Origin of the sequence: Cohnella herbarum, from assembly GCF_012849095.1 — a bacterium.
Taxonomy (GTDB): domain Bacteria; phylum Bacillota; class Bacilli; order Paenibacillales; family Paenibacillaceae; genus Cohnella; species Cohnella herbarum.
The window spans coordinates 8,078,700-8,194,042 of the sequence record NZ_CP051680.1 but is presented as its reverse complement, the minus strand read 5'-3'; the positions used below and the strand labels follow the sequence as shown (position 1 = coordinate 8,194,042).

The 115,343-nt window shown below is 51.8% G+C and carries 92 protein-coding genes (2 of these 92 cut by a window edge); 16 read left to right on the top strand and 76 right to left on the bottom strand.

Translation table 11 applies throughout. From position 1 onward, the window contains the following. On the bottom strand, window positions 1-1,326 hold the 5' portion of the coding sequence (locus tag HH215_RS34395) for a response regulator (RefSeq protein ID WP_169284028.1). It extends 297 nt beyond the left edge of the window; 1,326 of the gene's 1,623 nt are visible here — the first part of the coding sequence; it begins with the start codon at window positions 1,324-1,326; the stop codon falls past the left edge of the window. A 186-nt stretch (window positions 1,327-1,512) separates the two neighbouring features. Here HH215_RS34395 and HH215_RS34390 point away from each other — a divergent pair, with 186 nt between their 5' ends. After that, a complete protein-coding gene (locus HH215_RS34390) occupies window positions 1,513-3,060 on the top strand; it encodes an HD domain-containing phosphohydrolase (protein ID WP_169284027.1) in 1,548 nt (515 codons plus the stop codon). A gap of 64 nt (window positions 3,061-3,124) precedes the next feature. Here HH215_RS34390 and HH215_RS34385 read toward each other — a convergent pair whose 3' ends face one another. The 3 genes from HH215_RS34385 to HH215_RS34375 form a co-directional block, all read right to left on the bottom strand. Continuing rightward, entirely contained in the window at window positions 3,125-6,217 is a 3,093-nt protein-coding gene (locus tag HH215_RS34385) for an AAA family ATPase (RefSeq protein ID WP_169284026.1), read from the bottom strand. Further along, complete coding sequence (locus HH215_RS34380) at window positions 6,214-7,380, bottom strand: exonuclease SbcCD subunit D (protein WP_169284025.1); 1,167 nt, start codon at window positions 7,378-7,380, stop codon at window positions 6,214-6,216. The genes HH215_RS34385 and HH215_RS34380 overlap by 4 nt, the downstream gene beginning before the upstream one ends. A 119-nt stretch (window positions 7,381-7,499) precedes the next feature. Next, window positions 7,500-7,766: a hypothetical protein gene (locus HH215_RS34375; protein WP_169284024.1), complete on the bottom strand. Its 267-nt coding sequence runs from the start codon at window positions 7,764-7,766 to the stop codon at window positions 7,500-7,502. Between the two features lie 143 nt (window positions 7,767-7,909). Between HH215_RS34375 and yhbH the strand changes: the two genes are divergently transcribed. Next, window positions 7,910-9,052: a sporulation protein YhbH gene (gene yhbH, locus HH215_RS34370; protein WP_169284023.1), complete on the top strand. Its 1,143-nt coding sequence runs from the start codon at window positions 7,910-7,912 to the stop codon at window positions 9,050-9,052. A gap of 201 nt (window positions 9,053-9,253) precedes the next feature. Here yhbH and HH215_RS34365 read toward each other — a convergent pair whose 3' ends face one another. From HH215_RS34365 to HH215_RS34350, 4 genes are all read right to left on the bottom strand, one after another. After that, entirely contained in the window at window positions 9,254-11,983 is a 2,730-nt protein-coding gene (locus tag HH215_RS34365; RefSeq protein ID WP_169284022.1) for an S-layer homology domain-containing protein, read from the bottom strand. Window positions 11,984-12,433: 450 nt separating this feature from the next. Further along, the gene (locus HH215_RS34360; protein WP_169284021.1) at window positions 12,434-13,345 is read right to left on the bottom strand and encodes an N-acetylglucosamine kinase; all 912 of its coding nucleotides are present in this window, start codon (window positions 13,343-13,345) and stop codon (window positions 12,434-12,436) included. 49 nt (window positions 13,346-13,394) lie between these two features. Next, window positions 13,395-14,540: an exo-beta-N-acetylmuramidase NamZ family protein gene (locus tag HH215_RS34355; RefSeq protein ID WP_169284020.1), complete on the bottom strand. Its 1,146-nt coding sequence runs from the start codon at window positions 14,538-14,540 to the stop codon at window positions 13,395-13,397. An 89-nt stretch (window positions 14,541-14,629) separates the two neighbouring features. Continuing rightward, window positions 14,630-15,823, bottom strand: coding sequence for an anhydro-N-acetylmuramic acid kinase (locus tag HH215_RS34350; RefSeq protein WP_169284019.1), 1,194 nt, complete (start codon window positions 15,821-15,823; stop codon window positions 14,630-14,632). 240 nt (window positions 15,824-16,063) lie between these two features. On the opposite strand from HH215_RS34350, the gene HH215_RS34345 reads away from it, so the two are divergent. The 3 genes from HH215_RS34345 to HH215_RS34335 all read left to right on the top strand — a co-directional run bounded on the left by HH215_RS34345 (window position 16,064) and on the right by HH215_RS34335 (window position 19,685). Then, window positions 16,064-17,686, top strand: coding sequence for an extracellular solute-binding protein (locus HH215_RS34345; RefSeq protein WP_169284018.1), 1,623 nt, complete (start codon window positions 16,064-16,066; stop codon window positions 17,684-17,686). Window positions 17,687-17,831: 145 nt separating this feature from the next. Next, on the top strand, window positions 17,832-18,791 hold the full coding sequence (locus HH215_RS34340) for an ABC transporter permease (RefSeq protein WP_169284017.1): 960 nt from the start codon (window positions 17,832-17,834) through the stop codon (window positions 18,789-18,791). Between the two features lie 21 nt (window positions 18,792-18,812). Further along, a complete protein-coding gene (locus HH215_RS34335) occupies window positions 18,813-19,685 on the top strand; it encodes a carbohydrate ABC transporter permease (RefSeq protein WP_169284016.1) in 873 nt (290 codons plus the stop codon). A gap of 71 nt (window positions 19,686-19,756) precedes the next feature. On the opposite strand, the gene HH215_RS34330 is transcribed toward HH215_RS34335, so the two are convergent. Then, on the bottom strand, window positions 19,757-20,626 hold the full coding sequence (locus HH215_RS34330) for a MurR/RpiR family transcriptional regulator (protein WP_169284015.1): 870 nt from the start codon (window positions 20,624-20,626) through the stop codon (window positions 19,757-19,759). A 109-nt stretch (window positions 20,627-20,735) separates the two neighbouring features. Here HH215_RS34330 and murQ point away from each other — a divergent pair, with 109 nt between their 5' ends. Genes murQ through HH215_RS34315 form a run of 3 tightly spaced genes read left to right on the top strand, consistent with a single transcriptional unit; the run spans window position 20,736 to window position 23,769 of the window. Then, window positions 20,736-21,701 (top strand): N-acetylmuramic acid 6-phosphate etherase, encoded by a 966-nt coding sequence (murQ, locus tag HH215_RS34325; RefSeq protein ID WP_169284014.1) that lies wholly within the window; start codon window positions 20,736-20,738, stop codon window positions 21,699-21,701. Beyond that, a complete protein-coding gene (gene nagZ / locus HH215_RS34320) occupies window positions 21,698-23,260 on the top strand; it encodes a beta-N-acetylhexosaminidase (RefSeq protein WP_174887655.1) in 1,563 nt (520 codons plus the stop codon). Before murQ ends, nagZ (HH215_RS34320) begins: the two co-directional genes overlap by 4 nt. 23 nt (window positions 23,261-23,283) lie before the next feature. Continuing rightward, window positions 23,284-23,769 (top strand): GNAT family N-acetyltransferase, encoded by a 486-nt coding sequence (locus HH215_RS34315; RefSeq protein WP_169284013.1) that lies wholly within the window; start codon window positions 23,284-23,286, stop codon window positions 23,767-23,769. A 448-nt stretch (window positions 23,770-24,217) separates the two neighbouring features. Here the strand turns inward: HH215_RS34315 and HH215_RS34310 are convergent, their stop codons facing one another. The 8 genes from HH215_RS34310 to HH215_RS34275 all read right to left on the bottom strand — a co-directional run bounded on the left by HH215_RS34310 (window position 24,218) and on the right by HH215_RS34275 (window position 37,054). Then, a complete protein-coding gene (locus HH215_RS34310; RefSeq protein WP_169284012.1) occupies window positions 24,218-25,198 on the bottom strand; it encodes an aldo/keto reductase in 981 nt (326 codons plus the stop codon). A gap of 202 nt (window positions 25,199-25,400) precedes the next feature. After that, a complete protein-coding gene (locus HH215_RS34305) occupies window positions 25,401-26,849 on the bottom strand; it encodes a DEAD/DEAH box helicase (RefSeq protein ID WP_169284011.1) in 1,449 nt (482 codons plus the stop codon). Window positions 26,850-26,964: 115 nt separating this feature from the next. Then, window positions 26,965-30,300: an S-layer homology domain-containing protein gene (locus HH215_RS34300; RefSeq protein WP_169284010.1), complete on the bottom strand. Its 3,336-nt coding sequence runs from the start codon at window positions 30,298-30,300 to the stop codon at window positions 26,965-26,967. 134 nt (window positions 30,301-30,434) lie between these two features. Next, window positions 30,435-32,129: an extracellular solute-binding protein gene (locus tag HH215_RS34295; RefSeq protein ID WP_169284009.1), complete on the bottom strand. Its 1,695-nt coding sequence runs from the start codon at window positions 32,127-32,129 to the stop codon at window positions 30,435-30,437. Between the two features lie 98 nt (window positions 32,130-32,227). Beyond that, window positions 32,228-33,121, bottom strand: a complete 894-nt coding sequence (locus HH215_RS34290) for a carbohydrate ABC transporter permease (protein ID WP_169284008.1) — start codon at window positions 33,119-33,121, stop codon at window positions 32,228-32,230. 21 nt (window positions 33,122-33,142) lie between these two features. Beyond that, entirely contained in the window at window positions 33,143-34,006 is an 864-nt protein-coding gene (locus HH215_RS34285; RefSeq protein ID WP_169284705.1) for an ABC transporter permease, read from the bottom strand. A 163-nt stretch (window positions 34,007-34,169) separates the two neighbouring features. Further along, a complete protein-coding gene (gene nagZ, locus HH215_RS34280) occupies window positions 34,170-35,711 on the bottom strand; it encodes a beta-N-acetylhexosaminidase (RefSeq protein WP_169284007.1) in 1,542 nt (513 codons plus the stop codon). Between the two features lie 161 nt (window positions 35,712-35,872). After that, the gene (locus HH215_RS34275; RefSeq protein ID WP_169284006.1) at window positions 35,873-37,054 is read right to left on the bottom strand and encodes an ROK family transcriptional regulator; all 1,182 of its coding nucleotides are present in this window, start codon (window positions 37,052-37,054) and stop codon (window positions 35,873-35,875) included. Between the two features lie 209 nt (window positions 37,055-37,263). On the opposite strand from HH215_RS34275, the gene HH215_RS34270 reads away from it, so the two are divergent. Both HH215_RS34270 and mgrA read left to right on the top strand, forming a co-directional pair. Then, window positions 37,264-38,769, top strand: a complete 1,506-nt coding sequence (locus HH215_RS34270; RefSeq protein WP_169284005.1) for a glycoside hydrolase family 18 protein — start codon at window positions 37,264-37,266, stop codon at window positions 38,767-38,769. Window positions 38,770-38,797: 28 nt separating this feature from the next. After that, window positions 38,798-39,784: an L-glyceraldehyde 3-phosphate reductase gene (mgrA, locus tag HH215_RS34265; RefSeq protein ID WP_169284004.1), complete on the top strand. Its 987-nt coding sequence runs from the start codon at window positions 38,798-38,800 to the stop codon at window positions 39,782-39,784. A 63-nt stretch (window positions 39,785-39,847) separates the two neighbouring features. Here mgrA and HH215_RS34260 read toward each other — a convergent pair whose 3' ends face one another. From HH215_RS34260 to HH215_RS34185, 16 genes are all read right to left on the bottom strand, one after another. Then, on the bottom strand, window positions 39,848-41,188 hold the full coding sequence (locus HH215_RS34260; RefSeq protein ID WP_169284003.1) for an FAD-dependent oxidoreductase: 1,341 nt from the start codon (window positions 41,186-41,188) through the stop codon (window positions 39,848-39,850). Window positions 41,189-41,208: 20 nt separating this feature from the next. Next, on the bottom strand, window positions 41,209-42,063 hold the full coding sequence (locus HH215_RS34255; RefSeq protein ID WP_169284002.1) for a carbohydrate ABC transporter permease: 855 nt from the start codon (window positions 42,061-42,063) through the stop codon (window positions 41,209-41,211). Next, the gene (locus HH215_RS34250) at window positions 42,047-42,880 is read right to left on the bottom strand and encodes a carbohydrate ABC transporter permease (protein WP_169284704.1); all 834 of its coding nucleotides are present in this window, start codon (window positions 42,878-42,880) and stop codon (window positions 42,047-42,049) included. The genes HH215_RS34255 and HH215_RS34250 overlap by 17 nt, the downstream gene beginning before the upstream one ends. A gap of 96 nt (window positions 42,881-42,976) precedes the next feature. Continuing rightward, window positions 42,977-43,669, bottom strand: coding sequence for a hypothetical protein (locus HH215_RS34245; RefSeq protein WP_169284001.1), 693 nt, complete (start codon window positions 43,667-43,669; stop codon window positions 42,977-42,979). Window positions 43,670-43,733: 64 nt separating this feature from the next. Further along, window positions 43,734-45,026, bottom strand: coding sequence for an ABC transporter substrate-binding protein (locus tag HH215_RS34240; protein WP_169284000.1), 1,293 nt, complete (start codon window positions 45,024-45,026; stop codon window positions 43,734-43,736). Window positions 45,027-45,129: 103 nt separating this feature from the next. Next, entirely contained in the window at window positions 45,130-45,927 is a 798-nt protein-coding gene (locus HH215_RS34235) for a response regulator transcription factor (protein WP_169283999.1), read from the bottom strand. Beyond that, window positions 45,920-47,752: a sensor histidine kinase gene (locus HH215_RS34230; RefSeq protein WP_169283998.1), complete on the bottom strand. Its 1,833-nt coding sequence runs from the start codon at window positions 47,750-47,752 to the stop codon at window positions 45,920-45,922. The genes HH215_RS34235 and HH215_RS34230 overlap by 8 nt, the downstream gene beginning before the upstream one ends. A gap of 366 nt (window positions 47,753-48,118) precedes the next feature. Beyond that, window positions 48,119-48,295 (bottom strand): SGNH/GDSL hydrolase family protein, encoded by a 177-nt coding sequence (locus HH215_RS34225; protein ID WP_169283997.1) that lies wholly within the window; start codon window positions 48,293-48,295, stop codon window positions 48,119-48,121. 1 nt (window position 48,296) lies between these two features. After that, window positions 48,297-49,289 carry a formylglycine-generating enzyme family protein gene (locus HH215_RS34220; protein WP_169283996.1) on the bottom strand — a complete coding sequence of 331 codons (993 nt, stop codon included), beginning with the start codon at window positions 49,287-49,289 and terminating at the stop codon, window positions 48,297-48,299. Window positions 49,290-49,306: 17 nt separating this feature from the next. Next, on the bottom strand, window positions 49,307-49,840 hold the full coding sequence (locus tag HH215_RS34215) for a chromate transporter (protein WP_169283995.1): 534 nt from the start codon (window positions 49,838-49,840) through the stop codon (window positions 49,307-49,309). Window positions 49,841-49,854: 14 nt separating this feature from the next. Continuing rightward, complete coding sequence (locus HH215_RS34210) at window positions 49,855-50,442, bottom strand: chromate transporter (protein ID WP_310735625.1); 588 nt, start codon at window positions 50,440-50,442, stop codon at window positions 49,855-49,857. A gap of 135 nt (window positions 50,443-50,577) precedes the next feature. Further along, complete coding sequence (locus HH215_RS34205) at window positions 50,578-52,077, bottom strand: sulfatase (RefSeq protein ID WP_169283994.1); 1,500 nt, start codon at window positions 52,075-52,077, stop codon at window positions 50,578-50,580. Between the two features lie 29 nt (window positions 52,078-52,106). Next, complete coding sequence (locus tag HH215_RS34200) at window positions 52,107-54,140, bottom strand: alpha-L-fucosidase (RefSeq protein WP_169283993.1); 2,034 nt, start codon at window positions 54,138-54,140, stop codon at window positions 52,107-52,109. Between the two features lie 118 nt (window positions 54,141-54,258). Then, window positions 54,259-55,719: an ABC transporter substrate-binding protein gene (locus HH215_RS34195; RefSeq protein ID WP_169283992.1), complete on the bottom strand. Its 1,461-nt coding sequence runs from the start codon at window positions 55,717-55,719 to the stop codon at window positions 54,259-54,261. Between the two features lie 35 nt (window positions 55,720-55,754). Then, window positions 55,755-56,573: a carbohydrate ABC transporter permease gene (locus tag HH215_RS34190; RefSeq protein WP_169283991.1), complete on the bottom strand. Its 819-nt coding sequence runs from the start codon at window positions 56,571-56,573 to the stop codon at window positions 55,755-55,757. Between the two features lie 15 nt (window positions 56,574-56,588). Continuing rightward, window positions 56,589-57,485, bottom strand: coding sequence for a carbohydrate ABC transporter permease (locus HH215_RS34185; RefSeq protein WP_169283990.1), 897 nt, complete (start codon window positions 57,483-57,485; stop codon window positions 56,589-56,591). A gap of 187 nt (window positions 57,486-57,672) precedes the next feature. Here HH215_RS34185 and HH215_RS34180 point away from each other — a divergent pair, with 187 nt between their 5' ends. Beyond that, the gene (locus HH215_RS34180; RefSeq protein ID WP_169283989.1) at window positions 57,673-59,202 is read left to right on the top strand and encodes a response regulator; all 1,530 of its coding nucleotides are present in this window, start codon (window positions 57,673-57,675) and stop codon (window positions 59,200-59,202) included. Then, window positions 59,195-60,976, top strand: a complete 1,782-nt coding sequence (locus HH215_RS34175; RefSeq protein ID WP_169283988.1) for a cache domain-containing sensor histidine kinase — start codon at window positions 59,195-59,197, stop codon at window positions 60,974-60,976. The genes HH215_RS34180 and HH215_RS34175 overlap by 8 nt, the downstream gene beginning before the upstream one ends. Window positions 60,977-61,036: 60 nt before the next feature. On the opposite strand, the gene HH215_RS34170 is transcribed toward HH215_RS34175, so the two are convergent. The 3 genes from HH215_RS34170 to HH215_RS34160 all read right to left on the bottom strand — a co-directional run bounded on the left by HH215_RS34170 (window position 61,037) and on the right by HH215_RS34160 (window position 64,450). Next, complete coding sequence (locus tag HH215_RS34170; RefSeq protein ID WP_169283987.1) at window positions 61,037-62,044, bottom strand: asparaginase; 1,008 nt, start codon at window positions 62,042-62,044, stop codon at window positions 61,037-61,039. A gap of 26 nt (window positions 62,045-62,070) precedes the next feature. Next, complete coding sequence (locus HH215_RS34165; RefSeq protein WP_169283986.1) at window positions 62,071-62,763, bottom strand: copper homeostasis protein CutC; 693 nt, start codon at window positions 62,761-62,763, stop codon at window positions 62,071-62,073. Window positions 62,764-62,923: 160 nt separating this feature from the next. Then, entirely contained in the window at window positions 62,924-64,450 is a 1,527-nt protein-coding gene (locus tag HH215_RS34160) for a prenyltransferase (RefSeq protein ID WP_169283985.1), read from the bottom strand. Between the two features lie 1,349 nt (window positions 64,451-65,799). Here HH215_RS34160 and HH215_RS34155 point away from each other — a divergent pair. Continuing rightward, entirely contained in the window at window positions 65,800-66,825 is a 1,026-nt protein-coding gene (locus tag HH215_RS34155; protein ID WP_169283984.1) for a C40 family peptidase, read from the top strand. A gap of 87 nt (window positions 66,826-66,912) precedes the next feature. Here the strand turns inward: HH215_RS34155 and HH215_RS34150 are convergent, their stop codons facing one another. Together HH215_RS34150 and HH215_RS34145 are read right to left on the bottom strand one after the other, a co-directional pair. Beyond that, complete coding sequence (locus HH215_RS34150) at window positions 66,913-67,746, bottom strand: fibronectin type III domain-containing protein (RefSeq protein WP_169283983.1); 834 nt, start codon at window positions 67,744-67,746, stop codon at window positions 66,913-66,915. A gap of 376 nt (window positions 67,747-68,122) precedes the next feature. Then, the gene (locus HH215_RS34145; RefSeq protein ID WP_169283982.1) at window positions 68,123-68,545 is read right to left on the bottom strand and encodes a tellurite resistance TerB family protein; all 423 of its coding nucleotides are present in this window, start codon (window positions 68,543-68,545) and stop codon (window positions 68,123-68,125) included. A gap of 204 nt (window positions 68,546-68,749) precedes the next feature. Between HH215_RS34145 and HH215_RS34140 the strand changes: the two genes are divergently transcribed. Continuing rightward, window positions 68,750-69,217, top strand: coding sequence for a hypothetical protein (locus tag HH215_RS34140; protein WP_169283981.1), 468 nt, complete (start codon window positions 68,750-68,752; stop codon window positions 69,215-69,217). 88 nt (window positions 69,218-69,305) lie between these two features. Here the strand turns inward: HH215_RS34140 and pflA are convergent, their stop codons facing one another. The 6 genes from pflA to ndk all read right to left on the bottom strand — a co-directional run bounded on the left by pflA (window position 69,306) and on the right by ndk (window position 77,557). Further along, complete coding sequence (pflA, locus tag HH215_RS34135) at window positions 69,306-70,070, bottom strand: pyruvate formate-lyase-activating protein (RefSeq protein ID WP_169283980.1); 765 nt, start codon at window positions 70,068-70,070, stop codon at window positions 69,306-69,308. A gap of 30 nt (window positions 70,071-70,100) precedes the next feature. Next, the gene (gene pflB / locus HH215_RS34130) at window positions 70,101-72,368 is read right to left on the bottom strand and encodes a formate C-acetyltransferase (protein ID WP_169283979.1); all 2,268 of its coding nucleotides are present in this window, start codon (window positions 72,366-72,368) and stop codon (window positions 70,101-70,103) included. A 40-nt stretch (window positions 72,369-72,408) separates the two neighbouring features. Further along, entirely contained in the window at window positions 72,409-75,024 is a 2,616-nt protein-coding gene (gene adhE, locus HH215_RS34125; RefSeq protein ID WP_169283978.1) for a bifunctional acetaldehyde-CoA/alcohol dehydrogenase, read from the bottom strand. A 49-nt stretch (window positions 75,025-75,073) separates the two neighbouring features. Further along, window positions 75,074-75,583, bottom strand: a complete 510-nt coding sequence (locus tag HH215_RS34120) for a hemerythrin domain-containing protein (protein WP_169283977.1) — start codon at window positions 75,581-75,583, stop codon at window positions 75,074-75,076. A 207-nt stretch (window positions 75,584-75,790) separates the two neighbouring features. Further along, the gene (locus tag HH215_RS34115; RefSeq protein WP_169283976.1) at window positions 75,791-77,080 is read right to left on the bottom strand and encodes a class II aldolase/adducin family protein; all 1,290 of its coding nucleotides are present in this window, start codon (window positions 77,078-77,080) and stop codon (window positions 75,791-75,793) included. A 57-nt stretch (window positions 77,081-77,137) separates the two neighbouring features. Then, window positions 77,138-77,557 carry a nucleoside-diphosphate kinase gene (ndk, locus tag HH215_RS34110; protein ID WP_169283975.1) on the bottom strand — a complete coding sequence of 140 codons (420 nt, stop codon included), beginning with the start codon at window positions 77,555-77,557 and terminating at the stop codon, window positions 77,138-77,140. 260 nt (window positions 77,558-77,817) lie between these two features. On the opposite strand from ndk, the gene yyaC reads away from it, so the two are divergent. Next, on the top strand, window positions 77,818-78,405 hold the full coding sequence (gene yyaC, locus HH215_RS34105) for a spore protease YyaC (RefSeq protein WP_169283974.1): 588 nt from the start codon (window positions 77,818-77,820) through the stop codon (window positions 78,403-78,405). 16 nt (window positions 78,406-78,421) lie between these two features. Here the strand turns inward: yyaC and HH215_RS34100 are convergent, their stop codons facing one another. The 20 genes from HH215_RS34100 to HH215_RS34005 all read right to left on the bottom strand — a co-directional run bounded on the left by HH215_RS34100 (window position 78,422) and on the right by HH215_RS34005 (window position 100,716). Beyond that, window positions 78,422-79,516 carry a threonine aldolase family protein gene (locus tag HH215_RS34100; protein WP_169283973.1) on the bottom strand — a complete coding sequence of 365 codons (1,095 nt, stop codon included), beginning with the start codon at window positions 79,514-79,516 and terminating at the stop codon, window positions 78,422-78,424. Between the two features lie 92 nt (window positions 79,517-79,608). Next, a complete protein-coding gene (locus HH215_RS34095; protein ID WP_169283972.1) occupies window positions 79,609-80,526 on the bottom strand; it encodes an aldo/keto reductase in 918 nt (305 codons plus the stop codon). Between the two features lie 221 nt (window positions 80,527-80,747). Further along, on the bottom strand, window positions 80,748-82,019 hold the full coding sequence (locus HH215_RS34090) for a Gfo/Idh/MocA family protein (RefSeq protein ID WP_169283971.1): 1,272 nt from the start codon (window positions 82,017-82,019) through the stop codon (window positions 80,748-80,750). Window positions 82,020-82,039: 20 nt separating this feature from the next. Continuing rightward, a complete protein-coding gene (locus HH215_RS34085; RefSeq protein WP_169283970.1) occupies window positions 82,040-83,200 on the bottom strand; it encodes an N-acetylglucosamine-6-phosphate deacetylase in 1,161 nt (386 codons plus the stop codon). Then, window positions 83,197-83,946, bottom strand: a complete 750-nt coding sequence (locus HH215_RS34080) for a glucosamine-6-phosphate deaminase (RefSeq protein WP_169283969.1) — start codon at window positions 83,944-83,946, stop codon at window positions 83,197-83,199. Before HH215_RS34080 ends, HH215_RS34085 begins: the two co-directional genes overlap by 4 nt. A gap of 17 nt (window positions 83,947-83,963) precedes the next feature. Further along, window positions 83,964-85,952 carry an alpha/beta hydrolase family protein gene (locus HH215_RS34075; RefSeq protein ID WP_169283968.1) on the bottom strand — a complete coding sequence of 663 codons (1,989 nt, stop codon included), beginning with the start codon at window positions 85,950-85,952 and terminating at the stop codon, window positions 83,964-83,966. 36 nt (window positions 85,953-85,988) lie between these two features. Next, window positions 85,989-87,206, bottom strand: coding sequence for a Gfo/Idh/MocA family protein (locus tag HH215_RS34070; RefSeq protein WP_169283967.1), 1,218 nt, complete (start codon window positions 87,204-87,206; stop codon window positions 85,989-85,991). A gap of 12 nt (window positions 87,207-87,218) precedes the next feature. Further along, on the bottom strand, window positions 87,219-88,049 hold the full coding sequence (locus HH215_RS34065) for a carbohydrate ABC transporter permease (RefSeq protein WP_169283966.1): 831 nt from the start codon (window positions 88,047-88,049) through the stop codon (window positions 87,219-87,221). Then, the gene (locus tag HH215_RS34060) at window positions 88,042-88,926 is read right to left on the bottom strand and encodes a carbohydrate ABC transporter permease (protein ID WP_169283965.1); all 885 of its coding nucleotides are present in this window, start codon (window positions 88,924-88,926) and stop codon (window positions 88,042-88,044) included. Before HH215_RS34060 ends, HH215_RS34065 begins: the two co-directional genes overlap by 8 nt. Before the next feature lie 85 nt (window positions 88,927-89,011). Next, window positions 89,012-90,358 (bottom strand): ABC transporter substrate-binding protein, encoded by a 1,347-nt coding sequence (locus tag HH215_RS34055; RefSeq protein ID WP_169283964.1) that lies wholly within the window; start codon window positions 90,356-90,358, stop codon window positions 89,012-89,014. A 375-nt stretch (window positions 90,359-90,733) separates the two neighbouring features. Further along, window positions 90,734-91,762 carry a LacI family DNA-binding transcriptional regulator gene (locus tag HH215_RS34050; protein WP_169283963.1) on the bottom strand — a complete coding sequence of 343 codons (1,029 nt, stop codon included), beginning with the start codon at window positions 91,760-91,762 and terminating at the stop codon, window positions 90,734-90,736. 166 nt (window positions 91,763-91,928) lie between these two features. Next, the gene (locus HH215_RS34045; protein ID WP_169283962.1) at window positions 91,929-92,855 is read right to left on the bottom strand and encodes a DMT family transporter; all 927 of its coding nucleotides are present in this window, start codon (window positions 92,853-92,855) and stop codon (window positions 91,929-91,931) included. Between the two features lie 107 nt (window positions 92,856-92,962). Beyond that, entirely contained in the window at window positions 92,963-93,652 is a 690-nt protein-coding gene (locus HH215_RS34040; RefSeq protein ID WP_169283961.1) for an SDR family NAD(P)-dependent oxidoreductase, read from the bottom strand. A gap of 38 nt (window positions 93,653-93,690) precedes the next feature. After that, a complete protein-coding gene (locus tag HH215_RS34035; RefSeq protein ID WP_169283960.1) occupies window positions 93,691-94,134 on the bottom strand; it encodes a VOC family protein in 444 nt (147 codons plus the stop codon). Between the two features lie 53 nt (window positions 94,135-94,187). Further along, window positions 94,188-95,069: a TolB family protein gene (locus HH215_RS34030; RefSeq protein WP_169283959.1), complete on the bottom strand. Its 882-nt coding sequence runs from the start codon at window positions 95,067-95,069 to the stop codon at window positions 94,188-94,190. Between the two features lie 33 nt (window positions 95,070-95,102). Next, window positions 95,103-95,885, bottom strand: coding sequence for a sugar phosphate isomerase/epimerase family protein (locus HH215_RS34025; protein WP_169283958.1), 783 nt, complete (start codon window positions 95,883-95,885; stop codon window positions 95,103-95,105). 16 nt (window positions 95,886-95,901) lie between these two features. After that, window positions 95,902-96,801, bottom strand: a complete 900-nt coding sequence (locus HH215_RS34020) for a carbohydrate ABC transporter permease (RefSeq protein WP_169283957.1) — start codon at window positions 96,799-96,801, stop codon at window positions 95,902-95,904. A gap of 13 nt (window positions 96,802-96,814) precedes the next feature. Then, window positions 96,815-97,732 carry an ABC transporter permease gene (locus tag HH215_RS34015; RefSeq protein ID WP_169283956.1) on the bottom strand — a complete coding sequence of 306 codons (918 nt, stop codon included), beginning with the start codon at window positions 97,730-97,732 and terminating at the stop codon, window positions 96,815-96,817. Window positions 97,733-97,845: 113 nt separating this feature from the next. Beyond that, window positions 97,846-99,516, bottom strand: coding sequence for an extracellular solute-binding protein (locus HH215_RS34010; RefSeq protein WP_169283955.1), 1,671 nt, complete (start codon window positions 99,514-99,516; stop codon window positions 97,846-97,848). 159 nt (window positions 99,517-99,675) lie between these two features. Continuing rightward, on the bottom strand, window positions 99,676-100,716 hold the full coding sequence (locus HH215_RS34005) for a LacI family DNA-binding transcriptional regulator (protein WP_169283954.1): 1,041 nt from the start codon (window positions 100,714-100,716) through the stop codon (window positions 99,676-99,678). Between the two features lie 207 nt (window positions 100,717-100,923). Here HH215_RS34005 and HH215_RS34000 point away from each other — a divergent pair, with 207 nt between their 5' ends. After that, entirely contained in the window at window positions 100,924-101,757 is an 834-nt protein-coding gene (locus tag HH215_RS34000) for a sugar phosphate isomerase/epimerase family protein (protein WP_169283953.1), read from the top strand. 33 nt (window positions 101,758-101,790) lie between these two features. Here the strand turns inward: HH215_RS34000 and HH215_RS33995 are convergent, their stop codons facing one another. The 12 genes from HH215_RS33995 to HH215_RS33940 form a co-directional block, all read right to left on the bottom strand. Then, a complete protein-coding gene (locus HH215_RS33995; protein WP_169283952.1) occupies window positions 101,791-103,221 on the bottom strand; it encodes an NAD-dependent malic enzyme in 1,431 nt (476 codons plus the stop codon). 24 nt (window positions 103,222-103,245) lie between these two features. Then, the gene (locus HH215_RS33990) at window positions 103,246-103,752 is read right to left on the bottom strand and encodes a DUF2179 domain-containing protein (RefSeq protein WP_254450303.1); all 507 of its coding nucleotides are present in this window, start codon (window positions 103,750-103,752) and stop codon (window positions 103,246-103,248) included. A gap of 855 nt (window positions 103,753-104,607) precedes the next feature. Next, complete coding sequence (locus tag HH215_RS33985; RefSeq protein WP_169283950.1) at window positions 104,608-105,777, bottom strand: iron-containing alcohol dehydrogenase; 1,170 nt, start codon at window positions 105,775-105,777, stop codon at window positions 104,608-104,610. A gap of 2 nt (window positions 105,778-105,779) precedes the next feature. Continuing rightward, window positions 105,780-106,898 carry a Zn-dependent alcohol dehydrogenase gene (locus HH215_RS33980; protein WP_169283949.1) on the bottom strand — a complete coding sequence of 373 codons (1,119 nt, stop codon included), beginning with the start codon at window positions 106,896-106,898 and terminating at the stop codon, window positions 105,780-105,782. A gap of 19 nt (window positions 106,899-106,917) precedes the next feature. Then, window positions 106,918-108,408: an aldehyde dehydrogenase family protein gene (locus HH215_RS33975; RefSeq protein ID WP_169283948.1), complete on the bottom strand. Its 1,491-nt coding sequence runs from the start codon at window positions 108,406-108,408 to the stop codon at window positions 106,918-106,920. Then, window positions 108,344-109,741 (bottom strand): lyase family protein, encoded by a 1,398-nt coding sequence (locus tag HH215_RS33970; RefSeq protein ID WP_169283947.1) that lies wholly within the window; start codon window positions 109,739-109,741, stop codon window positions 108,344-108,346. The genes HH215_RS33975 and HH215_RS33970 overlap by 65 nt, the downstream gene beginning before the upstream one ends. 6 nt (window positions 109,742-109,747) lie before the next feature. Beyond that, window positions 109,748-110,701 carry an ABC transporter ATP-binding protein gene (locus HH215_RS33965; RefSeq protein WP_169283946.1) on the bottom strand — a complete coding sequence of 318 codons (954 nt, stop codon included), beginning with the start codon at window positions 110,699-110,701 and terminating at the stop codon, window positions 109,748-109,750. Window positions 110,702-110,716: 15 nt separating this feature from the next. Further along, the gene (locus HH215_RS33960) at window positions 110,717-112,159 is read right to left on the bottom strand and encodes an NAD-dependent succinate-semialdehyde dehydrogenase (RefSeq protein WP_169283945.1); all 1,443 of its coding nucleotides are present in this window, start codon (window positions 112,157-112,159) and stop codon (window positions 110,717-110,719) included. Window positions 112,160-112,172: 13 nt separating this feature from the next. After that, window positions 112,173-113,093 carry an ABC transporter substrate-binding protein gene (locus HH215_RS33955; RefSeq protein WP_169283944.1) on the bottom strand — a complete coding sequence of 307 codons (921 nt, stop codon included), beginning with the start codon at window positions 113,091-113,093 and terminating at the stop codon, window positions 112,173-112,175. Between the two features lie 19 nt (window positions 113,094-113,112). Continuing rightward, a complete protein-coding gene (locus HH215_RS33950) occupies window positions 113,113-113,751 on the bottom strand; it encodes an ABC transporter permease (RefSeq protein ID WP_217362265.1) in 639 nt (212 codons plus the stop codon). A gap of 14 nt (window positions 113,752-113,765) precedes the next feature. Further along, window positions 113,766-114,386, bottom strand: a complete 621-nt coding sequence (locus HH215_RS33945; protein WP_169283943.1) for an ABC transporter permease — start codon at window positions 114,384-114,386, stop codon at window positions 113,766-113,768. Next, window positions 114,383-115,343, bottom strand: the 3' portion of a protein-coding gene (locus tag HH215_RS33940; protein WP_169283942.1) for a mandelate racemase/muconate lactonizing enzyme family protein. It continues 176 nt past the right edge of the window; only the last 961 of its 1,137 coding nucleotides appear in the window; the start codon falls outside the window, past its right edge — the gene reads right to left on this strand; it ends in the stop codon at window positions 114,383-114,385. Before HH215_RS33940 ends, HH215_RS33945 begins: the two co-directional genes overlap by 4 nt.

Sequence of the window (115,343 nt, the reverse complement as noted above, 5' to 3'; positions counted from 1 at the left end):
CGTCTCGATGTACTCGACGGCACGATGAATTTGCATGCTCGTCAAATGGCTGCGGTTGTCCGCAATAGCGGATATAACGGAACGGACCACTTCTTTTAACCACATTTCTACTTCATCCAGCGTCTTGAACTTATAGACATCCATTAATTTATGTTGCCACTCGATAGACTCTTCCACATTCTGAAACAGCTCTTGGATCGGATTCATCAAAGATAGAACAACCTTCTGCATCTGCAAAAAACAACCCTCGATTGGGGCTAAGATCATCTTAAGCTCGGCGACGCCGTTCTCGATCAATTGGAAGGCGTCTTGTACGGAACCCGTTTTTACGGCGGAAACCAGCTTACGGTCCCAATCCAGGTCCAGTTGAAGAGGACTGGATGATTTCCCTTCCATGTCTAATATGCTGAGTACCCGATTCTTGCCTAGCAAAAAACGGTAATCTAAAACGGAAAGGGCACTCTTATAAGAAAGCGGCAACTGCTCGATGTGATCGCACGATCTGCCTATCCCTATCGTTACCGTGAACTTTAGATACTTCTCGATATGATAGCGAACCTGCTCGGCTAGGGAAAATACTTTTTCATAGAGCAGACTTTCGCTCTCCTGCCCGGAAACGATCGCGACCATTCGCTCTTCGCGCGTGCGAAAGAGGAGTACGTCATCTTTCTCCAACGTCTCCTTAAAAATATCGAACGCCGCAAATCGTAAAAATTCGACGTCGTGCTCGTAGGATAGAAGCTCCCGATCTCCGAAATCGTCGATATCGGCGACCAGTACAAGATAGAGCGGAGATATCGGGGGAAGACCGAAATAAGCGAACCGTTCATTGATCTCCGCTCTCTGCAAACCCGTCGCAACGAGGCGTTCCAGGAAACGCTCCTTAAGCAAAGGAAGGCTTTGATTAAGCTGGTTATTCAGCCTGCCCAAATCTTCGCGCCGTTTCGTTTCTTCATCCATCTCCGACCGGACGCGATCGAGCAAAACGCGAATTTCTTTGGCTGTTATCGGCTTGAGGATAAAATCGGACACCTTCAATCGGATCGCTTGCTGCGCGTATTCGAACTCGTCGAATCCCGTTAATATGATCAGCTTGATATAAGGATATTGCGCCGAGATGAGACCGGCCAACTCCAAACCGTCCATGAAAGGCATGCTGATGTCCGATATGACCAATTCCGGCTTATGCTGCTCGACCGCCTCCCAAGCTTCACGACCATTGGCGTAATCCCCTATTAGTTGAAATCCGTGCTCGTTCCAATCGATCGTATTTTTCAATCCGACCCGGACGACCGCCTCGTCGTCGACGATAATGACTTTGTACATCGGATCCCCCCACCGGCACATTAAAGTATAAGCGCTATAACAATAATACAATTATGCATGATATATCCTTCGCTTTAAAGATTAATTATTCGATTACCTTGCCAAGTCCGGCGGAAGCGAATAGAGGAGTATCCTCACCCTATGTGGAATAGGGAAAAGTAGAATGACTTGAAAGAAGGATCAACTATGACTATTTATATAAAATTCATCCGACATCTCTTCTTCAACTACATTGTCGGTTCCGCCATTGCCGTGTTGGGCGTGGGAGGACTGTTTATTTTCTCATCGTTGCAAATTCCCTTAAACGAAACTTGGGGGTTGGCCGGAATTTTATTTTTCTCGTTGCTCATCATGATTAGTTGCGAATGGATCGTGCTCTCTCGGCAACTTTTGCCCATTCGAAGACTATTTAACCCAGATAATCTCACTCTCGACGAAATGAAAGCAAGTTACCTGCAAACTCATCGTTTCCCCATACTTGCCGTTCGAAGGATTTTCGGACCTCATCTGTTAGGATTGTCCGTCCCCGGTATAAGCTTGACGTATTTCTCCATCCATATGGGATGGTTAGACATTCCTTACTACTATATTGGGCTTGCTTCCGTCGGAGCACTGCTTATCGCGTCTTTGCATGCGATGATCGAGTTTTTCTTAAACGTTAACACGATTCGGCCGATGCTTATCTACATCCATCGAATCGCGAAAGAACGATATGGAGAAGATTTATCGTTGGATGGCCTTGTGCTCGTATCCATTCAAAGAAAATTCCAGCTTAGCGCATTCTTAATTGGAACATTCCCTTTGTTCTTATTCGCTCTTGCAGGCCAAATCCGACTCCATAACCTCTCGGGCGAGAATAGCCTCGAATACTGGAAATGGGCGGCCATCATACTCGTTATCGGCATTCTTTTCTCGTCGTTAGGCGCATGGCTACTCACGCGAGATATCCAATCGCCGATTCGAAACTTGTATGAATTAATGGGTGGGGTCAGAGAAGGAAACTTCGACAATCGAGCACCGGATCTTTACTCGGACGAATTCTCCAAGCTGGTAGCCGGCTTTAATCACATGCTCGATGGGCTTAAGATGAGAGAAACATTAAATGCTCAACTGCTGCAGAGCTATTTTACGACGTTGGCCGCCGCTCTTGACGCAAGGGATCCTTATACGGCCGGACATTCCGAGAGGGTCGCGAAATATTCAGTCGAGATCGGCAAGCTAGCGAGAATGGACGCCGCAAACTTGGATATTTTACGAAAGACCGCTTTATTACACGATATCGGGAAAATCGGGGTTAGGGATGCCGTTCTGCTTAAGGAAGGGAAACTAACGGACGAAGAATTCGACATCATCAAGCTTCACCCCGTCCTCGGAGAAAAAATACTGCTGCAAATCGAACCCGCTAACGCGATGTCCGATTTATTGCCGGGAGTGAGATCCCATCATGAACAGTATAACGGCAGAGGGTACCCCGATGGTCTGATCGGCGAGGATATCCCTTATATGGGCAGAGTAATCGCGATTGCCGATGCATTCGATGCGATGACGTCGGATCGCCCATACCGTAAAGGGATGACAGCCGAACGTGCGCTCGGCATATTAGAATCGGGACGAGGGGATCAGTGGGATCCCGTTCTGACGGGATTGTTCATCGATTGGGCGAGAAAAGAGTCCTCTATTAACGAAGAAAAAGGGAGTTTGCCTCTGCCGATTGCTACTGAACAAAGCAAATAGTTAGGGAAATTAATCAAAGAGCCATCATAGTCGTCCTTACGGACAATTGTGATGGCTCCTTGCGTTATTTCAACAATATCGCCGTTCGGCTATGACCTTCTTTGGTTTTACTGACTTCAAGTACGGCTGGAAAAGCTTGTTTCAGTTCCTGAACGTGGGAGATAACGCCGATCATTCGACCAGATCTCTGAAGATCGATTAACGTGGCGATCGCTTTATTCAATGAATCCTCGTCGAGCGATCCGAAGCCTTCGTCTATGAACATCATTTCGATGGAGACGCCGCCTTGGTAGGCTTGAATAACATCGGTCATCCCTAAAGCCAAACAAAGCGAAGCGTTGAATTTCTCCCCGCCGGACATCGACTTGACGTCGCGGTTCTGACCCGTGTACGCATCGTACACGTCCAGCCCCAGGCCGCTTTGCTTGCCTCTCGTCTCCAGTCGGTCGCTACGCTCCAGCTTAAACTGTCCGTTGGACAAGTCGTTTAACCTTGCGTTCGCGGCATGCAGAATTTGCTCCAGAAACTCGATCAGAATATAACGCTCGAACGAAATTTTCAGCGCGTTGTCGCCTTTTAGCATCTGATAAATATCCGACACTTGCTGCTGCCGCAGCTCCAGCTCCCGGAATTGCTCGGCGGCTTTCTCTATTGCGGTATACAGGCGTTGGGCTTCCTGCTTGTAGCTTAGGACGGTATGAAGCTCTGTTGTCAGTTGCTCCGATTGTTCCTTCAGCTTCGCGATCGTCTCTTGCAACCGATCGGGAATCGGGCGCGTCTTTCCGACCAGTTCCCGTTCAAGTTCGGCGATCTGAAGGAGCAGCGCCGAATGGGCGGATTTGAATTCCTCGACGAGTCGCTTCATATTGTTCCGATCAGCTTCGGACAGCTTCGCGGCGACATAATCTTCCGTTGACGCAAACCCGGATTTAGATAGTTCCTCGTTATATTTCCGTTGGGTATTCTCGTGGTGAGTCGTTGCCTCTTCGAGTTGCGCGATCGCCTGAACGACGTTCGTCTTCTCCTCTATTAGAAGCGCCTGAGTGTTCTGTAACCCTCGCTGCGCCTCTTGCCATGATGCATTCAGTCTATTCACGTTGTTCGTCTGCTCCCCGATGCGAACCGATAGCATCGCCGGAGATCTTAATTGTTCGGGAATCCGGTTTAACTCATTATCGAGAACGGATTGCTTGGCGCTTCTATCCATGGATAGCCTATGCTGCTCGCCAATGGACTGCTCGCGTTCGATCTGAAGTTTGTCCAGCTGAACATCAAGATTATCGCTGTTCTGTCTATATGCAAGAACGGCTTCCGTCACCTTCTTCAAGCGGTCGGTTTCCGCGCGGAGAAGTTTTCCTTCCGACTCGGCAATAGAGAGTTGCACCTCGAAAGGCTGTCCGGTTATTCCGTATTCCCCGATTAGACTCTCCCTCTCGGTTTTACCGCTGCTAGCCGCAGCCGCTTGCGCTTTCGCTTCGTTCAGTTCGTTCTCCGCTTGCCGAAGATTATCTTTGGCAGCTTGCAGCCCTTGTCTCGAAGGGACGTCGGCTACGGCAATCGCTTTATCCGGATGCTCTTCGCTGCCGCATACCGGACAAGGCTTGCCGTCGTGCAAATGCGCGGCCAAGAGTCCGGCTTGCCCTTCCAGCCACAGCGTCTCAAGCCGATCGTGCTCGTCTCTGAGCTGCCGGGCGATCCGTTCCCGCTCCGCCTCGTGCTTCGAAACCTCCGCGATCCGCTTGTCCAGATCCGCCAATTCCTTAAGCAGCTTATACTTGCTCTTCATGTGCTCGTACTGCTGCAGCTTGTCCGGAAGCAACGCCGCTTCCGTCTCCGCCGACTTCAGCTGCTCGGCCTTGCTGCGCTTCTCCTCGCGAAGGGCGCCAAGCCGCTGCTCGATCGCCTCGCGCTTGGCCGCCATCGCGCGCTCTTCCGCGGCCAGCCGCTCGACCGCGACCCTGCGCTCTTCGAGCGTCTGCACGATCGGCTTAAGCTCGGCCAGCCGAGCAAGCTCCCGATCGGCCTCTTTCCGCTCCGCGTCGCGCGCTTCCTCGCCGCGAAACCGTTGCTCCGCGACGGCATGGCCGCGCTCCGCCGCCGCCGCGTCCAGAAGCTTGCGCTCATGCAGCGCTCGCTTCTGTTCCACCACCCGAGTCGCCGCTATCGCTTGCTCCTCGTAAGGCTCGATCCTGGCGGCAAGCTCCGCCAGCCGAACAACCCGCTCGCTCTCGGCAAGCTCCGCTTTCCGAGCTTCCATCCCCTCGGCTTGCGCTCGTTTGTCCGCAAGCTGCGCGAACCGGCCCTCCAGCGCCAAAGCCTCGCGAAGCGCGGCTTCCTGCGCTTGCAGCCGTTCGTTTACCGCGGCTTTGCCATGCTCGATCTCCGCTGCCTGACCCTCGTAGTAGCCGATCTCCTGGACTAAGCCTTCCGTCACCTGCGCCATGCTGCTGTATTCTTGCCGAAGCGTCGTCGCAAGCAAACTGTCTTCCCGTTGCGGCAACGATTCTTGAGCTTGCTTCGCGTAAACGTCTTGCAGCGCTTTCGCTTGCTTCAATGAATCCTGAAGCTCCCGATGCATACTCTGGAAACGGTCCTCGAGCTTCTGATACAAGCCCGTGCGGAAAATCCGGCGCAAAATCTCCTCCTTATTTTCCGTATCGGACGTTAGCAGCTTGCGGAATTCTCCTTGCGGCAGCATAACGATCTGGCTGAATTGCTCTCGCGTCAACCCGATGACCGTCTCCATCTTCATATTGACGTCCGACACGGTAAACCGATCGATGCACGGCACTTCCGTTCCGGAGGTCGTCTCGTATAACTCGGCTTTGCCGCCCGTTTCGCTCTTGTTCCCGCCTCTGCGATGCGCCATCTGGCGGAACACCCGATAAGTCCGTTTACCTACGGAAAAACGATAGTCGACCGACGTATGTACTTCATCTTCGGCAAAATGACTTCTGAGCATCCGCGGCTCCGCTCGATCCTCTCCGCTCGCGCTCCCGTACAAAGCGAAGCAAATCGCATCGAAAATCGTCGTCTTGCCCGCCCCCGTGTTGCCGGAGATGACGAACAATCGCCGATCCTCCAACAGACCGAAATCGATCGTCTCCGTGTCGCGATAAGGACCGAATGCCGTCATGCTTAATCGAATCGGCTTCATACGGCTCCCCCCTCTTCGCGCAGCACTTCCGCGTAAATATCCGCGAACAGCTTCCGCTTGTCCTCCGCGAGCGGAATGCCTTTCACTTCCTGGTAAAACGCCGCGAACAGCGTAACCGGATCGGCTTCGCGCCTTGCCGTGCCGTTCGCCGCATCTGCCGTGTCCGCGCCCGTTCCGATCGTCGTTACTTTACGTTCCACATGGAGCGCGTTCGGATAAACGGCTCGTACTTTTTCCATCGGAAACAGCACCGGGTTATCGTTCAGCAGCGTGACGAACACGTAATCCTCGTTCACCGGATGTTGCTCGATCTCCTCGATCGGAGCAATGACCCGTCGCATGTCGCGGCGCGGCTTCAGCTCTCTTTTCTCAACGGTAACGGTTCCCGCTCCATCGATCTCGACGATCAGAAATCCTTTGTTATGCGTTTCTTCCGATATCGAGTACTTAAGCGGCGAACCGGAATACCGAATCGTCTCGTCCGATACGTAGTGAGCCTGATGCAAGTGGCCTAGCGCCGTATAATGAAAAGCTTTGAAATACTCGGAATGCACGTATTCCGCTCCGCCGATGGACAGCGGCCGCTCCGATTGGCTCGTGTTTTCTTCCGGCCGAGCGCCCGGCGTGACGAAAGCATGTCCAACGAACACATGCCTTGCCGACGGATCCATCGAAGCGCCTATCCGATCGACGATCGCTTTCATCGCGTCGTCGTGGGAACGAATGTCCTCGTCTTCGTATGTATAGCGAACTTGCGCGGGATCGGCGTACGGCACAAGGTGGAAATGGACTTCGCCGAAGGTATCTCGAAGCACGACCGGTTTAAGCGACGGCTTGAGCTGGCCCGCCAAATGCAGCCCTCTCGCTTCCATGATCGCCGTTCCGAAGTTTAGACGATCCGGACTATCATGGTTACCTGAAATCGCTAGGAGCGGAGTGTTCAACCCGATTACGATTTGCTGAAATAGCTCGTCCAACAAGTCGACGGCCTCGGTCGGAGGAATCGCTCGATCGTAGAGGTCTCCGGCAATGACGACGGCATCCGGCCGCTCCTTCTCTACCGTCTCTAAGAGTTGTTGCAGCACGTAACGTTGATCCTCCGTCATGTAGACGCCCTGAACGAGCTTGCCCAGATGCCAATCCGCAGTATGTATAAATTTCATGAGGCGATTTCCCCCTAAACCTTCAAGAAATGCAAACTACTTTTATTCTAATCTATCATCGGCACGAATGGGAGTCTCAGTTCCCTATCGGAAACGATAGATTGCTGGAAATCCTAGATTCATTCTGACGACTTTATTCCTATTGTCAGCTTTTCTTTGCTTTTTGCTAAAGCTTTCTTCGCACTCTTCTCGCGTCGCTCAGCATAAATCTCATGAAGCCACTGTTTAACAGGCGCTTTCCATAGCTGATTTTTGGCTGGTATATTTTTGATGAGACTTAGCGGGTTGAGTCCCATCTCTTTAGCCATACGAATATCCTCTTCGTTTAATCTACATTTCAACTTCGCTTCTTTCCACTGCTCAGCTTTCTTATCTTTATTAGCCATTTCGTAGATCCCCTTACACACCGTTTTATCCATTGTACCACCTGTATCACCTTGTCCGCGATATCCGTACACATCGTTTGAACGTACTTGAATATATTGAGTAATGCACATCCTTTAAAAAATAAAGCGATAGGGGGTTGCCCATGAATCATCCCTCGTTTATTTTGTCCAGAGAAGATTGGTCGCTTCACCGCAAAGGCTACCAGGACCAAGCACGCCATCAACAGAAAGTCCGAGACGCAATCAAGCAGAATTTGCCCGATCTCATTTCCGAAGAAAATATCGTTATGTCCGATGGGCGCCAGATCATCAAGATTCCGATTCGCAGTCTCGATGAATACCACTTCGTGTACAACACGAATAAGAAAAAGCATGTCGGTCAAGGCAACGGGGATAGCCAAGTCGGGGACGTTCTCGGTGTCGATCCGACACCCGCCGGGGGCAAAGGGGAAGGCGCGGGTTCCGAGCCCGGCGACGATGTCGTCGAAGCCGAAATTTCCATCGCGGAGCTAGAGACGATGCTGTTCGAAGAGCTGGAATTGCCTTATTTGAAGAAAAAAGACAAACAACAAATCGAAGTGAAAGACGTTCGGTTCACCGACGTTCGGCGTAAAGGCATCATGTCCAACATCGACAAGAAACGGACGATACTCGAAAATCTGCGCCGTAATTCAAGAGAAGGCAAATCCGAGATCGGCGGAATCAGCCCGGACGATCTCCGCTTTAAGACATGGGAGGAAATCGTGAAGCCGCAGAACAACGCGGTTATTTTGGCGATGATGGATACGTCCGGCTCGATGGGCTCCTTCGAAAAATATTGCGCGCGCTCGTTCTTCTTCTGGATGTCGCGCTTCTTGAGGCGTCAGTACGAAAAGGTCGACATCGTGTTTATCGCGCACCATACGGAAGCGAAAGAGGTCACGGAGGAAGAGTTCTTCACCCGAGGCGAGAGCGGAGGCACGATCTGCTCGTCTGCCTATGTCAAAGCGTTGGAAATTATCGACTCGCGGTATCCGCCGTCGCTGTACAATATCTATCCGTTCCATTTCTCGGACGGAGACAATTTGACGAGCGACAACGAGCGTTGCGTGCGGCTGATCAAGGAGCTGCTCGAGCGGTCGAATATTTTCGGCTACGGGGAAGTGAATCAATATAACCGAAGCAGTACACTCATGTCGGCATACAAGCATCTTGAGCATCAGCAATTCCTCTATTATGTGATTAAGGAGAAGGGCGAAATTTACAACGCGCTCAAGACGTTTTTCCGGAAACGGGACGCCGTGTAATAAATAGCAAAGACAAGACAGGAGACCTTCTCTGCGCGAAGGTCTCCTGTCTGTTCTTTCTGTGCTTGCGGGATTTAATAACCACTCATTGGTTTCTTACTCCGAACGGTACGTATACCGAAGGCGCGATTCTTGCCACACCAATGCTAGAGCGTATCTAACATTGGTGGTGCAGTACACTGAGAGCAAGGGTTAATAAATTTACTTTGCCAATGACTTGATCAGCCGCATAAGCGTCACAGCCGCCTCTCCGCGATTCGCTGTATCGTTCGGCGCGAATGCGTTGCCGCTCCGTCCGCTCACGATTCCGCTTTCCACTGCAGCCGTAACATACCCTTTGGCCCATTTCGGTATAATCCTATCGTCCACAAACGAAGTAGCTTCACCGGTTTGAAGAGGCATCCGAAGAGCCCGGACGATCATCGCCGTCATCTCTGCCCGGGTAATGCTCTCGCCCGGACGGAAGCTTCCATCCTCATAGCCGCTAATAATTCCAGCTCGAACGGCATCGGCAACCGCTTGTCGCGCCCAGCTCCCGATTTGTTCTCCGTCCGAGAAAGACAACTGCCCAGGCGCATCATTCGCTCCTCCCAGCGCCCTCATCAGCATAACGGCGAATTCCTGGCGGGTGACAGCACGATCAGGACGAAAGCTGTTGTCGGGATAACCGCTAATGATTCCATTCGCAAAAGCCTCGGAAATATGTCCTTCAGCCCAATGGCCTTGAATATCGTTGAATTTCGTACTCGGCTGTTGATCTTTCACCCCAAACAGGGCAAGCGTGCCAAAATGGTCTAGAGCCGTGGAAACAAGGCCATCCGTCACCGTGCTTTCGATTCCAACCCAACCCAATTGCTCATCAAGCCTGAACAGGGCCGCGCGGTAGCCTTCCGCTAGCTTGTCGGTGTCGAATCTTATCGACACGATCGCCGGCTTCTGCAATCGAAGATCGGGATTCAACGTTATCGTGAAAGCCGAGCTTAATGGCACAGCGCCGTCTTTGGCCGTTTGAATGGCGCTCTTCTTAATCGTCGCGCGCAGTTCTCGATCCGAAGCGTCTGCAGGAACGTTGATGCTGATCTCTTTCCCCAAAGCCACAACTCCTGAAGCTCTTGCCGGGATGACTACAGTTGTCATGTTCTCATTCGAAATGGCGGGGAGGCTGCCGCTGCCGTTGCCACTGCCGTTGCCACTGCCGTTGCCACTGCCGTTGCCACTACCGCTGCCACTAGGCGTATTCGTTATGAATGGCAATGTTGTTGCGCTTGACGACAGATTGCCCCACTGATCCTCCGCCGCGAAATACACGATATAGGCGTTGGATGCCGTCAGCCCTGTCAGACTAAATTTCTCATCCGTATTCGCTGCTATCGACCGGCTTCCAAAAAAGCCCGCAGACAGCAAATGGCCGGAAGCGTCTGTCCCTGCCTTAATCTGCGACGCTTGAGGAGCTGCAGAGTCTTTCGGCAATACTGCGTAATAAACAATGCCGGGTTCGTTCAAGCTAACGAGCACTTCAGCGGTATTGTTGCCAATCCCTCCTGTCTTCGGATAGCTTGTCGCAAACGATGGGGCGGTCAGATCTACTTCTATCTGTTTCGATTGCGACTGCTCCACATTGCCGGCAACGTCCTCGCTCCAAGCTTTTAACGTAAATATGCCATCGCTTTGAAAATCAACCGTCGTGCCGGTTTGAACCGTACCCTTATCGATCTGGTAATAGGTCATCTTCACGTCGGATAGCGTATCGACAGCGGACAAGGTTACACGCGCATGGCTGTTTGGCACGATGACAGGCGCCGAAATCGTTGTTACGGGCGCAGTGCGATCAATCTTAATCCCGTCCGCCGTCGCGGTTGCGCTGTTGCCCGCCTTGTCTTTAACCGTTGCCGTTGCGGACAGATTGTCCCCCTCTCCCGTAAGGAGTCGGCTGCCGGGAATCGTAAGCGGATCGATGCCCGAACCGCTGTCATACACACTCCAACTGACGGTCACATCGTCGTTGAACCATCCAGCCGCATTCGGCTGTGGAGTAGTTGACCATGTCATCGTCGGCGCTATCGTGTCTTTTACGACTTGGACACTATATGTTTTCGACTCCGAACAATCTCCTTTCATCACTTTAAATTCTATCGGGTTTATTCCTTCATTGACGCTAATGGTATAAGGTACTCCGCTCGCTGCTGCTTTTCCGTTTATTTCAAGATAGGAGTCCGCAGGCGTTTCCATCGTTGGGGTGAGAGTGAAGGTTGTCGCCTGTGGAAGCACGATGAGCAAGTATTTCAGATGAACAGGATCACTTTCGGTACGCAAGACATTGTCGACCTTCGTTATGCTGCTCAAGCTGGACGTTGCCCTTGCAGGGTCGCCTTTACTCATATACAGCTTTAATTTCATATTGTCATTTTCCGCTTGCGTTCTGCCATCTTTGTCTACAAAAAAGATCCCATCCTCATAAACCGGATTAGAAACTCCCAGCATGGTTACGAGACTGCTGCCGCCGGATCGATAGACTTTTACCGCATAATTCCGACCGGAGACGATCGAGACGGGAGCGGAAAATTGAATCGTCTTCCATCCGGTTCCGTTGACCAAGCTGCTTGCTTGACCTATGATCGTTCCAGCCGACGAATGTCCATCGCTAAGGGATAATAGATCGATCCCGATAATGCTGTCCGTATTATCAGCCAGAAAAATATCCAGCGCAATGATTTCTGATGAATGTTTGGCTGTAAAAGTTTGAATCAAACTATCAAAATAGGCAAGATTTAAACTGGAATAGGTAATATTCGACTGATCTCCAATGGCGATGCATGGATTCGGTTGAGCAGCGAGTGCCGTTGCCCTATGCCCCGGGATCACGGTCAATAAGACGGTCAGGATCAATACCCAAGACGTTATTGCTGCTATTTTCTTCTTAGCTAGGCTCATATTTTATCTCCTTTTACTTAATCATGAATGGGATCTCAGCGATTTCTCCTCTTAGAAGACGAATACAGCTATGTTAGCATAGAAGTTATACTAATTATGTAATCGCCGTTACAAGCTTAGAAATTAAAAATCCCCTCCGGTACCAACGTTTAAGTCCATGCGCAAATAATGACTCTTAATTTAGCTCAGGAAAATGAATAGCACGAGGTTTCATCTTCCGAGACGACCAATTTGACCGTTACACGCGATCAATTGAGCAAACTTCTCATCCAAACGGTCATTTTGACTGTCTGGACACTTGTAATTGGCATAATTGCCCCGAAATGTAAGTTGAGACGGTCAATCAATCTTTAATAAGTTTGGCGCTTCCCTCAGAGCTAACAAGATATAGTTGCCCAGAGATTTGAAAAAGAAAGAGCTATTGGAGTTCTCCAATAGCTCTTTCTAGTGTTAGCGCAATCGTTCCAACGCCATTAGAACGGCGCCCAATGCGGCGTCTCTCTTCGCCGGAAAAACGTCTAAATCCGGATAATCCCGTTTCAACAAACCGATCAACTCGGACCTCACGAACCCGTTATTGAGCAAGACGCTCCCGGCCAGCGCGAGATTGCCGCTTCTTAAACCCAGCTTTTCCGCGACGGGAAAAACCAATTCGCGCAAGGACGCAGCGCTCTTGCAAGCGATGGCGAGCGCAGCCTCGTCGCCTAGCGCGCAAGCTTCCGACAACAAAGGGGCCAAAGCGGCAATGTCCTTCTTGTTGGTCCGCTTATCGTGCACGAAGCCGATGAGTTCTCGGACCGTATTAATCCCCAACCGTTCGAACACGAGTCCGGTTATCGCGGTTGGCGGTATCCTGCCGTCGTTAGCCTTAGCGACGGCTGAGGCGAGCTCCCGGCCGATGCTGTAGCCGCTGCCCTCGTCATCGATGAGATACCCGCAGCCGCCGGCGCGATGAGTCACGCCGGATTCGTTCATCCCGTAACAGATCGATCCGGTGCCGGCGATCAGAATGATGCCGTGCGGGCTATCCAACGCGCCGCGCAGCGCCGTTTCATGATCTCCCGTAACGATGATTCCACCCTTGTAACCGCACTCTCGCGCAAGGGATGTCAGTCGGGAAACGACCGCCGGATTGCTGACGCCAGCCGCACCGATGCACAATTCCGCGCAATGGTCTAACCCGCCGCAAACCCGGTTGATCGTCTCGAACATCTCCTCGAAGCTGCGGCGGATGCTTTCTTCGTCCTGTCCGTTATAATTAATCGGCCCGGAACTAAAGGCATGTACCTCCGTACCCTGCTCGTCGGCGATAAGCACCGCAGTTTTCGTTCCGCCGCCATCCATTCCGGCTACGTATCTCATCCACTGGTCACTTCCTTATCCGAGCAATTGCTCATCCTCGACCTCTTCATTAATAAAGATGAAAGCTCATTTTAAGCTTCGCGAACGCTTCGCTTTCCGCCCGAAAATTATCCAGCATTGCCGGTACGTCTGCCGGTTCTGAGTCCCGATACAACCGATCGCCTCCCAACAAATCGATGAAAGGCCTGCTATTCTCCTTGACCGGCGGCAGGAAAGCAAACTCCTCGCAGTTCTGCTTGATCGTGTACATCAGATGAATTCCCGTCTCCAGGGCGCGAACGGCTCGCGCATCCGTAACGTGAACTTGAACGCCTCGGCATAGCTCGCCATGAAACTTGGAGAAGGTCGGCTTGAAAAAGACGGGACGAAAAATAACTCCGGGCAACTTCTTGCGGTTCATCTCGTCCGACAGCCGCTGCGCGTCGATGAAAGGCGCTCCTATCATTTCGAATGGCGAGGTCGTTCCCCTTCCTTCCGATAGATTCGTGCCTTCGAACAAGCAGGTGCCCGAATATAGCAGAGCCGATTCAAACCGCGGAAGCCCCATGGACGGCTGCACCCAAATGCGGCCGGTATCGGGGAACAGCATGTTCCTTTCCCAGCCTTCGCACCGGACGACGCTCAGTTTTCCGTTCCAGCCCATTTGATCGTTAGCCATCGTCGCCACTTCGCCTGCCGTCAGCCCATATCGTACGGTTAGCGGATAGTTGCCGACGAACGAGCGGTAGCCGGACTTAAGAATATTACCTTCGACGGTCATCCCGTCCAACGGATTGATCCGATCGAGTACGACAAAATCCTTGCCCGCGTTCGCGCAGTCTTCCAAGGCGTAGAGCATTGTGTATATAAAAGTATAATACCTGACCCCGACGTCCTGAATGTCGTATACGACCACGTCCACCGTATCCAGCATCTCCGGCGTAAGCCGCTTGGAATCTTGACGGTACAAGCTGTATACGGGTACGCCCGTGATCGGATCCAAGTAAGTGTCCACGAGCGCGCCCGCCTTCTGATCTCCGCGCACGCCGTGCTCGGGAGAGAACAAAGCGGTTAAATTGTACTTTTCTTGCAGAGTTTGAATCGTGGATACGAAGTCGGAGCTTAAGCCGGTCGGCGACGTAATGAGTCCCAGACGCTTCCCTTCGAAGAGATGGCCGTAATTGGAAATGCAGTCGATGCCGTTTCGGATCGTCATGGCGACTTGGCTCCTCTACCATTCTGTTTTAAGCATGCGCATATTTTCTTTCAATATTAGGAATAGGAATGTTTTCGCTTATGAAGTCATTAGTACGATATTTTGCCTAAAACCGTTGGCCGCCTCGCCCCCGTCACGTTCGGCAGATTGTTCGGCCGTCCGGTCAACGCGTAATCGGCAAGCAAAGCGAAGGCGATCGCCTCCTTGGCGTCGCTGTTCAGTCCGACGTCTTCCTGGGTCAGTACCTTAACGCCCATCGGTTCAAATTCCTGCACGATGTACGTCATCAGCACGGGATTATAGCTTCCTCCGCCGCCGACGATCATCGTATCCGCCGGACTGCGATCCCGAATATAGCGGCGATAACCTTCGCCGATCGACCAAGCCGTAAGCTTCGTTACCGTAGCGATAAGATCGTTAGAAGACAACCTGTGTTCTTGTCCGTAACGAAGCAACCCATCGACGTAGGAGGAGCCGAATAGCTCTCTACCTGTTGATTTCGGCAACGGTAGCTTATAATATTCTTCTTGCTGCAATCGTTCCAGCAAGCCGGAATGAACGTTTCCCTCTCGGGCGATCTCCCCGCCCGAATCCATCGTTCGTCCGGGATATAGACGCGCTACCGCTCCGTCGATCAGCATATTTCCCGGGCCGGTATCGAACGCGTATACTTCGTCAGGAGATCCGTTAGCAGGGAGCACCGTTATGTTGCCGATCCCGCCGATATTTTGCAGCAGTAAGGTACGATCCCGCTCGCGGTAAAGCAAATATTCCGTAAAAGGAACGAGCGGCGCTCCTTGCCCGCCTACGGCCATATCGGCCGGGCGAAAGTCGGAAACGCAAGGGATGCCCGTTCTTGCAGCGATAACGGATCCTTCGCCGATCTGTACCGTATAGCGCAAGTCGAGATCTTCCCAGGGATGAGCTTCCGGAGAATGATAGATCGTCTGACCGTGCGAACCGATCACCGCGATGTCTTCGGGAACAAGATCGGCTTTGGCGATCACGGATAGCGCAGCCTTCGCATACAGTTCGCCTAGCAAGACGTTCATGCGTCCTACCCGGTCTACCGTGGCCATCTTCGGATCGAATAAGGAGAAAATCTCTTCCCGTACCGCTTCCGGATAACTCTTATTCTCGAAGGCAAGCAATCTGGTTTCCGGCCGCTCTCCGGCAGCTCCATCGATGATCTCTATCGCCGCGGCGTCAATTCCGTCCACGGAAGTTCCCGACATCAAGCCCACGGCATAACGACGATTATTGATAGGCTTATTCGCGCTCATTTTTTCACCGCTCTCAACTGTATATTCTGAGGTTAATCTTATTCCGGCGACGACAAATTCGTCAACAATTTCTGAAATAAAGTTTCAAAAAACATCGTTGACCTTTGAAATAAAAGTATGTTATCATCCGATTAAGCGCTTACAGTAACATGAATTTGTACCGATTTACAAGTATTAATCCACTGGAAGCCGTCTCGTCAAACCTGCTTTTCCATTAAAATCAGGGAGGTCATCACAAGTATGTTCAAGAAAAAAAGCGCATTCCTAGCTCTCTCGTTCGTCATGTTAACGTCTTCGCTCGTCGCTTGCAGCTCCAAGAATAACAACGGCGAATCCGCTTCGCCGTCGCCAAGCGCAAGCGCGAGTTCAAGCTCGCAGGCGTCGACGACGCCGGAAAACGCGGAAAAACCGCTTAAGTTCTCCCTTTTTTACTCCGACAACGCGACGCTGCCATTCAAAGAGGATTGGCTGGTCGTCCAAGAGGTCGAGAAACGCTTCAACGTCGACATCGATTTCGAAGTCATTCCGATCGCCGATTACCAGACCAAAGTTTCTCTCGCCCTGAACACCGGCAACAACGCTCCGGACGTCATCCTTTACCAATCCACCAAGGGGGAGAACGCTTCGCTGGCTTTGAACGGCGCTATCGTTCCGATCAGCGATTACTCCGATTGGACGCCTAACTTTAACGCCAAGGTTGCGGAATTCGGCCTGGAGAAGGATCTTGCAGATCTCAATCTGAAGGATGGCAAACGTTACTACCTTCCTTCGCTTTTCGATAAGCCGTTCTACGACGGTGGCCTGATCTTGAGACAGGATTTGCTGGCCAAATACGGGCTTCAAGCACCGAAAACGTTCGACGATCTGTACAACGTGCTGAAAAAATTCAAAGCGGAAAACCCGGATTCCTACCCGCTCACGATTCTCGCCGGCCCTCGCGTACTGTACCGTATGACGATGCCTTCCTTCGGCATCAGCGTCGGCAAGAACGGCGCCGACGGCTCCCGGACGCTGAGCTGGGATTACGAGAAGCAAACTTACTTCCCGGGCGCCATCAGCGACCAGTACAAAGAATACATGAAGTTCTTCTCCAAGCTGTACGCGGAAGGCTTGCTGGATCCCGAGATGGCCGATCCGATCGATGGAGACAAGTGGTCCACGAAGCTGGCCACCGGCAAATCGTTCGCTTCCTATGCTTATTACGACCAAATCGGCGGCGTGGAAGGCGCGGCGACGGAAGCCGGATTCGACCTGCAAATGTTTCCGCCGCTTGAAGGTCCTGCCGGAGCGCACCATCAACAGAAGAGCAGAACCGGTGCCGGCGTTATGTTCCCTAAGAAAACGGCGGACCGCGCGGACTTCGAGCAATTGGTCAAGAAAATCGACGAAATCTTCTTCTCCGAAGAGGGCTCGAAAATTTGGGGTCTCGGCGCAGAAGGCGTAACCTACACGATGGATGGCGACAAAATCAAATACGCCGACGAGATTGTCAACTCCCCTAACGGCATCTACAAGACGATGCAGTTGAACTACGGAGCGGGTTCCGACGTTACCCAATTGGTATGGGTCAACGCGCGGGAAATGACGAAGTACGATGAAAATTACAGCCAGATCAACGCCACGGTCGCCGCGATGAAGGATCCGATCCAGGCGATTCCTCCGACGCCGATGTTCGACGACATGACGGCAGAAGAAGCGGCTTCCCTTCAGACGCCTCTGTACGATACGTTCGAAGTGTGGGCAGACGGCTTCTTGACCGGCAAGAAAAGCTTGGACAAAGATTGGGATAAGTACGTGAAAGAAATGCAAATGCTGCAAATCGATCGCTTCACCCAGATGTACAACGACAACTTGAAAAAATAAGCGATTCCGGAAGTTCCAATGACTTGAATAAGGACCTGCCAGGAAAAATGAAGTCACGGGTTGACCGACATTTTGACGGCAGGTCTTTGTCCTACGGAGACTCGCGCTCTCCGATCTCTCTAACAAAGCGAAGAAGGTGATGATTATGTCCGATACGACGATGGTTCCCAAGTCTCCGCGCGAAAACGTCACTCCGCGTTCTTCGTCGAGCCGCCATTTTCGCCGCTATTGGCAGCTTTACGTCATGATGCTGCTGCCCTTGTGTCATTTTTTACTATTCAAATACGCGCCGCTTATCGGCAACGTCCTGGCGTTCCGGCGGTACCGTCCCGGAATGGGAGCGTACGGTTCCGAATGGGTCGGTTGGGCTTACTTCGAACGCTTTCTGCAAGACCCGGCTTTCTGGCGCGCTTTCAACAATACGCTCATTCTCTCTTTCGGGAACATTCTGATCAATTTTCCGATTCCGATCATTTTCGCCCTGCTGCTGTTCGAAATACGCTCGAAACGGTTCCGCAAATTCGTGCAAACCATTTCCTATATGCCTCGCTTCATTTCAACGGTAGTGGTCATCGCGATTCTGGGCGAGCTTCTCTCCCCTAGTTCCGGACTGCTTAACCGCGTGCTCGGCAGCTTGTTCGGCATGGATCCGATCTATTTCGTCAACGAACCGCAGTACTTCCGTCCGATCTACATTTTTACCGAAGCGTGGCAATACACGGGTTGGACCGCCATTATTTATTTGGCCGCCATTACCGGAGTTAACCGCGAGATGTTCGAAGCGGCGGAAATCGACGGCGCCAGCCGATTCCAGAAGGTGATATACGTGACCATTCCTTCGATTATGTCCACGATCATGGTCATGCTGATTCTGAATGTCGGTTCGCTCCTGAGTCTCGGCTTCGAGAAGGTGTTGTTGCTCTATACGCCGTCTAACGCCATGGTGAGCGACATTATCGACACGCTCGTCTACCGCACCGGACTGATGAATCAGAACTACTCTTACGCGACGGCCATCGGACTATTCAGTGGCGTCATCGGCGTCATTCTCGTGTCCAGCACGAACTGGCTCAGCAAAAAAATGTCCGGAGAAAGCATTTACTAACCCGGAAAGGAGCGGCACCGAATGAATAAACAGCGAAAATATCGGCCCCTGACGATCGGCGACGTGCTTATTAACGCTTTCATGGTTCTAGTCGTCCTGATCTGCTTCGTCCCGTTTCTCTATATGCTGGCTCTGTCCTTGTCCAGTCCCGAAGCCATTATTAATAACAAAGTCTCGTTATTTCCGGTCGGACTGAATTTCGAAGCTTATCACCAGATTTTCACTTATCCGAACTTCTTCAAAGCTTACGGCAATACGATATTCTACACCGCCGGGGGGACGTTGATCTCCCTGTTCATGAGCGCCCTGTTCGCCTACGCGATGTCCAAGCGATTCCTTAAAGGACATAAGCTGGTCATGATGCTCATCGTATTCTCGATGTTTTTCTCGGGCGGGTTGATCCCGACTTACCTGCTGATCTCCGATCTTAACCTGACTGGCACGCCGTGGGCCATGTTGCTGCCTTTCGCGCTTAACCAGTTCAACTTAATCATTCTGATCAACTTCTTCCGGGCCATTCCGGCGGAAATAGAAGAAGCCGCCATAATCGACGGCTTGAATTATTTCGGTATTTTGCAGCGGGTCATTCTACCCCTGTCCACGCCGGCACTGGCCACGATCGGCTTGTATACCGCCGTCTTCTTCTGGAACGACTGGTTCAACGGCTTGATCTATCTCAATACGCAACAGTATCCGGTTATGTTGTTCTTGCGCAATATCGTAAACGGAACGGCCATGGTCGGCGACGGCGCGGGAGCGGCGGACAAGAGCACGATCGCGATGTCTATCAAATCGGCCGTTATCATTACGTCGACACTGCCGATCATCATCCTGTATCCGTTGCTTCAGCGCTTTTTCGTCGCCGGCTTGACGGTCGGCTCGGTCAAGGGCTAACCCGATCGGCGATCGGCGGCAAGGAGCCAAGAGACTCCCCACCGGAGGATCCGGTTTCGTTCCCGGCCTCGCTAGATCATCCGATGCGTTCGACAGGATTCGGAGCTGCGGATCAAGTTTTGAATGACGTTGTCGTAATCCCGGTTAGCCATGGCCGTAAACAGCACGTCTATGATAATCAATTGGGAGATTCTGCTGCTCATGGCTCCGCTGCGATGATTGATTTCCGGAGACGACGTGTAGAGCTCGTAGTCGGATTTGACCGCTAACGGATTTTTACCCAGACGGGTCAAGGAAATCATCGTCGCATTGGCGGTTTGAGAAGCGATGTCGAAAGCTTCGTTCACTTCCTTGGTCATGCCGGAATGGCTGATGAAGAAGCAAACGTCGCCTTCCCGGGTGTTGGCCGCGTAGGTCAACTGAATGTGTCCGTCATGGCTGAAGCAGACATTGCTGCCGATGCGCAGCAGCTTGTTGTAGAAATCCTCGGCAACGAGCGCGGAAGCGCCTACGCCGAACAGCTTGACGGAACGCGCCTCGATGAGCTTGGTTACGACCGCGTCTACCACATCGGCGTTAAGCAGGCTAACGGTATCTTCGATTGATTGTATGCTGCCGCTTTTGACCGCTTTGAACACATCCGGCAGTCCTGCGTAATCTTTGATATCCGTAAAAATGAAACGGCTCTTGTCTTCATCCTCCGCCGCGCTGCTGTTAAGCTCGCTGAACAGGCTTCGCTTCATGTTTTTCAGGCCGTCGAAGCCGAGGGTTTTGGCTAGTCTTACCCAGGCGACCTGGCTGACGCCTGCATTCTCCGCCAGTTGGGCGATCGGCAGATGAAACAGACTTTCGACATCGGCTAGAAAATAATCCGCCGCTTTCTTCTCGGAGTTGCTCAAGGCGTTGTAGACGTTTCGTATGCGGATTTCTATATTGGTCAAATCTATCACCCGCTTCCAATTTTTAAAGAAAAGGAAAATTATACTCATTATACGCAGAGCGTTCGACAGAATCAAACCTCTATCGCGTCCAGAAAAGGATGGATGAATCATGACTTCGTACTTCGCGCAATTGACAACGGAAATGAACAATCCCGCGACTTCGACTATCGACGAGTCCGGCACGCGGGAAATGCTGCTCTTGATGAACCAAGAAGATCAGCGCGTTCCAGTATCGGTCCGCCAAGAGATCGACGCGATCGCCGACGCGGTGGACTTATTGGTTAAATCGCTTAAAAACGGAGGGCGAATGTTCTACGTGGGAGCCGGTTCCTCGGGACGGCTTGGCGTGCTAGACGCCAGCGAATGTCCGCCTACCTACGGAACCGATCCCGCGCTGGTACAGGCTTACATCGCCGGAGGAGATACCGCCCTCAGAACCGCCGTGGAAGGCTGCGAGGATGACGCGGACAGCGGAGCCTTGTTGATCCGGGAGAAGGGCGTTGGCGCCGGGGATGTGGTCATCGGAATTACCGCTAGCGGCTCCACCCCTTACGTGCTGGGCGCCATTCGCCAAGCCCGGGAGATCGGAGCAGCGACCGTGGGCGTCGTCACCAACAAAAATTCCCTGCTGGGCGATCTGTGCGATGTCTGTATCGCTCCCGTGGTCGGTCCGGAAGTCATCTCCGGCTCCACTCGGCTGAAAAGCGGTTCCGCGCAGAAGCTGGTTCTGAACATGCTTACGACCGGCGTCATGATCAAGTTGGGCAAAGTTTACAACAATCTGATGGTCGACTTGAAAGCAAGCAACAGCAAGCTCTACGACCGCTCTATCCGCATCGTTCGCGAGGTGACCGGCGTCTCCGAGCAGCAAGCCGCCGATACGTTAAAAAAAGCCGGGCTGCACGTGAAGACCGCCATTCTGATGCTGGAGACCGGTACGGATTTCGGAGAAGCGACAACGCTGCTCGAGCTGAACGAAGGCAGACTCAAGGCAGCGATCCGCAGCCGATTAGGAACCTTGACCGCAGGAAGCGAAATCGATGGCGAGCTATCCGATGGAGAGATCAAGCAATGATTACTAACCTATCTCTTACTTGTCAGATCGGACAACGAATGATGGCGGGATTTGACGGCCCCCATCTAGATGATGCTTTTATCGACCTAGTAAAAACGCGGAAAATCGGCAACGTGATCTTGTTCGCTTGGAATATTACAAGCAAGGAGCAGTTGAGGGAGTTATGCCGGGATATTCAGCAACTGGTGCGAGAGGAGACTGGCCAGCCCGCGTTTATCGCCATCGACCAAGAAGGCGGAGCCGTCTCCCGTCTGCCCGGAGACGCAACCCGCATACCCGGAGCGATGGCCATCGCCGCGACGGGCGATCCGGATAACGCCTACGCGGCCGGACGGATGACCGCGCTGGAGCTTCGGGCGCTCGGCGTCAATTTCAACTTATCGCCCGTGCTGGACGTCAATTCCAACGACGCGAACCCGGTCATCGGCGTTCGCAGTTACGGGGAGAAGCCGGAGACGGTCATTCGCTTCGCCTTGCCCATGATGCGGGGATTGGAAGACGGCGGCGCGCTTAGCTGCGGGAAGCATTTCCCGGGACACGGGGATACGAGCGTGGATTCCCATCTGGCGCTTCCCGTCGTGGATAAAACGATGGACGAGCTTCGCAAAATCGAGCTGGCGCCTTTCCAGGCCGCTATCGATGCCGGAATTCCGGCCATCATGTCTTCCCACATCGTGTTTCCTCGGCTGGACCCGGAGCGGCCGGCGACGATGTCCCGGGAAATATTGACCGGGCTGCTGCGGGAAGAGATGGGTTTCCAGGGATTAGTCATGACGGACTGCATGGAGATGAAGGCGATTCAGCACTCCTTCGGCACCGTGAAGGGAACGGTCGAAGCCGCCAAAGCCGGGGCCGATCTGCTGCTCGTCTCCCACACCGCCTCCTTGGCCGCCGCTTCCGCGGAGGCGATCCGGGAAGCTTTGGAGACGGGAGAAATCGACCAAGCGGAGTGGGAACGGTCGCTTGAGCGCATCTCCTCTCTCAAGAAGAAATATTTGGACCGTCCGACCGCCGATCCGTCGATCGTCGGCAGCGCGGCCCACGCGGAAGCGAACCGCAAGCTGCTGGAAAGGACGTTAACGCCGATCCGCGTGCCAGACGGGCGGTTTCCTCCTCTGGGCGATAGTCCGTGTTTTCTGGGATGTGCGGTTTTCCGAGCGACGAAGGTGTCCAATCTCGCCGACGATCCGTTAACCTTCCCCGCCTATATGGCGGAGAAGCTGGGAGGTCGCGCGGAGGTCACGCCTTCGGATCCGACGGAAGACGAAATCGCGGCGATCGTCGCCCGAACGACCGGAGCCAGTTGCATCGTCGTCGGAACCTACAACGGCCATCTCTATCGGGGTCAGTTGGAACTGGTGAACCGTTTAGCCACGGGTGACGTCCCGGTTATCGCGGTCGCCTTGCGGAATCCTTACGACCTGAGACATCTGAACCCGCCGATCTGGTCGCTGGCCGCTTACGAATATACCGCCCATATTTTCGACGCCGTCACGAACGTGCTTCAGGGCAAGTCGGAAGCTGTAGGCAAACCGACCGTCACCGTATTGTCTGAATAATCCTATCGAGGAGTGAACGATACATGGCAGATATGCTCGTCAATTTATTGAAGCTTCCCCCCCAAGAGGAGCTTCTCGCTAGGCTAGAGCAAGAGGGCATCCGCATACACCGAGCGCTCGCCCCGGATAAGCTCCGCGTCATCGAGTGGGTAGCGCAGCATTCCAGCCGCAACGCCGCGGGAGAAGCCGACGTCTGCTTTTCCCGAATGCCGGTTACCTGTTACTTGGCCACCCGGGGCGCGGACATCCTCGGCTATGCCTGCTACGAAGCTACGGCGCCGAATTTCTTCGGCCCCACTCGGGTGCTGGATTCGGAACAAGGCAAGGGCATCGGCAAAGCGCTGCTGCTCAAGAGCCTCTATGGCATGAGGGAATCATCCGGCTACGTCTACGCGATCATCGGAGGCGTCGGACCTGCCGAATTTTACGAGAAAGCCGTCGGAGCGGTTCGGATTCCGGATTCCACTCCGGGGATTTACCGGGATTTTCTCGGCGCGAAAAACAGGTAAAGCCGGCAACGAGCCGAACTTTTCGACCTAAAATTAGTAGAAGCGATCGTCCCCGGCAGAAGGGGAATCGCTTCTTTTTGTCGAACAAAGTTTTGTTGCTCCGATAACATTGATTTTAATCAGGTTATCTGCATAGTAGGAAGCTGGTCACGCCCTTTCGGGCTGATCTTTCCGGTTCCGCCCTTTCGGGACCGAATAACTCTAACGGAACCCACAGCCCTTATTTTTCTAAAAAAGGGGCATTTCAAAGTGTAACGGAAATGAGCGCTCTTATTTGCCGATAATTCGTCGAAATTCAGCCGTTTGGACACAAATAGCGGCATGTAGCTCCGTAAAAACTTACACATGCTCATTTTCGTCAAAATAGCGGCATCCAGCTCCGTTAGAATTCCAAACGCTCGCTGAGACACCCACACTTTTTTCTTCTTCCATTCATCGCTATAGAAACTTACCAGGCATACGCTTTCGGAGCGTCCCCGCCAGGACCCGGGAAAATTTCGTCGATGCGGGCAAGCGTGACGACATCGAGCTTAAGTTCCAGCGCGCGCAAGCTGCGTTCGAATTGCTGGAGCGTTCGAGCGCCGATGATCGGCGCGGTTACGGCAGGTTGGTGCAGCAGCCACGCGAGCGAAATGATATCCTCGGTCTCGCCGAGCTCGGCCGCGAGTTTCGCGTACGCTTCCAACTGTGGCCGAAGCTTTTCAATGCGCGCCTTATCGGAGCCGGATCGGCGTCCGGCGTCGAGCTTCAGCGCAGTTCCGCCCAGCAAACCGCCGTCCAGCGGACTCCAAGGGATGATACCCAAGCCAAGCGCTTGAGAAGCAGGCAGCACTTCCAGCTCAGGCAAACGGCATAGCAGGTTGTATTTCGACTGTTCGGACACTAGGCCCAGATTCCCTCGGGCTTCCGCTTTCCCCTGCGCCCATGCGATATCCCAACCGGCAAAATTGCTGGATCCTACGTACCCGATCTTGCCTTGCTGCTGCGCATTTTCGAATGCGCTCCACAGTTCCTCCCATACGACGGAGCGATCGATATGGTGCATTTGATAGAGCTCGATATGATCGGTTTGCAGTCGTCTGAGCGAACCTTCTAGATGGCGGCGCATTTTGTAGGAAGAAAGTCCTTCAACCCTGTTGGGGCCGTCGAGCGGATCGTGCATGTCGTTGTAGAACTTGGTAGCCAGTACCGTTTTCTCGCGACGCCCTCCGCCTTGGGCGAACCAACGACCGATAATTTCCTCCGTTCTGCCGCAGTTCTCGCCCCAGCCGTAAATATTGGCCGTATCGAAAAATTGGATTCCGGCGTCAAGTGCCGCGTCCATAATGCGGAACGACTCTTGTTCATCCGTGTCCACGCCGAAATTCATCGTTCCCAAGCACAACCGGCTTACCCGCAAACCCGAACGTCCCAGCTTCGTGTATTCCATTTTTCGTACGCCCCTTTAATAAGAATGGTTCAACGCCTGTTAGAGCTTAAGTATACCATCCATCAAAATAAAAGCTCTTATTGATGTGTTTTCAAATAGAATTATTCCATTCGAACATCATCGATAGTGGCGTTCTGTTCCGTCTGCCGAACCAATGAGATATAGTACACAGTGCTTATTTGATTCATTACCTGATAGACAATTACTCTCTCGCTTCCTGAACCTTCAATTGCTTGCCTTTAACCGTAGTCGTCTTCATGATCTCTAGGACATGCGGACCTTTGCCGTTAAGAATTTCGATGAACGTCACGCTGTCCTGTATCGTAATGATGCCGATATCTTCCGCCGTTACGCCTTCGATTCGGGCAAGCGTACCTACGAAATCGACCGCCCTCAGCTTCTTATTCTTACCGCCGTTGAAATAGAGCTTCATGATGCTCTTATTCAGTTGTTCGTTCTTATCTTTCTTTATCGTTGGCTGAATGCTCATCTTCTTGTCGAAAGCGGCCTGTCTGAGCGATACTTCCTCCTTGGACGGCATCTTCCTTCTGCGAATTTCGAATCCTAGGTACCCTTCGATATTCGCCAGGAATTTATCTTCGCTCGGAGTAGCGAAGCTGATCGCTTTCCCCGCCTTGCCTGCGCGCCCCGTCCTACCCGAACGATGAACGTAGCCTTCGGCGTCCTGGGGTAGATCATAATGAATGACGTGCGTGACATTATCGATATCGATCCCGCGTGCCGCCACGTCCGTCGCGACCAGGTAACGGAAGGCCCCTTTCCTGAATTCGTTCATCACCCTGAACCGATCCTCTTGCTCCATGCCTCCATGAATTTTTCCGGATCTGAACCCTAGTCGGTCTAATTGCTGATAAACCCTATCCACTTGCTCCTGGGTACGTCCGAAAATGATGCAGCTGTCCGGGATCTCTACGACGAGGAGGTTTAAGAGCAACTGCGGCTTATCCCCTTCCTTCACCGCGATCACGGAATGGTCGATTAACGTATTCGTCTCTCCGGGTGCCGCAGCAATCTCGATATTCACGGGATTTCTCATGATTTTGTGACAGAGCTTCTCCACATCCTTGGGCAACGTTGCGGAAAATAACAAAGTCACTCGATCCTTAGGAAGTTTCTGCACGATCTTCTCGACTTGTTCGATAAACCCCATGCTGAGCATCTCGTCCGCTTCATCGATGACCAGATAACGGATAAGCTCCAAATCGAGCGTACCTCGCTCGATATGATCCATCACTCGGCCCGGCGTACCTACGATGACATGGGTCTTCTGCTTCAGTTGGGCGGTTTGCTTGGAGAAAGATTCTTTCCCGTACAGAGGGGTCGCTTTAATCCGCTTGAATCTGCCGATGTTCGTGATATCTTCGTTGACTTGCACGGCTAATTCGCGCGTAGGCGTTAAGATCAAAGCCTGCGGCTTATTCTCTTCCCATTCCGCCATCTCGCACACCGGTATCCCGAACGCGGCGGTTTTGCCGCTCCCCGTCCGGGATTTTACCGTTAAATCCCGCTTCTCCAGCGCGATCGGCACCACTTTATGCTGAACTTCCGTCGGCTTCTCGAAACCTAAGCCCGCCAACGCCCTAATAATCTCTTCGCTTAATTTATAATCGCTGAAAGTTTGCTCGCTCATCTTTTTCGCCTCTGCTCGTGTTTACTCTATTGCTCACGAGCTAATCTTAGACGATAGAGCGATACGAAAGCAATGCGGCACTTCAGGAGAATAACATTACTGGGCCTCTATCGTATCAATTACCGTTAATCCAATAGTCGATAAACTGCTGCTTTTCTTCCTCGTCGTCTTTCGTCTGTTCCCACCACCATACGCCAGAACCGCCGACCACTGCGCCTTCGGCAATCGCTTCGTTTACCGCTATCGAATGGTTCCGGGCGTTCTCGTAATCGCGGTGATAGTCGTTCAATCCGTATCTGCCGGGACCTAACGGAATGAATACGCAATCCGTTCCGCTTAATGCTTCACTGATACGTATCGTGTTATCTTTAATGGCCGACAAGAACGATGCTTCATCGACCGTATACGGATTTGCCGGCCACGGTGCGGTTAAATCGTCCGATGGGTCCGCGCCCGTATCGTAGTCCATCATAATAATCATATCCAACACTTCTCCATATCGGGTTAATTCTTCGTCCGGCATATACTTCGGAAACGGATTTCCGCATATCGAGAGATGTTTGTCGGGCCCGATCGCCGCTCTCACCTTCTTGATCAACGCTAAATAATCGTTCGCCGATGCTCCGGATCTGAGCGGTTCAAAATCGATATTGATTCCGTCAAGCTCGAAGGTTTCCACCAAATATTTCGCTTTCGCCGCGATTCTATCATGCATGGTCGCCTTATCGATGGTAGGCGTATGGACGATTCCCTTGCGATCGGTATACGGCAAATTCTGAACGTGCATAAAGCTGTTGCCGCTTATCGCGCCGATTAGATTGATATACGGATTCGTTGCCCTTGATACGGTGATCCAGTGTCGTAATTCTTTGTACGCATTGGGATCAAGCGTGCCGTCGATTGCGCCGCCTTCAATCGTATCTTCGAAAGTCGCCGTATTCGCGACCCGATCGAAAAATCCGACGTCGATCATTTGGTGTTTGATCTGGAAAGAAGTCATTTTATTGACCGTATTCTGTATGAATCTATCCGTCTGCGGGTAGACAACCCAGTCGGGATTCAAGAAGGTGACGTTATTCGTCCGATAAGCCGGCGTTTCCGCGAAAACCTGTACTTCTACGTAATGATTATACGGAGTTACGGCTCCGTTCGTCTTCGTGCTTCCATTAGAATACATTCGGATATACCTCGCGTTAATTGCGTTAAATTTGATTTCCTTGCCTGCGCTTGACTCCGCGTACTCGGCATCCGAGCCTACCCCTAGCGCTGCCGATCCATCGGAATCGTTATTGAATACGGTAGTCGTTTCAATCGCGGCAAAATTCGGATCGTTGGATAGCTGGACGATGACGTCCTGATAGGTGCGCGCGTCGCCATAGTAATGCCAGAGATTAACCGCGTTGATATCGTAGCTTCTACCGAAATCGATTTGGATGTAATTCAAGCCCGCTCCGACATCCGCTAACAGATCGGTGTCATTGCTCGTTCCATCCGTCGCGTAAACCGCGTCCGTCACGCTAATGTTAGAGGAGATGCTCTTCCCCGCAGCGACGTTGTTCGGAACGATAGGCGAAGGAATCGGCGCCGGCGGAGACGTCGGTCTAGCAGCCGTCGTCCAAGCTTCTACTTCTACGTAATGATTATAGGGGCTGTCGGCTCCGTTTCGTTTCGTGCTTCCGTTAGAATAAATTCTCATGTACTTTGCTTTTACCGCGGATACGGCAATCGCCTTTCCTTCGTCCGACTCGGCGTATTCTTCATCCGTCCCCGCGCCTAAACCGGCGGTATTGTCCGAATCGTTATTAAACACCGTCGTGTATTCGGCGAAGTTCTGATCGTTGGATAGCTGGACGATGACATCATGATAAGTTCTTCCATCGCCGAAGTAATGCCACAAATAGACCGATTTGATCGTATGGCTGCCTCCAAAATCGATCTGGATGTACTTTAAGCCGGATTCGGCTTCCGTTAATAGATCGGTATTATCGATTTTCCCATCCGTGGCAAACGCCTCGTCCATTAACGTGGCATTGGACGTTAGCGCTTTGCCAAATGCCACGTTAACAGGCACTTCCGGCTTCACCGGAGGCGTCGTTGGCGGTGTTACCGATGGCGACGTCGATCCAGATGAAGCCGAAGACGGAGTTTTGATCGATTTCGGCGGTGTCTCGAAGGTCGTACCTTTCGCTTCATTGTTAACTTCGGCGCTAACGATCGTTCCAAGTCCGATAACTTTCACGACTGCGTCTAACACGAGCCTGGCGATTTCGGTATTCTGGGCCAAGTTAAACGTAATGTCCCCGCTATCCTTATGCACGTTGAGCTGATCGATTAGACCCTTCAACAAATCAACCTCGATCGACTTCGCATACACCTCGACGCTTGCGAAATGCCCGATCAGCGTCACTTTCGATTTCGCTTGGAGCTCCTTAGTCATTTCAACATTCAAGATCCCGCCATCCGTCGCCGCGGTTTGGTCCAACGTAACCGACGTATAGACGATCACTTTCGTCACCGTCGTAGAACCTTCTACCACGATCCGTACTTTACCGTCCTTTTTATCTACGACGATCGTTAGCAATACCGAATCCTTGAAATGAATCGAATTCTCGCCTCCGCCTTTAACGGTAGTCGTGCCTTGAACCGTGACGCCGTCAAGCGTCGCTTCCCCGTCTCCGATTCCTTCCGCGAAAATCAGGTTCCCGGTAATCGTCGTGTTGCGTAAGATTACGCCCGAAGTAACGATGACAACGTCGCCGTTAATCGTCGAATTTCCTTTGTCAGGGCCGTATATTCCCGCTTTGTCATACACGGACGTCGTATTGGAAGTGCCATGGACGCTAAGCGCACGGTTCAACAGCACGACTGCCTCTGCTCGGGTGATATTGCCTTCAGGGCGAAAAGTACCGTCGACGAATCCTTTCATTAAGCCTTTGGCCACAACGGCCGCTACGGCCGCTTTGCTAGTCGATGCGATCGACTTCTTGTCTTTGAAATCGTCGAGTTTGCTTAAAGAAACCGTTGACGTATCCAACTTCAATAAACTGCTTATTGCCTTTGCCGCTTCTTGGCGGTTTAGTTTGTTATGCGGGCGGAATGAATTGTCCGAATAGCCGCCGATATAACCTGCTTTGACCGCTTTACCGATTTCGGCGGATAACCAGCCGAAGCTTGTCACATCCTTGTACGTAAGCGGCGTCGCTTCCGTTAACCCGAACGATCTGTTAACGAGCGTAACGAATTCCGCCCTCGTCACCTCCTCGTTCGGCTTCATGGTCCCATCCGGATATCCCTTCAAATAACCTTTGGCCTTCCATTCCGATAATTGCCGTTCCGCCCAATGGCCCCCGATGTCCGAGGAAGCAGCTCCGAACGCAGTCGCGGATGATAAGACGATCGTGATGATCAGTAGCAAGCTTAACGACAGCGTCGCAGATCTCTTTAATAGCATGATTAATCCCTCCGCTTCAATAATATATGTTAGCGCTTTCATTTTATCGTCGTTCGATTCCGTATTTGTATCTTGGGGAGTAAAGGCCGCCCGCCCGTCTATTAAGACTTGCCGGCAGCCTTTAAGCCAAACCTTTAGTTATTGTTCATTTTACTCACGTTTTCTTGCCATTTCACGGTGAAGTATTCCAGCAGCTTATTTAAGCCTAACGATTGAGCATCCTTCTCTGCTTTATCCAAGATCGCCAGTACATCCTCGTCGCTCTTCGCCATGATCGCTTTCGCGCGAACTTGCTTGAACAAATCGTCGATTTGCTTAGCGATGATGCCTTCCTCGGATTCGGGCATCGGATCGATATTAATGAACTGCGTTGCGTCCGATTGAGTTTTCCATGTAATGTTCGTCTGTTGCTCCGTTGACCAACTGCGCTGGTTTTCAGGCAATGTCATCTCGAATTTCGCTTTCGAAGTATCTATGAATACCGTATCGGCCGCCCATTGGAAATCGGTAATCGACGACATCAGCTTGTCGCGTCCTTCGATGTCGGTCGCGTACTTGTCCGTGAACTTCGTCGTTCCGTCTTCGTTGAAGCCATCCCAATACAATCCCGGAGGCCCCCACATGCTTACGCTTTGTCCTTCCGGTCCGGTATACCAATCCAGGAACGCGAAGATCGCTTCTGGGTTTTTCGCCGCCTTCGTAATGACGCTTACGTTCCATCCCAATTGGTTATAGGTTCCCGGCCAAATCTTGTTTTTGTCCAACCCGGCTTTATGAATCGGCCACACCATGAAATAGCCTGCTTCCGGATCTTGTTTCTTCAGGTTCGCATTACCCGGGTCGCTATATTTCGTTGCACTGATCGATGCGAACACCGCAACTCGTCCGTTCAACACTTTCTCTTTCACTTGATCTGCCGTCTGCGTCATCGCATCCTGAGTCATGAGTTTCTCGCGGAATAACTTGCTTGAGTATTGCAGCGACTCGCGGAAAGCCGGATCCTTGAAAATCGACGACAGCTTGTTATCCTTCGGAACTCCGCGGAGGCCAAGATACCTGACCTGGTAGTCCTCGCCGAAAGCAGAGAATAAAACCTCTAATCCGTCGCCTTGAGAGCCCAATCCGATTTCGAGAGGAATTACCTTCGGAAACTTCTCTTTAACCAGCTTTAGATAGTTATATAGATCGTCCGTCGTATCCAATGCCGGGGAACCGAGCTCTTGATAAATCTTCTTGTTGATTACATAACCCGCGTTACCGTTCGGCTTGCTCGTGTACCAGTTAGGGAACTGATAGAGCTTGCCGTCGGAGGAGCGCAACATGTTGATTCCGGCTTCGCCCAACGATTTTTTCAAATTCGGATATTTATCCAAGTATTCGTCGAATGCGACGAGCATTCCGGCTTCGCGCAGCTTCTCGACGTCGGGTCCTCTTTCCGTCCATATGACGTCGGGCAGTTCGTTGGACGCAATCATCATATTGTACTTCGTGGCCGCGTCGCCGCCGGATTGAACCGCCGTGACGTTTACTTTCTTAGTCTCTTGTATCCATTTCGTCGAGGGATCTCCTCCCCATGGCGGGGTCGTATACCAGTCGTAATTGCCGTAGAAGGAAAATTCCAACGGCTCCGAGCCTAATACGAATGCATTGCCGCCTACAGTTGCGGACTCGCTTGGAGATGCGGGCCCGCTTGCTTGTTCGCTCGGCTCGCTGCCAGTCGAACTCGCCGGTTGCGAGCCGTTCGTCGTCTCTTTGTTCGAGGAACAACCCGTGAGCGCGGCAGTGGTCATCAGCATTGCAACGACCGAAGTCAATACCCATTTCTTCATTCTCTGTAATCCCCTCTCGAATATATAAATACATCCATATATGTTTATAAGCCGAGCGGCTTCAAACATCGTACGTTACCGTTGGTCGAACCAAGCGGTCATTCTTTCATCGAACCGATCAATACGCCTTTAACGAAGTATTTCTGTACGAACGGATAGACGCAGACGATCGGCAGCGTCGCCACCATCATCGTCGCCATCGACAATGATTTCGTCGTAACGTTCTTCATCTGATCCATGGCGTTCTGCGCGGCGGAGTCGAGTTGAGCCATCTGCTCGGTCATGATATTCGCGTTTAAGATTTGCTTAAGCATCGTTTGAATCGGCAGCCATTTCTCGCTCGTAATGTAGATACTTGGCGTAAACCAATCGTTCCAGTGATAAATAGCCGTGAATAGAGACAGCGTCGCGATGACCGGACCGGACAACGGAAGCACGATCCGGAATAGCGTTCCCCAATCCCCGCAGCCGTCGATCTTCGCCGATTCTTCCAACCCAACGGGTAAGCCTTGGAAGAAGGTTCGGAATATGATCATGTTCCAGACGCTGATGATGCCCGGGATGACCATAACCCAGAACGAATTGGTTAACCCGATCTCTCTGATGAGCATATAGGAAGGAATGAGCCCGCCCGAGAAATACAGCGTGACGAGTCCAATAATCATATACACCTTGCGGCCGTACAGCTCTCGCTTGGTCATCCCGTAGGCGAACACCGCCGTAAATACGATCGATAGAAACGTGCCGACAACCGTCCTCAGTATCGAGACGAAGAACGCGTTCGTGATCCGGCTGTCTTGGAACACGATATCGTAATTCTCAAGCGTAAAAGCCCGAGGCCAGAACGTGACGCCTCCGAGGGAGGTATCGAACCCGCTGTTAAACGATATGACCAGCGCATTCCAGAACGGATAAAAAGTAACGAAAGCAAGCAAAGCCAATAACGCATGAATCGTCACCGACATGACGCGATCACCTAAACTGTATTTCATCGACAACCCTCGCTTTTTGTTCTACCATAAGCTGTTTCCGGTTCTACGGGCGATGAGATTGGCAGCCGTTAGCAATCCGATGCTAATGATCGCTTTGTACAAGCCTACCGCGGTTGCGTACGAAAATCTCGAGCTCTTGATTCCGACCCGATACACGTAAGTGTCCAGCACGTCCGAGACTTCTCTGAGAGCCGGATTCGTCGCCAGCAACAAAATATCCTCGAAGCCCGCCGAAAGCAGGTTGCCGATGGCCAGGATCAAGAAAATGATAACGACCGGCATGATGGCGGGAATCGTAATCAGGTACATCTGCTTCAGCTTGCCGGCGCCGTCAATCGATGCGGCTTCGTACATGTCCGGATTTACGCCGGAGATCGCCGCCAAGTAAATAATCGATGCGAAGCCGATTTCCTTCCATACGTTCGCGCTGATCAGGATTCCCCAGAAATACTCCGTCGTCGATAACCAGTTAACCGGCTCGTCGATCAAATTTACTTTCTGGAGAAGGATGTTAATGCTTCCGTTGTCGGTGGATAACATCGACATCGTGAATCCGGCAACGATAACCCAAGACATAAAATGCGGCAAGTAACTGATCGTCTGCACGATTCTCTTGAATGCCATCTTTCGGACTTCGTTCAGCATAAGCGCTAACAATATCGGCGCGGGAAATCCGATGAGGAGCTTCAGCAAGCTGATCACGACGGTATTTCGCATGACCAGCCAGAAGTCCGGCGAATGAAAGAACATTTCAAAGTGTTTAAAGCCGACCCAGGGACTCTCCCAGAACCCTTTGAAAATGTTGTAATCTTGAAAGGCCATTAATGTGCCATACATCGGAATATAGCTAAAGATTAAGATAAACAGGATTGCCGGAACGACCATCAATTGAATGTCTATTTGCCTGCGTAACCGTTTGTTCAAATGGGCTCCCCCTCCAGTTACACCTAATTGTAACCGTTTTCGGTTCGTATCTCATCGATGAATTTTCTACCTCATTTTAACAGCTAACTTTTTATTTGTACAGTGTCCTTATTATTAAAAATTCCTATTTAATGTTAACATGCGCGCCCGAAAATCTCTTCGCAAAAGCCTTCATGCTTCCGTCTCCGGAGGAGCAGATCAACACGACGGAACTGGCTTCGGGTAAGCTGTCGGCATCGTACGGATTTCTGAGCACGAGGCAAATATGCGGCTTCCGGTTAGCGCAAATATTCGCTAAATCCAGTTGGTTCGTGAAAATATGGGCGTTGCGCGTAATCTGGATAACCGCGTCCGCCTGTTCGATTCTGCTCTCGACTACGCGCTGTTCCAGCTCTGTCGGATTCATCGAAATCCGAATCGTCTCGACTCCTATTCCCTGATCGCCCAAGTAGTTTTCTAGCATGAACTTCTTATCGAACGTAGTATCGGCTTGCGTAAGCCTCTCCATCGTCGGAATAACCATAACGTACTTCCGGCCGTCAAGAGGCAACAGTCCTGCCGGATCGCGGTGCACGACGATAGAGGCTTCCGCGATCTCAGCCGCGTGGGCTTCCCATAAGTTCGAAGGAATCGGATTCGCATTGTCCCGGTAGTGCTCCATCGCTTCCTGCATCTTGCGTATCCGTTCAACGGATCGGTCGATTCGCTCTTCGGAAATGGCGCCCGATCTAACCGCTTCGATAATACCCGCGCGCACTTTCTCTTGGAAGTCCCGCGTATGACACATAATAATCTGGTCATTCCCGGCGAGAACGGCTAACACTCCGATTTGCTCCGGCTCGTAATTGTTTTTAATCGCCTGCATCTCGATGTCGTCCGTGCAAATTACGCCTTCGAAGCCCAATTCGTCCCTCAACAGATGTTCGATGAAAAACGGAGACAGGGAAGCCGGCAGCGATCCGGATTGCGGGATGTTCGGAAATAAGATATGGGCCGTCATTATCGCATCGACTCCCGCTTCGATAGCGGCAATGAAAGGCGGCAGCGCTTGCTCGTACAATTGTTCCAACGTTAAGTCGCAAGAAGGCATCTCGACGTGCGAGTCGGCCGCGACATCCCCGTGTCCGGGAAAATGCTTGGCGGTACAAGCGACTCCGGATCGTCGCATCCCTTTAATGAATGCGGCTCCGTATATCGCGACCTGATTCGGGTCCTCTCCGAAGGAGCGTATTCCGATAACGGGATTAAGCGGATTGGAGTTAACGTCCAGAACAGGAGCCCAGTCCAACATAAAACCTAGATGATTAAGCTGACTACCGATGAGTCGGCCGCTTTCATAGGCAAGCCGGGGATTCTTAGCAAGACCAAGAGCCCGATTGCCGGGTACGTCCGCGTAAAATTCCGTGAAGTTCGCCAGCGAACCGCCTTCTTCATCGATACCGATCATGAAAGGCTTAAGTCCCCGAGGATTCGATTCGGACCACTCGTTAAGATCCGCGATAATTTTCTTGAGCTGGCTTTCGTTATCGAAATTATGCGGGAATAACCCCAAGCCCCCATAGCGTAGCTTTGACAAGGTCGATCTCACTTCATCCGTTACCACTTTGGAGGGCATCCCCACCACGCACATTAACCCTACTTTTTGCTCCAGCGATAACGCTTTCATTTTCGTTCCCCTTCCGAATGCACAAAGGATGTTTTGCTTCGCTTAATTAATTCGTACTCTTTACTAATTAATTATAAAATCAATTTACATCCTCTTCGCGGTATTGTCAACATAAAAAAAGCGCCTTTTTCGCCACTGGCGAAAAAGGCACCTGATCCTTATTAAAAGTAATCCTCGAACACTTTATGCAGCATGAGCGTCGATGCGCCGATAATAAAGTTTTTGTCGCCGAACGTTGCGGTAACGACTCTATTCTCGTCAAAAGGCAACGGGAACGGAAACTCCGCGAGCCCCTTTTTTAATTGGCCGACGAATTTATCGGAATCCCGGATCCAGCCGTGCAGCACGACAAGCTCGGGGCTAATAAAGTTAATAAATACGGAAAGCGCATGGACAAGAAGATAGTTGACTCTGGATATCGTCTCTTCTGCCAATGCCTCCCCTTCCTCGTACCTCTCTAACAACTCGTCGAACGTAAGCGGAATCCGTTCCAACTTACGCTGCTTCGCCAATAGTTGGGCATGTTCCAGAATGGCGGGCTCCGTCAGAACCATCGCAATGCATCCGATCTGTCCGCAATCCTCGCATCTTTGACCGTAAGGATCAATCAACATGTGCCCGATCTCGCCGGCCAGTCCTCCATATCCCGAATGGACCTTCCCGTCGATGACAAGCGCCATGCCGATCCCTGTATCCATAGATAGAAAAAAGAGGCTTTCCGATCGCACGTTCCCGACGAAATATTCTGCGTAGGCGGCTGCTTTCGTATCGTTCACGACAATAACCGGATAGTCGAACTCTCTTCGGAGCAGTCTCTTGATTTCCAGATTATCGATCCGAAGCAGCGTAGATTTGAAGATAATCTCGCCGGTATCGTTAATGACGCCTGGCGTGGAAATCGCGATTCCTTTGATTTGCAGCGGATCTTTAACGATCTCCGATTCCAAGAGCCGGTTAATCGTCTCCACCATGAACTTCAAAACGGCCTCTTTTCCTCTAACGACCTCCGACTTAAATTCATAGACGATTTCGTTTCGAAAGTTTAATAAGGCGCTATGAAATTCATTATTCCCAAGCGAAATGCCGATGATATACCCTTTATCGCGGCTGATTTCCAATGCGATCGCTTTACGTCCCGCTCCGGGAGAGGACTTCTCGCCGACTTCGTCAATGAGATTTTGCTGGATTAATTCGTCCACCAAAGTAGATACCGTCGTTGCGCTAAGCTTGGATCTTTGGGCGATTTCGGCCCGGGATAGGCTTCCGTTCCGAAGCAGCATATGCAGAATAAGAGAACAATTGATTTTTTTCATTAACTGAAGATTGCCTTTTTGTGCTTTCATAGCTATTTTTCCTTTCAGTGTTGCATCGCTAGTCTAGTTAACCGTTTCTAAATCCTATAGACGCCAAACAATTAATCAGGACTCTTTAATAATATCCATTATCTCTCAAAGTTTCAACCTCGCGTGATTATTCCGCATTGACAATTGAAATCATAATCGTTTAGTTTATTAATTAGTACAGTGTTCAAATAAATTAAGGAGAGGATTTTATGAGTAAATTATCTTTTAAGCCGCTTCTAATTGCAGCAATGGCATTGATGCTAGTTTCAACGAGTTTGATTGGAATTCGGCCGGCTCAAGCGGCGACTCAGAACGTTGCCGCAGGCAAAACTCCCAGCTCTAACGCAACGTTGACGAACGCCTTGCGCTCAACGGACGGATTAAGCAACGACAGCAATTTGTTCACCGAGGCTGGCAGCGGTAAGAAATACATACAGATCGATTTCGGTGCGAGTTATTATTTAAACAAAATTGCAATCTGGCATTACTTTGCGGATAGCAGAACTTACAAGGACGTCATCGTAAAATTATCCGATAGCTCCGCATTCTCGAGCTCCGTGACCATATTTAACAATGATGCGGATAACAGCTCCGGTCAAGGCGCGGGCACGGATGCCGAATATGCCGAATCCGCGGCGGGAAAAAAAATCTCCTTTAATCCGGTCAAAGCAAGATACCTCCGAATCTACTCCAACGGCAGCAGTGTCAATGCATACAATCATTATGTCGAAGTTGAAGCTTGGACCGTTGACAATGCCAATCGCTCGAACAACGTCACCTTCACGAATCCGGAATGGGTGATGGCGCCCCAGACCGATGCCTTTATCCAAAACGTAATCGGCAAGATGAACGCATATAAAATCAAATACCAAATGATAGACGTCGGTTTCTTCGACAAGGATGCCGCCACAGGACAATTCGAGGACACTCTCGGCCAGCAGATCGACGGAACGATGAGTTGGTACGCCTACGACGAGTTGCAGAACTGGGTCGACAAATCCCGGCAATACGCCCCCGGAATGAAATTGATCGGTGTCGTTAACGGCAACAAGTGGCTGCATGTTCAAGCTTTGCCATTTACGGACCGCAACAATGTCTTGCATACGCCTTCGGTTTCGAAATCGGATATGCATGATGCGATAGCCGCCCATTGCGCTTTCCTCGTCAATTATTACGGACTCGACGGAATCAATCTCGACTTTGAACCGGTTACGGCAGGCACGCCAAGCTCCGATTATCGGGAATTGATTCAGAAAGTAAGAACCGCTATCGGTCCGAACAAGAATCTGTCGATTGACGGTAACCCTTTCGCCGCTTACATGCCGGATAACGAAATCGCGCAGTTCGGAGCCCTGCTGGATATGATCGTCATGATGGATTACGATACGGCTGACTTGGCCTCCGCTCCTTATCCGTCCAACCCCTCTACGACGAACGAGACGAATTATAAGCTCGCGATCAAAGAGAACATTAAGCGAATAAGCAGCGCATTGCCGGCTTCTTGCTCCCTTATCCCCTTGGGTCCCGGAAAATACAGTCTTTCCGACTCCCATCAAGCATACGAGAACGCGCAAAGCCATTCGATTGCCATTAACGACGCGATCATGGAAGGCGCGCGCGTTGCCGGTTCCGGAGTTTGGTGGTTCGACGGCTCTATGAACGATGCAACCGAAACGCAACGGTTCGCGGATTATTGGATTAACGGAACCCCTTGACAAATCGATCACCTTGGAGGAATACGAAATGAATTATCAACCTAACGCGCACAGATACGAAGGAATGAAATATAACCGTTGCGGTAAGAGCGGCCTCAAGCTTCCTGCGATTTCCCTAGGTCTATGGCACAATTTCGGAGACGGCTTCGTGTTTAACAATTGCCGCGAAATGGTTCAACGAGCGTTCGATTTAGGGATCACCCACTTCGACGTCGCCAATAACTACGGTTGGCCCGGCGGTTCCTCGGAAGAAACGTTGGGCAAAATCCTTAAGCTGGACTTCTCTTCCCATCGGGACGAAGTGATCGTCTCGACGAAAGCTGGATGGGATATGTGGCCGGGGCCTTACGGAGACGAAGGGTCCAAAAAATATTTGGTGGCAAGCTTGGACCAGAGCTTAAAGCGCCTCGGGCTAGATTACGTCGATATCTATTATCATCATAGACCGGATCCCAACACCCCGATCGAGGAAACGATGGGAGCTCTTGATTTACTCGTACGACAGGGCAAAGCGTTGTATGTCGGCATTTCCTCTTACGATGAAGCCGAGTCCAAAGCGGCGATCGACGTTTTGCGTAAGCTTGGGACGCCTTGCTTAATCCATCAGCCATCCTACTCCATGTTAGATCGCACCGTAGAAGCTGGACTGTTGGACCTTCTAGCGGAAGAGGGCATCGGAAGCATCGCGTTCTTCCCGCTGGCTCAAGGCCTTCTGACGAATAAGTACCTATCCGGCATACCGAGCGACTCGAGAGCGGGGAGCGGCATTCGTTTCCTGAAACCGGAGCATATTACCGACGACGTATTGTCGAAAACCCGTCGGCTCAACGACATTGCTGCGGCTAGGGGTCAGACGTTGGCGCAGATGGCTATCGCGTGGGTGCTGCGCGGCAACCGCGTGACTTCGGCCCTTGTCGGAGCCAGCAGAGTAAGCCAGATCGAGGAAAACGTTGCCGCGCTTAACAATTTGAACTTCACTGCCGAAGAACTAGCTGCGATTGACGCCATTTTATAACCCGATGAAGACAACAATCCCGCGAGCGCGCAGAAATGCGCGCTTCGCGGGATTTACACTTCCTTATAAACAAGCCTTCTCTTTCTTCAAAGCATCCTGCAGTTGCCGAATATCCACGTCGATAGGAGCTACGTTCGCAAGAACCGATAACGCGGCGGCCGTACCGGCAGCCTGGCCCGTTGCCATGCAGCTTGGCGTCAGCCTCGTTGTCGCCAACGCTTCGTGCGTCGTGGAAATGCATCTTCCCGCCGCCAACAGATTGCGCGTCTTGTTCGGCACCAAGCAGCGATACGGAATATCGTATGTTCCGTCGCCAGCGATCCAAGATGCGGTTACGCCTTTCCCGGACGGATCGTGGATGTCGATCGGATATCCGCTTCTGGCGATCGTATCTTCGAACTTCCGTCCCGCGACCACGTCTTCCTTGGTCAATGCGTAATGGCCAACGATCCGTCTCGTTTCGCGAATGCCGATCTGCGTCCCGACGGCCGATATGGAAGCCTTCTCGAAGCCCGGCACGTCTCTCTTCAGAAACTCCGACATCATCAGTACCTGCTTCCGGCCTTCTTCTTCCGCCTGCGTCAGATCCTCGACGTTCGTGCCGTCCAGCCCTTGCACCCTCGTGCAGTTGATCAGAACTTCATCATCCGCAGGACCGGTGAAGAACAGCACTTGATCGCGATTGATCGGAACTTCGGCCGCCTTCCACTGCGAGTAGAAGCCGCACACGCCCGTTAACGGAAGCTCGGGAAGTTCCTTCACCGGCGTCTTCTTATAGAAATCTTCCGGATGGTCGATCATGTATTGTTTGACTTTGGCCAGATCGACGCCGCGCATTCTGAATTTCATCGTCATCGGCTGCGACTGAAGATCTCCGTCCCGTCCTTGAAGGGTTTCCGTTCCCGACAAATAAGCAACGTCCGCATCCCCGCTCGTGTCGACGAATACTTTGCCCTTCAATTCCATCTTGCCGGACTTGGTCGTTATCCGAACCGATTGAATCGTTCCGTCCGAAGTTTCCACCTCGTCTACGAAGCTATGCAGCAGCAGCTTGACTCCGGCTTCCCGTAACATATCCATCGCGACCACTTGATAGATTTCAGGATGATATGGCGTCACCGTATGCACGAAACCGACCGTGTCCCTGAGATGACCGGGAGAACCGCCGCGCTCTTGCAGGCGATCGACGATTTCTTGCGCGATGCCTTTAATGACCTGCTCGCCGCTATCGGCATGGAACGTCATCCAAGGATACACCATCGCCGCCGTAGACATTCCGCCGACGAAACCGTACCGTTCCACCAGAATCGTCTTCACGCCTTGCCGTCCCGCTGCTATCGCCGCGGTAATTCCCGCAGGACCTCCCCCGACGACGATAACGTCCGCTTCCAATATTTTCGCCATTGTATAACCACTCCCTATGTCTATTCTTTTAACCCCGTCATCGCAACGCCTTCGATAAACTGGCGCTGCGCCAAGAAAAAGATGATCAATAGCGGCACGGTCGCCATGACCGTCGCGCTCATTAAGTGGTGCCACGCCGTACCTACTTCATCCGTAAACAAGGACAAACCCAGAGGCAACGTCATCAAATTACGGGTATTAATGAAGATGAGCGGATCGAAAAATTCGTTCCAATTCGTCACGAAAGTAAAGATCGTTAAGGTAGCCAGACCGGGCTTAGCGATCGGAATCATAATCTGTCCGTAAATGCGGAACCGGTTGCAGCCGTCGATCATCGCGGCTTCTTCCAATTCCTTCGGAATCGTGATGAAAAACTGCCGCATCACGAAGATGCCGAATACGCCGCCCGCTCCGAATATCGGAAGGAGGATCAGCGGCAAATGCGTATCGATCCAGCCCAGCTCGCGCATGAACAGGAACATCGGAATCGCCGTTACTTCATGCGGGATCATCATCGCGCTCAGCAAGATCAAGAACACGAAATTTCTGCCCGCGAACGGGATTCTGGCGAACGCATAACCGGCAAGCGAAGCGAAGAATACCGTCCCCCCCACGACCAAGAAGGCGATATAGACGCTGTTAAAGTAAAACCACTCGAACGGAATGAGCTTGAATACGTCGGCATAGTTCTCGAATCTGAACGTCGTCGGAATCAATTGCGGCGGATACGTGAAAATCTTCTGCGGTTCCTTAAAGGAAGTCGAGATCATCCACAGAAACGGAATAATCATGATTAACGATATGACGCTCAGAGTCGCATAGGTGCCGACGGTGCCTAACGATCTACGAATAGAACCATTATGCGTCGCTTTCATTGAACACCCACCTTTTTCTAAGCTGCCACTGCACCAACGTCAATACGAGCACGACGAAGAACAACACGAACGCGAGAGACGAGGCGTAGCCGAGCTGGAACAGTTTGAACGCTTTCTCCCAAATGTAGTACACCAGCACTTTCGTGCTATTGCTTGGTCCCCCTTGCGTCATGACGAAGATTTGGCCGAATACTTTCAACGATCCAATGACGGTCATGACGACGGTCAGGAATACCGTTGGCGTGATCATCGGCAACGTTACGTTGAAGAAGGACTTCGTTTTGCCCGCGCCGTCCAGCGTCGCAGCTTCGTATAACGATCTTGGAACCTGTTGAAGCGCGGCGATGAACAGTACCATGTTCAGGCCGACGTTCTTCAGCACGCTCGTCACGATAACGGCGGGCATCGCCAAATCCGTATCGTATAACCATGCCGGCCCCTTAATGTTGAACACCATGAGAAGCTGATTGATCAAACCCGAATCGGTCGCGAACATGTATTTCCACACGATGGACCAGACGATCAAAGAGGTCATGACCGGCACGAAAATCGCGGTGCGGAACAGGCCGATTCCCCGTAGGTTTTTGGATAAGAGGAGCGCCAGCAGCAGAGCTAGAATAATATTCAACGGTACGAGTCCTACCGTAAAGTAGACGGTGTTGGTAAGCACTTTCCAGAACAAGGAATCCGATAGAATGTGCTGATAGTTGTCTAGTCCTATGAATTTATGGTCTCCCAATAACGGCCAATCCGTAAAACTCATATATAATGCCAATCCCATTGGAAACAGTAACAGCAACGTAAAACCTAACACCATCGGAGAGATAAAGAGCCATCCCGTAATTTGCGCTTCCCGGGTCAGCGGTCCTTTTCTTCGTTGTTTGCTTTTGTCTTTCAACCGGTTCACCGCCTTCTAGGTCAATCTATCGATCGCATCGCGAATGTCGGCCACCGCTTTGCGTAAAGTATCCTCCGTCTTGCCTACGACGATCGCTCCCAACATTACCGCTTTGATACCTGCGTCGCTTAACGCGCGGATATCGTCCGGAACGAGCTTGCGTTGCGACGGAACGAGTACGGGCATCCGCGCGCGTTCGACGAGATAACGATACTTCAGAACGTCTGCGAAGCTTAACGGCGTTCCGTATTCGGATCCGGGAATAACCGAAGCTTCAAGCGCCGTAAAACCGAAATGACTCGCCGAAGGCAGCAAAGCAAGATCGGACGATTCGTTGATCGCGAACGTTCTCTCCAAGCCGAGGTCTTGCAGCATGAAGGAAGGAAGATGGTGACCGTAGATGGAATAGAAGTCGAAACCCATAGGGGCGAGCCGTTCGATATCCTCGCGTTTAGCGCCTTCGATGCTCCCTGACGGAACGACTCCGAACGGACCGTCGAACTGGCCGCGGATGTTACGAAAAACCGCTTCGTATTCGTCCAGTTGGCCGAAATGGTTTCCGCTTGCTCTATGGCCGACGTTATAGTGAACTTTAAGGCCATCGGCTCCTTCTTTCAGCGCAGCTCCGGCTAAAACCGCGTCGTTGGCCGGGAGACTTACGATCAGCGTAAGATTCCGCTTGTTCAAACTTTCTTGTAAGCTAGCCATGTTTAAGCCTCCTGTAACAAGGAAACGGCTCGAACCCGAACCGTTGTCCTTGTCCAATATGGAATTACTTCATAAGCGCGTTGACTTCGTCGGAGATCGTTTTCAAATTTTGATCCGCCGGAACGACTTTGCCGAACAATCTATCGAACCCTTGCAGGATCGCGTTGTCGATATTTTGCCAACGTACATGCCCCGGAAGAATGCGAGCTTTAGGCATTTCGTCGATAACGGTCTGAATGATATGTTCTTTGCTCGGATTGTTAGGCTGATTGATGAATTCGTCCGAGTTCAACACCGTCGTACGCGGAGGCACGAAGAAAGTCGAAGTCGCTTGAATGCCTTCTTGGCTAGCGAAATATTTCAGAAGCTTCTTCGCTTCTTCCGGATGTTTGCTGTCTTTGAACAAGGTGTATCCCGCTTGGCCCAACATCGGTACGCTGCCTTGCGAACCGGATGGCGTAGGAGCGATGCTCCATTCGAAATCCTTGATTTCCCTAGCTTTGGATACGTAGCTGTAAACATCGAAGAACATACCTACGTTGCCTGCGTCGAAGCTGACTTGTTCTCCGGCTTTCGGATGCGATTCATCCGTGAACATCATGCGTTCCAGCATTTCGAACGTTTCCACGCCGTATTGGTCGTTCCATGTAAATTCCGTGATATCCTTATTGAAAGGCCCGCTTCCGTTCGACCAAGAATAGGAGGACAATGCCACCCACGTCTTCCAATCGCGGAAGAAGTTAACGCCGTACACGCGATTTTGCGCGTCTTTGTTCGTAATCGCTTTCGCGGACTTCTCGAATTCCGCCCAAGTCCATTTGCCTTCCTTAGCCAAAGTATTCGGATCCGTCAAATTCGCTTTATCGAACAACGTTTTGTTATAGAACATAACCATCGGCGGAGTAGAGAAAGGCAAACCTAGCAACTTATCGCCGTCACGGAACAGGTCGAGCGTGCTCGGAATGTAGTCGTCGAGCTTGAATTCCGCATCGTCCTTGAATTCGGATACGTCGCCCAAAATTCCGTTTTCTTTGAATTGCGGAACCATCCGTTCGGACACCCATGCGATATCCGGCAACGATTTACCGGCGGCCAGAACGGAAATCTTCTGCTGATAGTCCGCGAACGGCACCGATTCCATCGTCACTTGGATGCCCGGGTTTTCTTTCTTGAAGCCGTCGATCAATTTGGTGTAAACGTCCATATGGGCTTGGTTGCCCCACATCATGAACTTCAGTTCGACGTCCCCCGATTTTTCCGGACTGCTCGTCGAGCCGCTCTCCGATCCCGAATTGCTGCAACCGAATGTAAACGCAACCATCATTGTCAATAAGAGCAATAACCCTGTCTTTTTCACGTGAATCCCCCTTAGTAGGTAGCATTATGTTGGTGCCTCTTGAGTATAGCGGGGGTGCGATGCTTGCTTAAATCACGCCAACTTAAGAAATAGTACGTTTTCTTTATACATCGTCCTTGACCCGATCTTCCGAGCCAGCTTGACCGTATTGATCCCTGTAATCCCCTGCCGTCAGTCCGACCTGTTGTTTAAAAACGAGCATGAAATGCTTCGGGCTTTGGTGCCCGGACAGACGGGCGACGTCGTAGATTTTCAGCCGGGTATTGGCGAGCAACCACTTGGCCCGCTCCATCCGGGTGTAGGATACGTATTCCGAATAGTTCATTCCCGTCTCCGCCTTGAATAGTTGACTTAAATAAGTCGCGTTCAAGTGAACCCTGGCCGCCACGGTCTGAAGACGCAAATCGCTATCGGTATGGAGCTTGACGAACTCCTTCACGTCGCGAATAAGCTTCCTCGTATCTCCGCCTGCGTTCGATTCGTTGAGCATCGCGCTCTGCGACGGGGACGGCGATATCCCGTGACGATGATCCAGCGCCAGCTTGATTTTATCCAAGGTCGTAACCAGCTCGAGCCGTTCGATCGGCTTCAACAAATATTTGTAAACTCCGAACTCGATCGCTTTGCGCGCGTAATCGAATTCCCCGTAGCCGCTAATGATAACGACGGGCAAATCCGGGTACATTTCTTTTACTTTCGATACTAGCGTCAATCCGTCCATCTCTCTCATGCGGATGTCGGTGAACATAAGATCGGGGATATCGCATTTCAAATACTCCAATGCTTCCATTCCGTTGGCCGCTTCGCCGGTCACCTCGAATTGGCTGGACGATTGGCCGATCAATTCCCGCAGCCCATGGCGGATGACGGTTTCGTCTTCCACGAGTAACACCTTATACATGTTCGCCACCGCCTGTCTCTTGGATTCGTATCGTGATCGTAACGGCGAGTCCTTGCCCAAGACTGCCGTCTATCGTCAAGTCCCCGCGTTCGCCGTAAATAAACATGATCCTCTGCGCGATATTCGGAATGCCGAGCCCGCTCTGACCCTCTCTCCGCCAACTCTGATAGGAGGGCTGCGTTCGGATTTTCAAATTCAACTGTTCGATCTCCGTCTCCGTCAGTCCCTTTCCGTCGTCTCTAACCGTAATAAGCAGCTCGTTCTCGAAACGCAAGGCGGATATCCAGATCGTCCCTCCGTTTTCCTCGGCCTCGATCCCATGATACAAAGCGTTTTCCACTAGCGGCTGCAGAATCAGCTTCGGAATCGGAATGTCGACGATATCTTCGTCGATCTCGTATTCCACCCGCAGCCTTTCCCCATAACGCATCTGCTGGATCTGAACATAAGATTGTACGAACCGAATTTCTTCCTTTAACGGAACTTGCCTGTCGACTTTATCGATCGTATATCTTAATAGCTTGCCTAAAGCGGAAACCATATCCGAGACTTCGGCGTTATTCTTTCGAATCGCCATCATGCTGATAGATTCTAAAGTGTTATAAATAAAATGCGGATTGATCTGGCTTTGCAACGCGGAAAGCTCCGCTTCCTTCTCCCGGATTCCGAGGACGAAAACCTCGTTGAAAAGTCGGTTGATCTCCTCCATCATCTTGTTGAATCCGCGCCCCAGTTGACCGAATTCGTCATGGCCGAACGTCGAAACCCGCTTGTTGAAATCCCCTTGCTCGACGCCGACCATCTTCTTCTTCAATTCGATGAGCGGGCGGGTGATCCGATAAGAAATCCCCACGGCCAATATCGTAACGATCGCCAAACATAAGACGGCAAACCACAACGTGTACGTCCATAGTTCCCGCGATTCCTTCTGAATGACTTTAATCGGCGTCAAACTAATAACGGATAAACCCGAATAATTGGAATGATGCTGAACGTACAAATAATGCTGACCGCCCAGCTCGATTTTCTGGTTGCCGCCGTTTTTCCGAAGCTGATCATGCTGCAGCAAATCGTCGTAAGCGGAAATCTCGGTTCCCGATTTTCGTTCGAAGAGCAATCTTTTCTGGCTATCCATAATAATCAGATTCGCGTCTTGTTCGAAATTCAAATTGGACAAAATGTTTCGGAAAGCGTCCAGCTTAATATCGATAAGAATATAACCAAGACGCTTGAGCGTATTAGGTTCGCGTATCATTCTCGCTACCGTGATGTAAGGTTCGGTCGATGTCCCGCTATAATAGGAAGGCATATGGGGAGGAATCAACATCCACGCTCCATCCGATCGATTCACCTCGGCGAACCACTCGTCCTGTCTGCTGTCCCACACCGAATCGACCGCCATAGAGTCTACGTTCGAGAACAGAATGCCGCTGTTGCTCACGAAATGGATTCCGCGAATTTCCGCTCTATCGTAGGCATGGGCGGAAGTGTACAGCTTCATTTTCATATAATCGTCCGAAGACGCCCAAGACGCCGAGCCCATCTCCCCATCGTATTTGCTTAATATTTTCAGAACCATCTCGTCATATAGAGGCATCAACGAAAGTCTCTCGTAATCTTTCAGGAGCCGATCCATATTCGCGTTAATCTGCCGCACGATATCGATGGTGAATTGCTCGGTCTTCCGATCTACGGTATCCGAAAAATGCCGATAAGTTACGATTCCTTGCAGGCTTAACGGAAACAAAATCAGGAAGACGAAGAGGAGCAACAATTTCGTCCGCAGGTTCAATTCCCTCGGAAACCTCTTTTTCCATTGCATCATTCGAAGACCCCTTTTTGATGACTGACTCGTTTGTGTTTGTGTTTGTGTTTGTGTTTGTGTTTGTCTCATTTTTTTGTATGCGCTTTCACAAAATAACGTCTGGAGTATTCTATTATAACGATGAGACGAAGAAAAGATATCCCTTGACGATTGGAAATGGTACGGAATATTGGGATTCGTCTCGCCCGGCATTGAACAAATCGCTAGAGAAAACCATTTTTGCGGCCTTTATCGCTTCCATATCGTTATCGAAAACGCTTAACGTTACGCCATCACCTTATTTCTTGTTGAACACCCTATTCGCGCATTTCACGAAAAAAACCCACGGTTCCTGGGGAACCGCGGGCGGGTGGTTCGGCGTCAGCTTCACTCCTCAGTCCCTCCCGTTAGGGCTTCGACAAGCCGTTTCGCGATCGCGATCTGTCCCTCAGCTGAAGGATGGATTCCATCCGCCTCCAGCCATTCGGACGGAGACGACTTTCCGGCAACGGATAACGTATCGATAACTCGGTCCGGTTTCGTTTTCATCAATTTCCCGATCACTTCAAACGCCCGCCACGCAGCGAAAGCCGGTATTACCTGAGGAGCTGTCTGGCGTATTCTTATTTCTAGCGGCGACCCTGTAACGGTTGCAGTAGGATTTGTGGCACAAATAGGAGCCGCCGCGCATCGATCTCATATCGCTGACTTGTCGTCCCCGGGGATTGTCCGCGTCTCCGACCGAATGGTAATCGCGGTCAAACCAGTCCGCGCACCATTCCCATACGTTACCGGCCATATTGTACAAGCCGTAGCCGTTAGGCAAATAAGCTCTTACCGGCGCCGTCCCTTCGTAACCGTCGCTGGCATGGTTCACTTCGGGAAACTTTCCTTGCCAGATGTTGCAAAGGTGTTCGCCGCCCGGCTTGAGCTCGTCTCCCCAAGGATATCTCTTCTGAACGAGCCCGCCCCGCGCGGCGAATTCCCATTCGGCTTCCGTCGGCAGACGTTTGCCCGCCCAGCGGCAATAAGCCGCGGCATCGTTCCACGTCACGTGAACGACCGGATGGTCTCCCCGGTTCCCCACATTCGAACCGACTCCCTCGGGATGCGACCAATCGGCGCCATCCACGGCCAGCCACCAAGGCGTATACGGAACGGCACGAGAGCCTTGTTCCCTGGATCGAGTCGTGACGAACGAATGAAACACGTAAGACCATCCGAACACCTCCGCCTCCGTCCGATATCCCGTAGCCGAGACGAACTTCGCGAATTGATCGTTCGTTACCGCGGTTACATCTATATAGAAGGAATCGACGGCGACTTGCCTTACCGGACCTTCCCCGTCCTCGGGAAACCCTTCCCGATCGGAGGTACCCATTAGGAACGTTCCCCCCGGAATCAATACCATTCCTACTCGGCTATCCCAGGATGATGCGATATTTTCCGACTCCCTATCGGTCAGGTCCGCTTCGAATCGGGAATGCCGAATGCTCTCCGAATCGACGGTATCCCTTCTCGCCGAGCAACAGGAAGGAACATCGATTTTCTTCCGCATGTCGCGCCACCTCCCGCCTAGAATAAGATAATGCCGGCAAAGCCGGATGCTACGATGACGACGATCGGATGAAGTTTATATTTAAGAATGGCATATAGGCAGCCAATACTAATTAGCAATGTCATAAGCGTAGGCCAAGTGAATATCGTTTCGGTATGGGACAGAAAACCGAAATGCAGAGCCGCATAGATGATCAATCCGGTAACGACCGGTCTAAGACCGTAGAAGGAAGCTTTTACCCGTTTATTGCTTTGATACCGCATGCAGAAGGCGACTATAAGAATGACGATGAGCAGGGAAGGCATTACCATGCCAATCGTCGCTACGATCGCGCCGGGAAAACCCGCCAAATCGAATCCGATCAATGTCGCGCTGTTGGTGGCGATAGGTCCTGGCGACATGCCCGCCAACGAGACGATCTGTTGAAACTCATTGGCGTCGACCCAACCGCGATGGTTCATTTCGCGTTCGATCATCGGAATGACGGCATAACCCCCTCCGAACGAAATGAATCCGATTTTCAAAAATACGAAAAACAACTTGCCCAGCATATCTATCCCCCGACCTAGATATAATATTCCGGAAACAACAGCTGCTGATCGGAAGCGGGAGTCGTCTCTTTTTCCGTCCGAACCTTCATTCCCGTCCGTTCCTTAGCTCCGACGATAAGGATGCCGGCTAAGACCCCGCCAGCAATGACGTAGATCGGATGGATCGAAGTGAAGAGCAGCACTCCGAGGGCCGCGATTTCGATGACCGTCGTCGCCTTGTCGAAGATCGATGTTTTGACCATTTTGAACGCCGCTAATAAAATCAAAGCGATGATCGCTCCGTGAATGCCTTTCAGCGCCGCAGCTATCTTCGGATTGTTCTCGAAATGCAGGTAGAACACGCTTAGCAGAAAAACGATCGCGAACGTCGGCAGCGTAATGCCGAGCACCGCCATGCAAGCGCCGGTTACGCCGGATTTGCGATATCCGATGAACACCGCCGAATTGACGCCGACTCCTCCGGGTGCGCTTCCCGCCACGGACACCAGATCGGCGATATCCTCTTGCCTTAACCATCCCCGCTTCTGAACGACTTCCCTTTCGATGACGGGAATCATCGCATAACCTCCACCGAAGCTCGACGGTCCGATTTTGAAAAACACCCAAAAGATTTGCCCGAGTATGGATAATCTTGCTCTAAGTTGCGAAATCACTCGATGATCACCTTCCTCTTGCTGACGCGAAGCACGACGAAGCAACCGCTGGCGCGGTCGCTCGTCATGTTCGTCTATAACCTTCTAATCCCGAAGACCCAGTCTTGCGAATTGCTCGGTCGGCGCCTTAAGCGTAATTAACGTTTCCTTCAACGCTTGCCGCAGCCTCGCCGCCTGCTCCGGCTCCCGATCGACCAAGTTATTATGCTCGCTAGGATCGAGTTTCTTATCGCTCAACCAAGTCGGAGTCGGCCAGGAGGCGCAATCCGTAACGGCTCTTACGCCGTCCCGGTAAGGACCCAGATCGTACGGAATGAATTTAGCCAGACAAGTTCCGTGCCAATAGAGCGGCTGGTTGTCCGCGTTCGGCGATTGATGCAATACCCAGCGGCCGTCGGTGACGGTGACGCTCTTCCCGAACATGCCGCTGATCGCGTAGTCCCGCAGATGCGCCGCTTCGTCTTCGAACACGGGCGTCAAATCCAATCCGTGCCGATCCGGGGGGCATGCCTTGCCCGTCGCCCGCAACACGGTCGGATAAATATCGACGAGTTGGGCCAATTGATTCCTTCTCGTCCCTTGCCCCCCATGAGGATAAGCCACGATGAAGGGAATATGGGAAACGGCATCGTATTGATGCGTCTGCAGCTTGCCCGTACGGCCAAGATCTCCGTTATACGTGCCGTGGTCGGTCGTGAAAACGAGCATCGTGTTGCTCCACAGATCGAGCTCGTCCATCTTGTCGAGCAGCTTGCCGAGCCATTTATCTACAAGAACGACGTTAGCCGCGTAGCAAGCTTGCACGTGCTTCAATTGATCTTCGTTCATATGATTGCGCCATTCGTCGTAAGGCGCTTGCGGGATAAACCGGTCGACGTCGTACCCTCTCGGATCGAACATCTTGACGTATTCCTCGGGCGGATCCCACGGCTCGTGCGGGTCGAAGCAATCCAAATGAAGGTAGAAGTCCTTATGCGTATAATTCGCTTCCAACCATTCAGAGGCTTTGGAGAACATCTGGGCGCAGAAATAATCCTCCTCGGATTTGCGGGTAAGATGAACGTTGCGGAAATGCCTTTCCAGCTTCGTGACCCGCTCCGAATCGGGACATGGGAACTCGACGGGATCCGTTCTCCAAGCGTCCGCTTCGTGTCCGCGAATAAACTCGAATCCGGTATACCCCATATGATAATTGCCGGCTCCCTGTTCCCACATATGAAAGTGATCCGTGATGAAGTAACTGACGGGATTCCCGTTCTTCAACTGTTCGGACATGGATTGGTTGGGCGGTCCCGAAATCTGCCTTGGCAGATCCAGATCGTCCTCCTCGAGCGGTCCCCATCCGCGTTCCAGAAATTCGTAACGCCCCGTGTAAATATCCCTTCTGGCCGGCATGCAAGGCGTCGATCCGCAATACGCGTTGTCGAAAACGATACCCTTCTCCGCCAAACGGTCCATGTTCGGCGTAGGAATGACCCAATCTTGCTGCTCCGCGCTCGTCACTTGATTCAGCGGACGCCCCAGATGATAGGGACCGCAGTGATCCCTCCTTAACGTGTCGCAGACGATAACGATACTGTTCATGAACAATCACCTCTGTCTTCTAATCTGGATTAATCCGCGCTTAATTCGATCATCGCGTGGATATGGACTTTAGGAACCGTAAACCGAATTCCTTTCTCCGTTTCTTCCGTAACCAATCGCTCGTTGCCCGGGCGAACCGTTGCCGATCGAATCTTTTTATCGTTAATTCGCACTTCGATGTCATGAACCGGCGTAATGTTCTCGATCGGATCGTAGAACGAGCTGCTCTTCTCGCCCGCATGGATGTTCTGGAAGTTGATCAGATGAAGAATCTTCTTGCCGTCCTTCTCCATTAAGTTCGTCTCGACGTGCACGGGAGCGTTCGTTTCGAAATATTTGCCGGTATCGTACCGATCGAGCAGATTCGTAATGATCCGCCTCACCCAGAAATGATTGCTGTTCCAATAAGTGCGGAATACGGGGGCCGCCACGTAAAGAGCGGTTCCTTCCCCATAACGGTTGACGCTGATGCCGGGAAAATCGCTGATCGTTCCCGCCGGAGGCATCGGATGACGGAAGGCGCGATTAACAGCAGGTACGGTAAGCGGCCATTGGATCAAGCTTAACGTCTCGGCCGTCGTAGGAACCGTCTTAATGAACTCCCCTTCGACTAGCTGCGGTATCTTGGCGACTCCGTTCCACAACCGTTCGTTCTCCGTGAAATAGGCGAACGGATACGGAGTCCGCTCCAAGTAATGCAAGCCCAGTACGTCTGCAAGCCCGAAATCCTTCGTTTCCTTGGAATAGGTCGCGGCGCCTTCGGCCAGCAGCAAACCTCCCTCTCGTACGAAAGCTTCCAGCCTTTCGATCGATGCCTTCGATAATTTGACGTTCTCCGGAAGGACAACCGCCCGATAACCCGCCAAATCCGGAAACTCGTCGTTATAATAGATATCGAATTGACGATGCCCTTCGATCAGCATTTTCGCTGATCCGAACGTCGCCGAATCGTCCTTGTCATGGTACCAATTGCTCGTGTTGTCTGCGATGACCGCGATACCGCGGACGCTCTTCGCGCCGATGCAATATGCTTCCCGCTCTTCCACGAAGGAGAACGCCTCGCCGATAATATCGTAAACGCCGCCCTGCAACGAACCGTCCGGCATCACTTGGTCGCCGATATTGATAATGCCTCCGTTCGCCATGATGCAAGCGAATTCGAACTTCAATTGCTCGGCCGTCTTGCAGGACATGAGTCCCCAGCCCTCAGTGAAGCGTACCGTCATAATTTGAACGGGAACGTCCAACGTGCGAATGTGGCGAGCGCGAATGGAATGTCCCAAGAACGAACCGGTTGCGGACGGCTGAGATTCCCATAACCCGTAATCGCTCGTCGCGTTTACCGATGCCGGTTCGCCCATGCGCCAAGCTCCGTTGCAATTGACAAGCACTTCCGGACGGATTTTCTTGATGACGTCGTGGATTTCTTTCATGCAGCGCGCGGCGGAATCGATTCCGAAGCCGATGACAAGCTCGCGGTTCGTCTTCAGCAGCTCCGGCGTTAGCTCTTGGCCGTATTCCTCGACAAATTTCTTTTTGCAATAGTCGCAGAAGCAATAGTGATTATGAATGTAAGGAATATCGAACAGATATCCGTCCATCTCGTATTTCTCGGTAATTTCCTTTACCTGAGGGATCACCAATTCTTCGCGATATGGACTGTTAATGCAAGGCAGCTCCCATACGGTCCCTTCACTCCCACGGACTTTGCCGAACTCGTCGACTTGATACCAATCCGGGTTATTCAGCACCGCATGGGCGTCCGTTCCGAGCGAGTAGTACGCGATTACCTTGATGTCGTTTTTCCTCGCTTCAGCTAACACTTCCCCGAAGAAATCCTCCTTTAATCCGCTGTGCTTATGTCCGACCGTATTGTCGTAAAACGCGTTTCCGAAGTGGCATTTGGTAAATACGCCGATCACATTCGCTTTCGCTCTTACGAAATGGGAGACGAACTCTTGGGCGTTAAAATTGTTGATTGCGTCGCGCGGAAACTCCGGCATATGAAAATCTATATGAACCTGTCTGATGTTCTCCCGAAACCAGTTGCTATTCGTAGTCATGGTCTATCTCCTTCTCGTCAGGTCGGATATAAGGAAGGAGGAACAGTCCTGCCGGACGCTCCTCCCGCCTATGATCTTCTCGTTGTCGGTCAATCCGCTATATCGCGATTATTAACAATTATTGCTTCGTACCGTAGAGGTTTTCCTTGTTCCAGTTATTCGTTTTCAGTACGGTCGTCATATCCGCTTTAAGCGTCTTTTGCAATTCGGCTTTGTATTTCTCCTCCGTAATCGTGCCTTCCAGGTACAACTGACCGATTTTCACCAGGTCCTCGTTCAGCTTCTTGTCGATATGCGCCGCATAGAAGTTAACCAGAATGCGGTCGCCCACGAATTGGAAGCCGCTCAAGTTAGCCGGCAACTCGACGTTGGCAAGCGTCGTCGCGACGTACATTTTGTTGCCCATGATCGTTGCCACTTCAGGCGAGGATAAATACATGAAGAAATCCACTGCCGCCGCGTATTTGTCGCCCGTTACTTTTTTCGGAATCGCGAACACGAGATCCGGATATCCGCCCAGCTCGTAGTTTTTCTCGGCCGCGTTCGGGTTTTGATCCTTGGTCAAGTAAGGCAAAGCGAACGTGCCGTATTCGAAGTTGCGAGCTTTGGAGTCTTGGATGGTCTTCAATTCGAAGTTGCCTGCCATTACCATCGCCGCATCGCCGCGCAAGAACATTTCTTTCGCCGCGTCGCCGTTCATCGCGTTGTATCCCTTCGCCCAATACTGCGACCAGTCTTTCATGATCGGCATATAGCCCGTCCAGTCCGCGGACTCCAGGTTTACCGCGCCTTCGTCGACGGATGCCGCGATTTCGTTCAATTCGAGCTGTCTATTGTTGTTGAAGTCGTAGCTTCTTACTTTCTCCGCCGCGATTTGATTCGTCATCATGTTAACGGCCCACAGATAGTGGTTATCGCCCGGTTTCGAGTTCGCGAACGCGAACGGCGTTACGCCGGCCGCTTTCAACTTCGATTGAACGTCCAGGAATTCGGTCCAAGTCTTCGGAATAGCCAGATTGTTCTTCGCGAACAAATCTTGATTGTAGAATACGCGGATGGATAACGTTTGCAACGTAATCCCCGCAATACTGCCCGAAGTCGGGTTTTTCATTTCGTTCAGGATCGACGGGGTGAAAGTGTCTTTCCACACCTTGTTGCCCGCGTACGGATTAGGTTTGTCGTATTCGGAAGAGAGATCGACGATCAAATCTTTATTTAGATCCTCATGAGTCCATGTATAACGGCTTGGAATAATATCGGGAGACGTTCCGCCGATCAAACCCGTCGTGAGCCAAGTTCTGAATGAATCCCCGTCGTTCGGAGCGTAGTCCAGCTTGATTTTGACATTGTCGTGCTTGCTCGTATAACCGTCGATAATTTCCTGCCACACTTGTTTCGTTTCTTCGTCCTTCGGCGTTTCGACCGCGAACGTCAGATTCACGGACTTGGCCGCGGCTCCGGCCGACGAACTCGATTCCGGACTAGAATCGGAATTTCCCGAAGCGCACCCGCTTAACAACGCAACTCCCATACTCAAGACGAGCGACGTCGATAACAAAGCGTTTTTCTTCTTAAACATGCAAACCCACCCCTTATTCATGATGTTTTTCTATCCTAACCCTTTACTGCCCCGGAAGTAACCCCGGAGATGAAAGGTTTGGTAGCGACGACAAAAAGCAGTAGCAGCGGGATCGAAGAAATAATATACCCCGCGAGTTTAACCCCGACGCCTTGGTCCATGTTCCCCGTTATCGTGCTGAGCGCGAGGATGACCGGTTTAACGGCATCGCCGTTCGTTGCGACAAGCGGCCAAATATAGTTGTTCCAGCCGGCCAAGAAATTGATGATAGCGACGGTCGCGATTATCGGCAGAGAGAGCGGAATGATTATTTTGAGAAAAATTTGCCGCTCGCCCGCGCCTTCCATGTCCGCCGCTTCGATCAAGCTTTTCGGAATCCCTTCGAAGAAGGTTTTCATCAGGAAGGTCGCCATCGCGGCTCCGAAAGCCATCGGGGGAAAAATCTGACCTTGATACGTATTCAACATGTCCAGCTTCTGAACGAGCAAAAACTGGGGAATGAGGATCAAGTAACCGGGAATCATCATGAGCGAAAGAATAAGAACGAAGAACAATTGCTTACCCGGATAGTTAAACCTGACGAACGAATAGGCGGCTAACGAAGAGATCAGCACGACTCCGACGACGATCGCGGAAGAAATCAACACCGTATTGCCGATGAAAGGTGCGATTTGTTTGAAGGCCGCCGAGTAGTTATCGAAATGAATGGGGAACGAGATGCCCCAGAAATTATGAATCGCTTGCTCCGTGTATTTAACCGAGCTGACGATGAGCATATAAAACGGGAAAAGCGTCAACGCTAGCAAGAGAGCTAGAGAACCGTAATGGGGCAATGCCAATAGCTTCCTGTTCATATCATTTTCACCTTCTTAGTCGATTTTATCTGTGTTTTTCACGAACTTATTGTTAATCAAAGTCAGCAACAGCAAAATAATGAACAGCACGAGCCCAATCGCGGACGCATATCCCATCTCGCTGTAAGAAAATCCTTTGGTGTACAGATACAATGCAGGAGATATCGTCGTATCCCCCGGTCCGCCGTTCGTTAACACGAGAATGTTCTCGAAGCTTTGAATTTGCTGGATGATCGTGAGCACCATGACGAGTTTAACCTGGCTGCGCACGAGAGGAAGCTCCAAGCGAATAAATCGCTGCCACGCGTTCATTCCGTCCAGCTTTGCAACCTCGAACAGTTCGCTAGAAATCGACATCAGACCCGCCAAGTACAGTAGGAACGTAATTCCCCCGATCCAAGGAAAGTTAACGAAGATGATGGACCAGATCGCCGTTTTGCTTTCTCCGAGCCACGCATGAGTCCAAGAATCGAGCCCGATCGCTTCGAGAAATTGATTAAGCACGCCGTATTCCCCCGCGAAGATCCACTGCCAAGTCAGGTAAATGACGATGCTCGGAATGACCAAAGGGATAACGAACCATACCTTGAGCATGTTCTGCAGCTTCATGTTCTTCACATGGAAGACGAGAACCGCGGCAATGAGCGGCACCGTCAGCTGAATGAGTATCCCGCTCACCGTGAATATCCCGATATTTTTCAAAGACGTATAGAACGTGTCGTCTTGGAACAAGCGAATGAAATTGTCAAATCCGATGAAATCCTTGACGTTCGCGCCGTTCCAGTCGTAGAACGACATCTTCACCGCGTTGAAGAACGGAATGTATTTGAAGGTCCCGAGAACGAGGAATATGGGAATGAGGAAAGCGTATCCTTTCCAGTGCTTGCGGAAAAATCCTGCCGTGTTTGTCATGTCGTGCCCTCCAATCGATACTCTAAACTTTAAGTGAAACCGTTTTAGGAGTATAGGACGCGATCTTTTTTCATGAGGGGGTACATTTTTTTGCGGAGCGGGCAACTCGTTCTTTCATGAAAAGTTGTGATATACTAGTCCGTAATTTTAAGAGGCAGGATGCAACCGAGACAAAGGATGAGGACAGATGAAAGTACTTGTGGTGGACGATCAAAGGTTATCGCGTGCTGGGATCATCAAGATGATCGAATGGGATCGTCTTGGTTTGCGGCTCGCGGGAGAGTGCGCGAACGGGCATGAAGCGCTGGAAGCGATGAGCGAGCTGGAGGTCGACGTCGTCATTACGGACGTGAGAATGCCGGTGTTGGACGGGCTTCAGCTCATCGAGAAAGCGAAGGAATTATATCCCCACGTCGCTTTCCTCGTCATTAGCGGGTTCGACGACTTTGCTTACGTGCGTAAGTCCATCCAGCTTTCGGTGGCGGATTATTTGCTGAAGCCGGTGGATAAGCTTGAACTCAACGCGCTGATGAAGGATTTGATCGAGAAAACCCAAGGCGCCAGAAACAAAGCCGCGGACCATCTTTACAACACCCGCGAACAATTTTTCCGTCTCTTGCTTGAAGGCGCTTACGACGAGGAAGAAAGCATGCTTGAGGATTGGTCCGACATACGTCTTCCAGAAGGGGAAGATCATTTCGTCGCTTCGATGTTCGAATGCGAGATGGATAGAAGGAAGCTGTTCGGAGAATTTCAATTTCTGGCTAACCGATGCGAAATCTTCCTGCTGCGGACAAGAGATCATACCTACACGCTTATCGCGGTCGGTTCGACGGAAGACATGGGCGAACTCCTCTCCATTCTTCGTACGATGCTTTCCGATCGGAGCGTCTATCGGCTGGCGGGTATCGGAACCGTCGTCAAAGGGATCGACCGGTTGAGAGAATCCGTTGCCAAAGCTTACGAGGCCTATACGCTTCAAGCCAGTTTACCCGAAGGATCGGCGCCTTCGTCTTTGGGTAACGACGATTCGGAAATATCGGAATCCGTTGAAATCCCTTTGAACGCGGCATGGGAGCGGGAATGGTTCATCTTGATGAAGCAAGGGAATCGTACGGCGATCTTGGACAAGCTTAACGATCTTAGTCATTATCCTACCTCTTCGACGATGAGCCAGGACTGGATCGACAGCATCTTCCCCTATGTCCTGCTTAGGGGAGCCAAAGAGATGTTCGAAGCCGGTTTGACGAACGAACGAGATTACCTGGAAGCGTTCCGAATCGCTAAGAACCTCCCTCACGTAGCCGGAATGCTGTCCAAGCGGGACATCGTAGCCGATTATTTCAATCGTTGCCTAGATGCCGAGCCCCAAGCGCAAGCCGAGAAAATCAAGGATGCGCTGGAGAAAGCCAAAGCGTTCGTCGACGCTAATTTCGAACAACCGATCAATCTAACCGACCTCGCGCTTACCTCTTACATGAGCCCGGGTTATTTCAGCACTTTATTCCGGCAGCATACCGGCCGAAACTTCCTGGAATATTTGACTCAACTGAGAATGGAGCACGCGAAACGGCTGATCGAAGGCAATCCGAACGGTAAAATCGGGGATATCGCGATTCAATGCGGGTATCAGGATCTCAAGCATTTCCGCAAGCTGTTCAAACGATATACGGGCGTTACCCCTCTCCAGTATAAGGAGGATGCCGCCGTTGATTAAGAGCAAGCTGACTAGCTGGAATAGCAGCTTGCAGAACAAGCTGTTGTTTTCCTATTCTTTGGTCATCCTCATTCCTTTGTTAATCCTTGGCAGTATTCTATACATGACGACCATAAGCGTCACGCAAACGCAGACGCAAGAAAACCGGCTACTGGAGATGAAGCTGCTTTCGCAGAACCTCCAAGAATATTTCAACTCCCTCGAGCTGTACAGCCGGGTCATCTATACGGGAGAAATTCAGCAATTGCTGAATAAAGGCCTGCCTACCGATATCATCGAACAGACGCGCTGGAAGTCCAGCTTATTCCAACAATTTGCCGAATGGTACGGCTATATGGGGATCAAGAGCGAAATCCACAACGTCACGATCGTCACGAAGGACGGGACGATGATTCAGAGAGACCCTCTCTACATCGGAGAGACTTTCGCCGATCAACCTTGGTATACGCAAGCGTTAGCCCTGCAAGGGGAAGTGCAGGTCGCCGGCCCCTTCAAGCGTTCGTACTTCATTCCTTCGTCATCCGCTTCGCCTTATACGTTTTCTCTGGTCAGGAAAATCAACAATACGACAGGTAACGCCAATCTTGGCGGAATCGTCATCGATATTAGCGTTATGGACATCTATCGGCTGCTAAGCGGCTTGAAATTGACCAACGTCATTATTCTGAACGGTGACAACGAAATCGTCTACAGCAGCGCTATTGAACGAATCGGGCTAAAATGGGCCGAAGGCGGCGGCATACACGGAAATTCGTCGGGATGGATGGATATCGAGGGTCGGCGCATGTTCGTCAGCTCTACCTATTCGGACGTCACGGGTTGGCGCTTCGTTACTCTCGATCCGCTAAGCAGCATTCAAAGCAATTCCAACAAATACCGGGATATCACGATCGGCATCGGGTTCTTCGCCCTGATCATCGCCCTTGTCATCTCGAATTATGTATCCAGGCGGATTACGCAACCGATCAGGACTCTCCAAGAGAAAATGAAAAAGGTGCAAGCCGGCGATTTCAACATTCAATTGGACGTTCAAAGCACCGACGAAGTCGGACAATTAACCCGAAGCTTCAACCGGATGACCGAAGAAATCCATACGCTCGTTCACCATGTATACAAATCGGAGATTACCCGAAAGGAAGCCCAGCTTAAGGCGCTTCATTCGCAGATCAACCCGCATTTCTTGTACAACACGCTCGATTCCATGAATGCGATCGCCGTCATCGAAGAGGTTCCGTTGCTTTCCCGGATGGCCAAGATGTTATCCGAAATGTTTCGTTACAGCATCTCGTCAGGCGAGCAAGTGGTACCCTTGCGAGAGGAATTGAAGCAGGTCGTTCGATATGTGGAAATCCAACAAATCCGCTACGACGATAAGTTCAGCTTGATCGTCTCCATCCCAGAGCATCTACTCGCATACCGGATCCCGAAGCTGACGTTGCAGCCTATCGTCGAGAACGCGATATACCACGGACTAGAAATGATTCCCGGCGAAGGACGCATCGAGATTTCCGGCTACGAGACGGACGATTATACGGTGATCGAAGTGTCCGACAACGGTCAGGGCATTACGCCTGACGAACTTGCGGACATTCAACGACACTTGCGGCACCGCGAAACCAAGTCCGTCTCGGAACATATCGGACTGGCCAACGTGCAGGAAAGAATCGAGCTTCATTACGGCCCGGATTGCGGAATTTCACTGAAAAGCGAACATGGCAAAGGAACTACGGTCACTTACAAGCTTCCGAAAATCGAAAAAGACGCAACCTCGTGAGAGCAGCTCTTGCTGCTTTCCGGGTTGCGTCTTTTTCGATCGTCCATCGTATAAGGGCGCTTAACCGATTTTCTCCAACTTGAATACGGCCGTGTTCGCGCCAACGATCGTTCCATTACCGTTCGTGAATTGTCTAGGACAAAGTTCGTACATGCTGTCTATCGTCTCTTGGCGATCGTAACCGATTTGTTCGAGGATAGAAGCCACGATAATCGGCCACTTGTCTTCAGAGCCATCCATCACTTTAAGGGCGAAAGCCATCTTCTCTTTTCGAAGACCGAAACAATAAACGCCCTTGGCTCCGCCTTTAGCCACGATATTGGAATCCTTGAGCAACGTCGAGCAAATAAGCCCCGTCCCGGACACCATCTCGAAATTGTCGTTCATCAGCTTTCCGATCTGCTCGACGGCAGAACGCGTCGCGAGATCCTCGATCAGTTCCGGACAAGCGAACTTCAGATAGGCTTTGGCCATATTGTGAAGCGGCAGTCCGAACACCGGGAAACCGCAACCGTCGATCGCGACTACGATCCGTTCCGCCGGGTATTCGGCAAGCAAGGATAGCGTTGCCAAAATTTCTTGCTGCGCGGGATGATTCGGATCCGCGTAATTCTCCGTGCTGTAGCCCTTGCTCTTGCAATATGCCAAGATGCCCAGGTGTTTGCCCGAGCAGTTATGGTAAAGGTGACGTTCGGGCTTGCCTTGCGCGACAAGTTCGTGCCTAGCGTCCGCATTCAGCGGATAAGTCGAATGGCACACCAGTTCGTTCTCGTCGATTCCGATCTTGCCGAGCATAGACTCCAGCGCTTGAACTTGATACGGCTCGGCGCGATGGGATGCGGTCATGATCGTAAGCTCTTTGTCGCTAAACGGATAACGCTCGTCGATCCGATGACGGAAAGAAGGGATCGCTTGGATCGGCTTGGCTGCCGATCGCATATGAGTTACGTGCTCGGGATTCCCGAACCGGTACAGAACGTCTCCCGAGTAGGAAATTCCGCAAATATGTCCTTCGTATTCGCACTCGACCAGTTCTCCTCTTGACTCTTGCACCAACAATTTATTCATCCGAATACCCTCCATCTATGTTGAATCTAGTTGTAACGACTAGTGATCGCGGCGGCCGCTTGCAGTTTATTCGGATCGATCGGTTCAAGCGCTCGGCCGTTCACTCTCACTCCCGTGCCCATATGAACTTCCGCGACTTTCGTCTGCTTAATGAATTCATCCAACGATTCCACGTTAAGTCCGCTGCCGGCCAAGATCTCGATAGATTGTCCTTCGCATAACTTTACCAACTCCGCGATCTCAGGTTTCGCGTCCAGAACGCTGGGTTTGCCGCCCGAGGTCAGAACTCTACGGATCGTCGGATACCGGCTCAACAGTTGCAGCGCCGCGTGCCGATCTTCGAGCTCATCGAACGCGCGATGGAACGTAACGGGCAAAGTCCCCGTTTCGCTAAGCAGCATCTCCAATGCCCTCTCGTCAATCCGGTTGTCCAGCGTCAGCATCCCCATCACGAAACCCGCGGCTCCGCACGCCTGAATGGCCCGAACATCGCGTCTCATGACCGCTAAGTCGTCCGCGTCGTAGACGAAGCTGTTCGCATGAGGACGCAGCATCACGTTAACGGGAATGTCGACCGCCTTCACGACCTCTTTAACCAACCCGTAACTAGGCGTTACTCCGCCTTCGACGATGCCGGAGATGAGCTCTATTCGGTTAGCTCCATTTTCCTGAGCCAATCTGGCATCCCTTACGCTTGTTGCAATTACTTCTAGGATCATTTCGGAAGCCTCCCCATTAATAAAAGCACGGAATTTAAGATAACAGAAATCGAATGCTTCGTCCAATAGAGATAGCGTATTTGCCTTATGCCTATCGAGCATTCGTAATAGACCAAGAACCCCGTCAGTCGCATGAACGGGGTTTGATTTGAGAGTTCGATTATTTTCGGAAAGCGACTTTAAAGTCGTTCATTACTTTTCTCTGCCGCTCGATATAATTCCACACCCAGAACACTAGCGCAAAGGATGCCAATAAATATAACACGGGCACGACAAGGTTTACCGCTCCCAACAGAAAAGCGAATACGAGAAGCAAACCGTTGAACAAATGGTTGATGGCCGTATGCGCGTTGCTGGGGATGAGATCCGTAGCGTTCTTGTCGTAATACCGATGCGCGTATCGGATTGCCTGAATCGCGAAAGGAACGGATAGAAAAGCAAAGTAAAGCGTTAACGGTCCGTAGCCGAGCAGCGGCAAAATACCGATGATCGCGTAGCCGGCTATGAATCCGGCGATCAATACGTTTTTAGCTTGTTTTTTGCCGAGACGCACGACCAGCGTTTTCTTATCCGACTTCGCGTCGGATTCCGCGTCCGGGAACTGGTTGATTAACAGGACGTTGCTTATGAATAGCGCGACGGGAAGCGAGATCAGCAACGCCTGCATCGAGTAGTGGCCCGTTTGCACGTAGAACGCTCCCATGGTCATGAATACGCCGTAAGTCGTTGCGATAAGGAACTCGGCGATACCCGGAGCCATATTGATGAACGAGAATTTCCCCTTGTTGTTCGTATAGAATAAACCGGCAATGATTCCGTATAAGATAAGCGGGATCAATCCCCAACCGCTAACGGCGACTAAATAAATCCCGATCAAAGCGGCGCCGATCGATAATGCCAACCCGAAGAAACACATGTCCGCCCGCGAGATCAATCCGAGCTGGATCATCCTGGAACCGCCCGTGAACGGCCGGATTCCGGTTCGATTTTCGCCGTCCCGTTCCGCGTCTTTCCAATCGTTGATCATATTCGTACCTGCCTGAATCATGATTGCCCCGAATAAGGTCAAAATAAAGTGAAGCACGTTAAACTCCGCCGATCCTGACAAAGCCAACGCCCCGCCTAATAAAATCGGCACTAACGCCGCGGTCAGCGACAACGGGCGAACGGCCTCTTTCCAAGCCCGCGCCTTCGCTCTCACGTCGTCCCACACGCTCACCTTTTCCCGGTTTTCTTCGAAATCGAACACCGTCGGGGGTTCGCCCTGCAGAATTTCCGGCACATAGCGATATTTGACCGTAAACGGCTTCACCCGAATAAATTCCAACCGATCGAGGGCTCCGATTTGATGAAATTGCCCAACGATCGGAGAACGGTTGACGAGCAGTTCGATCGCTTTGTTCCGATCCTTCTCTTCCTTCAACACTTCCGCCCGGCCGATGATTTCGCACTCCTCCATCTCCATGAAGGTGGCCCCTTGGTGGATGAGCATCGCGGTTTCCGGGATATTAATCCATTGAATGACCTTCGGATCGCCCTTCGTGCTCGTTAAGTAAAACTGGAACTCCTCGTCCGCGGCGAAATGCATCATCCTCTGGCGAGGCGATCCCATATTGGAAGTACCGACCGCGGCTACCTCCGCCCGGCTCAGATACTCGAGCACTTCCTGCCTGCTTCGTTGCGCCATTTATTCATATCCTCCTATCCCGTTCTTAGCTCAAAACTTCTTCTTTCTATTTTCCCGCGCGTGTACGCTATGCTTTCTCATTATACCACTCGAGCTTAAAACAGTAAGCTGGGGCTCGGCGGCGCTGCTTCATGCGATATAGTACCGTGTCGCGGTACTATTGGGCTCGGCGGCGCTGCTTCAAGAGAGATAGTACCGCGTCGCGGTACTATTGGGCTCAGCGGCGCTGCTTCTTGGGAAATATTACCGTATCGCGGTACTATTGGGCTCGGCGGCGCTGCTTCATGCGATATAGTACCGTGTCGCGGTACTATTGGGCTCGGCGGCGCTGCTTCAAGAGAGATAGTACCGCGTCGCGGTACTATTGGGCTCAGCGGCGCTGCTTCTTGGGAAATATTACCGTATCGCGGTACTATTGGGCTCGGCAGCGCAGCTTCTTGGGAAATAGTACCGCATCGCGGTTACTATTGGGCTCGGCGGCGCTGCTTCAAGAGAGATAGTACATCGTCGCGGTACTATTGGGCTCGGCGGCGCAGCTTCATGGGAATAGTACCGCATCGCGGTACTATTGGGCTCGGCGGCGCAGCTTCAAGATCTATATAATCCGTCAACTTCTAAAGCAAATCTTGCTCAATATCGAAGTCAACGCTTGTCCATCATTGTTAAGTATCTTATCTTCATCAGATGGTGGGTATAGGAGAGTTGGTGCACAGGATAGAGCTGAACGGTCAAATTGGTAGGATAGCGAGGGAAAGTGATGTAAGTCGCAGACATTCAGGCACAATCGCCCCATCTTCTTGCTCTGAGTCGGTGCTATAGCGTTACTTTTTGGTACTATTACCCTATCTTGCTCTGAGTCGGTGCTATAGCGTTACTTTTTGGCACTATTACCCCATCCATGCCCGAAGTCGGCTCTGTAGTGTTACTTTTTGGCACTATTACCCCATCCGTGCTCGTAGTTGGCTCTGTAGCGTTACTTTTTGGCACTATTGCACCAAAGGCTTCATTATTGCCGTCTATATCGTACCGCATCGCTGTGCTATTGGGCTCGGCGGCGCAGAATCAAGAAATATAATACCGCATTATTCGCTCTCGCAATAAAATGCAGAAAAATCACGGTTTGAACGGCTTGCGGCAATCATCCTCCAACCGGAATCCCCTCTTTCGTGCTGTTCTATAAGTATTACCCGGCGACTCCCGGGAAAGTTTGCTGCGGAATAAAAGAATTCAATAAACCAGCTTCCAAAAGCTCTAAGCAGGTACCCTCCCACCATTTTCCACACAACAAACCGCCTCGTTCTTTCGTAATAAGGTGTACGGCACCGAAACGAAAGGATGATGGCTCCAGCATGCTTAAAAAATTCGGTTCGATCGCGTTAACGGGATTGCTGCTCGCGCAGGCGGCTCCAATCCACGCGGCAGAGAAGAACGATCCGTCGGACGTCTATATGGACGGTAAGAAACTAGCGCTAACTACCGATCCCGTTATCGTGAACGGCAGCACTCTCGTTCCTATGCGCTCCTTATTCGAGGCGCACGGAATCGCAATCGATTGGGATAACGGAACTCAGACCGTGAATGCGACGAAACCCGGGATGAACTTTACATATCGTATCGGAGAAACGTCAGCGTACTTAAATAAAGATCGAATCCCGGTTTCCCAACCCGGGAGGATCCTTAACGGCTTTACTATGGTTCCTCTGAGGTTCATTAGCGAGACGCTCGGCGATCTCGTCCAATGGCACGCGTACTCCGGCGACATTACGATCTCGTCCTCGCGGGAGTATAAGAATACGGTCATTTACGGTGTGAATTTGAGAGTTTCACCCGATACCGCGTCGGATGCGCCCGTGACCCGGATGCTTGCCAAAGGAGAGAAGATTCAAGTTCTTCGAGCGATCGACGCGAATTGGTTGGAAGTGCGCACGCAGGACGATAAAATCGGTTTCGTCTCGGCCAAGCCCCAATACACCGATTACTCGAATGCTGAGTTGACCGAGCTTCGAGGGGATGAGCTGATCGCTTTCGGTGAGCGGTATTTGGGCGTTCCATACGAGTTCGGGGCGGATCCCGACCAAACGTTAACGTTCGATTGTTCCTCGTTCGTCCATCATGTGTTCAACGAAGTATTGTCCATCGACCTGCCGCGCGTTTCCTATAATCAAGCCAAGGAAGGAAAAGAAGTCGGATTGGACGAGCTCCGCAAAGGAGATTTGCTGTTTTTCGGCGCCCGGGGGCTTGAAATCGGACATGTCGGCATTTACGCGGGAGACAACCGGATTCTCCATACGTTCTCCAAGGATAAGGGCGTGCATGTCGCCGATTTCGACGAGAAGTGGAAAAAACGGTTCGTTACGGCTCGGCGGCTTTTTTAACGAGATGCTCGCTAAATAAGAAAAGAGCAGCAAGGTTCGCTGAAGCGAGCCCGTCTGCTCTTTTCTTCCTTATCGTCATTTCAGTTCTTAGAAATTCCCCAATGAAACTCCGGACGTCGTGGCATAAGCGGAATGGAGCGTGATTTTGTACGTTCCCGCCGGCTGGCCGTAGGCCAGATTGTACCAGCCTCCCGTCGATTGCGAAGGGTTAAGATATACGCTTGTGCTTGCTACGAATACGTCTCCCGAAGCCGTTACGCGATACAGATCCATATACATGGTCGTGGAAGTCGTATAGCTTTGGTTGGCTATTGCCGTACCTACTCTGATGTTTCCTGCGTTTAATGTTGCCGTCCATGAATTGGAGAATCCGGGAGACGTGACGTAAATCGTTGAAGAAGCCGACTGTCCCGTATTATTTTTGGCGACGATTTTAATCGCATGGGTCGTGCTCATCGAGCCCGAAATCGTGTAGGACGTGTTTGTCGTGTTGGCCACGAACGCGTTATCCTTGTAAATGTCGTAGTTGGTCGCGTTCGTCGAAGTCCATGAAAGATTGATATTGTAAAAAGGGCCGGTCGTATACGTAATTACCGGAGCGGTTGGAGTCGGATCGCAGCCCAATGTCGTTGCGATTGTCGAAGTGCTGGTATACCCGCTCTGGCCGCTGACAACATTGAAATTATACGTCGTGCAAGGGCTGAGCCCCGTAACGTTGATGCCATTCCCCGCCATTGTGGAATACAAGGACCCGTCCTTATAAACATAAACATAATTTTCCCCGGGCTGAAGCGTCCACGACAAGGTCAATGAATTGGATGTGACGTTCGTTACGTAAGCTCCTGTCGCAGCATTAGCCGACATCGCCGGAATCAGCAGCATAAGGGCAATAAAAGCGACTAGCCATTTCTTCGATTTCATGATCCGCACTTCCTTCTCAATTAGAGTTTTCGAGCCGTCATCGCACTGCCCGTTCGATCCGGTTAATTTGTGTCATCTTCCTCCTTTATAGATCATTTTTTCTTACAAGATAAGGTTATCACTCCATTTTATAGACAACAATCCCCCTTATTAATCTCGGTAAAAAAACACATTATCATCTTAGAAATACTCTCTGAAAAACGTTTTTCCTAATCATGGAGGAATCGAAAGAGTAACCCCCACCCTGTCGGGATGGAGGTCTTATCGTTATCCGACTCTTTAAGCTACTCCCGTTCGCTTGTTATTTCGATCGCAAACGAAAAGAACCCCGATCACGACAAGCGTGAGCGAGGTTCCCCTATATCTTAGATAAGGTTCAGAAAGTCGGGTCCAATATCAGCTTCATTCCCTCGATCTTCACTTGATCTTGGCGAATGACCCAATCCTTGAACTTCTCGTAGATTTCTTCCGAATAACCGAATAGCCGTTTCATCTCCAGAACGATCTCTTTCTCGTCGTCGCTATAATCGCCATCCGCGAATACGAGCAGAAGAATTTCCGCGAAGAAGACGTTCTTGATCTGCTCCTCCCGTATGCCGCCGATAATCTCGGAAAGCTCCCTCTTCGAAGGAAACGGGGTTACCTGCTTAGCGTCTTCCTCCATGCCCATCTCTATCCTGAAAGCCCGTAAATTCCGCGCTTCGTTCCCGCTTACGTAACCATCGGCTTTTGCGACGACTCGTGCCAATTCCAGAAAGGCTTCTTTATGTTCTTGCGACTGAAGAAAATGTAAAAACAATGCCGACAGCTCCTTTTGTATGAAAGTATGTTCGTAATCAATTCGACGCTTCGGGCTTTTTTCCTGTTTGGAAAACGAAATAGGGAGGATCGACAATAATAGTTAGATTTAGACCCGACATTTTAGCAAAATTCGCACATAAACTTATGTAAGATAGTTAGCGAATCAAAATTTCAAACCTCGAAGGAGATCGATATTGTCACGATGATCAGAAACCCACGCTCGGAACGCGCAACGTTAAATGTGTCTTTTTCTATACTCGTTAAGGCCAGCAGGAAAATCCATGCTTTGGAAATGGCTGATTTTCTTCTTAACAAAAGCAGTATCATCATGGATCAGGTCCGTATGGTCAACGAGGAGGGTGCAGATAAGCTCTTCTTCTTGGAAAATATCGAAAGTATCCGTTGGGATTACGCGGAAATGACGGAATACAGCAATCTATTCAAAGCGGTCGGGCATATTCGCTTGACGCTTCGTACGGATAAGATACCGGAGTCTATGGAGATCCACCTACGAGACAACGATTACAGGCTTCCCAAGTCGGCCATGAAAGATAGAACGATCTGGGTCATCCCTACAACGAATGAGCCCGCGTTCACGCAAGTATTGACTCAGTCATTAGAGTATTACGTTCACAATGCGGAATCGATCCCCTTTATTATCGCCGGTTAACCTCGCGAACCAGCAAAGCGTATAAATCCATCCTCCCTAGCCGCGTTAGAAAACGGACTAAGGAGGATGGATTTTCCGTGTTTGCCCGTTAACGGGTTATCGTTCTTCCAAGCGGCGCGCGATCTCCTCGGCGATTAGCCCTCCCTTCTTCGATAAGCCGATAGGCACGCTCGATCTCTCGTTCCGTCGGCGTCGGAACGCCTTCCAGCGGATAATCTTTGCCGAGTTGTTGCCACTTGTACACGCCCATCCGATGGTACGGAAGCAATTCCAACTTCTCTACTCCGCGCAGCCCCTCGACAAAGGAACCGAGAGCGCGCAGATCGTTGCCGTCATCCGTTATGCCGGGAATAAGCACGTGGCGGATCCACATCGGCGTGTTCCGCTCGGACAAATAAGCGGCGAACTTAAGTATCCTCTCATTGTCCCTGCTCGTTAATCTCTCATGCTTCTCGGGGTTCATTTGCTTCAGATCGAGCAGCACCAAATCCGTAACGTCGAGAAGCGCCTTCGCATGGCTAACCTCGCAAAACCCCGATGAATCAAGCGTCGTATGAAGACCCCATCTACGCTTGCACTCGGAGAAGAGCTCCGCTACGAATCCCGCTTGAAGCGTCGGCTCTCCTCCCGTTACGGTAATCCCGCCTCCGGACCGGCGATAATAAGGCAAATACGGTTCGATCTCCCTCAAGATTTCTTCCACCGTTACGGCTCTGCCGGCTCCCGTGTCCCAAGTATCCGGATTGTGGCAAAATTGGCATTGTAGCGCGCACCCTTGCATGAAAAGCACGAAGCGTATTCCCGGTCCGTCGACGGTACCGAAGGAATCAATGGAGTGGATTCTGCCTTTCATGCGTAACGACCTCCCTATAGCCGATCTCGATTACACGGCGCCATGGAATGTACGATTGATGACATCCAATTGCTGCTCGCGCGTCAGTTTGATGAAATTCACCGCATAACCCGATACCCGGATCGTAAGCTGCGGATAGTTCTCGGGATGCTCCATCGCGTCCATAAGCTGCTCTCTGTCGAACACGTTGACGTTGAGGTGATGCCCCAAGCTTTCCGCATAGCCGTCCAGCAAGGAAACCATGTTGTTGATCCGTACCGCTTGTTCCTTGCCGAGCGCTTTCGGAATAATCGAGAACGTGTTCGATATGCCGTCAAGACAGCTATCGTATGGAATCTTCGCGACGGAAGCTAACGAAGCAAGTGCCCCCATCCGATCTCGTCCGTGCATCGGGTTAGCGCCCGGAGCGAACGGTTCTCCCGCTTTTCTTCCGTCCGGAGTGCTGCCCGTCTTCTTGCCGTACACGACGTTCGAAGTAATCGTGAGCACCGACATCGTAGGTAACGCGTTCCGATAGGCATTGTGTTTGCGTAGCTTATTCATGAACGACTCGGTAATCTGTACGGCAATTCGGTCGACGCGCTCGTCATTGTTGCCGTATTGCGGATACTCGCCTTCGATCTCGAAGTCGACGGCGATCCCTTTCTCGTTGCGGATCGGCTTCACTACCGCGTACTTAATGGCGCTCAGGCTGTCCGCGACGACGGACAATCCGGCTATGCCGCACGCCATCGTCCGCAAAATCTCCCGATCGTGAAGCGCCATTTCCAACCGCTCGTAGGAGTATTTGTCATGCATGAAGTGGATCACGTTTAGCGTGTTCATGTACAGCTGCGCCAACCATTCCAGCATCGTATCGTATTTCTTCATCACTTCATCGAAAACTAACGTATCTCCTGTAATCGGCGCGTAAGCCGGACCGACCTGAAGGCCCGATTTCTCGTCCACGCCGCCATTGATCGCGTACAGCAGCGCTTTGCCGAGATTGGCCCGGGCGCCGAAGAACTGCATTTGCTTCCCGATCCGCATCGCGGATACGCAGCAAGCGATTCCGTAATCGTCGCCGAATTGGGCCCGCATAAGATCATCGTTCTCGTACTGGATGGAACTCGTCTCGATGGACACTTTCGCGCAATATTTCTTGAACGATTCCGGAAGGTTAACCGACCATAACACGGTCAAGTTCGGTTCCGGCGCCGGTCCCAGATTATATAACGTATGGAGAATACGGAACGAGCTCTTCGTCACGCGGGTTTCTCCCGTAAGCGCCATGCCGCCGATCGACTCGGTCACCCAAGTCGGATCTCCGCTGAACAGCTCGTTGTAATCCGGCGTACGGAGAAACTTCACGATCCGCAGCTTCATGACGAAGTGGTCCATGAGCTCCTGCGCTTGTTCTTCCGTCAGCGTTCCTTCCCGCATATCGCGATCGATGTACACGTCCAGGAAGCTTGTCACCCGGCCAATGCTCATCGCCGCTCCGTTCTGCTCTTTAATCGCGCCGAGATAGGCGAAGTACAGCCACTGGAAAGCTTCTTTGGCATTCGTCGCGGGACCGGACAAATCGTGGCCGTATGAGGAAGCCATTTGTTTCAATTCCTGCAGCGCCCGGATCTGTTCCGATAACTCCTCGCGCAGCCGGATTACGTCCTCCGTCATCGAGTCCACTTCAAGCTGCAGCAGATCTTCCTTCTTGCCGGAGATAAGACGGTCGATTCCGTAGAGAGCTACCCGGCGATAATCGCCGATAATCCGCCCTCGTCCGTACGCATCGGGGAGCCCCGTAATGATGCCCGCTTTGCGCGCGGCGCGCATCTCTGTCGTATAAGCATCGAAGACGCCTTGATTGTGGGTTTTGCGAACTTCGGTGAACAGCTTGACGATCTCCTGAGGTAATTGAAAACCGTAAGCTTCGCAAGCATCCACGACCATTTTGATCCCACCGAAAGGCTGAACCGACCGTTTGAGCGGAGCGTCGGTTTGCAAGCCGACGATCTGCTCCATGTCCTTATCGATGTAACCGGGAGCATGGGAAGTAATCGTGGATATCGTATCGAGATCGATATCCAATACGCCTCCGTTGTCCCTCTCCAGCTTCGTTAGCCGTTGAATTTGTTGCCAGAGCGCCGTAGTCGCCTCCGTAGGTCCCGCGAGAAACCCCTCGTCTCCCGCATAAGGGGTCAGGTTGCGATCGAGGAAATTTTTTACGTCGATCCGCTCCCGCCAAACTCCCGAAGCGAACCCTCTCCACGCGCCATCCTTGTTCGTCTGCTTTAATTCGGATTCTCTCAATGCCATGATCAAGGCACCTCCACTCTCGTTTTATCGCATGATGTCGTTAGTCGTTACGGCCGTAGAATGCCCTGCGGTAGATGTCCGCCAGCTCGGTTACGAGAGGCATGCGCGGGTTTGCGGTCGTGCATTGATCCTCGAAGGCGCGGTCCGCCAGTTCGTCCGCTCTGCTCTCGAACTTCTGAGGATCGATCCCGAGCTCTCCGAACGTAGCCGGGATATCGAGCGTTTGATTCAGCTTCCGGATCGCCTCGATTAAGCTGTTCACGCCTTCTTCCGTCGTGCGTGCCGGTAGCCCCAAGATTCTGGCGATTTCCGCATAACGCTGATCCGCCACGAAATGGTCGTATTTCGGGAATGAAGCGAACTTCGTAGGCTTCTGCGCATTATAGCGAATGACGTAAGGCATCAGGATCGCGTTCGTTCTGCCGTGCGCCGTATGAAACTCGCCGCCCCACTTATGAGCGAGGCTGTGGTTGATTCCAAGGAAAGCGTTGGCGAACGCCATCCCGGCGATCGACGATGCGTTATGCATTTTCTCGCGGGCGAGCGGATCCGCCGTCTTGTAGGATTTCTCCAGATTCTCGAAGACGAGCTGAATGGCCTTGATCGCCAAGCCGTCCGTGTAATCGTTGGCCATTACCGATACATAGGCTTCGATCGCATGCGTCAGCACGTCCATGCCGGTATCCGCTACCGCCGTCTTAGGCAGGGAGTACACGTACTCGGGATCGATGATCGACACGTCCGGCGTCAGCTCGTAATCGGCAAGCGGATATTTCGTATTTCCCGACTTTTTGTCCGTGATGACCGCGAACGACGTGACCTCCGAGCCCGTACCCGACGTAGTCGGGATCGCGACGAATTTAGCTTTGTTGCCTAGCCGAGGATACTTGTATACCCGTTTGCGGATATCCAAGAATTTCATCTTCAGCGAGTGGAAAGAAGTATCCGGGTATTCGTAGAACAGCCACATCGCTTTCGCCGCATCCATCGGCGAACCGCCTCCGAGAGCGATAATGCAGTCGGGCTTGAAGCCCGCCATAATTCTCGTGCCGCGTTCCACCGTTTCGACGGACGGATCAGGCTCAACTTCCGAGAACACTTCGATGGAGACGGGCAGCTTCCGCTTGCGCAAGTAATATTCGACCCTGTCGACATAGCCGAGCTTAACCATCATCGGGTCGGTGACGATAAGAATCCGGTTGATGTCCGGCATTTTCTCCAAATATTGCGTGGAACCTTTCTCGAAGTAGATTTTCGGCGGAACCTTGAACCACTGCATATTCACGGTCCGGTAAGCGACGCGTTTAATGTTAAGCAGATTAACCGCCGTTACGTTGGAAGTCGTCGAGTTGTGTCCGTAAGAACCGCAACCGAGCGTCAAGGAAGGCAGGTTCGTATTGTACAAGTCGCCGATCGCGCCGTGCGTAGACGGGGAATTGACGATGACGCGTCCGGTTTTTAGAGTGGCCGCGAACTCGGCGATCACGGCATCGTCTTTGGAATGAACGACCGACGAGTGTCCCATGCCTCCGAATGCCGTCACTTCCGCCGCTCTCTGAATGCCTTGCGCGGCATTCTTTACCTTATAGCACGCGAGCACCGGACTTAGCTTCTCCGCCGACAGCGGATAATCTTTACCGACTCCGTTCAGCTCGGCAACGAGAATTTTCGTATCCTCAGGTACGCTGATGTTGGCCATCTGCGCGATTTTCACGGCGGATTGGCCGACGATGACGGCATTCACCGCGCATCTGTCCTCGTTAATGACCAGCTTCGATACGGCAGCCGTCTCTTCTTTGTTCAAGAAGTAACAGCCCATCTCGCCCATTAACCGCTTCGTCTCCGCATAGATCGGCTCCTCGATAATGACCGCTTGTTCGGAGGCGCAGATCATGCCGTTGTCGAACGTCTTGGATAGGATCAGATCGGTAACGGCTTGCAGCAGATCCGCTGTTTTCTCAATGAAGCACGGCACGTTGCCGGGTCCTACGCCTAACGCCGGTTTTCCCGTGCTGTAAGCCGCCTTCACCATAGCCGATCCGCCGGTTGCCAACACGAGAGCGACATCCGGGTGATTCATTAGCAGGCTGGTTGCCTCGAGGGAAGGGTTAGCCACCCACTGGATGCAACCTTCTGGAGCTCCCGCTTGAACCGCGGCTTCCATAACCGCGCGGGCAGCGGCTTCGCTGCTCTTCTGAGCGGACGGATGAAAAGCGAATATAATCGGATTACGCGTCTTCATCGCGATGATGGCCTTGAACATCGTCGTCGAAGTCGGATTCGTAACGGGGGTAACGCCCGCGATTACGCCGACCGGCTCCGCAACCTTGCGATAGTTCTCGTAAGGATTTTCTTCGATGACGCCCACGGTTTTGTCGGACTTCACGCTATGGTAGATGTACTCCGTCGCGAAGATGTTTTTGGTGATTTTATCTTCGTATACGCCTCTCCCCGTTTCCTCGACCGCCATTTTCGCCAATACCATATGCTTATCCAACCCTGCTAACGCCATTTGCTGCGTGATCCGATCGACCTGCTCCTGGTCTAATCCCATGAACGCGTCTCTCGCTTTCAATGCAGCGGCTACCAAGCGATTCACTTCAGCCTGAGCATTGGGTAAATCTTTCACTTCTCCGACTTTTTCTTTAATGGCCATATTCTCAACCTCCAAGTAGAGTCTTATTTTATGGATTAGGGATCTCCCGCTAGTAGCCGTAACCGTTGGAACGGTCGATAAGCGTAACGATTAAATCCTCCTCCATCTGAAAATGATGGTTCAAAATTTGGATCGCCTGCGTCAAATAAGAAGCCATTTCCTTCTCCTCGTGCTGGCGAACCGGCGCGCGTTCCAGAGCGTTAACGAAAGCTTGGATGAATTGCTCCGCCAGTACGTGCTCCTGCTCCATCAACGTGAATTGTTCGGGTTCTTCGCCGTAATACCAAGTCACCATCGGAAACAGTCTTTCTTCCTCCCACTTGGCATGGGCATCGAGCTGCCTTACGAACTGATTGGCCGTCTCCCTCAGGTTGCCGAGAATGCCGTCTCGATTGATCGCCCCCGACGTCTCCCCTACCGCCTTTACCCATACGTGCAGTTCATGAAGCTCTTCCTTCAGTTCCTTGTGCTCCTCATGCAAACGTTCGACGGCTTCACTCATCTCAAGCTTCGAATAGCTCAGAGTCGTGTAAGCATTCTCGACGATTTGTTGTTTCATGGCGTATCCCCTCCGTATCCGAAGTTGAGGTAGCTCTTTCATGTCTTTAGTGTACGTCTCTTGATCTCATTTTCATGTGAAAAAAATCACAATATTATATCGATAAACCCGTATCTTCGACATTGACACAAATCATTCACCTGATCATCATAATGAAAACGGACCGCGCGAAAGGTATCCCTTCCGGCAGTCCGTCCTATTCGTTATTTAAGCTAATCCGAACGCTTCTTCGATATCGCGAATTTTCTTGTCGTCTATCGACACGATATCCCCGAGGCAACGGGAAGAGATGATCGCTTTCGCGCTGTACTCCGCAACCTCCAGCCGATCGAACGTATTCAGCAAACTTTGCCCGGTCACGATTACGCAGTTGTTTTCCACTAGCGCGATCGGCGTATCCTTCGTAAAATTCGCAGCCGCTTCGCGCGGAGCGGTATAGATCGAGCCGAATGGCAATTTAGGTACATTTCGAAGGAGCAGATAGCTCTCCGGAATCGTTCTGGAATCGAAAGCATCATCCGTTACCGCGAATGCCATAATGTTCGGCGGATGCGCGATCATAATGGAATCGATATGAGGATGAAGTTCGTAGATCGCTTCATGCAGCTTCGCGGATCGGCTTGGCTGCTTGCCTTCCTCGACTTTTCCGTCGTCCACCCTGACTAGGTGATCGACGTCCAAGTATTTGCGGTCCATGCCATGAGGGGTAAGGATGAAGCTGCCTTGTCCGAGCCGCTGAGAGAACGTCCCTTGCGTGCTCGTGAAGAGACGTTGGTCGTAGGATCGCTGAATGAACTTGATCATTTCCCGGCGAAGCTCCCTTTCCTTCGAGCTATACCCGGTCGGGAGGAAAGTAGCCGGTTGGAACTCCGCGTTGGCGGCAACCGTTTCATAATGCGCTTCGGACAGCAGAATCGGCTTTCCGATCCGTTTGGCTTTGATCTCCAGTCTGGCGCAGAAATCAAGCGTTTCGAAAATTTTGAACGCTTCGAACAGATCGGGACCGCCGATGACGATGCCGTGGTTTTCTAACATCACGGTGTCGATCCCCTTCGCGAAGACGGCGGCGATATTTTGTCCAAGCTCCTCGCTACCCGGCAGCGCATACTCCGCCATGCCGATCTCTCCGCATATTTTTCTTTCGTTCGGAAGCATCCGCGTATCGGGGATACGGCGAACGATGCTGAACGATACGAGCGCGGGAGGATGGGCGTGAACGACCGCCTTCAGATCGGGTCTCGTCCGGTACACCAATCTATGAAAAGGCAACTCGCTAGACGGTTTATGTATGCCGACGACTTGACCGTCCGCCTTTACGCAGACGATGTCATTGCGGGTGAGAGAGCCTTTGTCTATGCCGGCGGGAGTGATCCATAGATCGCCGTTGTCGTCGAGAATGGACAAATTCCCTCCCGAAGTCGTCGTCATTCCATAACTATAGATTCTTTCCATCATTAACGTGATTTGATCAGCCGGGTGCAAAAGTCCGAACTGCATAACTCTCATCTCCTAGCCTTCGAGATATTCGTCGCTTTAGCCGTTACTCCTGAAGGATTACGCTCTGGGATTGCCGCCGAAGAAGGCTTCGATTTCCCTCTCTACGCTTTCCTGCGAATCCGATCCATGGATAACGTTGAATTCGACCGACGTCCCGTAATCTCCGCGAATCGTCCCGGACGCGGCTTTCACCGGATTGGTCGCGCCGATCATGCTTCTTCCGATTTCCACCGCGTTCTCCGCTTCCCAGATCATCGCGAACACGGGGCCGGAAGTAATATAATCAACGAGTTCTTGGAAGAAAGGCTTCTCTCTGTGAGCGCCGTAATGTCTCTCCGCGTGAGCTTGATCCACGTCGACCAGCTTGGCGTCGACAAGGCGGAATCCCCTCTGTTCGAATCGTCTTACGATTTCCCCGATTAATCCTCTGCGTACTCCGTCCGGTTTGATCATAATGAACGTTTTTGTTTTCTCCATGGTTTCGTCTTCCTCCTTCGGGATCGAGCTTATTCGTTAGTATACTCAGTACCAGTCTATAGAAGTGTGACATTACTCACAAGCCTTGTTACGAATATTCGACTTTTACGACCTACTTGCGGCATGAACCGAGGAAGGAAGGTGTCGAAAAATAATTACTCTTTGCTCATCCCTCTCCGCTAAATAACGACAACACTTTCGCGATACATAATGTATCATTTAGAAAATGATATAGACCCTGTAGGTCGCGAGGTGATTCCATGACGATCTTAAACGTTCCTTCCTTGCTAATCGGTCATACCGATCCCGCGGCTTCCATGCGGATGACTAACCGCTTAGCCGGACATTTCAAACCTTTGCCGTCAAGTAAACGGATTGTCGTCGTCTGCATAGGTTCCGATCGCTGCACCGGAGATTCGTTAGGCCCCTTAACCGGTTCGCTGCTCGGCAAATACCGCTCGACCGCCTTCGACTTGTTCGGCACGCTGGAGAAACCCGTTCACGCGATGAATCTCGACGCTACGCTGGAGAAATTGAATACGACGATCGACGATCCTTTCGTCGTCGGAATCGACGCCTGTCTCGGAAACGCGTCCAGCATCGGAATGATTCAGATCGGCGACGGCCCCCTGCGACCGGGGGCGGGAGTTAACAAGACGTTACCCCCCGTCGGAGATATTCATATTTCGGCTATCGTTAACATCGGCGGCATACTCGGCTTCCAAGTTCTGCAGAACACACGTCTGCATTTGGTCATGAGCATGGCGAGCCTGATCTCCAAAAGCTTGTTCGTCGCGATTTCGGTGGCCGCTCGTGAGGATCGTATCCAGTACGGAATTCAACGATAATTGCCAATAGCCGCAACTATTCCGTACTCTGCATTTTCTCGTCCAACAAACGGAACGCGTTACTCAGCTTGTCTTTCGGAACGTTCGCGTATCGATCCCCCATGTTAACCTCGAACATGCAAGTCGTCTCGCCGGTTTCCCTCAAGAACGCGGTCAATCCGATCCCCGATTCCGCGTAAACGGAGATTAAGGCCTTTTCAAGCCTGTCTTTGGATACGTTCGCATGAACGTGAAACATGTTGCAAACCGGCGTCAACGGCTTCGTCGCTATGGCATGGCAGGCGTTAAACCGTTCGGCAAGCTCGATCGCCTCCCGATAATACCGCTCCATCTTGGGAAGGCGTTGCTCGAAATAGTAGTCCGAGCTAAGAATATAGGGATATAAGCTGATTAAATCTCCGCCATGCCTTCTTTTCCATACTTTCGACTGCGACGTGAAAGCTTCATCCCCCGCCAGTATCGCTCCGGCGATGCCACCGACCCCTTTGTAGAAGGAAACGTATACGCTGTCGAATAGAGCGCAAATATCGGAGGCGGACTTCCCGTAATAAGGTAAAATTTCAAACAGCCTCGCCCCGTCGAGATGCAGTTTGATGCCGCTTCCCCGGCAATGCGCGGAAATGGCCTCGAGAACTTCGAAAGGCGGCAATTGCCCGCCGATCTCCCGCTGCGGAAGCTCTAACAACACGCAAGCGACTTCCTCCGTCATATTGAGAACGTCTTCGAGCGAGATCATCCTTTCCTCGTTCGCCAGCAATACGGATTCAATGCGATGAAGCTCCCTTAACCCCTTCTCTTCATGGATCTCCAGGTGGCATAACGGATGGTAGGCGACTTTCTTCAGCTGCTTCTCGTCGCACCAGATTCTTAACGCGATCTGCTGAGCCATCGTACCCGATGGAAAGAATACGGCGGATTCCTTGCCCAAGTAACGAGCCATCTTCGTTTGGAAGTCTTCGATCACCTTGCCCTTGCCGTACATATCGCTGTCCGTGTTCCCGTCCGTATTTTCGATAACCTCTTTCAATACTTGTACATTTCGTTTTCCGTTTCCGCCTATCGGATAATCGGCCTTGTTATAAGCCTCTAATAGCGATACTTTATCATCCATGTCGTTCCGTTCTCCTTCAACCCGATTTTAATGAAAAGAGTACCTGATCCAAGATCAGATACTCTTACTCGCTCATGGTTAGCCCTTGATTCTTAAGGAAGCACGTTCCCTGCCGCTCGGAAAACGTCATACCACTCTTGACGAGTCAGATCGACGTCGCCGGCTTTGATGCAATCGATTAGTCGGCCTTCGTTCATCGTTCCGGTAACCGGCTGCATGCGCGCGGGATGACGCAATAGCCATGCCATGGCGATCGTCGTGTTGTTCACGTCGTATTTGGCCGCGAGCTCGTTGATCTTCGCGTTCAGTTCCGGGAACTTGTCGTTATCGAGGAACACCCCTTCGAAAAATCCGTACTGGAACGGCGACCAAGGCTGTATCGTGATGTCGTTCAACCGGCAATAATCCAGAATGCCTCCGTCGCGATTCACGGCCGACTCGTTCTCCATATTCACGTTAAATCCGCTAGAGATCATGTTGGCGTTCGTGATGCTTAATTGCAGTTGGTTCGCGACGATCGGTTGTTTGACGAACTTCTTCAGCAGCTGAATTTGCATCGGATGCTGATTGGAAACGCCGAAATGGCGGACTTTGCCCGAGCTTTCGAGAACATCGAACGCTTCCGCGACTTCTTCCGGTTCGACTAGCGTATCCGGGCGGTGCAGGAGCAGAATATCCAGATAGTCGGTATTAAGCCGTTTCAAAATGTTATCGACCGATTCCAGAATATGCTCCTTGGAGAAATCGAACATCCCTTTGCGAATGCCGCACTTGGATTGGAGAATGATTTTCTCGCGTACGTCGTCGTTCATATGTATGGCTTCGGCAAAAATCTCTTCGCAAGCGCCGCTACCGTAAATATCCGCATGATCGAAGAAATTCGCCCCTGCATCCATCGCGGTCCGAACGAAGCTTTCCGCCTGTTTTTTATCCAAAGAGTTAATTCGCATGCAGCCTACCGCCACGACCGGCACGTCTAATTCGCTCGTTCCAAGCTTGATGGTTCTCATTTCGAAGATCATCCTCCTCGTTATTGGTCATCTATGAACGGATCAAGATCGTTTAACTCTCTTATTGTCCCATAGATGGACGGTTGTTTTCAATATCGCTTGGATCCCGACAAGTAAAAACGATTAAAAAGCCATGCCCCGAACGTTCAAGGGCATGGCTAGGTTATCGATTACCCGGATCGTACAATCGGCAAGTCCGATTTGTAGAGTTCTTCGTGCGGTTACGAGGAACTGCTCTTTACCTCTTCAATGAACTCCGCTACGGAGATCGTTCGTTTCTCCATTCTGGAGCGTTCGGCGGCAAAAGCGATCATATGGCTTTGCACCGATTGCGCCGCGGAAGTGAGCATCTCGACTTTGCCTTTGCTGCGAACCTCGTCCAAGAAATCGCGCATTAATCCGAAATCTCCGCCGCCGTGACCGATGTGTCCGCCCGGGTCGTTAAACGTTAAGAGCTGCCGTTTGCCGTTTCCGAAGTAGCGGACTTCGATTTCGTTCTTATCCATCGAGCCTCTAATTTCGCCTTTCGTGCCCATCAGCTTAATCGTACGGTTGCACTCTTCCGTGAACGCGGTCATCGTAAAAACCGCCGTCACTTCGTTGGCAAATTCCATGCTCACGACTTGATGGTCCACGACGTCGTTGTCGCAATGGTAGACGCAGCGTCCGTACGGTCCCTTCAGAAGCGCTTGATATCGCGCTTCGTAGCTCAGATCGTCGCTCATAGCCCGGTCTTTCCAGCCCGGAGTATCGGTCAAATAAATTTTCGGCGCGTAATACGGACATTCTACCGCGACCGGACAACCGTCGAGACAGCGCTTGGGTGCACCCGGAGGCGCTTGGTCCGCCTTGAAATGCGAGAGCGAGCCGAACGAGGAGACGTTCAGGCAATCCGCCCCGACGAGCCAGAGCAGAATATCCAGATCGTGGCACGATTTGGCCAGAATCATCGGGCTGGATTCCTTCGAATTCCGCCAGTTACCGCGCACGTAGCTGTGCGCTTGATGCCAATAGGCTACGTTCTCATGGTGGGAGATGGACATTAACCGACCGATCGCTCCATCGTCGACCAATTCCTTCAGCGCCCTGAAGAACGTCGTGTAGCGGAGCACGTGGCATATCGTTAACGATCTGTCGTATTTTTTCGCTTGTTCCTGCATCCTTACGCATTCCTCGGCGCTGGCCGACATCGGCTTCTCCAGAAGAACGTGGTAGCCCGTCTCCAATGCTCTCATCGTCGGTTCGTAATGAAACTTGTCCTGGGTCGTCACGATGACGGCATCCGCTAATTGCGGCACGGCGAGCATCTCGTCCCAGTCCTTGTAACATTGATCGTCGCGAAGACCATGCTCGGATTTGAATACGGCCATGCGCTCCGCGTTCGGTTCCGCGACCGCGACCACCTTCATCGCGTGCGGATTCTGCAAGGCGAAGCTTGTATAGATGCTTCCGCGCAAGCCGCCGCCGATAAGCGCGACCTTTACTTGGTTCACGAGATTTCCCCCTTCAATCTTCAGACTATCGGATGGCGATATACCGTTTCGCCGGAGACGACCGTTTCCCTAATCGTAAGGGCGCGGGTCGAATCGTCCATTTCGAATATCGTAAAATTCGCCGATGCTCCTTCTTCCAATCTTCCCAACGAAGTCGCCCCCAGAACTTGCGCCGGCCGATAGGAGACCGCGTCTATCGCGTCGGACAAGTCCATGTCCGAATACAGCAACGCATTGGTTATGCCTCTATCGAGCGTATAAGCGGAACCCGCCAAAATATCGGGGTTTTCCACGGTGCACAGACGTCCGTCTTCGCGAAGTTCGACGTAAGCCCCGATCAAGCTTTCGTATCGGCCGCTTTTCATGCCTCCGAACTTGACGCAGTCGCTAACGAGAATCGCCTTATCGAGCTTGGCTCTCAGCATCGCCTTCAGAACCGGCGGGGCAAGATGGTGCCCGTCGGGTATGAACGTCGCCCACAGGCGGTCCTCCGCCAGCTGATGCCAGATATAATTCGGATGCCGCGGAAGCAGCGTCTGCGATCCGTTGCCCAGATGCGTGGACAACGTCGCTCCTGCGCGGACGGCGTCCGCGATCTGTTCTCCGCTCGCCATCGTATGTCCGATCGCTACGACTACGCCTTCCGCGACAAGTTTCTCGATGAACGGAATCGCTCCCGCTCTCTCCGGCGCCAACGTGACCATCTTGATCCTGCCTTCGGCCGCATCCTGGAATCGCAGAAACTCATTCCAGTCCGGATCACGCACTTGCTCCCTCGGATGGGCGCCCCTGCAACCGTCTTCTCCGGACAAATACGGCCCTTCCACATGAATTCCGACGATGGAATCGGCCGCGAACTTACCCGAACGGCATGCCTGCGCAATCGTCGACAGTCCCGATCTCATTCGTTCGAATTCACCGGTAATCACGGTAGGCAAATAAGCGGCGACGCCTTTCCCGTGCAACGCGCGCGTAACGCCTTCCACGTCCTCCAAAGTCGCTTGTCGGCCGTTAAAATCGTAACCGGCAATGCCGTTCACTTGAAGATCGATCCATCCCGCGGAAATCCAAGGCAAGCCGGTTGCCTCGCCTTCGATTACGCGAATATCCGATATGAGCTTACCGGTCGACGAGATTTCGACGATTTCTTTCGTGTCCGCGCGTATTCCCCGCCATTTCATTGGGCCGTCTCCGGCCAAACGTAGATTTCCTGCGAAGATTCCCGATCCAGATACAGCGTCCAACTCGCATGGGTTTTCAGAATCGTCGCCGGAACGTTCCGGTCTACGTCATTGTTGATCGCCAATCCGATCGCTTTCGCTTTCGCCTTGTGCGGAACGCAAGAGATGATATGGCGACTGCGCAAGATTTGCTTGACCGTCATCGTAATCGCCTGTTGCGGCACGTCTTCCGGCGATGCGAACCAGCCTTCCCCGACCTGCTGATTTTTGCAGGCATCGTTTAGATCCACGACGATATAAGGATCTCCCACCTCGAAATTCGCCGGAGGATCGTTAAAGGCGATATGAGCGTTCTCCCCGATACCGATCAAGGCCAGATCGATCGGCGCTTTGCCGATTTCTTCGTTTAATTGCCCGATCGTCGCTTGCACGTCGCCTTCCCCGTTGATCAACCAGTAATTTTCGACTCCGACGTGTTGAAGGAACCGTTCCTTCAAATATTTGCGGAAGCTCGCCGGGTGTTGCTCCGACAATGCGATATATTCATCCAAATGAAACATTTCGACTTTGTTCCATTCGATATCCTGTTTGATAAAATGCCGTAAAAACTCGAATTGCGACGCGCCGGTCGATAGGACGATACGAGCTCGGCCTTGCTCGCCGATAATTTTCCTTAAGAGTTCAGCGCTCTCTAGAGCCGCTTCATATCCCATGCGATCGGCGTTTTCCAGTATGTTGAGTTTCATGATGATTCTCCTTCTCTCTATCGAATAATATGTGGATGTCCGCGTAGTAATTGATTATCTCGCCATTCTCTCAGATCGGGCAGATCGAAGTGTTCCAGCATTCCCGGCAGGATGACGCCCATGACGTCGTCTTCATCGTACTCGACGGCTTTAACCCAGTTCGTCACGCTCTCGAGTCCGTTGATCGTCCGAATCTCCCGAATTCTTCCGTCCAGCGCCCCGGCTAGCTCCAAATATATTCCGTATCGCCCAGCCGCATACCCCTCAATTTGACCGTATTTCCGTACGTCCGACAGCCCGATCAGATCGAGGCAACGGATGACGTCGTAAGTTCGCAAGGCTGCCAAACTATCTCCCAACCAGAGCAGATCATCGGCCAGCTTATGCACGACGCCGAAGAAAGCCAACGACGGCTTGTCGAATATCGGATACGGAGCATGCGGCCCTACTCCCGAGACATTCAAGACGAACGCCGCTTTGCCCGACTCGCAGGTTTGCCGTATCCAATCCCAATGCTTGCCGATTCGGGTCGTGCCCCCCTCCCATACGGCAAGGGAAACAGGCCAAACGTACTCTTCCGAAGGCGCTTCGCCCCGTAAGACGAAGGCGCTGTTCATAATCCCCGATTGCGACCACCACATGACGTATTCGACATGTAATCCGTCCGTCACGCCTACCGGGACGATACGGGGATTCGGATCGTGCGGCGATCGGGGGTCTATCACTTTCGAACGCAACCAACTCAGCGCCTTATCCCGTCGATGCTCATTCGAAGCACTCGCGCGTTTGAAAGTCAGTTCGTCGGCTTTGACAATATTTTCGTCCAAAACGATTCTCGAATCGTCCAACTCTTCGCTCACGTACCCGGTTCGCGTACACCACAGTTCTTGCGGCGGCAACAGGCTAAGTCGGTTGTTGTCCGGGCTTTCCTGTTCATGTTGAAGCAAATGTTTACGGAAGAAAGCAGCGGCGGCCTCGGCGAGCCGATCCGTGTACCGATGCAACGAAGCGTCTTCGGTCAACAGAAGATTGTCGCTTTTCCCGTGCATCTCCCAGAATCTCCTGCATCGACCGACCGTGCGCCGGGTTGCTTCGATCGGGAAAAAATCGTATTGAACGGCAAGCACTTGAAGCGGCTTCGGCGCGAAACAGATCAGAATATCCTCGTGGTCGAATCCCAATCCGCTCATTCCGGGCCAAACCTGCTCCGAATCCTGCACCCCTCCGGCATGCATATACATCTGCCTGTTCATGATGAAGGTGCCCGGAGCCGCGGCGGCGATTCGTTCGTCGCATATCATGAGCAGCGATGTCTGCGTGCCGCCTCCGGAATGACCCGTCACTCCGATCCGAAGCGGATCGACTTCTTCCCGCGTGCACAAGTAATCGACGGCCCGCATCGCATCGTGAACGAAATAGCGGGCAAGACCATCGCCTAACGGCAAGCATTGGATTCCCGCGTGCTCATGCTCATGAGTCCCCCAGCCGATTGCCGGCTGCGAATCACCGGATCGAGAATAGCTCAGTCTCTCTCCTTGACCGATCGGATCGATGGCAAACACCGCTAATCCGGCTAGCGCGATCGTCTGGCAAACCCGCTGATAATACTCGCCGTGTTTGGCTTCCCGTTCATGTCCGCACAGGAACAGAACGGCAGCGCCGGGAGCGGTCGTACCTTCCGGAATATAAAGATTCGAAGTGACGTAATGACCGGGCCTCGACTCGAAAATCACTTTCTCGATCCGAAAACCCGGACGTACGACGACTCCCGTTACGCGGGAATTCAGAGGAGAATCGCTAGAAGGCAACCCTCCGAACGAAGCGATCAGCTTCTCCCGCATCTCCGCCGCGCGTTGTTCAACTTGAGCGATATCGCGTAACCGGTCGCGCGTTTCGTCTCCTCGGGCGAACGCCTCGTCCGAGCGGTCGAATATAAATCGCTTCAACTGGTCCCTCGTATCGAACAATGTACATCTGTACTTTTCCAGATCGGATATCGCTGTCATGCTTTGCCCTCCAGACGGTGAGTGCTGATGATCCCTTTAAGCGAACGCTTTGGCATCGATGTCAACCGAAGAACCCGTCTGAATCGACCGGTTCGCGGCATCCCCGATCATCAGCGACATCGCGCCCGCCAAGCTTCCCGCTTGCTGGCCCAGCGGATCCGCGACGTCGCCCTTGAACAGCATTCTTCTCAGCTTTTGGTCGCCGCCGCCATGGCCGTCCGCATGACTTGGAACTTCTACCGTAATGACCTCTCCGTCGGGCTTAACGATGCGAATGACGCTGTTCGAAGATTGACTCATATCGAAGTTGCCGTAGCGGTTCTCCAATTCCATTCTGCCGTCGCGACCGTTGATCGTCGCCTTCCAGCCCTCGTACGGACTGTAAGCCACTAGAGAATAGGTGAGCAACGCACCGCTTTCGTAACGGGCGTTCACCGACATATTGTCGTAAATATCGATTCGTCCGCCGAACACGCATTGGTCGCGATAATAGCCGTCTTCCGATTCCGCTTGCAAGTAAAAGCTGTCCATGATCGGATCCGCCGTTAAATCGTAATAAAACTCGCAAGTCGATTTATGTTCGCAAGTCAGGCAGCGTTCGCCGCGTTCCGCTCGGGTCGGTCCGTAGAAGCGGCGGGAACCGAACGCGTGCACTTCGCTCGGATGGCTGTCCATCCACCAGTTGACGATATCGAAGTGATGCGTCGACTTATGGACGAGCAACCCTCCGCTGTTCGCCAACTCCGCATGCCATCTGCGAAAATATTCCGCGCCGTGTACCCGATCCAAGTACCAATCCAACGAAATATGATCGATTTCCCCGATCGCTCCTTCCGCCAGAAGTTGCTTAACCCTAGCGAAATACGGCGCGAACCGCAGATTAAAGGTGACGGTCAACGTGCGTCCCGTTCTCTTCTCCGCCTCCAAGATCAATGCGGCCTTGTCCGCATCTATCGTCATCGGCTTCTCGGAGATCACGTCGCAGCCTGCTTCCATGGCCTCGATAATGTAATAATGATGGGTATTGTCCGTGCTGGCGACGACAACGACGTCCGGCCGGGCTTCCTTCAGCATTCGCCCGAAATGATCGAACACCGGAATCCCGCCGCAATCTTCGCTTAACAACTTGGCGCGTACCGGATTTTTGTCGTATACTCCGCAGAAAACCAGATCGTCTTTCAACTCCGTCGCCATCGGTCTGGCGAACATATGCAGAGCTCTCATCCCTGCGCCCACAAGCGCGTATCTCTTCATCCTAGTTGCCTCCTACCCTTTTAGTCCGGTGAACGCAATCCCTTGAACGAATTGCTTCTGCGCAATCAAATAGACGATTACGACAGGCGTGGTAATAATAACGGCTCCGGCCATCAGCAGGGCGGTATTGGCATCCGTATTCGATCTCAAATACAGCAGTCCGAGAGGAAGCGTATAGAGACTCTTATCCTGCAAGTAAATCAGAGGACCCAGCGTATTGTTCCAAGATCCCATGAACGTAAAGACGCTCAGCGCCGCAAGAGCCGGTTTGCACAAAGGGATATAGATTTTGATTAAGATCTGCAACGGATTGTATCCGTCGATAACGGCCGCTTCGTACAGCTCTCCCGGCAAGCTCTTCATGAACTGATGGATCAGGAAAATCCCGAACGCGCCGCCGAGGAAACTAGGCAAGATAAGCGGGTAATACGTATTCAGCGTACCGAACGTTTTCCAGATAAAATAACTCGGAATTAACGTAACTTGCGATGGCATCATCAGCGTGGCCAACATGACGATGTAGATCGGCTTGCGCAGTTTGAACCTGAACATGGCCAAACCGAACGCCACCATCGAGCAAGAAAGCAGCGTACCCGCCAAATCCAAAACGACGATGATCGTGCTATTGAGCGTATAACGACCGAAGTTGACTTTCTCCCAGACCGTCACGTAATTTTCCCATTTGAATGGATTCGGTATTAATTGCGGCGGCAATTGCGACACTCCGCCAACGGTTTTGAATGAGGTCGATAACATCCAGAAGAACGGGAACGCCATCATTACCGCCCCGAGAGTCAAGAGAACGTAGATGACCGTCTTGCTGACCGGGCTTCGATTAGTCATAATGAACCCACCTTTTCTCAAAGTATCTTTGGAAAAGCGTGAAGGCCAATATGATCACGAACAATGCCCAAGCCATTGCGGAAGCCGGACCCATCTTGGTCAACAAGAAAGCGTCGCGGTAGATCAGCAGGTTAGGAACCATGTTCCTCTCCTGAACGCTCCCCGCATCCAAGGCGCCGTACATGCCGAGGAAAGCGTCGAACGCTTGGAAAGCGGCGATCGTCGAGAGCAGCATGACGAGATAAATCATCGGAGATACGAGCGGGAACACGATTTTCGTCAATTGCTTCCATTTATTCGCGCCGTCTATTTCAGCCGACTCCAGAACTTCTTTAGGCACGTTCTGCATTCCGGCCAGCATCGCGATCATGGAATCGCCGATGCCTTTCCAGACGTTCACGATGGCGACGCTGCCGATCGTAAGCCACCAATACTTGCTGTCCAGCCATTTCACCGGATCTACGCCGAGGCTTTCCAGTAACCAGTTGATCATTCCGAACTTGTAGTTATAGAGCCATGCCCATAACAAGGCGCTCGCGATCCACGGCGTAACGACCGGCATGAAATACAACAAGCGGAACACGGTGCTGCCGCGTAGCGATTGATTCAGCATGTAAGCGACCACGAAAGCCAGAATGGTCTGCAAGGGAACGAAGATCAAGGCGAAAAATAGCACGTTGCGTAAGGAAACCCAAAATGAATCTTGTTTAAAGAGGCGAACCCAGTTGTCCAAACCGACCCATTCCGGCGGATTGAATAAGTCCCAATGGGTAAAAGAGATGTATGCCGAGAAAAAAATCGGAAAAGCGATAAACAAAATAATGTTAATGACGAATGGCGCCGTAAATAAGTAACCCCAGTATCCTTGCTTTTGCATGCGGACGCCGCCTTTCTCCGGAGACGAGTTGTTTGAGACCAGGCCGCCCGGATTCGGGCGGCCCCCTCATCGTTTTACGGCAATATTACGACTTGCCATCCAGTATCGGTTGGACTTTAGCGTCGATTTCTTTGACGCCTTCTTCCACCGTCATGTTTCCGTCGACGATTTCATTCACGACTTGCTGGACCACGATGCGCCATTCGTTCCAAGTCGCGTTCTCGTCAAGCGTGACGCCGGCTTCCGCGATGCCGTCCGTAAATGCTTTCTTGTTCAGCGGTTTGGAAGTATCGCCGTCAAGCACTTGCAGCGCCGTTTTATTGACCGGCAGCGTCGAACCGCTCTTAGCCACGATCGCTTGGGCTTCGTCGCTTAAGTAATATTTCAGGAATTCCCACGCAGCGTCTTTAGAATCCTGAGAAGCTTTGGAGGAAATCAACCATGCGTTCGTAACCGTCGGAACATAACGTTTGCCTTCCGCGCCTTTCGGTATTTTCACGACGTCCCAATTCGTATCCGGGAAGTTGCCGTTAATCGAAACTTGGTTCCCGTATTGAAGGAAATACATCGCCGCTTTGCCTTCCGCGAAGCTTTGAACGTCGCCGCCGTTAGCGGTCAAGAAATCCCCGTTCGTAAAGTAACCGTCGTTAATCCCGTTTACGAGCGATTGCAGACCCGCAACCGTTTTCGGATCGGAGAACATCGATTTCGTCTTCGTTTCGTCAAGCGCCTGGCCGCCCGCTTGCTTGATCCAAGGAAACCAGCCTTGCGTAATCGAAATGGAGCCTACGAATCCGTAAATTTGCACGTTGCCTTTATCGTCTTTCTTAGTTAGCTTCTTAGAAGTTTCGATCAGATCGTCATAAGTCCAATCGTCGGTCGGATAAGGAATGCCCGCGTCGTCGAACACTTTTTTGTTGTAAGCCAGCGCGATCGGATTCGTGCCGTGCGGCACTCCCCAGACGTTGCCTTCCGGCGTTTTCGCGGCAAACAAAGTATCTATATAATTGCCATCCTGCAGATCGCGTTGGATATAAGGAGCTAAATCTTCGGCGACTCCGCGTTTGCCGTATCCAAGAATGACCGCGTTTTCCTGCAGCCATACGTCGGGACTAGTTCCCCCGGCGATTTGCGTCGCGATCTTCGAAGTGAAATCGCCCCATGGCGCGTCCTGTAATTCGACTTTGATGTTAGGAAATTTGGCGATGAAGCCATCGATGATTTCTTTACTCGTTACATCGTAAGCGCCGGGAAGACCGATCTTTAGTTTAGCCGACTTAGCGGCGGGCGCCGATTCGGACGGAGCCGACGTGGCGCTCGCTCCCGCGCTTGGAGTGCCGCTCGGTTCCGATTTGTCGTTGGAGGAAGAACATGCCGCCAAGACAACCGTGCACAACAGTAGGACGACAATCGAGAGTGTAAGCCTTTTCATAGTTTTGATTACCCCTTTTCGCGATTTTTGAGGAAATGCAGGCCTAGCAGACTGAAGCGTTGTAAGAATGGTGCCTAACGGCATTTCGTTGAGCCGTCTTTCCCGCCTCTCCCCCTCAAGCAATCCATCTGAATCCATTACAGTAATCGATTACTTTTCATAATATAGCATATGTTTTAAAGTACGAACAGACCGTTTTATAAAAAATGTATAGAATATAAGGCTTTATTCGTATTAATTATTTCTAATTTAAGGCAATATTACTATATAACCACTTTATTGAGGATAGAATCAAATGGTTTGGCATCTCAAAAAGTAATCGATATCTGAAATCACAACAGGAAAATAACACTTCGCAACCTCATCGACCTACCGTTAACTTCTTTCCCGAACCGATTCCCTTTCAACAAGCTTCGGCTGCAACATGATATTAAGCGAATCGGAACTGTCTCCTCCCATCATTTCAAGCAGCATCGTGCAAGCCAATTTCCCCATTTCGTAATCCGGCTGCTTAATGGTAGTCAACGGGGGATGAATCATCTGGCCGAAATCGATTCCGTCGAATCCCATGACCGATATGTCGTCCGGCACTTGAATTCCCCGAAGCGTCAGTTCGTTAATGACTCCGAAAGCCATAATATCGTTGCATGCGAAAATAGCCGTCGGAGGGTTAGGATCCGAGAGCAAATTTCCCGTCAGCTTTTTGCCGCTGTCGAATTCGTAAATGCCTTTATACACTTCCTCGGACTCCGCTTCTTCGATGCGAGCTTCCAGTCCGGATTCGGACATCGCGTCGCTGTAACCTTGGAAAATGCTTCTACGGCTTGGACGGTCCAATAGCGATGTCACGTAACCTATGCGCCGATGGCCTTTGGCGATTAAATGTTTGGTAGCCAAATAACCGCCTTTGCGGTAGTCGAACTCGATCTGGCAGAGATTCTCTTCATCGATTTTTTGATCCATGGCGACTACGTTGAGTCCTGTCTTAATAAAGCTTTTCAACAACTTCTTGTCCTTGGAGATCGAAGAAATAATTAATCCCTTCACCTGCTTTTCGACGATCGTTTTCAAATACTCGTCCTCAAGCTCCGGATTTTGCAGGGAGTTGCACAGAATAACGTGAAAATTTTTCTTTCGGGCGGCTTCTTCTATCCCTAGCATCACCGAAGAATAGAATGGATTGCTAATAGAGGGAATAATAACGCCCAACGTCATGCTGGAGTTCGTCTTCAATTGTTTGCCCAACAGATTCGGAATATAATTTTCCTCTTTCGCGATGCGCTGTATCTTTTCTCTTAAAGCTTTGCTGACCGGATAATCGCTATTGCTGAGAACGCGGGAAACGGTTGCCGAAGAAACGTTGGCTATTTTGGCGATATCATGTATGGTAATTGGTTTTTTCACGAGTTACCCACCTTCAAGTAATCGATTTCTAGTATTATTTCTAGTATACAAAGCACCCCCGAATTTAGCAATGAAATGTTGTCGTCTTTTACCAACGCCAAACAGGCTGCTCCCTATGCGTAACAGCCTGTTTGGCGAAAAGCGGATAGATTAATCAAATTGAACATCAAGCTTTCTTCTTGCCTCCGTTAACGACAACGATCCCCGCGACAACCAACGCGAGCGCCGCCCAGACGATCAGGTGCAGCTCTTCATTCAGCAAAGCGGCCGACAAGAAGACGCCGAATACCGGGATGAGGAATAAGTACATCGAGATGCTTCCGACCTTGTTGTATTTCATAACCGTGTTCCACAATACGAAACCGACGGACGATAATACGGCAAGATACAACAGCATCGCCGCCGAGCTCCAAATAAACGCGAACGGCTGCAAGCCCGCTCCCGCAGCGCCGATGACCGTCAGCGCCACTCCCCCGAACAGCATCTGGTAAGAGGTCATGTACAGAATGTCCAGCCGTTCCGATTGTTTCTTCGACAATACGTTTCCGAGTCCGCCGAAGAACATCGCGAGCAGCAAACAAATTTCGGGTAAGCCGAACTGTACGGTAGACGCGCCTTTCGATAAGCCGACGAGAACGACTCCCCCGAATCCGACTAGCAAACCCATTGTTTTCCGCGTCGTAATCCGATCGGAAGCATACATGTAGTGCGCCACCAAAATTTGAAAGAAAGAAGTCGTCCCCGCGATAATGGAGCCTTGCACGCCCGTAGAACCGCTCATTCCGTAATAGAATAATAAGTATTGCAGCAACGTCTGGAACAATCCGATCTTCCCGACGCCGATCAGCGTTCCCGGTTGGTAAGCGATGCTTCTGCCCATTAATTTCATGAATAGCAAGATCAATAGCGCGGCCAATGTGAATCGATAGCCGGCGAATAAAATTTGCTCGTACAGGTGCTCCTTGCCGATGCCAAGCTCTTCATAGCTAAGCTTAATAATCGGAAACGCGCTTCCCCATAAAAAAGTAGCCCCCGCCGCGGCAGCCATTATGCCTAGCGGATGCGTGAATATTTTCTCCGTGGACGATTTCATGCGATAGTCTCCCTATGATGACGAATGAAATTCATTATAGAGCCTATCGGACGGGCTGACTACAGGAAGCTGTTATGGCAAATAAATCCAGCCTCTCGCAACGCCTGTCAAGCATCCATGGGTTCGCCTTTATAGTTGATGTACCACTCGTCGCGCGACATCGGCGTCTCCCCGGTCATCAGTCTGTAAAAGCCCTCCGCCGCTTCTTGCGGCTCTATCTGCGCGGTCGTTCTTCCCATGTCGGTATTCATCCGGCCGGGATGCACCGAATAAAAATCCACATCCTCTATTGAGCGATTGAATATGCCGGAAACTTTGGTGGCGGCCGTTTTGGATAGGGCGTAACAGGGAACCCATGTGCCGCAATTTTTTATGGCGGGACCCTCGGAAGTAACCGTAAGGAGTTTGCCGCCTTTTTTGATGACGGGATAAAAGTTTTTCGCCACGATGACGGCGCCAATGGTGTTGACTTCAAAAGTTTCGCGTAACTCGTCCACGCTGCTTTGATGAAGTAAATTCACCCGATCGCCCGGCAGCAGAACGCCGGCCGCGTTGCAAAGCGCGTCCGCTTCCTGTAAAAACCCGGCGCACCGTTCTGCCCCCTTCCGGATCTCCTCCTCATTCTTCACATCGGACGAGAACAGCATCGCCTTATCGCTGTACTGTACACTCAGTTCCTCCAAAGCATGCGACGGATGATTACGGAAGCCTGCCGCCACTGTATGTCCCTCTTCCAGAAACTTTCGCGTAAGTTCCAATCCAAGTCCACGCGAGGCACCTATAATCACGACCTTCATTCGATTAGTTCCCCCGTTTCATCAATCGTTCGTATTTCTTAATCAATATCGAGAAGTTCGAGAATGACGCCTAAATCCTCCGTACTTTCCAAATAAGCATATTTATCGCCGTTCTGAATAAGGGGAAAGCCGAACTTTTCCAACTCCGCCGCCTTTTCAAGCATTCTATTCTTCGCCTTAAACGCGATGTGATGAACCCCGGGACCTTTCGTATCGAGAAATTCCTTCCATGTCGTGGGGTCCTCGGTAGGTTCGATGAACTCTATCACCGTATTCTCCATATTAAAGAAGGACAGCTTTACCCTTCCTTTCGTAGGCTCCCCCATGTAGGTCACCGTATCGCTCCCATCTTCATTTGCTAAGATAATGGCAGGGGCAGGTACACCTAAAAGCTTGGAGAAGCGGAGAGTCGCCTTTTCTACGTCACGGACGATCATTGCAATTTGACATACGAGGTTTGTTCCGAGAATATTGTTTTCCATTTTCTCTTCTCCTTTTTTTCGAGGCTGATCTTGTTACTCATTTATCCATCTCTTTATGGCTTCAGCATGTAACTGACAAAAGCCAAACGCTTGCTGTCGGGCGACCAGGAATTGACGTTAAGAGTGCCTTGTCCTCCGAACAATTTGACCAGCGTACGGAATTCGCCGCCGGAGCTAGACATTAGGCGAATTTCTACGTTTTTGTTCGCAGGATGGTCGCCGGGTGCGACATCGCCCTTGCGATAAGCGATATAGGCCACCATTTTTCCGTCAGGGGACACATGCGGAAACCAATTATTGCTCTCATCATTTGTCATCCGGACCTGTTCGCTGCCGTCGGCATTCATTCGCCATAATTGCATAAGCCCCGTTCGGACCGAATTGAACCAAATATGACGACCATCCGGCGAGTATTCGGGTCCATCGTTTAATCCCGTCGTATCCGTTAGCTTGGTCTCTATGCCTCCGTTAACGGGAATGGTGTAGATATCGTACTCGCCGTTGCGCTCCGCGCAATAAGCGAGCGTCTTTCCGTCCGGTGACCACCCGTGCAAATAGCTGGGAGCCATGGGTGTAATCAGAACCGGCTGTCCTCCCTGCAGAGGAAAAATATAAATACGAGACTGCCCGTCCTCGTAAGTATGATGACTTACAGCGACATGCGAGTTATCCGGAGAAAGCACGTGATCGTTATTGCAATGGATCGCATAAGCGGATTCTATAGGCATACTTTCCCGCGTATCTAAGTTAAAAGTGTATAATCGGCCAATGCTGTTATACACGAGATGCTTGCCGTCGAGGGTCCAATTGGGTGCCTCGATCAGAAAATCGAATTCGGCCAGAATGCAGCGTTCGCCGCTAACTACATCGACCGTTTCTAGAATACTCATTACGTTTCTTCCTTCTGCCTTGCGGGGTCCCTTTAACGTATTCATGATGAATCTCCCTTATCTTGTTTTCTCCCGAGCCTAAGCTTGGCGAGCCGCCAACTTAACCGCTTGTCGTATGGTTTGTAAATCCCGCTCGACTTCCTGATATTCATTAATGCCGCCCCGGAATTCCATAGACCAGCATCCTCGGTACCCGGCTTGACGCAACAGTTGAATCTTTTGAATCAACTCCGGTCCCGTAAAATCCACGAATGCACGATCAAACTGGACATGGCAAGTCAAAGGAGCTGTTATCTCGTCACCGGTTTCCTTGTCCGATAGCCAACGATTGACATTGAGTATAATTCCAAACCCCGGCGCAGAAATATCGTTAGACATCCGCACCAGGTTTTTCGGGGAGCACGAAGCCGGTTGATGCGTCTGCGGGCCTACCCGAAAACCGTTATCATAGGCGACTCGCGCGTATTCCCTATATCTGTTGACGCAAAACTCGTACTGTTCATCGGTCATGTCAACCGTCGTTACCCCCATATCGATTCGCACGTTTCGAACTCCCCAACGCCGTGCAATGTCGAAGTACAGGAACGCCTTTTCACGATTTCGTTCACGAACGGCTGAATCGTCATGCCAGACGTCGGCGCCATCCACCGCGAGGTTCGCGACAGTCAATTCATCCTCAACCAACGTGTCCTTGACGCTCTGGATGTAGTCATTCTCAGTGGAGAGCATCATTCCGTTCCAAATATCAACATGATCGAGCCGATAGCGAAACTTCATGCTTTCCATATAGCCGAACAGGTTCATTTTTCCCAAACGATGCAACGAATGGAACGACCACGAACCGATTGAAAAATCCGCCATGCTTTCCCCTCTTCCTTCATTCCTTCACGCTTCCCATCACAAGCCCGGTCGTAAAATATTTTTGCAGAAAAGGATAGATGATCAGAATCGGTATGATCGCCAAGAACATTTGAGCCGCGCCTGTTGTTCGGGCGCTGACCATAGAGAGATATTTAGATAAATTGCCGCTGAGATCCGTGTTGTTGCGCATAAATTCCTCTGGATTCACGACAACGGTTTGCAGGTATGTCTGCAAAGGATAGTTTTGAATGGCGTTCATGTAAATCATGCCATCGAACCAGCTATTCCAATGATCCACGAACGAAAATAACGTTACTGTTGCTATCGTGGGAGCCGAAACCGGCAAAACGACCCGGATCAGAGTCTGCAGATGATTGGCTCCGTCGATATACGCCGCTTCCAACAATTCCTTTGGCAAGCTGCGCATATAGTTCATTACGACCAACATGCTGAAAATCGGGATCGCGCCCGGCAAAATAAGCGACCAAATGGAGTCGATCAGCCCGGTCGTCTTCACCACCATATAGGTAGGGATCAATCCTGCATTGAAAAGCAAAGTCACGACAAAGAACCAGGAGAAAATATTGCGCGCCCTAAAATCCTCTCTAGATTTAGAGAGCGGATAAGCTGTCAGAATGATGAGCAGCAGATTGATAGGCACTCCGATGGCCGTCCGCTGCAGCGAGACCAACACGGACACCAAAAATTTGGAAGTATTCGTAATGAATTGGTACGAGATGGTAGTAAAGCCTACCGGAAAAAAAGTAACCTCTCCCGCGGCGACGGCAGTCTTATCGGAAAAAGATACGGCCAGCAGGTTTATAAACGGCGCTATGCATACAAATGCAACAAGGAGAAGAAATATCGTATTGCTTACTAGGAATATTTTGCGCGAGGTCGAAGATTTGATTCTCATTGTCCGATCCTCCCTAGAAGACTCTATATCCTGTTAATTTGTCAGCTAAGTAATAAGATACCACGATAAAAATCAACGAAACGCCTGATTTAAACAGGCCGGCTGCCGTTGAAAGCGCATACTGAGCCTGTTCGATGCCCAGCCGGAACACAAAGGTATCCAATATATCACCGGTGGAATAGACGACTGGGCTGTACATATTGTAAATCTGATCGAAACCGCCGTTCAGAATATTGGCTAAACCCAATACGCTCATTAGCACGACGATTGATGAAATGCCAGGCAAGGTAATATGCCAAGTTTGCCGCCAACGGTTTGCGCCATCGATAACCGCGGCTTCATATAGCGAGGGGTCTATGCTTGTAAGCGCGGCAAGGTAAATAACCGATGCGAACCCGAAAGTTTTCCAGATATCGGTCGCCACCATCGTAGCCGGAAACACATCCGGGTCGCCAAGAAAGAAAATCGGCTCCATTCCAATTTTGGAAAGAAGAAGATTTACGATCCCCTCGCTTGGCGACAATAGGTTGATAAGGATACCCGATAAGATAACCCATGACAGGAAGTGCGGCAAATACACCATCGTCTGGAAAATGCGCTTGGTCAACAGACTCCTGACTTCGTTGAGCAGCAGCGCGAACGCGACCGGAGTGATAACGCCTGCAATCATCTTTGAAATCGCAATGATGACCGTATTTTTAACAACCGACCCTATATTAGGCATGGAAAACAATGTTTCGAAGTTTCGGAAACCTACCCATTGTTGTTGTCCAAACAGCCCTTTAGCCGGAATGAATTTTTGGAATGCGATCACAACGCCAGCCATCGAGCCATAGCTGTATATGGCCACGAGTACGACCGCAGGAAGTAACATGAAATACAACGGAAGCTCTCTCATAAGCTTATCTTTGCGCTCCAAACCTGCAAACATTAGGTTCCCACCACCCGTGAATGATTTAGCAGTTCGAATAGATAAGGAGACGAAAGCACGGAATGAACCGCGACGGGAATAAACCCGCCGCAATCCATGTACGAGATTGAGACTTACTCTTTGGGATACATTTTGTCAAGTTCGTCGAGAGTCTGCTGGCCTCCCGCCTGCAGCCATTTCTTCACGAAGCTGTCGAATTCATCTACCGGCTTTGCACCGATAATAATATTGGTAAAGGTTGTGATCGTGAGCGTATCCAACGAAGAAACGTTAGTCAGCCATGCTTCTGGTCTTTCGATGCCGAGTATGCTCTGAACGATCGCGTTATCGGGAATGTATTTGTTCAATACAATCGGCAAGGAGCCTGATTTAGACATTTGGCCCCAGGTACCGAAGGCATTGTCGTCATTTTTAAGAGAGCCATCCTCAAACCCCTTAATATAATCATAGAGCGGCTTTGCGGCTGGAGCGAGCCCGTCTGAGGAGCCTTTATCGATAGCTTTCAGCAAATCGGCAGCGTATACTTCGCCCGGTTGATCGATATAGATCGGAGAGAGTCTGTACTGCTCGTCCGCCCAGTATTTCAAATAGTCTTCTTTCGTTGAATAATTGACGGTCTGATCGTACAGATTGAGAATCTTGATGACCGCTTCGGGATGTTTATATTTCGCACTGACCATCGTCATCTGGCCTACCGCGTTGCTCTCGATACCCATTTTGTAATCGTAACCCGACTTGGTAGGGATGGCATACGGATGTACGATAACGCCATCCTTTTTGTAAACGTTATTGTAAGGGTACCATGTGCCCCAGTTGCTTCCGTAAGCCATACCAATCTTGCCGCTCGTAATGTCTTCGATCAATGCGGATTCGTTTTTGGCGGTAAATTCCTTGTTGATGAGGCCTTTCTTGTACATATCCGCCAAAAGAGCTAGCGCTTCTTTCATGTTCGGCTGAATCCAAGCAAACGTCATTTTGCCATTCTCGTCGCGGTAGAACATGCTTTCATCACGTCCGGGAACGGCAAATGCGGACACCAAACCGAGAATGCTGCCGTGGTTTTGCCTGATGAGGTCCTTATTGAGGGCAAGTCCGTAGGTGTCGCCGTTTACGCCGTTACCGTCAGGATCGCCGGTAGCGAACTTCTCTGCGAGAGCGACCATTTCCTCGATCGTTTTCGGGGGCTGAGAATTCGTGTTCTTGAGCCAATCTTCACGTATCCAGAGGAATGGCGCCTCATGGAAGTTGTCGTTCATGCGCGGGATGGCGTAAAGCTTGCCGTCTATCGTGGCACCTTTGAACGAATCCGCGAATCTTTTCTGGTATTCCTTAAGCGAGTCGGATGCGTATTTGTTAAAGGCATCCGTGAGATCCGCTAGTTGTCCGTTTTCCGCTAACTGCAAAAACACATTGGAGTCTTGGGTTTTGAATACATCCGGCAAGTCGCCTGACGCTATGATGGCGTTGAGCTTGTTTTTGTACGCGTCGGTGCTGCTATCCGCTGAGAAGGCAACCTTGAGGTCGATGTTTAATTTCTCTTTGATCAGTCGGCTCCAACGATTATTTTCCCAAGTATCCCCATCCAGAAGTTTTGACGCTGCCGCAGTTTGGACAGCCCACGACATCGAAATCGGTTCATTGGCGGAATTTCCGGGGGATGTCGTAGCTTCAACGGTTGGGTTTCCGGAATCATTGGAAGCGTTTGCACAAGCGCCAATATAAAAAACCATCAGTATAGCCGTTAGAGCGAGAAATAAACCTCTTCTGGGTTTCATCTTTCTCATGTACTTTTTCCTCCCTTATTTTTGCTACTGTTAAGCTACGGACGACAGGCGCATCCCCCCTCTCCCTAAATCACGCCCCATAAACGCGCGTTTATTTTTCGCTAGAAGGAACCTGAAACCGCCTAAGCTTAATGATTACGCGGGTTCAGGCATTAAAACTTAAATCCTTCTGCACGAGTCCCTGACAATCAAACTGCATTCAATCGTGATTTCAATAACATCCGTTGTACCCTTTTCGATCTTAACGATCACGTCAGTGGTCAGTTTCCGCAGCATCTCATTGAAATCGATACGAATTGTGGTAAGAGCCGGATGGTACTTTTCACTTAGTAAATGATCGTCGAAACCGATGATGGACATATCCTCCGGCACATTCATCCCGTGTTCCTTAATTGCGCGTATTGCACCGAAAGCTACGCTGTCGTTGGCTGCGATAATTGCTGTAGGCAGGTCGCTTGTTTTGTTCAAAAGCGTATTCATCGCAACGTAGCCGCCTCTTTCATGAAAATCGCCCGGCAACACCCAGTCCGGATTTATATCCAAATTGCACATTCTCATTGCTTTTTGGAAACCTTCGTATTTCGTTTGACCGGACAGACGTTTCATATCCCCATTGATGACACCGATCCTAGTGTGGCCTAGTCCCGTCAAATACGCCAAAGACTGTTTCATGCCCGAATCATTATTAAAATTGGCAACGATTCGGTTAGGCTGAGAATATTCCAACTGCCTTTGATCAAAAACGCCGACTATGTATCCTTCTGCCGTCAACTCGTCGATAAGCGGTTCTCTGATTGCTGCGCCAATAAAGATGCCGCCGTCAATCCTGTTTTGGATAAACATTTCTTTTACGCTTGATACGGTATCCGTATTTGTGATGTCTCGAATGATGTTGGTCAAGATGTAGTAGCCGAGTTCGGATGCATTCTCTATAACGCTTACGAGCAACATATTCGTCAGGCTATCGCTGGAAACGTTGCCGGGTTCGATGAGAAAGAGCCCGAGCGTGCGCACTGGTTTACCTGCAAGCACTTGAGCAGACACAGACGGGAAGTAATTGTAATCTCGAATCACTTTCATGACTTTGTCACGCGTTTCAGCCGGAACGTTCGAATAATTATTGATAACCCTGCTGACCGTACTTCTGGATACCCCGGCAATCCGGGCTATCTCCTCGCTTTTCATTTTTGAGTTTTTCAATGATGTTTAACCTCTTTCGTAAACGCGCGTTTATGTACTCATAATACAAAGCGATTCAAAGCGCTGTCAATCTTTTATTTCCAGTAAAAATCAAATTTTTTTTGTTCGCATCAGAAAGCCATTATATCATAAACGCGTGTTTATGATATACTTGCACAATAGGAATAATCCGTTCGCTAAAAACAATGGGCAAAGGATGAGATCAGCATGAGGCTTGGCGGTCAGGTATTTTTGGATCAAAAGAATCCGGAGAATTGGGCGGATGCGCTCAAGAGGGCAGGTTTTCGCGCAACAACCTGCCCCATAAGCGGAGATGAGGACATCGATCAACTTGACGATTATTTGAAGGCGGCGAAGCAAAACGATATCTTGATCTCCGAGGTCGGCGCATGGAGCAATCCGATAAGCAAGAATGAAGACGCAAGACGCAAAGCCATAAACTACTGTATCAACAGGCTTGAACTTGCCGAGCGGATTGGCGCTCAATGCTGCGTCAATATCGCCGGTTCGCGAGGCGAACAATGGGACGGCCCGGATCCGGACAACTTCAGTAACGAAACGTTCGAACTCATTGTCGAAACCACGCGGGAAATCATCGATGCCGTAAAACCGGAGCGCACGACATTTGCGTTGGAAATGATGCCGTGGGTGTTCCCCGATTCTTCGGACTCCTACCTTTCGTTGTTAAAGGCCATCGACAGGAAAGGGTTTGGCGTACACTTCGATCCGGTAAACATCATCTGCAGCCCTCGGCTTTATTACCGAAATAGCGACATGATTCGTGATTTTTTTCAAAAGCTTGGTCCATATATACGAAACTGCCACGCAAAGGACATTCTATTGAAGGGGCAATTAACCGTTCATCTCGATGAGGTTATACCCGGTCAAGGGAATCTGGATTATAGAACTTTCCTGACAGAATTAAACAAGCTGCACCCCGATATTGCTCTCATCATCGAACATTTGCCGACCAACGAAGATTATCGACGGGCATCCGATTACATCAGAAAAACCGCTTCGGAACTTCATATTCCATTGTGATGGACGATACGCTACGAGGCATCTGGCCTCCGGTCACCTATACTCCTTAGGAATTCTTCGCGCCACGCCGCTGTCGATCGCCGCGCGGATGACGCGATCCCGTATTCGTTCCACGACCGATTGGTCGAAGACGCTCGGAACGATGTAGTGTTTGCTTAGCTTGTCGTCGGCGATGACGGAAGCGATCGCTTCCGATGCGGCAAGCTTCATCTCTTCGTTGATCGCGGATGCCCGGCAATCGAGCGCCGCCCGGAAGATGCCGGGAAAACAGAGCACGTTATTGATCTGGTTCGGATAATCCGATCGCCCGGTGGCCGCTACCGCAACGATATCGTCGATATCGCCCGGCAATATTTCCGGATGCGGATTGGCCATCGCGAACACGATCGGCTGAGAGGCCATCTCCATGACATCCTCCCGGATTAACATCCCTCCCGCGGAAACGCCGATGAACACGTCCGCGCCCTTAATGGCATCCCTGAGGGTTCCCGTTCTGCGATTCGGGTTCGTATAACCGGCATAGCTCGTCTTGATCGGATTCGCGTAATCTTCTCCCTGCACGAGAATGCCTTCCTTGTCGACGCCGATCAATTCCATAACCCCGGCGGATAACAGAATCTTGCTGATCGCCACCCCTGCCGCTCCGATGCCGCAGACGACGACCGTTGCTTCGGAGAGCGATTTGCCCGCGACTTTCAGCGCGTTGATCAAACCCGCGTAAGTAACGACGGCCGTTCCATGCTGATCGTCATGGAAAACGGGAATATCGAGCTCCTCGCGCAGACGTTCCTCGATCTCGAAACAGCGCGGAGAAGCGATGTCCTCCAGATTAATGCCGCCGAACGCCGGAGATATGGCCTTGACGGTACGGATGATCTCCTCCGTATCGACCGTGTCCAAGCAGATCGGGAACGCATCGACGCCGGCGAACTGCTTGAACAGCATAGCCTTCCCTTCCATGACCGGCATCGCCGCCCTCGAGCCGATGTTCCCTAGCCCTAGAACGGCGGTGCCATCGGAGATCACCGCAACTGTATTTCGCTTGATCGTCAAGGAGAATGCCTTGATCGGATCCTCTTGAATAGCGGCGCACACCCGCGCAACGTCCGGCGTATATACGCGCGATAAATCGTCGCGGTTCTGAATCGTCACCTTCGGCGTCACTTCGATTTTTCCGCCCAGATGGAGCAGGAACGTTCGGTCCGACGTATTGACGACGCGAATGCCCGGGATTTTGCCAATGGCATCCGTAATCAGAATGACGGCCGTCGCGTCCGCGACGTTAACCGTCATGTCCCGTATGCTGCTGTCATTACCGATATGGATCGTATCTATCGCGATAATATCCCCGCCGAGACTGGATACGATATTAGCGACGAGCCCGAAATTCATCCGATCTCCTCGTATTTCCAGACGAATGATGACGCTGTTGCCGCCCAAGTCTTTTTGCTGCTTCTGTCCCATCTCCATCCCCCTCTTCCATGCATGTTACATACGCCTTGTCAGGAACCCTCCGTGAAACGCTTTGGGCTCGTAGCTGACGATAAAACAGCTCGGATCTACCGCCAGCACCTGCTCGTATAAATTATTTTGGTGCTTGCGGGGCAGGACGACGTTGTGTACCCATCGCGGTCCTTCTCTTCCATCTCCCGCCCAACGGGTCACCCCGTACCCTTGCTCCCTTAGCAAGGTAGCGAGCTCTCCGTATTGTTCCTTGGTCGTGATTTGCACCGTAATATACCCGATAGCCAGCCGTTCCTCGATCTTAATGCCAAGTAACACACCCGCCCCGTAGCTTAAACAATAAATAACCAAGTTCAAAGGGTTGTCCAGATTGTCCAACACAAGCTTAAAACCGATAACGTAGATGCCGATCTCGACGGCGCTCATCATCGAGGCGACGTAACGGACGCCTTTCACCATTAGGATGAAACGGATGGACAGCATGCTTACGTACGTAATCTGCAAAGCCATTATGGAAAGAATGACCGTCATTCCGCACCCCCTAGCCTCGTCTGACAAGCATAAACAGCTACCGCCATCCATAGGGATGGCGGGTGAACGCAGGGCAATCGCTTACGAAGTAATTTCATAATTCTAATGGAGCCCACGAGGCTGTCGATTTAATGTTTATAACTCATTTCGGATCAAGGATCTATCCTATATAGATGGCAAAAATGAATCCATTACATTACTCTGAGTACGCTCTCAAGCACGGATGGGGCTATAGTGCCAAAAAGTAACGATATAGCGCTGACTCCGGGCACGGATGGGGCTATAGTGCCAAAAAGTAACGATATAGCGCTGACTCCGGGCACGGATGGGGCTATAGTGCCAAAGAGTAACGCTATAGCGCTGACTCCGGACACGGATGGGGCTATAGTGCCAGGAATTCAGCGACTTACAGCTCACTCCCCCTCGGTATCCGACCAATTTGACCCCTCAGAGCACTCTATCCTGTGCACCAACTCTCCCATACCCACCATCCGATGAAGATAAGGTACTTAACAATAATGGACAAGCACTGATTTCGATTTTGAGCCTGTCTTGCTATAGAAGGTGACGGATTCTATATTGCTGTCTATTTAAAAGTGGCTGCCAGATCAATTGATAGCGATTTTCTTATTAAGAGACGGCTGACCTCAAACAAAAATCGATTTGACGCGGAGTGTGAATCAGGTTATCCCCAGTTAATAGACAGCTTCGTGGTTTCCGTTAGAGTTTCCAACCCTAAAATTGCGAGAATTGCCCCATTCTCCGGCTGCACCCATGCAGGTCTGATCTATCGCTCAAATTTCAGTTTCGCGGAAGGCGTTGACGAATGAACATCAACGCCTTCCGCGCTCGGGCTCACCCCAGCAATTGTCCCGCAAAGCGGGCTAGATCATTATCCGCGGCATAACGGCAATTGTTATTGCGCATAGGAGCGTTCTCTCCGGAAGCCATCGTTTCCGCCAGGCGCTGCGCATCCGCCGGAGATAACCCTTCCGCTGCCAAAGACAGCTGCATTCCCGATTGCTCTACCAAACCGCGATAGAAAGCCGATCCGGCTCGAGCTTGCTCTTCGATCGGAGAGGATAACCTCTCCACTGCTCCCATAGCTCTGGCGATTTCCGCATGGATCGGCTCGTTTCCTTCTATGTTCCATTCGTACGTATGGTAGAGCGCGATCGCTACCGCTCTCCCGTGATGAACGCGAGCCAAAGTGCCAAGCGCATGGCCGATGCAATGGGCGATGCCCGTGCCGCCTTGCTCGATCGCCATGCCCGCCAGCATCGAGCCGATGCTTAATTGTCCTCGCGCTTCCAGATCCGCGGGATTGCGAACCGCGCGCAGCAAGCTGCCCGAAATCATCCGGATCGCTTGCAGGCCGACGGCCTGAATCATGGCGTTGCCGCGTTTGCCGGCAACCGCCTCCAGCGCGTGAACGAGCGCATCCAATCCGGTCGCGGCGGTCAAATGGGGCGGCAAGGCGACGGTAAGCGTCGGATCGAGGATGGCGAGATCCGGCGAGAGCTCGTAATCCCAGCCCCATACTTTGCGCTTTTCCTTGTTCGAGAAGACGACCGTGCTCGTCATCTCCGCCCCGGTCCCCGATGTGGTGGGGATCATGATCGTCTTCGTCCGCTTTGGCGAGAACGGATTGGCCATAAGCGCATAATGATCCGTCGGATGCTCGGCGCCCGCCACCAGCGAAGCAAGCTTGGCGACGTCCATCGCCGAACCTCCTCCCAAACCGATGACGCAAGGTGCAGCCGACGCCCGGATAACGGCCGACGCTTCGTCGATGGACGCGCTCGTCGGATCGCTCTGCACGTCGGAGAACAGTGTCACTTCTATGCCATGGGAACGCAGCGCGGACATGATCTCGTCCGCGACGCCTACTTTGACCAACCCCGGATCCGTGATCAGAACGGCGCGATCCCCTCCGCTAACGTTACGAACATCTTCCGCGATCTGCTTGGAACGTCCGACGCCGTATACGACGCGGGTACGCGTTTGAAAATCGAATTCGCTCACTGTTAAACACCTCCGAATTCAACGACCGTCCGCCCGACGTTCACGCAGCAGGGATCATGGAAAGCATCTACCGCTTTGTTGATGTCTTGAAGCGAAATCCGATCCAACACCAACTCGTCAAGCTGGAACTTGCCGTCTAAATATAACTGGGCGATGATCGGGAAGTCGCGAAACGGGTGAACGTCACCGTAGAAGCTTCCTTTCAGGATTTTGCCGACGCGATGAAATCCCCCGGCCGGAAGCGAAAGCTCCTTCTTCGGGTTAAAGGCGCCGACGACGACCGTCGTTCCGCCTTTGCGCGTCCCTTTCCATGCCGATTGGGAAGCCATCGTATTTCCCGAGCAATCGATCGCGTAATGGACGCCGAAGCCGCCGGTCAGTTCCTTGAGCGCTTCCGCAGCGTCGACTTCGCCTACGTTGACGACGTCCGTCGCGCCGAATTTCTTGGCGATCTCGAGGTTTTGCGCCTTAAGATCGCAAGCGATAATGCGGCTAGCTCCCGCGATCCGCGCGCCTTGGATCGCGTTCACCCCGACGCCGCCGATGCCGAATACGGCTACCGTAGAACCGGGCTTCACCTGCGCGGCCCTTACGGCCGCTCCGTAGCCGGTCGCTACTCCGCAACCGATGAGAGACGCCTGAGCCATCGGCATCTCTTCCGGAATTTTGACGCAGCTCATCTCCGGCACGACCGTATATTCCGCGAACGTGCTTAACAGGGAATTGTGATAGATTCGGGCGCCGTTCAGGCTAAGTCTCGATGTCCCGTCCAGCAGCGTACCGGCGAACATCGGGCCGAAAGCGGATTCGCACAAGTTTACTTGCCCCGTCTGGCAAAATTCGCAAGTGCCGCAGAACGGAACCCAGCTCAGAGCCACTTTGTCTCCAACCTTCACCGTCCTCACGTTCGGGCCGACCTCCATGACGATTCCGGCCCCTTCGTGACCGAGAATCGTCGGGACGGGCGTCGTTTCGTCTTCCATCGCGTTAAGATCGCTATGGCATACGCCCGTCGCAAGCACCTTAACGAGCACCTCGCCGGCTTTAGGCGCGGCAAGCTCTACCGTCTCTATCGAAAGCGGTTGATCGATTCCTTTCATTACCGCCGCTAACATGTTCATTTTCCCCGTTCCCCCTGCCTCAATGGGCTATCCAGATCGCCTTCATTTTCGTGTACGATGCCAGGCTGTGAATGGCGTATTCCTTGCCCCAACCGGATTGCTTAAATCCGCCGAACGGACTGGCGAAGTCATAACAACCGTAACGGTTAACGAACACTTGGCCGGCTTCGAGCTTCTTCGCCACCCGGTGCGCGCGCGCCACGTCGTTCGTCCATAAACCCGCCGCCAATCCGTAGATCGAGTCGTTAGCGATCCGAATCGCTTCCTCTTCCGTATCGAACGGGATCACGCACAATACCGGACCGAAAATTTCCTCCTGCGCGATCGTCATGTCGTTGGACACGTCCGCGAAGATCGTCGGGCGAACGTAGAAGCCTTCCGCGTTCGTTCCTTCCGTATCGCGACTACCGCCCGCCACTATGCGAGCGCCTTGCTCCTTGCCGATCTCGATGTAACGGAGAATGCTTTCCATATGGGCTTGCGACACTTGCGGCCCTTGGTCGCTCTCCGGATCGAACGGATCTCCGCACTTGTAACCGTCGGCATATTTCGCGATCTCGTCCACGACCCGTTCGTAAACCGGACGTTGAACAATTAGGCGAGTCGGCGCGCTGCATTTTTCCCCTTTGTGGGTGAACAAGCCGTAGAAGGAGCGCTCGATGGCAGCGTCCAAATCCGGAGCGTCCGCGAAAATAATATTCGGCGATTTGCCGCCGAGCTCCAGCGTGACCGTTTTCAAATTCGAATCCGCCGAATCGTGGACGAGCTTCTTCCCGACTTGCGTGCTGCCCGTGAACGAAACCTTGTCGATATCCATATGCGTCGTAATATGGGTGCCGATGCGCCCTTCGCCCAGAATGAGATTAACGACTCCCGGCGGCAACACTCCCGATTCGTGAATGATCTCGAACAAGCGTATCGCCGATAACGACGTCACGCTAGACGGCTTGAGCAGCACCGTGTTGCCCATGGCGAGCGCGGGAGCAAGCTTCCATACGGCCATGTCGATCGGGAAATTCCACGGGACGATCTGGCCGCAGACGCCGACCGGATCACGGGTCGTCCAACTCGTGAAATTGCCTTCCACCGGGTTGACTTCCCCGTAATACTTGTCGGTCCAACCTGCGTAATATTCGAAAAGATCGGCGGATTCCTCCACGTCGTCTTTGTAGGCTTCTTTGTAAAGTTTGCCGTTGTCCAACGCCTCGAGAGTCGCAAGCTCGGCTTGATGTTCGCGAATGAGCGCCGATATCCGATGCAGCCTTTTGCCCCTTTCCTTACGGGACATCTCTCTCCACTCGCCCGCCTCGAATGCGGCTCTCGCCGCTCGAACCGCCGAGTCGATATCTTCCTTGGAAGCGCCGGTAAAGCCGCCTATCGTTTTCCCGGTCGCGGGATTGATCGTTTCTATCGTTTTGCCGGAAGTTCCGGATATCCATGATCCGTTAATATAGAGGGTTTTCGTTTCCTTCAGCCATTCGGCCGCCCATTCCAGTTGGGGAGCTTTCATTTTGCTCTACCTCTCTTTCGTATGCTGCTCGAATCTGTTCCTTCGATCTCATCTTCAGCCATTGCCCGACCTGCGAGTAACCGTATTTCTCCTTAAGCGCGACGACCGCGGGGATAAACGTTCGAGATAGCTCGCGGCATCTGTCCGCGTCCGCTTCGATGCCGCTGACGCATCTGTCCGTGAATTTCCCGATCGCCCGCTCCAACATGCTCATCATATCCAGCACGTTAAAGCCCGCGAGCCCTTCCCAGACATTCAAGTTAAGCTCCCCATGCTCGAGCGAGGCTTGAACGGATCTATCTAGCCCGATGACTTGGAAACAACACTGGATCAGCGTTTCCGGAACGACGGGGTTAATCTTGCCCGGGAAAAACGACGAACCCGCCTGCACGGCCGGCAATCTAAGCTCCCCGAAACCCGCATCCGGGCCGGACGACAGCAATCGGAAATCCTTCGCGATCTTAATTAGCAATCCCGAAAGAAGCTGAAGCTCGGACGATACCGCCGCCAGATCGTCCATGTTCTGCGCCGCGTCGTACAGATTGTCGCGATGGCGGAGCGTTAAGCCGGTCACCTCGTTTAAGGCATCCATGATGCGGGCGCGGTAACCATCGGAAGCTCCGACGCCCGACCCGATCACGGTGCCGCCCAAGTTAACCGCATGCAACGAATTCACGGCTGCGCTCAGTTGCCCCATTCTACGGCGCAATCCATGAGCGTATCCAGCGAACATCGTTCCGAGCGTATCTTGCATGCCGTCCTGCAGACAGGTTCTCGTAATGGTCGGAACCCGCATGAGCCCGGCGCTTTGAAGCTCTATCGATTCAACAAGCCGTTTCAATTCCGCGACCAGTCTCGTTCCGCTCCTGACGACGGAGATTCGTAAAGCCGTATGGCAGGCGTCCGACGTCGATTGCGAGGCGTTGACGTGATCGGCCGGATGCACCGGCTTGTAGTCGCCCGGTTGTCCGCCTAGGATCTCGTTCGCCAGATTGGCGACGACCTCGTTCATGTTCATGTTGCTGCCGATGCTTCCTCCCCCGTGATAGGGATCGACGATAAATTGATCGCGATGGCAGCCTTGCTTAATTTCCTCGCAAGCTTCTTCGATCGCTTGGGTTATCGACCGCGTCAGATGGCCCGCCCGTTCGTTCGCTCTGGCTGCCGATTGTTTGACTTCGGCTAGCGCGGCGACGTAATCCGGATAATCCGCGATAGTCCGACCGGAGAAAGATAAGTTCTCTACGCTTCGCAGCGTTTGAACTCCATATAAGGCTTCATCCGGCAGCTCGACTCTCCCGAAAGCATCCTCTTCGAACCGTGACAACATCATCTCTCCCTAGTTCGCCAATTTCGTCAGGATGGTATCCATCGTCACTGTCCCGACACGGCGATTGTTCGTATCGACGACCGGATATTCTCGAACCTGCTCTTCCACCATCCGGTTGAACACCAGCTTCAAATCGTCCGTTAACGCGACTCCGCCGCTCGAACCCGCAGCGGTCTCCCGCTCTCCCGAAGCGTATACGTCCTCGACCCGCAGAAAACCCATCTTGCGATAGACGTCCTTCTCCCCGACAAGCTGGCGGATGAAATCGTTGGCCGGATTCGTCACGATCTCGTACGGAGTGGCGAATTGAACGACTTTGCCGGCTTGCATGATGATAATTCGGTCCGCCAACCGAAGCGCTTCGTCCACGTCGTGCGTGACGAACAAAATCGTTTTCTTCAATAGCCGCTGTATCCGATGAAGCTCATCCTGCAAGCTCGTGCGCGTAATGGCGTCGATCGCGCCGAACGGTTCGTCCATGAGCAGGATTTTCGGCGCGGCCGCCATGGCGCGGGCAATGCCGACGCGTTGCTGCTGTCCGCCGGACAACTGGCTCGGACGCCTTTTACGGTAGATTTTCGGATCCAAATGCACCATCTCGAGCAGTTCGTCTATACGTTGATCGATCTTCGCTTCGTCCCATTTGAGAAGCCTTGGAACGACCGCGATATTCGATTCGATCGTCATATGCGGGAACAAACCGTTCTGCTGGATGACGTAACCGATCCCTCTGCGAAGCTGCTCCGTCTGGACTTTGCGGATATCGACACCGTCGATCTCGATCGTTCCGGACGTCGTATCGTAAAGCTTGTTCACCATCTTGAGCAACGTTGTCTTGCCGCACCCCGAAGGGCCGAGGAAGACGATGAATTCGCCTTCGCGGATGTCGAGCGAGACGTTGTCCACCGCCGGGGAAGCGGTGTTCGGATACTGCTTCACTACGTTTTTGAAAACAATGCCCATGCCGATTCCCCCTTATCAGAAATTCAAATTCAAATATTTGTACTCCAGAAAATCGTCTACGCCATGCTGCCCGCCCTCGCGGCCCATTCCGCTCTGCTTAATGCCGCCGAACGGCGCTTGCACGTAGCCGAGCGCGGACTCGTTTATGCCGACCATGCCGTATTCGAGCTTATCGGCTACCCGCATCGTCGTTGCCAAGTCTCGGGTGTAGATGTAAGAGGCGAGACCGAACGGCGTATCGTTAGCCATGCGGATCGCTTCTTCTTCCGTCCGGAAAGCAATGAACGGAGCGACAGGCCCGAAAGTTTCCTCCCGGAATACGTCCATTTCCGACGTTACGCCCGATAGCAAAGTAGGTGCATAATAGGAACCGTTATCGTATTCGCCGCCGGACAGCTTCTCGCCGCCCGCGACGATTTTTGCTCCTTTGGCTACGGCATCCTGCACATGTCCATGGACCTTGGCCAACGCCCGGTCGTGAATCAGCGGACCGACATTCACGTCTTTCATTCCGTTGCCCACCGTGATGCTCTTGAGCTTCTTCGCGAACAGCTCCGTGAATTCGGCTTCGATGGACTCGTGAACGAAAATCCGGTTCGCGCAAATGCACGTTTGCCCGTTGTTCTGGAATTTGTTGTAGAGCAATCCTTCCGCCGCCGCTTCCAGATCGGCATCCGCGAACACGATAAACGGCGCATGGCCTCCTAGCTCGAGAGACACTTTCTTGACCTGCTTCGCCGATTGCTCCAACAAATACTTGCCGACCGGCGTCGAGCCGGTGAAGCTGATCTTGCGTACCTTGTCGTTGTCGAGCAACTCCCGACCGATCTCTTGCGCGTTCCCGACGACGATATTGGCGACTCCCGCGGGCAATCCGACTTGCTCGAAAATCTCGAACAGCGCGATCGCCGACAAAGGCGTCTCCGGAGCCGGCTTGACGACGACGGTACAGCCCGCCGCGAGAGCCGGCGCGACTTTGCGCGTAATCATCGAGGAAGGGAAGTTCCACGGCGTAATCGCCGCCACGACTCCGATCGGTTGGCGCTGCACGAGAATGCGCTGGGTCGTCCGCGAGGACGGGATGATCTCCCCGTTGATCCGCTTCGCTTCTTCCGAATACCAGAGGAAGAAATCCGCGCCCCACAGCACTTCGCCCTTCGCCTCCTTCACCGGTTTGCCTTGCTCGAGCGTCATGATTTCGGCCAAGCGATCCGCGTTCGCCACGATCAAATCGTAAATCCGGCGCAAGTAGACGGAACGCTCTTCCGCTGAAGTTCGCGACCAACCGGGAAAAGCCCCGTAAGCCGCTTCGATTGCCGCCTTGGCATCTTCTGCGCCGCCGACGGGAACGGTCGTAATTTGCTCGCCCGTCGCCGGATTGAAAAGAGCGGACCGAAGGCTCGAACGAGCCTCGGTCCAATCGCCGTTAATGAACAGCTGGTTTCTGATCTCTGTCATATTAGCCTCCGGGTTACTCCGCGATGAGTTTGTTGTCGATCAGGAATTGTTTCGCCACGTCTTCGATTTCCGCTTTGTCCGGACCGTCGACTTTCCAGTTCATCGTTTGAACGGCGGCATCCGTCAATAGAGGCGCCAACGCGTTCAGCTTCTCCTTGATTTTAGGCTCGGCATCCAGCTTTTCTTTGCGAATGAGAGGCGCAACGTTGTATACCGGGAAGAAACCGACGTCGTCTTGCAGCAATTGCAGCCCCATGCCCGCGATTTGTCCATCCGTTCCAACGGATACCGTTACGTCGGATTCATTGTTCTCAAGCGGTTTATAACGAAGGCTGTAGTCGATCTGGAATTGCTTTTTGAAGGCGAAACCGCCTTGATCGGCGAATATTTTCTGCAAGCCCGGCAAGCCGTCTTCGCGAACGTCGAATTCCTGCGGATAAGAGAGAACGAGCTCTTTGCTGTTTTTCGCCAGATCGGTGTACGTCTTGATTCCGTATTTTTCAGCCGTTTCTTTTTTCATGGCGAAGCCGTAAGTGGCGTTCTCGGAAGCCGGATCGAGCCATTCCATGTTCCATTTTTTGAACCCTTCGCGCACTTTCTCGAGCGCCTTGGCCGAATCCTTCTCCGGCTCCTTCTGCTCCAGCATGACGCCAAGCCCGGTGCCCGTATATTCCGGATAAATGTCGAGATCGCCTTTCTTGAGCGCTTCGAACGTCGGAGCCGTTCCGCCAAGACTTAGTTGGCGCTTCACGTCGATCCCCATGTCTTCCAAAATAAGCGCATACATTTCTCCGATCAGGTGATTCTCGGTGTTGTCTTTCGAGCCGACCGTGATTTTCAGGTCGGACTTGCCGCCTTTGTCGTTACCGCAAGCGGCGAGCGACGTTGCAAGCGCCGTAATGACAAGCAGGGATAACCATGGACGTTTTTTCATTGATAACCTCTCCCTTTTCCTAGTGCGAATAGTTTGTTTTTCTTTGCAAGAAGCTGAATACGATCTCGCTCAGGATGGCGAGCAAGGCAACGGGCACGGCACCGATAAGCAGATAGCTTTTAGACATCATGCTAACTCCGTTGATGATATAGCTCCCGAGTCCCCCGCCTCCGATCAGGACGGCCAGCGTAGCGCTTGCGATAATCTCGACCGAAGCGGTCCGAATGCCCGCCAGCATGACCGGTAAAGCGAGCGGAAGCTCGATCTTCCAAATCGTCTGCAACGGCGTCATGCCCATGCCTCTCGCCGCTTCCTTGACCGCGGGATTAATATCCCGGAACGCGACGTACGTGTTGATGAGGATCGGCGGACCGGCCAATACGGTTAACGCTACGGCTGCCGGAGCGAACCCAACTCCGAGCAACGGCATGGCGAGCGCGAGAATGGCCAGACTTGGGATGACCCGGAAAATATTGATCGCGTTAATGATGTAATTCGCGAGCTTGAGCCTTCTCGATATCCAGATCCCGAGAGGAATGCAGATCAGCATCGCCGCGATCATCGAGAAGGAGCTTAGCCATACGTGCGTTTTCATGTTCGCGAGGAATACCGGAGTGTTCCCCTCGAAATATTCGCGGATTTGATCAATGACTTTCACGGTTCACACCTCCGTTAGTTCGTTCTCGGACTGAGGAATCTTTCAATGACCCGGAACAACAAATCGGCCCCGATCGCAAGGATCGCTATGGTGATTGTTCCGGCAATGATTTTCCCGGTGTGATCGTGATTCAAACCTTGGAAGATCAATCTGCCTAAACCGCCGGCTCCGATCCATGCCGCTACCGTTCCGATGGAAATAATGGAGACGGTAGCGACGCGGATTCCGGCGATGACGACCGGGATGGCCAGCGGAATCTCGATCTTGAGAATAATTTGCCGCTTGCTCATGCCCATCCCCTTGGCCGCTTCGATCATCATCGGGTCGATGCCTTGAAGGGCGGCGATGACGTTGCGGACGAGAATCATTTGGGCGTAAGCGACCAATCCGATCGTTGCCGTCGTAACCCCCAGCCCCGTGTATGGAATGAGCGCCGCGTAGAGCGCCATGCTCGGAATCGTGTAGATGATGCCGAGCACGCTCGTCACGGGCGCCTGCACCTTCTTGATCTTGGCGGCCAGGAAGCCTAGCGGCAACGCGATGCAGAGCGCGATCAGCAAGGAGGTGAACGTCAACGACAAATGCTCCCAGAAGAACGGCATCACCTTGTCGGGATTGTCGAACAGGTAACTCATGTCGACTCACCCACGTACACCTTGTCGTAGGCGTAGCGCTCGACGGCTTCCAAATCCAGCTCGACGCCCAGTCCGGGCGACTGAGGCAAATGCAGATATCCGTCGGAATCGATATTCAGTTTGTTTTGCTGAATGAAGTCCCTGCGCTCCGGAGTCCAAGACGGCGGATCGTACGGAAGCTCTAAATACGGACAGTGGCTGATCGCCGCGGCCAGGTGAAGATTGGCCATGACGCCGATTCCGTTCGTCCACGTATGCGGGCTGAACCATGCGCCGCTCGCCTGCACCATGTCGGCGATTTTCCTTACCTGCGTAATTCCGCCGGTCAGGGCGACGTCGGGCTGGTACACGTCGAGCGATCCGAGGAAATTCATTTCCCGGAAATCGTGCATCCTGCGGTTCATTTCCCCTCCTGCGATTCGAATGCCGCCGACCATTTCCCTTAACTTCGCCAGCCCGCGGAAATCGTGGCTTTGGAGCGGCTCTTCGAGCCAGAACACGCCTAACCGTTCCAATTCCTTCGCGACCTGGTACGCTTTTTTCAAATCCCACGTCGGTTCCGTATCCCATGGCATCTTCCAGCCTTGGTTCGCGTCAACCATGATCTCCAGCTTGTCGCCGACGGCCTTGCGGACGGCTTCGACGACCTTAATGTCGTCCCTTACGTCCTTGTGATGGAAGCGGATCTTCATCGCCTTGAAGCCTTGCTCCAGCAGCAGCTTAGCTCTATCGGCTCGAACCTCCGGAGTGACCATCTCCCCCGTGGAAGCGTATGCAAGAATCTTATCGTTGCGTGCCCCGAGCAGCTTATACGCCGGCTGTCCCGTCGCTTTGCCCATCAGGTCCCACAAGGCCAGATCAAGCGGCCAGCATCTTCCGTAATGAAAATCGATGTTGTCGATGATCTGCGAATGCCGCTCGATGTCGAACGGGTCTTGGCCGATGAACAGATGCTCG

Coding starts and splice junctions, on each gene's coding strand:
- HH215_RS34390 (WP_169284027.1), top strand. CDS start 1,513: ATGACTATTTATATAAAATTCATCCGACATCTCTTCTTCAACTACATT.
- HH215_RS34385 (WP_169284026.1), bottom strand. CDS start 6,217: ATGAAGCCGATTCGATTAAGCATGACGGCATTCGGTCCTTATCGCGAC.
- HH215_RS34380 (WP_169284025.1), bottom strand. CDS start 7,380: ATGAAATTTATACATACTGCGGATTGGCATCTGGGCAAGCTCGTTCAG.
- HH215_RS34375 (WP_169284024.1), bottom strand. CDS start 7,766: ATGGCTAATAAAGATAAGAAAGCTGAGCAGTGGAAAGAAGCGAAGTTG.
- yhbH (WP_169284023.1), top strand. CDS start 7,910: ATGAATCATCCCTCGTTTATTTTGTCCAGAGAAGATTGGTCGCTTCAC.
- HH215_RS34365 (WP_169284022.1), bottom strand. CDS start 11,983: ATGAGCCTAGCTAAGAAGAAAATAGCAGCAATAACGTCTTGGGTATTG.
- HH215_RS34360 (WP_169284021.1), bottom strand. CDS start 13,345: ATGAGATACGTAGCCGGAATGGATGGCGGCGGAACGAAAACTGCGGTG.
- HH215_RS34355 (WP_169284020.1), bottom strand. CDS start 14,540: ATGACGATCCGAAACGGCATCGACTGCATTTCCAATTACGGCCATCTC.
- HH215_RS34350 (WP_169284019.1), bottom strand. CDS start 15,823: ATGAGCGCGAATAAGCCTATCAATAATCGTCGTTATGCCGTGGGCTTG.
- HH215_RS34345 (WP_169284018.1), top strand. CDS start 16,064: ATGTTCAAGAAAAAAAGCGCATTCCTAGCTCTCTCGTTCGTCATGTTA.
- HH215_RS34340 (WP_169284017.1), top strand. CDS start 17,832: ATGTCCGATACGACGATGGTTCCCAAGTCTCCGCGCGAAAACGTCACT.
- HH215_RS34335 (WP_169284016.1), top strand. CDS start 18,813: ATGAATAAACAGCGAAAATATCGGCCCCTGACGATCGGCGACGTGCTT.
- murQ (WP_169284014.1), top strand. CDS start 20,736: ATGACTTCGTACTTCGCGCAATTGACAACGGAAATGAACAATCCCGCG.
- nagZ (WP_174887655.1), top strand. CDS start 21,698: ATGATTACTAACCTATCTCTTACTTGTCAGATCGGACAACGAATGATG.
- HH215_RS34315 (WP_169284013.1), top strand. CDS start 23,284: ATGGCAGATATGCTCGTCAATTTATTGAAGCTTCCCCCCCAAGAGGAG.
- HH215_RS34310 (WP_169284012.1), bottom strand. CDS start 25,198: ATGGAATACACGAAGCTGGGACGTTCGGGTTTGCGGGTAAGCCGGTTG.
- HH215_RS34305 (WP_169284011.1), bottom strand. CDS start 26,849: ATGAGCGAGCAAACTTTCAGCGATTATAAATTAAGCGAAGAGATTATT.
- HH215_RS34300 (WP_169284010.1), bottom strand. CDS start 30,300: ATGCTATTAAAGAGATCTGCGACGCTGTCGTTAAGCTTGCTACTGATC.
- HH215_RS34295 (WP_169284009.1), bottom strand. CDS start 32,129: ATGAAGAAATGGGTATTGACTTCGGTCGTTGCAATGCTGATGACCACT.
- HH215_RS34290 (WP_169284008.1), bottom strand. CDS start 33,121: ATGAAATACAGTTTAGGTGATCGCGTCATGTCGGTGACGATTCATGCG.
- HH215_RS34285 (WP_169284705.1), bottom strand. CDS start 34,006: ATGGTCGTTCCGGCAATCCTGTTTATCTTAATCTTTAGCTATATTCCG.
- nagZ (WP_169284007.1), bottom strand. CDS start 35,711: ATGAAAGCGTTATCGCTGGAGCAAAAAGTAGGGTTAATGTGCGTGGTG.
- HH215_RS34275 (WP_169284006.1), bottom strand. CDS start 37,054: ATGAAAGCACAAAAAGGCAATCTTCAGTTAATGAAAAAAATCAATTGT.
- HH215_RS34270 (WP_169284005.1), top strand. CDS start 37,264: ATGAGTAAATTATCTTTTAAGCCGCTTCTAATTGCAGCAATGGCATTG.
- mgrA (WP_169284004.1), top strand. CDS start 38,798: ATGAATTATCAACCTAACGCGCACAGATACGAAGGAATGAAATATAAC.
- HH215_RS34260 (WP_169284003.1), bottom strand. CDS start 41,188: ATGGCGAAAATATTGGAAGCGGACGTTATCGTCGTCGGGGGAGGTCCT.
- HH215_RS34255 (WP_169284002.1), bottom strand. CDS start 42,063: ATGAAAGCGACGCATAATGGTTCTATTCGTAGATCGTTAGGCACCGTC.
- HH215_RS34250 (WP_169284704.1), bottom strand. CDS start 42,880: ATGGTGTTAGGTTTTACGTTGCTGTTACTGTTTCCAATGGGATTGGCA.
- HH215_RS34245 (WP_169284001.1), bottom strand. CDS start 43,669: ATGGCTAGCTTACAAGAAAGTTTGAACAAGCGGAATCTTACGCTGATC.
- HH215_RS34235 (WP_169283999.1), bottom strand. CDS start 45,927: ATGTATAAGGTGTTACTCGTGGAAGACGAAACCGTCATCCGCCATGGG.
- HH215_RS34230 (WP_169283998.1), bottom strand. CDS start 47,752: ATGATGCAATGGAAAAAGAGGTTTCCGAGGGAATTGAACCTGCGGACG.
- HH215_RS34220 (WP_169283996.1), bottom strand. CDS start 49,289: ATGCGGAAGAAAATCGATGTTCCTTCCTGTTGCTCGGCGAGAAGGGAT.
- HH215_RS34215 (WP_169283995.1), bottom strand. CDS start 49,840: ATGCTGGGCAAGTTGTTTTTCGTATTTTTGAAAATCGGATTCATTTCG.
- HH215_RS34205 (WP_169283994.1), bottom strand. CDS start 52,077: ATGAACAGTATCGTTATCGTCTGCGACACGTTAAGGAGGGATCACTGC.
- HH215_RS34200 (WP_169283993.1), bottom strand. CDS start 54,140: ATGACTACGAATAGCAACTGGTTTCGGGAGAACATCAGACAGGTTCAT.
- HH215_RS34195 (WP_169283992.1), bottom strand. CDS start 55,719: ATGTTTAAGAAGAAAAACGCTTTGTTATCGACGTCGCTCGTCTTGAGT.
- HH215_RS34190 (WP_169283991.1), bottom strand. CDS start 56,573: ATGAACAGGAAGCTATTGGCATTGCCCCATTACGGTTCTCTAGCTCTC.
- HH215_RS34185 (WP_169283990.1), bottom strand. CDS start 57,485: ATGACAAACACGGCAGGATTTTTCCGCAAGCACTGGAAAGGATACGCT.
- HH215_RS34180 (WP_169283989.1), top strand. CDS start 57,673: ATGAAAGTACTTGTGGTGGACGATCAAAGGTTATCGCGTGCTGGGATC.
- HH215_RS34170 (WP_169283987.1), bottom strand. CDS start 62,044: ATGAATAAATTGTTGGTGCAAGAGTCAAGAGGAGAACTGGTCGAGTGC.
- HH215_RS34165 (WP_169283986.1), bottom strand. CDS start 62,763: ATGATCCTAGAAGTAATTGCAACAAGCGTAAGGGATGCCAGATTGGCT.
- HH215_RS34160 (WP_169283985.1), bottom strand. CDS start 64,450: ATGGCGCAACGAAGCAGGCAGGAAGTGCTCGAGTATCTGAGCCGGGCG.
- HH215_RS34155 (WP_169283984.1), top strand. CDS start 65,800: ATGCTTAAAAAATTCGGTTCGATCGCGTTAACGGGATTGCTGCTCGCG.
- HH215_RS34150 (WP_169283983.1), bottom strand. CDS start 67,746: ATGAAATCGAAGAAATGGCTAGTCGCTTTTATTGCCCTTATGCTGCTG.
- HH215_RS34140 (WP_169283981.1), top strand. CDS start 68,750: ATGATCAGAAACCCACGCTCGGAACGCGCAACGTTAAATGTGTCTTTT.
- pflA (WP_169283980.1), bottom strand. CDS start 70,070: ATGAAAGGCAGAATCCACTCCATTGATTCCTTCGGTACCGTCGACGGA.
- pflB (WP_169283979.1), bottom strand. CDS start 72,368: ATGGCATTGAGAGAATCCGAATTAAAGCAGACGAACAAGGATGGCGCG.
- adhE (WP_169283978.1), bottom strand. CDS start 75,024: ATGGCCATTAAAGAAAAAGTCGGAGAAGTGAAAGATTTACCCAATGCT.
- HH215_RS34120 (WP_169283977.1), bottom strand. CDS start 75,583: ATGAAACAACAAATCGTCGAGAATGCTTACACGACTCTGAGCTATTCG.
- HH215_RS34115 (WP_169283976.1), bottom strand. CDS start 77,080: ATGCAGTTCGGACTTTTGCACCCGGCTGATCAAATCACGTTAATGATG.
- ndk (WP_169283975.1), bottom strand. CDS start 77,557: ATGGAGAAAACAAAAACGTTCATTATGATCAAACCGGACGGAGTACGC.
- yyaC (WP_169283974.1), top strand. CDS start 77,818: ATGACGATCTTAAACGTTCCTTCCTTGCTAATCGGTCATACCGATCCC.
- HH215_RS34100 (WP_169283973.1), bottom strand. CDS start 79,516: ATGGATGATAAAGTATCGCTATTAGAGGCTTATAACAAGGCCGATTAT.
- HH215_RS34095 (WP_169283972.1), bottom strand. CDS start 80,526: ATGAGAACCATCAAGCTTGGAACGAGCGAATTAGACGTGCCGGTCGTG.
- HH215_RS34085 (WP_169283970.1), bottom strand. CDS start 83,200: ATGAAATGGCGGGGAATACGCGCGGACACGAAAGAAATCGTCGAAATC.
- HH215_RS34080 (WP_169283969.1), bottom strand. CDS start 83,946: ATGAAACTCAACATACTGGAAAACGCCGATCGCATGGGATATGAAGCG.
- HH215_RS34075 (WP_169283968.1), bottom strand. CDS start 85,952: ATGACAGCGATATCCGATCTGGAAAAGTACAGATGTACATTGTTCGAT.
- HH215_RS34070 (WP_169283967.1), bottom strand. CDS start 87,206: ATGAAGAGATACGCGCTTGTGGGCGCAGGGATGAGAGCTCTGCATATG.
- HH215_RS34065 (WP_169283966.1), bottom strand. CDS start 88,049: ATGACTAATCGAAGCCCGGTCAGCAAGACGGTCATCTACGTTCTCTTG.
- HH215_RS34060 (WP_169283965.1), bottom strand. CDS start 88,926: ATGCAAAAGCAAGGATACTGGGGTTACTTATTTACGGCGCCATTCGTC.
- HH215_RS34055 (WP_169283964.1), bottom strand. CDS start 90,358: ATGAAAAGGCTTACACTCTCGATTGTCGTCCTACTGTTGTGCACGGTT.
- HH215_RS34045 (WP_169283962.1), bottom strand. CDS start 92,855: ATGAAATCGTCCACGGAGAAAATATTCACGCATCCGCTAGGCATAATG.
- HH215_RS34040 (WP_169283961.1), bottom strand. CDS start 93,652: ATGAAGGTCGTGATTATAGGTGCCTCGCGTGGACTTGGATTGGAACTT.
- HH215_RS34035 (WP_169283960.1), bottom strand. CDS start 94,134: ATGGAAAACAATATTCTCGGAACAAACCTCGTATGTCAAATTGCAATG.
- HH215_RS34030 (WP_169283959.1), bottom strand. CDS start 95,069: ATGAATACGTTAAAGGGACCCCGCAAGGCAGAAGGAAGAAACGTAATG.
- HH215_RS34025 (WP_169283958.1), bottom strand. CDS start 95,885: ATGGCGGATTTTTCAATCGGTTCGTGGTCGTTCCATTCGTTGCATCGT.
- HH215_RS34020 (WP_169283957.1), bottom strand. CDS start 96,801: ATGAGAATCAAATCTTCGACCTCGCGCAAAATATTCCTAGTAAGCAAT.
- HH215_RS34015 (WP_169283956.1), bottom strand. CDS start 97,732: ATGTTTGCAGGTTTGGAGCGCAAAGATAAGCTTATGAGAGAGCTTCCG.
- HH215_RS34010 (WP_169283955.1), bottom strand. CDS start 99,516: ATGAGAAAGATGAAACCCAGAAGAGGTTTATTTCTCGCTCTAACGGCT.
- HH215_RS34000 (WP_169283953.1), top strand. CDS start 100,924: ATGAGGCTTGGCGGTCAGGTATTTTTGGATCAAAAGAATCCGGAGAAT.
- HH215_RS33995 (WP_169283952.1), bottom strand. CDS start 103,221: ATGGGACAGAAGCAGCAAAAAGACTTGGGCGGCAACAGCGTCATCATT.
- HH215_RS33990 (WP_254450303.1), bottom strand. CDS start 103,752: ATGACGGTCATTCTTTCCATAATGGCTTTGCAGATTACGTACGTAAGC.
- HH215_RS33980 (WP_169283949.1), bottom strand. CDS start 106,898: ATGAACATGTTAGCGGCGGTAATGAAAGGAATCGATCAACCGCTTTCG.
- HH215_RS33975 (WP_169283948.1), bottom strand. CDS start 108,408: ATGAAAGCTCCCCAACTGGAATGGGCGGCCGAATGGCTGAAGGAAACG.
- HH215_RS33970 (WP_169283947.1), bottom strand. CDS start 109,741: ATGATGTTGTCACGGTTCGAAGAGGATGCTTTCGGGAGAGTCGAGCTG.
- HH215_RS33965 (WP_169283946.1), bottom strand. CDS start 110,701: ATGGGCATTGTTTTCAAAAACGTAGTGAAGCAGTATCCGAACACCGCT.
- HH215_RS33960 (WP_169283945.1), bottom strand. CDS start 112,159: ATGACAGAGATCAGAAACCAGCTGTTCATTAACGGCGATTGGACCGAG.
- HH215_RS33955 (WP_169283944.1), bottom strand. CDS start 113,093: ATGAAAAAACGTCCATGGTTATCCCTGCTTGTCATTACGGCGCTTGCA.
- HH215_RS33945 (WP_169283943.1), bottom strand. CDS start 114,386: ATGAGTTACCTGTTCGACAATCCCGACAAGGTGATGCCGTTCTTCTGG.